Genomic DNA, 115,343 nt, shown 5'->3' with positions numbered 1-115,343 from the left:
CCTTAAATGCTTATGTCGCTATGACTATCGTGATGCCTTGGATCAAAGCGGGTACTCAGTTCATTACTGCTTGGGCGCATTCATCGGCAATCACGATTAGCCAAGCAATTGGATCAAGAAAAATGGATGAGCTGCGTAACAATGTCGATATTAGTATTGATATGGCCGTGATGATCTCGTTCGTTTCAGCATTTTTCTTTTTTGCACTTAGTTTCGTTCTTCCTGATTTGTATCCCGACTTAGACCCGAGTACTTACAAAGCGTTATCCGCGATTGCTCCACTTTATATACTGCTACCGATAGTACGTGGCTATAACACCGTTCATGGTCATATTTTGAGAGCGTTAGGTAAAACAACGGAGGTGTTTAAGATTAACTTTACCGGTCAGTGGGTAATCTCAATACCGTTATGTGCTTTGATGATTTTATACTTGGATCTTTCAGTATTTTGGGTGTTTGCAATCATGCCGTTTGAAGAAATTGTTAAGGCATGGCCATTTAGGCATTTAGCACGTAAGTCTCTGAAAGATTTCGATATTAATAAGGCAGACAAGCTAATGTACGATTGATCCTATGACTTTTGGATTAGGTCGAAAAGATTCGTAGATGCTATGGACTAAAGAGGAGTATGTCTAGCTTATCATTTTGGGGTTTATCGAGTTTATAAATTGTGATCAATAGAGCACATCATAACTTCTTTCCTCGAATCATTCCTTTGCAAACCTTATTATATGTATGACAATATTACATATGATAAGGTTTGAACATGAAACTCAATCTACTCGTAGCCGCAATGGCTGTTACCTTACCAACTCTTGCTATCGCTTCTGATTTAAATAATGGCGTTGATTATCCAGTCCCTGCCGATAAATTTGATATGCGAAACTGGAAGATCACTATTCCTTCCGATATCAATGAAGACGGAAAAGTGGACGAAATCGAGGGTGTGGCGATGCTGAGTTATTCACACAAAGACTTCTTCTTCTTGAACGAAGAAGGCAACTTGGTGTTTGAAGTGCAGAATAAAGCGGTAACGACAAAAAACTCGAAGAATGCTCGCTCTGAACTACGTGAAATGCCTCGTGGCGCTGACTTTTCTATTCAAACCGATGATTTAGCAAACCATTGGGCTTTATCGAGCCACCCTCAGGCTGCTAAACACAGTCGCGTAGGTGGAACGTTGGAAGCGACCTTGAAAGTGAACCATGTTTCTGAACACGCCAAATTTCCAGAAAAAGGGCCTGCTCATTCTGTTGTTGTCGGTCAAATCCACGCGAAAAAAATTGATGCAAGAATAAAAGAGGGTAAAGGTTATGGACATGGAAATGAACCCATTAAAATCTTCTATAAAAAATTCCCAGAACACAAAATGGGCTCTGTATTTTGGAACTACGAGCGTAACCTAGCGAAGGAAGATCCAAATCGTATTGATATTGCATATCCAGTATGGGGAAATACTTGGGATAACCTTGAAGAACCAGGCCAAGCAGGTATCGCTCTTGGTGAAGAGTTCAGCTACAAGATAGAAGTTCAAGGAACTATGATGAACTTGACGTTTGAAACAGAACGCCACGAGACAGTGACTTATTCCATAGATCTCAGTAAGGGGATTGATAGTAAGGACTTTGAGCATGGCTACGCAGAAGACATGTTCTATTTTAAAGCAGGAGCTTATGGTCAATGTAGCGTCAGTGAGTCTCACCCTGTGTGGGGTACAGGATGTGCGGGCACCGGTGATTTTTCAGTCGACAAGAAAAACGGTGACTATAACAGCGTGACATTTTCTAAGCTCAAGCTAAATCAAAATTGAAACTAATAGAAAGCTAAGAGCTACTCGATTTCTACTTAAGCCTCATCGATTTGATGAGGCTTTTGTTTTCAGTGGAATTCTTTAAAAGGTAAGAAACAAGATAGAGCAAGCAATCACTGGGACTGGCTTGAATTTAGAGTATTGTGTTGAATTTTGTTCTTCTGAAGAGGTAAAAAAATAAAGCCAGGCTCGAAAGCCTGGCCTAGTATCAAGTGCTACAAAATAACACTAGAGTTGCTTTGAATCGATGTTATCGAAATATGCTTTTGTTGAAGCACCACTTGTGTCCCCTACGTAAATAGTTAGCTGTGATGGTGTATTCGTTGCGTCTAAGCCTGTTTCGGACTGGCTTGGCGCATCAACCGTTTTTCCATTAATAGAAACGTTAATCTCATCACCATCCCAAGCTAGGGACATTGAGTTCCAAGCGTCAGTCGTAATAGTGCCTATTTCTACGTCATCTGATCCTGCTTCGGCTTCAACTTTACCACTGCCCGAAATTCTCAATTCGTAGTAACGATCTGAGTTGTTTTTACCTGAGCCAACATTAATGTATGTAGTTTTTTCGTTGTCTGACGGAATGTAAACATCGAATGACACGCTACCGTTTGATGTTGCTCCGTTTGAAAACTCGCGCGTAACGTATGGTTTGTTGGTCGTATCTGTGTCGGATATTAGCAGAGAGTTAGCGCCGCTCTTTGATACGTCATCACTTACTACAGCCACGGACGTCAAGGTGGAGGAGTCATCAGCAACCGTATTGTATTCTTTCCAACTAGAGTTTGCTGAACTGATATTTGTTCCTACTGGGTATGAGTCAAAGTTTTCACTCACGTCTTCTGACGGTTTATCAGGATTAGAACTTCCGTCTGAAATGACAACCGCTTCGCTTGATGCACTGTTGTAAATTGTCGCGAGGTCTAAGCCTGGAATGTAGTTGTCAAAATCCTCTTCTAGAACCAACACTTCAGAGCCAGAATCACTAGAGTAAATCTTCAAGTTGTCTGCATTTAATTCAAAGTTTGTAGTGTTGCCATTATCACCTAGTCTCAGTGATACATAAGTTACAGCGGTGCCATCAGCGACAGGTAACATTTCACCTATTTGTTTACCGTTAACCGAAAAAGAGAAGAAGTTTTCTATCCAACTGACTTCTATCGCGAGGTTTTCACCTAACTCAAACGTGTCGCCTGTTTCCGTCAAGTTTCCACTTGCATCGCGGTATTTGATTTTGCCGTTTTCAAATGCCACTTCGCCATGCAAGTTGGAATTCGAGGTTTTTGCTGCATAAAATGAGATGTAAGCATTGTCACCAGAACCGTCGGCTTCCTGTTCTGTTTCTTCATGATGCTGGTAAGTTAGATCTACAGTTAGTCGGCCTGTTGAAATTTCTGAAACACTCGTTGAATCAGACAGCTTGATTCGTAACTCACCGGTGTCTTCTTCTGTTCCACCTTTATTGGTATCCAAAATTTGTACGACGTTGTTATCGCCAGCGTCATTATTTGCCGCTGCAACTGCATCTTTCACCGCATCGTTTTCTGATTCATCGTTACCGGTGAACTTTCCGTCATTTGTTCCTGAGATGGTTAACATGCCGTTTGAAACTTCATAAGTCCCTGTTAACTCGGTAGGGTTACCTAGATCGCTCTCGTCATAAAGGTTGAATGTAAGCGTCTCTGTATCTTTATCTTCGGTATAAGTTGAAGTGTAGATTGTGTAAGTACCGAAGTTATCATCATCGTTATAATACTTTTGCGTACCGTCTTCAAAGACATAGACGTTTGGCAGGTCGTGCTCATCATCGGATTTCGCCACAGTGGCTGGTGTTGAAATATCCCACATACCTTGGCTCAACTCAGACTCAGTTTCTGTTGGTGGGGGAGCTGATGGTGCATCCCTTAAATCAGTGTTACATCCGGTTAACAAACCTGTGGAAATAGCAATTGCTGCTGCAATTTTTGTTACTTGCATGGTAGGTACTCACTTCTATGTGTTTTTATTTATGTAATATTGTTAGACAAATAATTTCTGTCATCTAGATGGTTTTATCAATAGAATGATCCGACTCACACTAGATACAATGATCGCTCACTGAAGTGATGAATAAGTCACACAAAATAGTTGAATATCAACATCAATAAGAGCTGAACCTTTATGAGGTTGAGGGCTTTCTTTATAGAGAAACAGCAAAAACTAAAGGTGATTTAGGAAAGAAATTTGATTTTACATCAAGATTTTTTATTTTAAGTCATTGAATTTGTTGTTGTTTATATTTTTTAATCTTCTTCTTTATCATATGAAACGAGTTAAAACATTTCTCTGTAAGTGATGTCTACAAAGGTCGTTTTAGAATCAGACATAGCTAACACTTTTGAATATATAATAATACAAATTGTCAGTTGAGGGGCACTTACATGATTAATATCACAGAACTCTCATGATGAATTAACTAGTATTTGTCATACATTAATTCAATAGTGTTGAATCAAATCCAGGGATTTAAGTGGTATCCCAAAAAATATATACAGAGAGATATAATCATGAAAGCAGTTACAACAATGTCCCTATTCGTTGCTTCCACATTAATGGCGGGAGCGGTTTCCGCAGCAACTTTAGACTATCGCGCAGAATATAAGCATGAGAGTGAAACTTATGCCCAACGTATCAAAATTAGTGGTAGTTCTAAAATTAACGATCAGACCAAACTGAACTTTGGTGTTGAACAAAAATTCCATAGTTACGACAACTCGCATTTTTGGGATCAACTCGTTGCTGGTGATTCTGAGTTTGATTGGGGAGTTCGCTACCAAATAAATAAACAATGGTTTATCCAACCAGGGATGCCTATTACTTTTGGCGATGATGACGAAAAAACCACTTATAAACCACAAGTTCGTGTTGGTTACAAATCCTCTTTTGGCTTAAGTACCGCTTTACGTTACCGACACGAATTTCAAGTTTATTCAGATGGTGCAGGTAACAAAACACTAACGGATGGTACTTCGGTAAGCGTTGCTGGGAAAACAGTTGAACAAGGTAAGTGGACACTGACAGGCTCTTACGATATGCGTCAGTTTGATAACGAGTACCTTGATAACGTCAAGCTGAGCTATGAGATCAACTACAACAAAAACTATGACGAAGTGCGTTTATCTGATTGGAAAGATTCTGAGTGTGATGCTGGCTTAATTGTTGGTTACCAAATGGGAGATTTCCGTCCTTACTTTGAATTGTGGAATGTCAAAGGTAAGGATGGTTCAACCACGGATGACCGCCAATTGAGAACACGCCTTGGCCTTAAATACAGCTTTTAACCCGAGTGTTATTGCCTAATTGTTGTTACAGCAAAAGAGCTGTTAATTCATTTTTATATTGTAGGTGTTAGATTACATGAAGCATATTTTCTTCAAAAGCTTGTTAGCTTCTTCTATTTTACTTGCTGTGGGCTGTAATAGTACGGCGACCATGGTAGATCCATTTCCAAACAACCAAGAAACTGGTGCTGATATTCTGACTCCCGTTACGATAACGGCGAGTAGTCATGATGGTAATGTTCCAGAGCAGTTGTTTGACCAAGATATTATGACACGTTGGTCAGCAAATGGTGATGGTGAGTGGGCGATGTTGGATTACGGCTCGGTTTATGAGTTCGACGCAATTCAAGCCTCGTTCAGCAAAGGTAACGAACGCGTCAGCAAATTTGATGTTCAGTTTAGTACAGATGGTGAAAACTGGGTGACGGTTATTGCGGGTGCGCAAAGCTCTGGTCGCGCACTTGGCTTAGAGCGCTTCCAGTTTGAGCCTGCAGTAAAAGCACGCTATGTTCGTTACGTTGGCCACGGTAATAGCAAAAACCAATGGAACTCAGTTACTGAGTTAGCGGCAGTTAATTGCGGAATTAATGCCTGTCCGGCAAGTCACATCATTACTGATGACGTCGTTAACGCTGAAGCGGCTATGATTGCGCAAATGAAAGCGGAGCAAAAGGCACAAAAGGATTTACTCAAAAAGAATCGTAAAGGCGACTTTGGAGCACCAATCGTCCGTCCTTGTGAAACGACTGTGACGTGTGATCTTTCTAAAGCAATGCCTTACCCTACGTTACCGAAAGAGCCACTCGCTACAAATGCACCGGGTGAAAACTTTGACTTAACACGTTGGAAACTGACGACACCTTTCGACCATGACAAAGATGGTCGTGCTGATGATATTGATGAGTGGGACTTGGCTAACGGCTTCCAACACTCTGATATATTCTACACAGCAGATGATGGCGGAATGGTATTCAAGAGCTATGTGAAAGGCGCTCGAACTTCTGAAAACACTAAATACGCGCGAACTGAGTTACGTACCATGCTTCGTGCTGGTGATAAGTCTTACAGCACAAAAGGTGTAAATCCTAATAACTGGGTATTCAGTTCTGCACCAGTTGAAGATCAAAAAGAAGCGGGTGGTGTAGACGGTACGCTTGAAGCGACTCTGAAGATTGACCACGCAACCACAACTGGTCAGTCGCATGAAGTTGGCCGCTTTATTATCGGCCAGATTCATGACAAAGATGATGAGCCAATTCGTCTTTATTATCGTAAGCTACCAGACCAACCAACAGGTACAGTTTACTTTGCTCACGAAAAAACCAAAACTGGAACAGAGGATTACTACAGCTTAGTGGGTGATATGACTGGTGAAATCGGTGACGATGGCATCGCGCTAGGTGAAAAATTCAGCTACATCATTGATGTGAAAGGCAACACAATGACAGTTACGGTAAAACGTGATGGTAAAGATGATGTTGTTCAAGTCGTAGATATGAGTGACAGTGGCTATGACGAAGGTGGCAGATATATGTACTTTAAAGCCGGTGTCTATAACCAGAATATGTACGGTAATCCAGATGATTACGCACAAGCTACTTTCTATAAATTAAAACAATCTTTTGGTAAGTACCAAGGCTAGTTCTATCACTTTTAGTTGATTGAAGTCCTTTGCCCTCAGCTTTGTAGCTGAGGGCTTTTTTTCTATAGAAGAATAAAACAGCTCAAATATTATTTTAATTGACATAGATAAATTAATTTAAAAATTTATCACCATAGATAGGTAATAATTATTGATTGCTTTTATCTTCTGACAATGTTTATTTTTAAGTGCGAATGTATATTAGAGTAGTTTAATTGGTTAAATTTAAAATAACTCAGCGTTAGGGTAGATAAATATCTCACGAAACTATAGAAGCTGTTTTTAAGCTGCCTAAGTGGAGGTTGATTTATATATTTATCGTAGAAGGAAACACTATGCGTGAAGCGAGTTGAATTGTAGTGTTCTAAAAGAAGAGGCCACGAGAAAATAAATTTCCCGTGGCGGCAGTATGAGCTTTGTTCGTTGCTTTAGAGCAAAGTAGCAAGCCTATTGCTAAGAGATTGAAATGACTATTGATGAAGAGTGATCAAAGCACTAAAGCTCACATCAAAGATTTCTCCTCGATATGCATTATCAGGTTTAAACTGAGGGTAAATTCCGGCTTTGAAGTAAAACGCAATATCAGGCGACGCCCATCTTTCAGTCAGAGTATAGGACTTGTTGTTAGCGGTGTCTGAGTATGCTTCTCCCCACTTCAGTGTGTGCGAGACCATATTACTGCCATCTGCATCGTAGGAGGCTAAAAACAGTCCTTCCTTATCGGCACGGATCGTATATTGCCAGTCTTCGTTTACCGCGTAGGTACCAAGCTTAACGCTGAATGCGTTGCAATCAGTACAGTCTTTGTTGTTATCAAGTTTGTAGTTATCGTTCAGAATAACTCTGACTGGCTTATTGTCACCTTCCCAAAGTAGCTTCACGAGTGCTTGGCTGATTTTCCAACCATGTATCTGGCCTACCACGACTTTTGGTAATTGACCGTCGATTTTAGGGTATTCGTTAATTCTTAGTGTTGCGTTTAGCGTATGCGAAGTTGCACCGGTACGACTATCTTCAATATACCAACTTGTCTCTTCATCGCTGGTGCTGCAATCCGGGGAGTTAGTACTGATGTAGAGCTCTCGCAATTCTGAACGGATGTAACTGGAGTTGGCCGTTGACGTGCCGTAACCCATATCGGCGCGGAAATGCATGCTACCGTCAATAACATTGAAGTATGATAAATCAATCTCGCGTTGGTAAACGCTCTCTTCGTTAGACAGAAGATCTTTACTTGAATTACAACGCTCAGGCTCTAATTCAGCCGCGCTGTCACCGCCAAAACCATACCAATCATTTTTGCTTGTAGGAATGGTTAATTTCCAATCGTCAATATTCCAAGCTATTGAATCAGTATGGTCAGTTTTGGTTAGTCCTAACTGCTTAAATTGTACCTTTGCTTCACCGTTTTCAAACTGGTTATAAACTCCGGCTTTAAAGTAGCTCAGGAGGTGCTGCCAGTAGGATACATCTACATTTACCTTTTGCTCATCGTTCACTTTAATGGTTAATGTGTTTTCTCCGATTTTTACTTCGAATCGCGTGAATGCCTTGAGATCGGCTTTTCCTAAGTCATAACGATCGTATGATGTTGCATAACAATCTGATGCGCTAGAAGGTAGACTGCAATCTATGGCATTGTTCTTTACTACCGCCCAGTAATGACCAGTGATACTGTTTCGTTCTTGTTCCCAAACGATTCGTAACAAAGGGTGTGGGATAGCACCTGTAGCAGAAGTATCTGTGCCTTTGTTATGAATTTGCAGGAAAGTGACTTCATCATGGTTTGCAGGGGAGCTAGCCATTGCAAGGTTAATCTCTGGTAATCGAACATCTGCATACAAAGTTCTAGAGACGCCTTGTTCTGAAATGTTGAAGTTTTCTCGCTCACGAACTTCTGAGCGCATTTTGTAGTTCGACATTTTAAAGACAAGGTAATTGGAATCCTTTTCTGCGTAAAAGTGGTCACTCTTATAATCCGAGAATGCTCCATTTTTGACGTCACTGGTTTTATTTCCCTCCTTCCCATTGGGATCTGATACTTGTAAATCTGAATTACTCAATATGTTTTGAAATTTTGCTATTGAGTATGGTGCTACATGTTCTTGGTGTGGAATATTTGGTTTATCATCTTGGCTTGTAGGGGAGGTATTTCCTCCACACCCTATTAATCCAAGCCCAGAGAAGCTTATTAGAAGCAATTTAGTTGATTTTATAAACACAGTAGTACGTCTCTTACACCATTTAATATTTGTAATACAATATCGTTTTAGTGTTATTGGGGAGTAGTTTAGTCATAAGTTAAATAGTAAAAGTGTTAATTAAATCTCAGAAGAGTTCTATATCTATAAGTGGTGTCTTTGATAAGGCGTAAGGTTAAGTTATGTCTGTTTTTCCTAAGAGTTATTAACGGTTTTACTATGATTAAACGCTAATTGATAAGCTCATGTAGAGTCATGTAAACAATCAAAAAAAGCCGAACATGACGTCCGGCTTTGAATTAGTTCCCGATTTTTACATTAATTTTTAGTGACTAGCTAAAGATTAAATTTGTGCGAATGCGCCTTCCCAAGTGTAAGTCACACCGTCGAACTCAACGCGATGTGCCGCGTTTTGCTTGTCTTCGTCTAGATTGCAGATAGCGAAGTGGTAAGAGTTGCCTGTGGTAGTTTGCAGACGAATCACGGTACCCACTTCGTTGTTGCCAATGACGGTTACTGACTCTACTAGGCCACGAGCGCCAACCGATGCTTCGATAGACTCGTTGAAGTAACCGTGTGTCTCTAGCACAGAAGCAAACACGTGGTTCTGACCAGATTGACGTAGGATCAGTGCAGGCTCGCTCTTCAAGTTGAAGTCTGGATCATTTGCGCCAGTGCGAGTGAAGAACACTTTGCCACCGTTTGTTGCGCTTGTGATTAGCGAGTAGTAACTGTTGTCGTGCAACCAACTAACAAGCGAGCTGCCTTGAACTTGGCCTGAACCTACATTCCATAGATGTTGGTAACCGTTGTCTTCGCCCATTGGACGCAGCGTACTTTCTACATCGTATTCAAAGTCCGTACGGATGATTTGACCAGAGTAGTGCACTGGCAGGTCGTATTGGTGCTCTTGATCTGCTTCGATGCGGTAAACATCAATCACAAGTGGTTTTTCGAATTCTGGCAATTCAGCAAGAATGATGCTGCGCTGCATGTCTACACCGTTGTAGTAACCAGAAATACGACCGCTCATGCCTTGCAGTTTTTCGTCATCAGCTTTGAAGAAGTGCTTAGAACCGAACTTGGTTTCTGCTAACGCTGTGTCGAAGTTGTTTTGCGTCTTTTGGTCAACCGTTACTGTGTTGTGCGCGACCGTCTGCTTACAGTAAGACTTGTTCTCTGGGATATAACGACCGCCAAATTTAGGCTCAACGTTTACCCAGCGACCAAAGCCGTAATCGTGCAGCACTTCATGACCGCGGTTAAACACGCTCAGGTGCAGACCATCGTAGTGACCGTGGTCTAGCGCTGAGTGGTACTGGTGATCGGAGCCGTGCTGACCAAACCAGATAAGCGCCATTGTATCTGCGGTATTGGTGTCATCATCTTGCTCGTCACGGTGACGAAGAATACTTACGCCACCTTTTTCACCTTCTGGACCATCAGTCACGAAGAGGCTACCCCAGTTGAACGGTTTGATGTTATCTGCGGCTGCAACCGCGTCAGACAATGTTTTACCTGAGATATGAACCCAAACATCTTGCTGGTGGTCTGCCATGCCAAGTAACGTTTCAGACTGCTCGTAACGGTGGAAACATACTGACGTTGCCATGATTACGCCTTCATCATTGATCGAAATCGTCTTCGATGAATCGTTCAGTGCTGGCAAAGTACCATCTGGGAATGCCGTCTTAAATACTGCGTAAGACGTGGTCTTGATGACCGAGTCGTTGAACTCGTAAATACCAAGCTCAGGCTGGCGACGTTCAATCGCTTCTGCGAACAGGTAGATTGGACGCAGCGAGAAACGGTGGTAGTAAGGACCTTCCATGTAGTAGCCATCTGGCGAGAACAGTTGGTCTAACTGAGCTAGGAAGCCGCCGCTGACTTTGTCCAGTTTCAAGCCGTAAAGCGCTTTGTCTACTGCACCTTGATCGTTAATTGCGTAACCACAGATACCTACTGCTGCTACTGCCCACAGACCGTGGTTGTGTACGATGTCGAAGTCGTGACCGTAAGTAACTACGAACAGCTCAATCATTTGTTTGAACAGGTCGTTTTCAATCAGTGTTTTTTGCTCTTCTTCCAACGTGTGGTAAATGCAGCTGTACGCACAAGAGGCGTATAGCATCCACATGTTCTCGTTCAGAGTTTGGTGGAAGATCTTACCCGGAGGGTTAGAGTCACGGCTGGTGTTGCTCTCTAGCGTCGGGTATACCTTCGCGTAAGCCGTTAGCATGTCCACGATGTAATCGCGGTACTTCTGTTCGCCAGTGATAAGGAATAGGCGACCCGCTAGATCAATGTGGATGTAGTTTTGCTTGTGACGGTTGTGCTCGTAACCGCCGCCTTCGCCGTGACCTGGAACTTCAATACCGACCTCAGCCATGTAAGCGTCAGTTTGTTTGATGTCACGTGCTAGTGCATTTCCTAATAGGCTATCCGTGCCAAGTGCTTTGCTTAGTTCTGCCGCTTCTTCAAAGTTCATTAATAGCGGTTGGTAAGACTGGGTTTGGTAGCTCATTATTATTTCTCCTGCCCGAATGCGTTCACTTCTAGAGAGTAGAAGCCATTCCAGCTATAGGTTTTACCGTTCATTTCTACTTGGTGTGGGGTTTGGTCGTCAGCGCCTAGCACATTGCTGATCATCACAGTAACCAGTGATTTTTCAGTCGTGATTTCTACGATGCTGCCAACGGCGTTGTAACCCACGACGCGGATATCTTTCACCTGACCACGTGCATTCACCGACTGCTCAAACTCTTCGTTGAAGTAGCCGTGTGTTTCTAGCACAGAAGCAAATAGCGTCGATTCGCCCTTGCTGCGTAGAATGAATGCTGGTTCGCTACGTAGGTTAAAGCTCGGGTCATTGGCGCCAGTGCGAGTGAAGATAACTTCATTGTCACCGTTTTGTTTCGCGCTGCTGCTTGTGCCTAACCAAGTGTAGTAGGTGTTGTTTTGTAGCCAGCTAACCAACGCCGTATCTTGCACTTTGCCGCTTGCTACTTTCCAAAGGTGTTGATAACCGAAATCATCGCCAAGCGTGCTCAGTTCACCAAAGCTTTGGTAATCAAAGTTAGTACGTACGATTTGACCATCGTATTGATGAGAGTAGTCGTACTGATGTTCGCCTTCACCTTCGATGCGGTAAAGGTCTAGCAGTAGCGGTGCTTCAAGCTCATCGAGGTTAAGCATGAACACACTGCGCTGCATGTCTGTATTCGGGTAATGGTCGTTCGCAAACGCACTCATACCGTTGATTTCAGTGCCTTCTACTTTGAAGAAGTGAGGCAAACCGTGCACTGAATCAGCGCGGTCTACATCGAAACCATTCTGACATTGCTCATCAATCGTTACCGCGTTATGCGCGATAGTTTGACGTGCGTACGATTTGTTTTCGTCTAGGTAACGACCGCCGAATTTAGGCTCTACATTTACCCAGCGACAGAAGCCGTATTCACGCAGCACTTCTTGACCACGGTTGAAGAAAGTAATGCCAAGCGTATCGAAGTTACCATGTCCCATACCGTGTTGACCGTAGTTCATCACAAGCTGTGACACATCACCGGTTTTATCCTGCATACGGATAAAGCCTTGTGCACCGTTGTTACCGGTTGGACCTTCGTTTAGTTCCACACTTGGCCAGAAAGGCATGCCGATTTCACGGTCTGCGATGGCTTTATCGTAGGCTTGAGAAAGCTCAAGACCACATGGGTGCATCCAAACGGCATTTTGAATCTTCGCCATGCCTAGGATGTTATCGTCTAGACCGTAGTGCTTGCTGTAAACGCTCACTGCAACTTGAACGCCCATGTCGGTAATGCTCATGGTACGAGACGCGTCGTTTAGGGCAGGGAACTCACCGTTCGGGTAAGCCGTTGCTAGCATCGCTTGTACTGTGTTACCAATCACTTTGTCTTTGTAGTTGTAGATATCTACTTCAGGCATGTGACGGTGTACTACTTCTGCAAATACACAAGTTGGACGAATCGCATAACGATGGTAGTACGGACCTTCCATGTAGTAACCAGAAGGGGCGAACAGTTGCGAGATTTGCGCTAGGAAGCCACCGGTATCATCACGGTCTTGACCGTATACCGACATCTCTAGATATTCAGGTTTGCCAATAGCTAGGCCACAAATACCAACAGCCGCAACTGCCCAGATACCGTGGTTGTGAATACGGTCGAAATCGTGCGCGTATTTCACTGTGAACATGTCTAGCATTGGTTCGAAAATGCGCTCAACAACGGCTGTGCGCTCTTCCTCTGTCATCACTGATGCCACGCAAGAGTAAGCAAGGCTAGTAAACATTAACCAACAGTGTTCATTAAGGATCTGGTGGAAAAGACGACCTGTTGGGTTAGTGTTTTTCTGTACGTGGAAATCAAAAGTGAGGTACTTCTCTGCGTAAATAGCGAGAAGATCTTTAACGAACAGCGCGTACTTTTGTTCTTGAGTGATCAAGAACAAACGACCCGCTAAGTTCATGTAGGTATAGTTTTGTTTGTGGCGGTTGTGCTCGTAGCCACCCGCTTCGCCGTGACCTGGTACGTCTAGAGGCAGACGCATGAAGGCTTCAAGTTCCTTGCGATTCGCTTCAATGGATTTGCCCATTAAGCTCGGCTTTCCGACTTCCTTTCTTAGTAGTTCGACTTCTGCTTCAGTCAACAAAATCGGTTGTGTAGTCATTTCTTTACCACCCTCAGATGAAGTGTGTTGTTTTCTTAAACTTTCTATAAAGTAATACAATATTAAGTTTGGGTGTAGTTTTTGTGGCAAAAAGGGAGAGTGAAATCACGCGAATTTAGCTAACTTATTGATTTATATTGTTGTGGTAATCCTTGTTGTGACTGATGTTTCGACGTTATCAATCGTTATGTGGAATGCTTTAGCGAGCACCATTTGATGAATATCACATATTTTTAGATATATTGTATGACAATTAAAGCAGATCGGATATGCTCGTTACCAATTCGACAGCAGACCCTTTCGCTGCGCGTTTCACTTTTATCAATACGACGCTTTTTAAGAGAACCTTTTAATAAAGCATGGTTAAGAATGAAGTGCCGTAGGGTTCGCTTTAATAGAGACTTTTTAGGAGTATGACGATGAATTCTTTCTTTGTATTAGATGAGAACCCGTGGGAAGAGCTAGGCGGCGGTATCAAACGTAAAATTGTTGCTTACACAGATGACCTAATGGCGGTTCACCTATGTTTCGACAAAGGCGCGATTGGCGCTCCGCATACTCACGAAATCCACGATCAAATCGGTTACGTAGTACGTGGCAGCTTTGAAGCGGAAATCGAAGGCGAGAAGAAAGTACTAAAAGAAGGCGACGCATACTTTGCTCGTAAGCACATGATGCACGGTGCGGTTGCACTAGAGCAAGACAGCATTCTTCTAGATATCTTCAACCCAGCTCGTGAAGATTTCTTAAAATAATCTATAGCGCAACCTCAGTTGCTAAGGTGACAACATGAAATCATTAAACATCGCGGTCATTGGCGAATGTATGGTTGAGCTACAGAAAAAGGAAGGTCAGCTAAAGCAGTCATTCGGTGGTGATACGTTGAATACCGCACTGTATTTATCTCGTTTGACCAAAGCTCACGATATTAAAACCAGCTATGTAACGGCTCTGGGTAACGATCCTTTTAGCCAAGAAATGCTATCAGCATGGCAAGAAGAGGGCATCGATACTAGTCTGGTTCTTTCCGTTAAAGAAAAGCAACCAGGTATCTACTACATCGAAACCGATGAAACTGGCGAACGTTACTTCCACTACTGGCGTAACGAAGCGGCCGCTAAGTTCCTATTCGAGCAAAACGAGTCTCCGCTATTAGTCGACAAACTTTACTCGTACGATGCGGTTTACTTGAGCGGTATTACATTAGCGATCCTTACTGAAGAAGGTAAGACGCAACTGTTTGGCTTCCTTGAGCGCTTCAAGGCACAAGGTGGTAAGGTTATTTTCGATAACAACTACCGTCCTAAATTGTGGGAAAGCCGCGAGAATGCCATGTCTTGGTATCTTAAGATCCTTAAGCACACAGATATCGCACTGCTCACATTTGAAGATGAGCAAATGCTTTACGGTGATGAGCATTTAGAACAGTGCATCGAGAGAACCTCTGCACTGGGCGTGGATGAAATCATCATCAAACGTGGTAGCAAAGATTGCTTGGTTGTCGCGAATGGCGAAGCGCAATACGTGGCGCCAAACAAAGTCGACAATGTGATTGATACAACAGCGGCTGGTGATTCTTTCAGTGCGGGCTTCTTGGCGAAGCGTTTGACTGGCGGTAATGCAGCGGAATCGGCTTACTCTGGCCACTGTATGGCTGGTGCGGTAATTCAACATAAAGGTGCCATCATTCCACGCGAAGTGATGCCAGATCTTCCTTTGTAATTCTTTTGCGGAGCGTTGAGTAATCGGCGCTCCGCAGTGATTTATTGAACTCAAGTTAACGACGACGAGTACACTCTTATGACGACATTAAACGAACAATTAGCAAACCTAAAAGTAATTCCTGTTATTGCCATCAATAAAGCAGAAGATGCGATTCCTCTAGGTCGCACTTTGGTTGAAAACGGTATGCCTTGCGCAGAAATCACGTTCCGCACAGAGTGTGCTGCAGAAGCGATTCGTGCTATGCGCGCTGAGTTCCCAGAAATGCTGATCGGTGCAGGTACGATCCTAACTAACGAGCAAGTTGACCAAGCGATCGAAGCTGGTGTGGACTTTATCGTAAGCCCAGGTTTTAACCCTCGTACGGTTCAATACTGCCTAGACAAAGGCGTGGCTATCGTACCTGGCGTAAACAATCCAAGCCTTGTTGAGCAAGCGATGGAAATGGGTCTGCGTACACTTAAGTTCTTCCCTGCTGAGCCATCTGGCGGCGTAGGTATGCTTAAAGCATTGACGGCGGTTTACCCAGTGAAATTCATGCCAACAGGTGGCGTGAGTCTAGGTAACGTAGATGAGTATTTGTCTATCCCTTCAGTGCTGGCATGTGGCGGTACTTGGATGGTGCCAACAAAACTTATCGATGAAGGTAAGTGGGATGAACTAGGTACACTGGTTCGCGACGCAGTAGCTCACGTAGCATAAGTGTCGTAACACCCCGATAAAACTAGCGAATAGAATATAAAGCGAGCCTCAGGGTTCGCTTTTTTTGTGTTTGAAAGAGGCGAGATTGGAGAGGTAGAAATGGAAAGCGCTGGATTTTCCTCACGTCATCCTCGAGAGCGACGAAGGAGCGAGTCGGGGATCTCAGAGAGCCAAATAAGAAACTTCAATAATGATTTGACCCATCAAAGTAACGACTTGGTATTTGGTATTCGGTAGTTGTTGGGAAAAAGAGATTTCCTACTCAGTCGTTCCTCCTTCTAGGAAATGACGAGAAGGAATAGGGGATCTTGCTTGTTATATTCATCTAAATCCCATTTTCTATCCAATTCCTTCGAAACATCTCATTACGTTTCCCTCAAAGAAATACCGCGCATTTTTGATCTTCAGACAAAGCGTGAAGAAGAAAAATATTCCATACTTTAATGAATTTGCAATAGATTATTTGTATTACAATATAATTGCTTGTTGAGGGGCGGATGTTCTGACTTAGAATGCCATTAGCCCAATAAAATAAAGGATTTCTCGCCAATTTCTCGATGAAATAACTTATGTCCCAGATCACAATTAAAGCTTATTGTAGTACAAATGGCGTTGTGAGGAGAGTAGTCTAGACATTAGAAAATGATCAAACTTGAAAGGCTGAAAAAATGACTATTGATACTCTTGTTGTTCTTGCCTACTTCTTCTTCTTAGTTGCAATTGGTTGGATGTTCCGTAAGTTCACTACCTCAACCAGTGACTACTTCCGAGGGGGCGGTAAGATGTTATGGTGGATGGTAGGTGCTACCGCCTTCATGACGCAATTTTCAGCATGGACGTTTACAGGTGCTGCAGGACGCGCGTTCAACGACGGTTTCGTTGTTGTAATCCTATTCTTAGCCAACGCATTTGGCTACTTCATGAACTACCTCTACTTTGCTCCAAAATTCCGCCAATTACGTGTAGTGACGGCGATTGAAGCGATTCGTCAACGTTTTGGTAAGACTTCAGAGCAGTTCTTCACTTGGGCTGGTATGCCAGACAGCTTGATCTCAGCCGGTATTTGGTTGAATGGTCTTGCGATTTTCGTGGCAGCGGTCTTCAACATTCCTATGGAAGCGACCATCATCGTTACGGGCTTAGTGCTAATGCTAATGGCGGTAACGGGTGGCTCTTGGGCAGTTGTTGCATCTGACTTTATGCAGATGCTGGTTATCATGGCAGTGACGATCACTTGTGCGGTGGCGGCATACTTCCATGGTGGCGGTATTGGAAACATCGTGTCGAACTTTCACGGCGACTTCATGCTGGGTAACAACCTGAACTACTTCAGTATCTTTATCCTTTGGGTTGTGTTCATCTTTGTTAAACAGTTCGGTGTCATGAACAACAGCATCAACGCTTACCGCTACTTATGTGCAAAAGACAGTGAAAACGCACGTAAAGCTGCAGGTCTTGCATGTGTGCTGATGATTGTTGGTCCTATCATCTGGTTCCTACCACCTTGGTACGTTGCGGCATTTATGCCTGATTTCGCAGAGCAATACGGCTCAGTAGGTGGTGATGCAGCTTACCTAGCATTCGTACAAAACGTAATGCCAGCAGGTATGGTGGGTCTTCTTATGTCAGCAATGTTTGCGGCGACCATGTCTTCAATGGACTCTGGTCTTAACCGTAACGCGGGCATCTTTGTGATGAACTTCTACAGCCCGATTGTGCGTCCACAAGCGTCGCAAAAAGAACTGGTTATCGTGAGTAAAGCAACGACTATCGTGATGGGCTTCATCATCATTGGTATCGGTCTATTCATTAACTCACTACGTCACTTGAGCCTGTTCGATATCGTACTGAACGTCGGTGCATTAATTGGCTTCCCAATGCTGATTCCTGTACTACTTGGTATGTGGATTCGTAAGACGCCGGATTGGGCTGGTTGGGCAACACTGGTTGTTGGTGGCTTTGTTTCTTACATCTTCGGTATCTCACTACAAGCAGAAGATGTAGAGCGCCTATTCGGTCTAGAGCAAGCGTTTACAGGACGTGAGTGGGCAGACCTAAAAGTTGGCTTGAGCTTAGCGGCACACGTTATCTTCACCGGTGGTTTCTTCTTGCTGACAACGCTCTTCTACAAAGGTCTATCACCTGAACGTGAGAAAGAAGTGGACCAATTGTTCGAGAACTGGAATACGCCACTTGTGGCTGACAGCGAAGAGCAGCAGAACCTAGATACAAAACAGCGCGGCATGCTTGGTAAGCTTATCAGCGTAGCGGGCTTCGGTATCCTAGCTATGGCTCTAATTCCAAATGAACCATCTGGTCGACTACTGTTTATCTTGTGTGGTGCGATTGTTCTCTCGGTGGGTGTTCTATTGGTGAACGCAGCCCGAGGGCCTAAAAGCCCAAAGTTAGCTAACGCGAAAAGCTAACCAAAGTTAAAGACTCTCAATGAAAAATCCCGCGGTGTTAAAGCCGTGGGATTTTTTGATCACGCTGACTGAGAAAGCGTGGCGCATCGTTTGTTGTTATTCGTTGTATTGGGGAACTCCCAATAAGGTGCGACTATATTCGCATTAGAGTCGTCAGCCTAAAGCGAAAAAGCAATCTAACTTTCTTTGCACGCTGTGTTTACACTTTACACCCCAAACCTGATGCTTTGTCTATTTAAATAAATATGTGTGCCTTCTTAGCAAAGAAAAAGCATTAAATCAGACGTAGCTTTAATGAGGCGTACGCCAGAAATAGGAGAGAGGTTTTGAAGTGTGAGTGGAAAATATATAAGAGAATTGGAAGAGGCAGCCCTGCAAAACTTTAAAGGAGTGGCTAGGGTATCAAGGAGTGATGAGCGTCTGGGGAAAAACAAAAAAAGCCCAGCTACATTGGTAGCTGGGCTTTTAGTTACAACTGAGTGTGACTAAGCTTCTAGCTCTGCAAAGTAGTCGAAGATGACTGGAACGTCATTTTGACCAAGGCCTTTATCAACTGCTGCTTGTAGACTCTTAGAAGTGCCCTCTGCAATCAGGGAAGTTGTACCAAGCTCTTCGCATAGAGCAAGGAAGTAACCGAGGTCTTTGTTTGCGTTTGCGACAGAGAAGCCTAGTTTTTCTTCGCCATCTACGGCGTAAAACTTACAGAATTGCATAAAGGGTGAGTTTGATGGTCCTGCAGACATGATGTCGAATAATTGTTGGCCATCAACACCAGCACGTTTAGCAACAGCAAATGCCTGAGACATGGTTGCTACGGTTGTCATACCCATAAAGTTATTCACAAGCTTGGTTACGTGACCAGAACCTAGTGCGCCAAGGTAAAATACGTTTTCACCTTGATCGTCCAGTACTGGCTTAACCTTATTGAATGTTTCGACGTCGCCTGCGGCCATGATGTTTAGTAAACCATCTTTTGCGTGGGCAGGTGTACGACCTAGAGGCGCATCAATCATACCAGCCCCTTTCTTAGCGAGGTCAGCGCCAATCTTCTTCGTTGAAGCTGGAATAGATGTACCGAAGTCGATGAGTGTTTTACCTTCTGACATGCCAGCTAGAACACCAGTGTCTCCGTAAACAACTTTTTCGACAACTTCAGATGTTGTTAGGCACAGCATCACGATATCACTTTTCTCTGCTAGCTCTTTACCTGAAGAAGCTTCAGAAGCGTTTCCACGAGCTAGTACTGCGTCAACAGCATCTTTATTGAGGTCCATTACAGCAACTTCGTAACCACGTTTCTGTAGGTTTTCAACCATGTTTCCGCCCATCAAGCCTAGGCCGATGAAACCAATGATAGGTTTAGTCATTTTAACTCCAAAAATACTATTGTATGATTATATTGCTTGTTGATAATCATAATGACTATTGTGGCTTTTGCAATTGAAAATTGTGAGCATAGCGGGCTTGGGATGGATTTTTTCTAAAAGTGAGATGTAAGTAAGGTTTGTGAGGGTTTTATTCATCAGAGTATATAAGAAAAGCGGATTCCTCACGCTTCCATTTTTATCGTGAACAAAGCCTTTAGGAGGCTTAAATAACGTAAAAATAAAATTTATTGTAATACAAGTGATTTTGTTTCAGCTAGAGGAATACTGTCCATACCAAAAAATGGATGAAACGTTACAGATGGGGTGAAAGGCGAGGTGGTATAAGGATAAGCCGCAGTACAAACATACTGCGGCCGTAATCAAATCAGTACTAAAGCGCACTTACTGATAGGTAAAAAGACTTATTGGTACTAAATGCCTAAAGCTTGACCACCACCAATTTGCAGTGTTTCTGCGGTAATGAATGATGCATCTTTACTTACCAGAAAAGAGATAGCAGAGGCGACTTCCTCTGGCTGGCCTAGGCGTCCAAGCATAATACTGTCTGCCCAAGAAGCAAATACTTCAGGCTTGGTTGCTTTGATTTGAGCATGGAATGGTGTATCGATAGTGCCAGGAGATACTGCATTGACTCGAATTCCTGCCGGAGCTAACTCTTTAGCTAAAGCGCGAGTTAATGTATGAACGGCGGCTTTTGATGTACCGTAAATACCTGCACCTGGACCACCTGCATTCCAAGCAGCGTTTGAAGTGAAGTTGATAATTGATGCGTTATCAGACTTTTTTAGAAATGGAATCGCTGCGCGTGATACGAAGAATGCACTATCGAGGTTTAAAGCCATGACTTTACGGAAAAAAGCAGTTTCCATACCTTCAATAGGACTACGACCACCAAGACCACCAGCGTTATTAACGACAACATCGATTTTGCCGTATTTTTCACCAATAGCATTGATGTTTTCATCGACGGCATGTTCATCTGTAACGTCAAAACCGTAGTATTCAGCCTCAATTCCTGCGTTATGTAGTTTGGAGATACACTCCGAACCTTTTTCATCTTCAATGCCGTTTAGAATGACCGTGTATCCATCCTGACCAAGACGCTTTGCTACTTGGAAGCCGATACCGCCAGTAGCACCAGAAATAAATGCAATTTTAGTAGACATAATGGTGTTCTCTCATGTTTGTAGAGTTGGAAAGGATTTTTATTTAACATAGAGTATTATTGTAATACAAATGGTTTTAATAAACAGAGAAACACCAACAATGAGAAGTCGATCACGTACTTTCTTTAGATGCTGACTCATCCAGTGGCATATATCGACTTTTACGGTCGTGCATGATTTGTATCTAGTCAGGATAATCGGGATATATAAACAATTGAGCTTATAGCTGCCGGCTTAGCTCGTTGGGCTGAGGTTTGTTTCAAGTAGAAAGAAAGCTGATTAACCGTGGGTCTTTGTTGCCAAACTTATGATTTCATTCAGGCTTGCCAAGTGATGGTTGGAGAACTTTGTCGAGAGGTTGAGTTTTAAGCGGGTAGGGAACCTTTTTAGGATCTTAAGTCTTTCAAGGTCATTCTGAATAGCGAGGAACGAGCGTGATTTAGAATCTCTTGCCCGAGCACGCTGTTATGATATATGACGCCGTTTCGCCAAGCGTTATTTATCACCATTGTTCTGAAGAGTCGAGTTAGGACCTATTGGATAATGATTTTGACTAAGCTGAGATAAAAATGCCCGCTAAATCAGCGGGCACTTTTGTTTACGTCATTAATGATGCATGTGTTTTTCCATGTGGCCTTGTTTCTCAACCGCCATTTCCACTTTAACCTTACCTGCGTTTTTAAAGGTTAATGTCATAGGGAAGCGGTCACCCTCTTTAAGAGTTTGTGTTGGGTTAAAAATCATTAAATGGAAGCTGCCTGGTTTAAACAACACAGATTCATTGGCTGGAACGCGCACTTCGTCAATCTTAATCATTTTCATCACACCATCTTCTTTCTTATGCGTGTGAATTTCGACATGTCCTGCGATTGGGCTTTCTGCTGCGATCAATGTATCTTCACTGTCACCGTGGTTGGTTAATTGAAAAAAACCACCGATAACAGGTGCGTTTGGTGGCGCTTCGCGGCTCCATGGATGGTCAATATGAATTTTTCCTGCTTCATAATCGTGCGCTAAACTCAGTGGGCTAGCGATGACAGCAATAAGCGCGATAGCGGCGGTTTTAAATGATTTAAGCATGTGTTTTTCCTTTTGAATGAATAGCTTCTCTGAATGGACAACAAACAGAGTCATCGTTATTTTTGAATAAAGTTGTCAATGATTAGATGCCTGTTAGGCAGGAAAAACACTCGGCGGAGAGTGCTTAGGCGCGATGTGTTTGTATACGAGCTTATCGCATTTTGAAAAATGATAAGTCGTCAGTGCATACTTTACTCGGCGCAGCCAATGGATGGTTGTCAGGTAAAGCCCAATCGCAACCAAAAGAAAGAATTGAACAGCTTGAAGAAGCGGGCATTCAAACTGAAAGCCGTCGTGTAAGTTAAGATCTTGGATGAGCTTAGAAGAAGATTGAGCGTTAGGCTCAATCAACGTATTGATATCCACCCATTTGAAACCATCTGCGGTACACAGTAAAACCTTTTCACTTTGGACTTTGTTGAGCCAAGTTGTGCTGTGAACTTGTGTAGGGTTAAGAGCGGCTGTGGACGCTAAATACAACTGAAACAACACCGCGATAATAACCGCAATAGCGTGCAAGCGATGGTGTTTGTGCTGTATTAGAGTGTTTTCCATACAATTGAGTGCTTATCTTCTTCGGCGCGGGATACTAACAAATTAACCAAACAATGTAATTATCAGTTTACTAAAAGGTGATGCAAGTGTGCATTATTTGTTTTATTGCCTATTTTTAACGCTTTAATGTTTTGATTCGGCTGACATTCACAACCTCCAATTCAACTTGTCAGTCTTGCCTAGTCGCTTTTGAAGATACCGAATTAATCTCTCTTATATGCCACTGAAGCTTCGGTTAGTGGGTGTCGTGGTGGTGTTTTTACGTGCTAGATTTGGCTGATATCGATTCAAAATGCACACCGAATCTTCACTTGTTTTCCATTAACGGAATTATGACAGTAATTTAATAAAGGATACGGTATTCTGCGCTCCTTTGTACATGCCAGAAACGTCCGTCCTACTTAGTCGGAGGGGCGATTAATCTTAAGAAATTTCTCAAATGAAATACGAACAACAGATTGGATATCGATACCCTAAAGGTCGATTTGCCATGGTGAGTGTATATGCATTCACCGGTGCTGCGATTTTAGCATCGACTATTTTTTCTCTATTGCTGTTTTTGTCTATCGACGAAAACCCGATGATGCAAACCTTATTTGGTGGTTTAGCGATCATTTTTGAAGCAGGTAAATTTTACGCTTGGTATGAATACGGTGAGCGCCGAGCCCATCGCAACTACACAGGAGCAGCAACCGCTCTCGTGTTTTATTTAGTCTTAGCTGCGATTTCCATTGGCGGTAGTATTGGTGGGATTAATAGTGCAACCAATAGTGCACAAAGTCATATTTCGGTAGAGCAGGCGAAAGTGGAAGCGTTTAATCGTCAGATTGCGGCAATCGATAAGCAGATTGAGCTCAACAATATGGCAGCGCAGAAATACATCGAGATGGAGCGTATCGCGACTGGTGTAACTCGCATCCAGGAGCAAAACAAAACCTTACGTGAAGAGCAGCAACGCTTGGCTATGGAGCGTGATAGTTTACCGCCGGTGACGCAAGGCTCAGTGATTGGTTTAATTGATAGTCTAGCTAACGCATTTGGTACCACCTCTCAGCAAGCTCAGCTTGGCTTGGTTATATTTCTTTCGATTCTTTTGGACTTCTTTGCTGCATTTTTTGTTGGCTTGATTGGTGAAGAGCAACGGTTCCGATATTTCTATCGCAGAAATGAGGGCATGATATTGAAAACAGTTCGCGATATAGATCCAGCGCCTGCGGGTTATCTTCCTCATATAAAAGAGGAAGAAGAGCAAGAAATACCAGTAGCGCCGGAGCCAGAAGAACCAAAGGAACCGAAAACTTTGTTAGAGCAAGTTAGCGATGCACTTAAAACGCATCAAATTACGTGCACCAAAAAAGCTGTTGCTAAACAGTTTAGGCTGTCTGCGGAAGAGGTAGACCAGGTATTTGAAGAATTGGCAGAGCTCGGTTTAGTGGGGAAAAAAGCCAACCACCATTATCATTGGATAGGTGAAGCAGAGACCGCATAATTGGTTATCTATTAGAGTTCGGAAAGAGCGTCAATCGGCGCTCTTTTTTTGGGGGGGAATTTTCGCTGTTAAAGTTAACTACAAGAAAGCGTATCAATCTTTATTGAGCTTTTTGGTTACGTCTTTCACCGTTTTCTTCTCTTTTTCCGGTGTCATTGCATCAACAGCTTTACCCGCCATCCCTTCATCTGGCAATTTGTCTTTTCCTGCATCAACTGCGGTATCTTTCAGTGCCTCTTTAGGCGTACAGCGACCACCAACACCAACCACGGCTTTTGTCGCAGCGGCTTTAGCTGCCTTTTCTGCATCGCAGTCAGGATCCATAACGCTAGCTAAGCTCGTGGCTGAACCAAAAAACAAGATTAACAAAATGAGGTTGCGTTTTTTCATAGTTGTCACCAATGTTGTGAAACATAGGTAAAGTGTAACGGAGAGAAAAGGCTTTGGCTGAGAATTTGTTGGTTTGAGCTTGGGAAGCAAAGTAAGGTGAAAAGAAAAAGTGCCATCGAAGTGACACTTTTTCTTAAGCGTAGAAGGGATTAGTTGTCGTAAACGTCTAACTCCACTTCACGGGCAATATTTTGGTCGTTAATGATCACACCTTCGACTTCGACACGAGCACCATTTAGGTTAAGTTCTTCAATGCCTTGGAAGCGTGTTTGTGCATCAATCACAACGGTCGTGTTGTTTAGCAATTGATCTGCGTCGTTTTCGCAACGCTCGATTTCAAATGTTCTTGCTTCAGCATCGTAGTTTGATACGTATCCTTCACATTCAAATTCTTTACCTTGCCATTGGTTGTTATCGTCAAAGTCTGGTTGCTCAAACTCAATAACGGTAGCGATGCGTTTGCCATTTTTCATGACAGACGTTACTTCCACTTCTTGGCCTTGTTTTAGGTTCGCTTTGCTGCCATCTTCAAATCGTGTTGCGTTATCGATGAAGAATGCACCTCGGTAGTTTAGTGAGAACTCACTGTAGTCATTTGCAACCCATGTGACGATGCCTTCCACATCGCTGTCATTGCTTATGACGTCGTAGCCTTCAACTTCTACCTCATTTGCCATGAAGATGCCGTTTTGCATTTCACCTTCTACTTCCACCCATTGGCCGATGCTAAGTTGGCTAATGTTGTCGTAAGATACGGTTATATTTGTACCAAGCTCAAACGTGCCAGCATTTTCATCGGTATTAGTAATGCGACCTTCCAGTTCGTAGTAGCTTCCAAGGGCTGGGTAATCGTTATCTACGTCGATTTCGACCACAGACAACACTCGATAACCCGCATCCGCAGTCGGCAAGGATGACACCATCACCCAGTCGTTGATCTCTATATCATCACTTAAACCGTCAAACTGCAGATCTACGACGTTTACCGTAAATGTTTTCTTCACATAATCAATTGCTGTAACACGTCCAGTAATGGTTGGTTCAAGTGTGACTCGGACGCCATTGTCCGAAGCTTGCCGAATATCTGACCCCACGCGAACCACCATTTTTGGTTTTACATCGGCCAATTGCACTTGTGTGTCGTCATAAACCACCTCAGACACACGATACGTATGTCCATTGACGGTTAACGTGCTTTCTTCAGCGTTGACCGCTTCAACAGAGCCAATCGCTACACTTGGTTTCACTGCTGGTTGAGTTGGTGTGCTATCGCTATTGCTGCCACCACCTGAACCACCACAACCAGACAATGCCAAACCTACTACAGAAATAAGAGCGAGTTTTTTCATTGTATTAACCTCAATTTACGAGCGAGTTTAGGAAATTGCCTGTATCTTATTGGGCATATCGTGAAGAAATGTGATTTTATGAAAATTTTAATTGTAGATGACAACCATAACGTCTCGGAGACGATTGCAGACTATCTTGAGCTCGAAGGCATGATTATCGATTGTGCGTTTCATGGAGAGGCTGCGATTAAGTTAATCGAGGAAAATCATTACGATGTAATCATCATGGATATCATGATGCCGAAGCTCGATGGCATCAGTACGGTACAGAAGCTTCGACAAGATAAGTTATGTGGAACGCCAATTCTCTTCCTAACGGCAAAAGATACGCTAGATGACAAAATCGCGGCTTTTAAAGCGGGGGGAGATGATTATTTAATGAAGCCATTTGCGATGGAAGAGCTCAGTTTGCGTGTTCATGCTTTGGCTAATCGTGGTCCAAGACAAGATATCGGAACGCTCAAATTTGCAGATATTTGTTTAGATGCGCGTAAAGGAAAAGTAACGAGAAAAGACAAAGAAATTAAGCTGAGTCGAATTCAAACTAAAATTTTAAAATTGCTCCTCCAACGTGCTCCAGCAGCGGTCTCGCGCACAGAAGTGATCGATAGTGTGTGGGGAGACGAACCACCTGGAAGTGATGCACTTCGTAGCCATATTTATGGTTTAAGAACCGCACTAGACAAAGGTTTTGAAGAATCACGATTAGAGACTATTCATGGACAAGGTTACCGACTTAAAGCATAACGAATATCCAAGCATTTATCGCAAGATCCGTTGGGGTTTTGGGGTCATGACGTTTGTGATGTTTACTCTTTTTTGGTCGCTGATTTATGTGGCAGAAAACAAACTTGAAGTGCTGAGTTTACATCACTGGCTTGATACTGAAGCGGCGCTTTATAGTGAGAATTTCGAGAAACAGGGCTGGGATGCGCCATTGCCAAACGTATTGGAGTTCAACTCATATTGGAGTGAAGCTCCGACACCGGATTGGTTGCTCTCTTTTACTTCGCCCGGTTTTTACGAATATCTGCTTGGTGAAGAAGACAAACACTTCGTCGTATTGAAACACCCCTCAGGGAAGGGGCTTATGTACATTGTATTTCAAGATGACTCCGATGATTACCTCGACGAATACGAAAGCTCGCTGCATCAGTTTACGCTACTGCTCGGTGGCTTATTTTCATTTGTTATGGTCGGGTATGGCATTTATATGGTGCGAATATTGTCTCGACCACTAGCGCAAATCGAAGAAAAAATTAGCCAAATGTCACCGGATCAACCCGCTTTCCAAGTTGAAACTAAGTTCAGCGAAACACGCCAGATAGAGCAAACTTTGCTGGATAATAAGAACGATATCGCGGGCTATTTCAAACGAGAACAAGAATTTAGCCGTTTTGCATCGCATGAGTTGAGAACGCCAATCATGGTGATTAAAGGCTCAACAGACATTCTGACGCGTATTCCTGATCAACCTCGAGTTGCGCAAAAAGCCATCACGAGGATGCAGTCAGCTTGTGACGAGATGCGTGTACTGACAGAAGCGTTTCTCTTACTTGGTAAAGAGAAAATAGAGCCTCAGCATTACGGAGAGCATCAGCTTCTCACTTGTTTACAAAAACAGTTGGAAGAGCTAGCTCCTTTATTTGCCAAGCAAGATTCGAATTACGCTTTGCACGAACAACATAGTGGTGTAGTGAAGGCACCAGAGAGTTTTGTGACCATTGTTATCAACAATCTGATTAAAAACGCCTTTAGCTATAGTGTGGGAGATATTGAAATTGAGTTGAAAGGTCATGCGCTTAAGATCCTAAACCGTCACGATGGCAACGAGACGTACAACGCTGGTTATGGTTGTGGGCTTGTTATCGTACAACGAATATGTGAACGGATGGGGTGGGCGTTAGTACTGGACGATGATGGTGTTCGATTTAGTGCAAAAGTGGAGTTCTGCTCTTAGCTTTGCGCGTATTGATTCAAGTGAGAATTAACGCTCTGGATTTTTCTTGTCGTACGCATCTAACCCGCAGTCAAACAAGAAAAAACTGGAATTTGAATTAGACTGAAGTTAGTGAAGCGGAAACTCGAGGAACCGTTATGCTCTCTTATCAGGTCAGCCGAAGTATTGAAATTAATAAGAATCAAAGTGAAATTATTGGCTATCTCAAGAACTTCAATAACTGGCCCAGCTGGTCACCATGGATTATTCTTGAACCAAGCTGCGAGCTGACATTCAGTGATAATCAGGGCCACGTTGGAGCTGGTTATCAATGGAATGGTCAGCGTATTGGGACTGGCGCGATTGTACTGGAAAGTACTCAAGAGCATCGATTAGATATGGAGCTGCATTTCTTTCGCCCAATCAAGAGCCATGGAAAGGTGACTCTAATCGTGACGCCGTCACAAAATGGCTGTTTAGTCGAATGGCAAATGCAATCTCGCGTCCCTTGGTATCTGTTCTTTCTGAAAAGTATGTTTAAGTCGATGATAGAGATGGATTATCAACGTGGGTTACGCATGCTTAAAAGTAAGCTTGAAACCGGACGAGTGCATTCAGACTTAGCCGAAATTGGTAACCGAACGTTGCCTCAAATTCATTACATTGGGATCAAGGGTGTGGCTAGCTTGCAGGAATTAGGTTCGGTAATTGAGAAGCATGTTCAGCAACTAGAACAGTTAATTAGTGACGAAACCCTATCCGTGAATGGTGAATTGTTTTGTTATTACCAGTCGATGGATATGCAGAAAGGTACATTCGAGTTTATCACTTGCTTTCCTCTTCATAACTCAGTACCAGCGCCTCAAGGGGCGGTTACTGGTACCATTCCTGAGAGTGAAACATTTGTCGTTGAACACCGAGGTGAATATCAGTTTTTGGGAAATGCATGGGCTTTAGCGATGAACTTGGTTCGTCAGAGTGGTATGAAAGTCAAAACCAGTCCTTTAGGAATCGAACGCTACCTGAATAGTCCGAAGGAAACCACGGAAGAAGGGCTAAGAACGGAAATTATTTTGTTTAAGAAATGACAGGCGCAGGCGAGTAGGGTGTTTAGGTATCATACTAGTTATGCGAAATGTTATTAAAGAATAATAGCCTATCTGTTCCTACCCATAAAAATGCCTCAGCAATCGCTGAGGCATGGTTTTACAGGCCAACTTCTCTTGTTAGAGAATTATTGTGCACGGTATTTACCGCTGTTTAGTTCAATTTTAGACGCTTTTACCCGGCTGTCTGCGTTTAGGTAGTCGCTAATACTTAGCAGATCTTGATCTTGAGATGCTTTTAACACCGCTGATTCCCCCTCTGCGAAGATAACTTCTAATTTTAACTCTTTGGCGACTGCTTTCGCTTCGTTAGGATTGTTTACGGTGATATAAACCAGTCCAGTGGCTTTGGATACGTTACTAAACGCATTCTTAAACACCTCATCACCCGCTTGAAGTTTTACGTCTTCAGATAGGGTTCTAACAGTGCCAGTTTGCACTTTTCGATAATCTTGGCCATTAATCTCAACCGCTTCTGATGGCACAAACAGTTCTGGCGCAGGTTGTTGAGAGAGCTGTTGCTCAGCGTATACACTCGACGTCATGATAACGAGAGCCAGCATAGAAAATGATTTGTATTTCATGTTATTGACTCCTTTAGTGTCCAAATATGCGCATCGACCAGTTCTTAATAACACCGGGCTGAGCGTTGTTTGCCATCGGAACGTCATAGATGGTGGAAGAGTTGAAATATGCAATGTAAGAATAGACTTCATCGCCGTTCGTATCTATTGCTCGCAACGTCCATTCGCCTTTTGCATCTTCGCCATAAAATTGGTTAGACAACATTAATTGATCTTTGTAGCCTGTAATCGTTGGATCAAGAGATTGACCAACAAGACCATTGCGCGGTGTTTGCAAAACGGAACGAGTCCCTGATGGCGAAATGAGCTCGATAGCTAAGTCGGGCAGACGAGCGTGGTCCAATGTCAATGTCACCTGAACGGATTCTACTGTCAGCTCATCGGCAATGGCGATACTTGAAGAACCACCAACTAGACTTGCATCGGGTACACTTACTTCTGTAGCGTTATTAACCCATGGCGTAATGACTTGAGCTGGTAAAACACGATTCGTCATGCGAGCACGTTGCATCGCTTCATCTAAATCTACAGCGCCGAAGCCATAAAAAGTATGGAAATCTACGCCTGCTGCGTTTTTCTGCCAAGGGGCAATGGCCTCGTAGCTAACCTGTTCACCATTATGGTTAGTAAATTCAAGCTGTACGCCTGGATGCGCTTTATCCGTTACTTTTGCTGTCTCCGCTAGTAAAGCACGTACATCACGAGCAGAAAGTGCGTGGTTGGTTGACATGATTGCCGCGATGGCACCCGATGTGTTTGGCGCAGCCGATGAGGTTCCGTTCATCGTACTGGTATAGTTACAGTTCGGATCGAGCTCCGTTCCGCCGTGTAACCCATTAATGCCAAGGCCTTCACTGGTATTTTGCCCTTCTTCACAACCCATTAAATCAGTGGTGACCATAGCAGGGAAATCTTGCCCATATTCACCTGCTGGTGCTGCAACCCACACGTTCGAACCCACCGATGAGTAACTCGCTCGCGTACCATCCGCTCGTAGTGCACTAGTGACTAAATTGAAGTAATTGGCGTTATCATAAGACTGAGCAGAGTTGTGCATCGGTAAGCCTTGATTGTCTCCACCAGCAAAGAAGTTACTTGGCAATACGAAGAATCGCCCTGCATTGAAATAACGGTAACCATTACCTGCTGACTTTACAAATACAGCACCTCGACCCCAGGCGTTACTCTCGCTGACGTTTTTCATCACGTCCATTTCAAGTTTTAGTTGAGGGTCGCTTTCATCAAAAGTAATCGGGTTTATAGGGCTGAAACCGTAACTTTGGTTAAATACGCGAACATCACGTGTTGCTGGGTCCATGCCATGGGAGATTAACCAACCTTCTAATGTCTGGTTGGCTAACCAGTTAAAACCAATGAGGGAAGAGTGAGAAGCGACACCGCGTCCGCCTTCACCGTTGTTGCCGACGGCGCTAATCAAACCGGCTACAGCAGTGCCATGACCATTAGTATCAACCGGATAACTTGGTGGGAATGAAGAGTCTTCGACGAAGTTTCTGCTACCTGTAACTATATTACCTGCAAGGTCGGGGTGATCGATCTGCACTCCAGAATCAATGACGGCAACTTTCACACCAACACCTGCAATCCCCATTGCCTGAGTGAGCTTAGTGTTTAAGTCGTTCCCAGCAACAGCAGGATTAGCCGCAAACGCAGTTTGCCCCGTGTTGTCTAAGTGCCATTGTTCAGAATAGAGTGGATCAAACGCCGAGACGGCAGGTGCAATGCCTACTGCCAACATAGCAGAAAATAGGCGATTAATGCGTATTTCCATTTTTGACCTCATGTCTTTGTTTGGAATTTTTTAGTTCCTGTTTCATATTCCGCTAACAGGAACAAACAAAGCTAACGACAAAGAATAAGGACGAAAACCATTTACAACTTGTTTACATTAAAAGTTCGATGGACAACATAAGTCTTTGTTAATTTACTGAAACCATGAGGTTTTTATATGTCGCATCGAGCATGCATGAAAAGTGAAAAGCAGAAAATACGAGTGTACCGTCTGCTTCAAGAGGGGAGTTATTTAGTTGAAGCGGGTTGAATAGTTGCCATTGGTTTCTTAGGTTCGGCTTTTTCTTTAGGCAGCACGTTATCAATCCACTTTTTAATGTACAACTTATCGAATTCTTTATCACACCACTTTTTGTTTAATCCACGTCGATTGAACTCAGCACCAATCGCCACTTTGGTTTGGTTAGTTGCACGGTTGTAGTAGAGAGTTTCACATAGTTGAGTGTTACTCATTTGCTGGGCATACACGTTGACACTGCTGCTGCGCATTCCCAGTTGAGATGCTTGCTGATTACTACACGCCATAAGAAATAGAGGCGCAAAAGTAATAATGATTAGATTTTTTTTCATGTGTGCTTTTTTATGATGTAGGATGAATGACGAACTGGTTTCTACCAGCTTGCTTCGCATCATACAAAGCTTGGTCTGCCAAGAAAAACCATTGATCCCATTCTTGTTTAATTATTTGTGCCGACAGTTTGTCCACTGCTCCAAGGGAAATTGTCGTGTTTAATGGTTTAGAGTCAACCACCAATGGCGTGTTTTCAACGGTATATCTCAATCGCTCCAAAAACTTAGCGCAATCTTCAGCTCGCTGTACTTCGAATAATAGGACAAACTCTTCTCCACCCCAACGAATGAGTAGGTCACCAGAGCGAGTGGATTCATTAAATAGCGTGGCAATATGAGTCAGCATTTTATCGCCAATATCGTGTCCATATTGATCATTAAAGGTTTTAAAATGATCAACATCTAAAACTGCTAAGGCAAATGTTCTATCTGGGCTTCTACGAGCCATTTTGTCCAGCCAAATGTGAAGATAGCGACGGTTATGCAGTTGAGTTAACGGATCGGTAGTATTTTCTTGAGTGAGTGCTTTATTAATACGTCTAACGCGCAGTACGTAACGAAAACCAACGACACCAATTGCCGTAATAGCGATAAAGTAGAACATTTCTCGATAGCGCTGCGAACGCAGTTCAGACGCTTGTAGCGCATTTTTTGTTTCTAGCAATTTGAGTTCTTTCTGGGCTAACTTAGCTTCGAGATCAAACTTAATGTTAATCATCTCTTCACCATGAATATGATGAGAAAACTCAGCCTCCAGCTCTCTTAATTGGGTTAAATAATGAAAAGCGGCTTCATAGTCATTAAGAATTTGATGAGCGTTTACCAGTACCGAAAGCATATCAATACGCTGCCGCAGCTCTAATTCACTGGTTGACTTGGTTTGTTCTAGAACGTTAAGCGCTGTTGTAATAGCTTTATCGTATTGTTTGTTTGCGAGGTAAGCCTCTGCAAATGCCTCGTAACAAGACGTTTTTAGCATTTCTAGATTTTTTGGAATGGGCAGGTCTACGCAACGTTGTGCGACCATTAATGCATCATCAATTTTTCCTACCGAGCTCAACATTTGTGAAAAGCTGGATAAAGAGTGGTGCTTGACTGTGTCAGACCCCGTTTGCATTGAAAGTCGAATGGCTTCATTGAAATAATATTCCGCTTTTCTGTTATCTCCGAGGCTCGAGTGAACGATGCTAAGGTTTGCGTAGATAACCCCCATAAAAAAGCTATTATCGTATTGATATTCGCTCTCTAGGTAAGTGTCGAGAGCTTGCGTTAGGTAACTGTTGGCCCGAGCCCAATCTGATGCGTCGATGTAGACCGTCCCAATGTTGTTCAGTGTCATCGCGACTTGTATTTCAAATACTGTTTTTTCTAATAACTCATAGGCATTGCGATAATATTTTAGGCCACTGCGTAGTTGATTTCGAGATACTTCTAGATTGCCTAACCAGCGGTAAGCACGGCCTTCTAATGCTAGATAACCAAGATCACGGGCTGTAGAAACAACGTCATGGAGTAACAATTCTGCGTTCCAGTTATCGTCTTGCTCAATCATTGTTACAGCCTTATTGAGCTGTGCTTCAGCGACGACCCATTCCAAATGGTGCTTTTTACCGAATTCGATTAAATCGGGCATATCTTTCGGTAATGGAACGCCTTCGTAACGCTTAAGGTACTTTCGTGCAAAGTAATACAGAGCAAGAGACTCCGCTGATGCATTCTGTGGCGCATTTAACTCATCTTTTTGAATTGATCGCGGCTTACCCATCGAGCGAAAGTAGAGTTTTAACATGGGCTTGCTTTCTGCTGAAATGTGTTCTTCCAGATAAGCTTGCTTTTCGGTACTCGCCAGTACGTTGGTGGGATGCAAGAAAAGTCCAAGTGCAGTACAAAGTGCGCAAGCCAGTTTTTTAATTGAGAAGTGCATGAGCGTATTAATAAAATGTGATCTCTTAACCGAATACCAGTTAAGTCTACCATTTCTTGTTGGTTAAGTGCGGATGGATTCCCAGTGGCAAAGTGTTTGGGGAGTGAGATACGAGAAGGATCTCTATAATATTATGATTTATAAAACAAAATCTATTGAAAACTTATGCAATGATTAGGCGATGGTATAGATAAGGTAACGATGACAGGTAGGCGAGCATATTCGGTGGACTCAATCTAATGATTTAAGCCGCGGATTCATCGCTCAAAATCAGGGCGAAGTGTAAAAAATTACGTTTCTGTCATAAATATTTAATGTTTGTATGGGTTGTTAAAAAACTGGATATTAGACATAGTGTTATTAAGCCAATAAAAAATGGCTTTTATAATAAATAGGAGATTAACTATGCATAATGAAATGATTCAACCTTCGCACTTCGGCATTATCGGCCGTACCTGCATCGCTTCAGTACTTATGATTGCGGGTGTTTTCGCTCTTATTTAAGAGTCAAGGGTAACGATGATTACCTTTTAAAGAGTAAGAAAATTCAGGGAATCACCTTAACCTTGTGTAAGGTATTCCCCTGAAAATCCAAGCTAGTCTTTAGTTATTAGCTGAAGAAGCTAAAAATCAATGCACTTACCGCCACAATGCCTGCTGCTAGAACAAAGTAAGTAGAGACATTTCCTCGATATTGTTTCATCGCCTCGATTTTATACACCGCTAACATTGGCATAATAAATAAGATCATTGCAATAACAGGCCCTGACAATGCTTCCATCATACCAAGAATACTTGGGTTCATGATCGCGGCCGCCCAGATTGAGAAGAACAGTGCTGCCACGCTGATACGATCAACACGCTTCTCAGATAGGTTAAAATGCTTGTTAATTAAACCATTTAAGCTTTCACGCGCACCTAAAAAATGCCCAAGGAAAGATGAAGTGATAGCAACAAACGCTACTAAAGGACCAAGTGTTGCAATAAATGGATTATCGGTTGCGTTCGCTAAGTAAGACAATACGGATACGTTTTGTTCTTTTGCTTGAGCCAATTGTTCAGGTGACAGTGTTAGTACACAGGAAAATACAAAAATAAGAACAAAGGCAATCAGCATAATGCTAGTGCGACGAAGAATAACTTCGGATTTGGCATCTGCCTGCTTACCGTAATGGCGACGTTGTACATTTGCAAAGCTTGAAATTGCAGCTGCGTGACTAAACGAGAAAATCACTACAGGAACTGCTAACCACATAGTGCTAGCAAAAGCTGACGCTTCTGGCACATCCATGACAGGCATGGTCCAGTTCGGTATTAAGTAAAATGATAGAAAGGCAAGAATGGCAACAAGTGGGAACACCATGATGGCAAAGGCCCGTAGCATTACTTTTTCACCCGCCATCATAATAGCAATTAGTGCAAACACTAGTACGCCAGAAAGCAAAGGTCTAGGTAAAGAAGCCATATCAGCCTGATTTACCATGAAGCTATCTACTGTGTTTGTTATTCCAACCCCATATATCAACAGGATCGGGAAGATTGAAAGAAAATACAGCAGTGAAATAGAACGACCTGCTTTTGCGCCGAAGTGCTCTTCCACTACATCAGTGAAGTCTGCGTTTTTGATCTTAGAAGATAGTACAAAACGAGCTAAGCCACGGTGCGCAAGATAGGTCATTGGAAAAGCAAGTACTGCCATCGCGACTAAAGGCCAAAAACCACCAATCCCAAGGTTAATTGGCAGAAACAGGATGCCTGCGCCAACGGCTGTTCCAAATAGGCTAAGAACCCAATGTGTATCATGTTTTGACCAAGCTGTGGTTGTGTTTATTTCACTAGGATTTAAGGCATTTCGAGATTCTTTCACTTTAAAACTCGCTTTTATAAAAATAATAATGCTGAAAATGGTAAAGGTTTTAGTGTTTATTATCACATGCGAAGCTTGGTGAATAATGCTGTGGATTTGGTGTGGTTGTAAATTATCCAACTATGAATTTTTCAATAAACCAGAATAAAGTTCTTAAATGTAATGCATTTAATGGTTATATGTATTGAAATTTTCATCTTGTGTGGTTTTTGATTTTGCGGTTAAAACTTAATCACGGATGTATGTTCTAAGTGAGTTAGGCCTAATTTTCAGGAAGAATATTACATTTCTTAAGCACTTAATTGAGATGTTTGTGTCCCGTCATTTAGATGAGATTTAGGTATACTGCTGCCATTCATGTTAAAGAAGGAGTCATTGAATGGACATCTTGTCTGCGCAAAAAGAGGACTTATTTGCCATATATAAGCTCGAAAATACTTTATTTGGAGAACACGCCTATCCTCAATTTTTCTTTCGGCAAGCTTTTGATTGTTGGGGAGAGAGTTTACTGGTAGCAAAAGAGGGAGAGCAGGTCGCAGGGTATATATTGCTAACGACTAGCACAAATGCACATCAATATTGGATCATGTCATTGGCCGTCGATATTCAACATAGAGGTAAAGGTATTGCGCGTTCCCTCCTAGAAAACGTTATTGCGTCGTTGACGTTAGGCTCAAGCGTGAAATTGACTGTCGATCCTAAGAACCAACCTGCATTGTCTTTATACCTCTCCCTTGGCTTTAAAACGTTAGAAGAAGAAGCGCATTATTTTGGTGACGAAGAATCCAGGTTAGTTATGGAATTAGTAAAGTAATACTGCACGATAATGACCGAAATTTGCACACAATCAGTGCGTAGCATTACGTTGCTATAATTGGTTTTAAGCTAACCCTTTGTATGGTAAGGGTTTTTAATCTTGGCACCTCACTTGCTTTACATAAACGTTCATCGATAACTCGATGCGCCGCTCTTAATAGCAGGCGAGAGCGGTATAGGGTATTACTTTTTGAAAATGTACTAACAGCGTTAAAGGCATTGCTGCCTCTCTCGATTCGGGAGAGGCTTTTTTTTGCTAGTAAGTTGGGCTGAATCGCACTGGAGGTGTTATGTCGCAAGGATGCAAAAAAACCACTTGTCCCTATTGTGGTGTTGGATGTGGTGTCGAGGTCAATGCGAAAGGAATCGTTGGGGATGCGTGTCATCCTGCAAATGCGGGATCACTGTGCGTGAAGGGTGTCGCGCTGGCAGAGAGCTTGAATATGCCTTCGCGCTTGTTGTATCCAAAGCTTGTCACCAAGCAACGACCTCAAGGGCAAGAGGTGCAATGGCAACAAGCCACGGATCTGATTGCTGAAAAGATTCATCAAGCGAAAGCGGAGTTTGGACCGGATTCCATCGCGATGTACGTGTCAGGGCAGTTGTTAACGGAAGACTATTACGTCGCCAACAAACTCATGAAAGGCTATGTTGGCAGCGCAAACATCGATACGAACTCGCGTTTGTGTATGTCTTCGGCGGTTGCGGCTCATGTACGAGCATTTGGTGAAGATGTCGTTCCCGTCAATTACGACGATATTGATAAGACTGAGCTATTGATCATTTGCGGTGCTAATACCGCTTGGACGCACCCTGTTTTATTCCGACGTATTCAACAAGCGAGAGAAAACAATCCTAACCTCAAGCTGGTGGTCATTGACCCGCGTGAAACGGTCACCGCACAGCAAGCGGATTTGCATCTACCGATTAAAAACGATGGTGATGTGTCACTCTTCAATGGGCTGCTCAAGTTTCTTATTGAACAACAATTGATTGATTCTGAATACATAAATTCTTATACCGACGGATTTAATGCACTTAGAGAAGAAGTTTCTGATTTGCGTTACGATGTCACTAATTTGACGTCTTCCATTGGCATTTCAGAAGAAAAACTCACGACATTCTTCCAATGGTTTGCGCAAAGCCCAACCGCAATTACGTTGTTTTGCCAAGGGGTAAACCAAGCCGAAAATGGCGTCGACAAAGGCAATGCAATCATTAATGCACACTTGGCGACGGGTAAAATTGCCAAGTCAGGTTGTGGGCCGTTTTCTATTACAGGTCAGCCCAATGCGATGGGTGGGCGAGAAGTCGGTGGATTGGCAAACCAGTTAGCGGTTCATCGTGCTTTTGACGCAAAGTCTATAAAGCAAGTGCAGGCGTTTTGGGATTCACCAGAAATTGCCACTCAGCCCGGTTTAAAAGCTGTTGAACTGTTTGAGGCGGTAGAACGTGGTGAGATTAAAGTTCTCTGGATCATGGCAACCAATCCTGTTGTCTCTTTGCCAGATAACCAATTGGTAAAACGTGCACTAGAGATTTGTCCGTTTGTGATTGTTTCCGATATCACAGCGGATTCGGATGTAGCGCATTACGCGGACCTATTGCTACCCGCCGCTGGCTGGGGGGAGAAGCAAGGCATGGTGACCAATTCTGAGCGTCGACTTTCAAGGCAGCGCCAGTTTCAAACGCCTCCCGGTGAAGCAAAATCAGATTGGTGGGCGATAAGCCAAGTTGGGCAAGCTCTGTGTGCATTGGAAAAGACACAAAATGGCTTTGCGTTTACTTCTGAGCGGGCGGTATTCAGGGAATATGCCGCGATGACAGGCATGAATGCAGATTCGCCATTGAAGCTAGATCTTTCTCAATACGCCAACTTAACCGAGCAAGAATACGAAGAGTGGGTGCCGACACAATGGGGAGGAGAGCGCCCTTTTGCTGATGGCGTCTATTCACACCCAGATGGAAAAGCGCGTTTTGTCGTGACCAGTGAATCTCCAACGCGCTTAGAAAGAACAAAAGGCTGGTGGCTCAATACGGGCAGGCAACGTGACCAATGGCATACCATGACGCGCACAGGGCATATCGCCCACCTTGCCGCCTCAGAGTTAGAACCAACCGTGTACATGAACACGCTCTCTGCCACTCAAAATCGCTTAAAAGCAGGACAGCTCACCAAGCTGTTTCAGCCTGCTTCAAACACCGGTATTTATGCCAAAGTTGCCATTGATGAAGGTTTGGGTTTTCAGGAGCTGTTTATGTCAATGCACTGGGCGGGTCGATATGGCGGTGAAAGCAGTGTTAATGCGATAGTAAACAGCGCAAAAGACCCTATTTCAGGGCAGCCTGCATTTAAGTCGTCTTATGTTGAAGTGCAAGACGCCGCGGTCAAAACCTACGGTATGTTCATCGGTACACAGTTTGATTCCGGTAAATTTCTCTACAGCGCATTTCAAGCAGAAAGCAATTTGGGCATTTGGCGCTTTGCACATGATAAGCGACCAAAGAAGCAGAGTTTTTGTCGAACGGAAAAGAGCCGCAGAATTACGATAGATATTGTCCAAGGTTGGCTAGCGGTGGACTATGACCTTGTTGGAGACGTGCGTATCATTCGCTCTGTTTTGGTGGTGTCTAGTGAACCGATTCAAACCGACTACACCAACTTTACCGGCTTGATTGGCAAGCCGATGGAGCTATCGCAACTGCTTACCATCACTCAATCGCAAAGCAGTGCCAAACTGGTTTGTAGTTGTTTCCGCGTTACCGATAAACAAATACATGACGCGATGGAGAAACAAGACTGCACGTCAGTGACCCAACTTCAAAACAAACTCAAATGCGGTACTAACTGTGGCTCGTGCGTCTCTCAAATCAAACAAATGGTCGACAGCCATCAGCATCAAAAGGGCAAACAGCAAGCGAACCAGCAAAGTCTGGCGATTCAAATAAAGTAAGTCATAAAGAGGATAAGCACATGGAAGCGCCTTATCAAAAGTCTTGGTTTAAGAAAGGACAAGCGAGTCAGAAACAAGAACGCTCGTCTCGCTTTTCTAAGCATGATCAAGCAAGCAAACTGAACCAACTTTTAAAAGACCATTCAGTAGACCTAGACGCGAGCCACAAAGGTTTTGTCTCGATTGTTGGAGCAGGGCCGCACGATCCTGACTTATTAACGGTGAAGGCAGTGAAAGCTATTATGTCGGCAGAGGTTCTGCTGTACGACCGTTTGGTGAACAAAGATATTTTGGAGTTGGCTTCGCCACAAGCTGATTGGATTTACGTGGGCAAAAGATGCGGACAACCTAGTATTGGTCAGGAAGAAATTTGTGACTTGATGGTATCGCTCGCTCAACAAGGAAAGCGAGTTGTACGCTTAAAAGGGGGAGATCCTTTTGTATTTGGCCGTGGAGGCGAAGAGGCGTTAGCACTCGTCAAACACTCAATCGCTTACGAAGTCATCCCCGGTATTACTGCTGCGATTGGATGTTCAGCAAACAGCTTGATTCCGCTGACTCATCGTGGCGTTGCTCGTAGCGTTACCTTTGTGACGGGGCAAGTGGTAACAGGCGCATTTGAGGCTTGGAGCCAACTGATGCAAAGCGGACAAACGTTAGTCTTCTATATGGGATTAGAAAAGTCATCGCAAATACAAACGGGTTTAATCAACTGCGGTTTGAGAGCAGATTTCCCAGTCGCGATCATCACTCATGGTTGCAGCCCTCAACAACAAGTGCACGTTACACAACTCAATCAGCTCAATGATTTATCGATTACACTTAAAGGCGTGAGCCCAGCATTGATTGTGATGGGAGAAGTTGTCAAACTGCGCGAACAACTAATAGAAACCGTACAGTCAGTGACGGAATACGAGGGAATATGAGCAGCATTTTGGAATGTATTAGAACAGTGGGTCGTGGCGAACGTGGTAGAAAACCACTGAACTTTGACCAAGCGTTTCGAGTTATGGATGAATACCTAAACGGTGAGTGCGACGACGATCAGATGGCAATGCTATTGATGCTGATCCGTGTACAGAACGAAACTCAACAAGAAATCGCTGGCTTTGTGAAAGCATTCCAATCCCGCATGCCAGCTATTGGTGCAGACATTGACTGGCCATGTTATGCAGGCAAACGTGAAGCGGCAGGGCAGCCTTGGCACCTGTTGGCAGCGAAGATCCTTGCCGATAATGGCCACAAAGTGCTGATGCACGGCTATCACGACCGTCAATCTGGTCGTTTACACGCTGAAGACTACCTCGACAAATTTGCTATTACGAAAGCGGAATCAGCAGAAGACGCAAAGCGTGTATTAGAAATACAAAACATTGTGTATCTGCCGCTCAGTGCGTTTGCTCCTCAAGCAGAAACCATGATCGGTTGGAAGAATCGTTATGGGCTTAGAACGCCGATTAATACCGTGGTTCGAGCATTGAATCCGGGGCAGGCGACGGTTGGTATTCGTGGTAGCTTCCATCCTGGGTTCCAACAACTTCATGCTGAAGTCGAATACGAGATCGGTCAAACCGCTCATGCCGTTGTGTCATTCAAAGGACAATCGGGTGAGTCAGAATACAACCCGAAAGTAAGCCAAACGGTATGGCTAAGCCAAACAAGCGGCGTGACATCGCACTACTGGACGGAGCAAATGCTGTCTGAGGTGCCAATGCCTGTGAACTGCCCGTTTGGGACGTCAGAAGATGACATGAACCAAATGGCGAATACGGTTCTTGCCACCATGACAGTGGTGCTATTTGCACAAATGCACGACAGGGAAAAAGCATTCGAACGAGCTTTCTCTTACTGGCAAGCCTATTGCGGCCAGCAATAAGATACTATTGTCAATTAATGTAAAACCAACGACGCAAAGTTGTTGAATCTGAATCCATTATCTATTGTTTGAAGAAGGTAAAAGATCCTAGCTCGCCAATGATGTGTTTCACCACCTTGCTCCGTATTAGAGTGGTGAAACCGCAGTTTTAGCCTCAATCGCGTTCGTTTCTCGCTGCGCTTTTGAGAATGAGAAAATCCCATATGGTAAGACACAGAGGACATGGATAATGGTTCTAAAGCATACCACTCCTAGTGAAAAGGCTTCTCATCCGATCCCGCAAGAAGCCTTCGATTGGTACGACGAATACGCCCACGGAAAAATCACGCGCCGTGAGTTTCTTAACAGGCTGGGTGGCCTTGCGGTGCTTGGCTTTAGCATGACAGCACTGGTCGATGCGCTAACCCCGAATTACGCACTCGCAGAACAAGTTTCATTTAACGATCCTGACATCAAAGCAACCTACGAAACCTTTCCATCTCCAAATGGGCATGGAGAAGGGCGTGGTTATTTGGTGATGCCACAGAAGAAGACCTTAAAATCGCCGACAGTGTTGGTGATCCATGAAAACAGAGGTCTGAACCCTTATATCAAAGATGTCGCAAGACGACTTGCAAAAGATGGCTTTATTGCTTTCGCTCCAGATGCACTTTATCCACTCGGCGGCTATCCGGGGAACGACGATGAGGGTCGCGCCATGCAGAAAGAGATGGACAGAGCAAAGATCGAACAAGACTTTATCGCAGCCGCTAACTTTCTCAAACAATACGAGGGTGGCAACGGTAAATTGGGCGCGGTTGGATTCTGCTTCGGTGGATACATTGTCAACATGCTTGCGGCGGTAATGCCAGAAGAGCTCGATGCAGGTGTGCCTTTCTATGGAACACCAGCGGCGCAAGAGCTCCAAAAGCAAGTCAAAGGGCCGTTGATGATTCACTTTGCAGGGCTCGATAAGCGTGTTAACGACACATGGCCTGCTTATGAGCAGCAATTGATCGCAACCGACGCACAGTATCAAGCGTTAATGTATGAGAATGTCAACCACGGCTTCCATAACGACTCAACAGCACGCTACGCACCGGAAGAAGCGGCGCTCGCTTGGGAACGTACACTCGGCTTCTTCAAAGAACATCTCGCCTCTAGTTAAAAGGCTTCTACTTTAGTTGGCACATTCCTTGTTATGTCTCTCTTAGTGAGTGAGATATAAACAAGGAATGTGCATGACTCAATCAACGTCAAAAACACCCATCATAGTATGCTGTGATAGCCTCCAAGAGCAGGCTCGATTGTCCGGCTTATTGAGCAAAGATTACGACAACATTATGGGTTGCCAATTGGCACAATTAGAAACGCTTATGCAGCGAGAACCGTCAGCAAGCGTTGTGGTTGGATGGCAGCAACCAACCGCGGAGCTGCGTTTGATCGTCGATTTCTGCCGCAGAAAATCGGCACCACTTCTTATCGTCTTAAAGCAATTATCATCCAATGATATCAATCGGTTATCAGAAAAAATGGACTATGTTCTCATGCCACATGATAGTGAGTTTGCACTTCAACCTTGGATTGAACATGCGACATTAGTGAGAGCGAAATTCGAAAGTATGCAATCGGAAATTGAATCGCTGACCCACAAGATTGAAGAGCGCAAGCTGGTGGAAAAAGCCAAAGGTCTGCTGATGAAGATGCACAGCGTTGATGAAGATCAGGCTTATAAAGCACTTAGAAATTCGGCCATGCAATCGAGCCAAACGCTCGCACAAGTTGCCAAGAATTTGATAACTACTTTGGAAGTGTTGGATTAGTTGCTCTACCACTTTGGGGTTAGAGTGCATTTTCTAACGTGGTGCGTGTTGCACTATCAGCAAGCAATAACAGGGAATAATAAACGGTGGAATAATCTAATTTATTGTATTTACTGTAAAAAATAAGTTGGCACAGTAATTGGATTAGTAGGTATGGGTTTATTGTTGAATCGCTTATCTCAATTATCAACGGCGGTAATTGTAGACTTAGCAACGGCGCTACTGCTCTTCGGAGTAGTGGCGCTTTTTTTATGGGAGCAAACCAATGAAATGGAGTTCGATGCTGAAAGTGTCAGCAATTTCGTTATCGGTATTCACCACGGTCAGCGTAAAGGCAGAGTTGGGTGAGCCAGAAATTGAAGACCTGAAGTTTGGTTTTATTAAGTTAACCGATATGGCACCGCTGGCGGTTGCTTATGAGAAAGGTTTTTTTGAAGACGAAGGCTTGTACGTCACTTTAGAAGCGCAAGCAAACTGGAAGGTGCTATTAGACCGAGTCATCGACGGTGAGCTTGCTGGCGCGCACATGCTTGCTGGTCAGCCATTGGGCGCAACGATTGGTGTCGGCACAAAAGCGGAAGTGATTACCGCGTTCAGTATGGATTTGAACGGCAACGCAATCACGGTTTCCAATGATACTTGGGAGCAGATGAAGCAATACATTCCAAAACAACCAGATGGCAAACCTGTTCACCCAATTAAAGCGGATGCACTGAAGCCTGTGGTCGATAGTTATCTGGATAAAGGTAAACCGTTCAACATGGGCATGGTGTTCCCTGTATCGACACACAACTATGAGTTGCGTTACTGGTTAGCGGCAGGCGGGATTCATCCAGGTTTTTATGCACCAGACTCAGGTGATAACAGTGGCCAATTGGATGCTGACGTTCTTTTGAGCGTTACACCGCCACCACAAATGCCAGCAACAATGGAAGCGGGCACGATCAAAGGGTACTGCGTAGGCGAACCATGGAACCAACAAGCCGTATTCAAAGGTATTGGTACGCCAGTCGTGACCGATTACGAGATCTGGAAGAACAACCCAGAGAAAGTGTTTGGTGTTTCCAAAGCTTGGGCTGAGAAGTATCCAAACACGCACATTCGCGTAGTGAAAGCCTTGATTCGAGCGGCACATTGGTTGGATGAAAACGACAATGCCAACCGCCAAGAAGCAGTGAAGATGCTATCAAAAAGCGAATACGTTGGAGCCGATGCCGAAGTTATCGCCAACTCGATGACCGGCACATTTGAATACGAGAAAGGCGACAAACGAGACGTGCCAGACTTCAACGTGTTCTTCCGTCATAACGCCACTTATCCGTATTACAGCGATGCGATTTGGTACCTGACCCAAATGCGTCGCTGGGGACAGAATCTCAAGCGAGAAATCCGATGATTGGTACATGGATGTCGCAAAAGAGGTTTACCGTCCAGATATCTACCAACAAGCGGCTCAAGCGCTAATTGAAGATGGTGTGTTGAGCAAAAAAGACTTCCCAGATTTTAGTGCTGAAGATGGTTTCCGTGCGCCACAAACACACTTTATCGACAACATCGTTTATGACGGTCGCGAGCCAAATAAATATCTAGAGAAGTTCTCTATCGGGCTTAAAGGAAAAGACAAGGTTTAACCATAACGATAAACGCCACAGGCGAGGGAATTCGCTTGTGGCAACAAGGATGTAAATTTCTTAGGAGTGAGTATGTCTAGTAATGTCATTTCCCTTTTTCCTGCTAAGCAGGTAGTGAACCGAAGTCGGCTGGTGCTTTTGCCCGTCATTGGCTTGCTGATCTTTTTGGCAATGTGGCACTTGGCGGCGAGAGAAGTGCAAACCTCATTAGGTACGCTACCGGGGCCTGTGCAAACTTTTCAGCAGTTCAGCAACCTTGTCGATGACCATTGGCAAGAGCGAGAAAAGGAACAAGCGTTTATCGAACGTCAGGAAAAACGCAATGCTGCGAAGTTAGCCAAGAATCCAGACGCGGAAGTGAAGATTCGTCCTTACACAGGTAAGCCGACGTTCTTCGACCAAATCATAACAAGCTTAGTGACTGTAACCGCGGGCTTTTTGCTGGCGACGGTCATCGCGATTCCGCTTGGCATCGTGCTTGGTCTTAATCAAGGGCTGTATCAAGCGTTCAACCCAATCATTCAACTGCTCAAGCCCGTATCACCTTTAGCTTGGCTGCCTATCGTCACTATGGTTGTAAGTGCCACTTATGTGAGTGATGACCCGATGTTTGCTAAGTCGTTCATTAACTCTCTGATCACCGTGGCGCTGTGTAGCTTATGGCCGACGCTGATTAATACCGCTGTGGGTGTAACGAGCGTTGATAAAGACTTAATCAACGTGAGCAAAGTGCTCCAACTTTCGTGGTGGCAGCACATTCGCACTATCGTTTTACCTTCTGCCATTCCAATGATCTTCACAGGTTTACGTCTCTCTTTAGGTATCGCTTGGATGGTGTTGATTGCGGCAGAAATGCTCGCGCAAAACCCTGGGTTAGGCAAGTTCGTTTGGGATGAATTCCAAAACGGCAGTTCGGCATCATTGGGTCGCATCATGGTGGCCGTTATCACCATCGGCTTTATCGGTTTGATGCTCGATAGAGGCATGTTGCAACTTCAAAAGTGGTTGTCTTGGAATAAACAACAAGCGTTGAGATAAGGGAAAAGATCATGGAAAAAGCATTATTAGATCTAACGCGATTAGGGATGCGATTCCCAACGCCAGATGGCGAGTTCATCGCGCTTAAGAACGTCGATTTACAAATCAATAAAGGCGAGTTTGTATCCCTAATTGGTCACTCTGGCTGTGGTAAATCAACGGTATTGAACTTAGTTGCAGGGCTGCACATGCCAACAGACGGCGGCGTAATAGTCGATGGGCGAGAAGTAGCAGGACCGGGACCTGACCGCGCAGTGGTGTTCCAAAACCATTCATTATTGCCTTGGTTAACCGTGTATCAAAACGTTGAGCTAGCTGTAAAACAAATTGCCAGCAAAAAGGGCAAAGCGTGGATTCAGGAACAAGTGAATCACTATTTGGAGCTGATTCAAATGCAGCATGCTGCGCACAAAAAGCCGGATGAAATCTCGGGCGGTATGAAGCAGCGAGTCGGCATCGCCAGAGCACTGGCACTTCAACCAAAGGTTCTACTGATGGATGAGCCATTTGGCGCGTTGGATGCGTTAACTCGTGCGCATTTGCAGGATGCACTGATGAAGATTCAAGCCGAGCTAAACAACACCGTCATCATGATTACCCACGACGTGGATGAAGCGGTGTTGTTATCTGACAAAATCGTGATGATGACTAACGGACCGGCAGCAACCATTGGAGAAGTGTTAGAAGTGAATCTACCTCGCCCTCGTGAGCGTGTCGCACTGGCGGATGATGCGCAGTATCAGAAGTGTCGACAAGCGGTGTTGAAGTTCCTTTACGAAAAGCAATCCAAAGTCGAGATTCCTGCTTCGAAAGAAGACAAACCCAAAACCGCAGCGCAAACGGCATAAGGAGGCAGCGATGAACAGTCCTTTAACGATTCCAGTAAAGAACGCATTGAGCCACATCGTTGTGGTAGGCAACGGTATGGTCGGGCAACACCTCGTCGAGCAATTAGTGCAGAAAAACGCGCATTTGGAGCACCGAATTACCGTGATTGGTGCAGAGCGTTTTATTGCGTATGACCGTGTACAGTTGTCCTCTTTGTTTGCGGGTAAATCTCATGATGATTTGATGCTGAGTAACCAAGAATGGTACGACATGCATGGCATCCAACTCGTACTTGGCAGCCAAGTAACAGGCATCGACAGAGAGCAAAAGCGTATTCTGCTTGATGGTGAAGATGTGCTGGGTTACGACCAACTCGTGCTCGCGACCGGTTCTTACCCGTTTGTGCCTCCAATTGAAGGTAAAGACCGCGACAACGTGTTTGTCTACCGCACGCTTGATGACCTTTCACAAATCAAAAAGGCATGTGAAGGCGCAAGAACAGGCGCAGTGATTGGTGGCGGCTTGTTGGGTTTAGAAGCGGCAAATGCACTCAAACTATTGGGGCTAGAAACTCACGTTATTGAATTTGCTCCCCGCCTGATGCCCGTGCAGTTAGACGATGGTGCAGGCTTGGTGCTAAAAGAGAAGATTGAAGCGCTAGGGCTAACCGTTCACACCTCAACGGGTACGGAACGAATCTGCGATGGTGAAACGGCTAAGCATCGTATGGTGTTTAAAGACAAAGATCCTCTCGAAGTGGATGTGATTGTCTTCTCCGCAGGCATTCGTCCTCAAGATGAGTTGGCAAGGCTGGCTGAGCTAGAAATAGGCGAGCGAGGCGGCATTGTGATTAACAACCAATGCCAAACCAGCGATGAGAACATATACGCGATTGGCGAATGTGCCCTTTGGGAGCAGAAGATCTTTGGTTTAGTCGCACCCGGTTACACCATGGCGAGAACCACTGCCGATGTCCTGACTGGTATGCCAAGCGAAGGTTTTAAAGGCGCAGACATGAGCACCAAACTCAAGCTGCTTGGGGTGGATGTGGCGTCTATCGGCGATGCACAAATGCAAACCGAAGGCGCACAAGAAATGGTATTGCAAGATGCGGTTGCAGGCATCTACAAAAAGCTGGTGGTTGATGCGAGTGGTACCCAATTGCTTGGTGCGATTCTCGTCGGTGACAACAGCGACTACGACGCGCTCTTACAGTGTTATTTGAACAAAACAGTCCTGCCAGACCACGCAGCGAACCTGCTGTTTGATACCGGAATGCTGGACGGAGAGATGCCAGACAGCGCTATCATCTGCTCTTGTCACAACGTCACAAAAGGCGACTTAGTTGCCGAGATTCAAGCCGGCACTACCAACCTGACAGACCTTAAAGCCAACACCAAAGCCGGTACTGGCTGTGGTGGCTGTAGCAATATGGTGAAGTCGGTATTGGATACTCAATTGGCAGCCCTGGGGGTAGAGGTTAACAACCACCTTTGTGAGCACTTTGAGCTCAGTCGCCAAGAGATGTTCCATATTTGCCAAGTGGAACAAATCAAAGACTTCGACACCTTAATTGCACTGCATGGCAAAGGGCATGGGTGTGATATTTGTAAGCCTACAGCGGCATCTGTGTTTGCTTCTTTGTGGAATGAACACATCATGGAACCACAGCATCAATCTCTGCAAGATTCTAACGATGCTTTTATGGCAAACCTACAAAAAGATGGCTCTTACTCGATTGTGCCTCGTGTTCCGGGCGGCGAAATCACACCAGACAAACTTATCGTGTTAGGCGAAGTTGCTCAGCAATACGATCTGTACACCAAGATCACTGGCGGTCAGCGCGTGGATTTATTTGGTGCGCAGTTAGAACAGCTTCCTGAAATCTGGCAAACCTTAATTGATGCTGGTTTTGAAACAGGGCATGCCTACGGTAAATCGGTGCGCACCGTGAAATCTTGCGTCGGCTCTACTTGGTGTCGTTATGGTGTTGATGATTCGGTTGGTTTAGCCATTGAGTTAGAGAACCGTTACAAAGGATTGCGAGCGCCCCATAAGCTTAAGTTTGCCGTATCGGGCTGTACTCGCGAGTGTGCAGAAGCGCAAAGTAAAGACATTGGGGTGATCGCCACCGAAAACGGCTGGAATCTATACGTTTGTGGTAATGGCGGCATGAGACCACGACACGCTGATTTGTTTGCATCCGACTTATCCAAATCAGAGTTGATCACTATGATCGACCGAGTATTGATGTTCTACGTCAGCACCGCAGATCGCTTGCAGCGTACGTCGGTGTGGATGGAGAACATGGAAGGGGGCTTAGACTACCTTAAACAAGTGATTTTGGATGACTCTCTCAACCTATGTGACTCATTGGATGAGCAAATGGCACGAGTCGTAGATACCTATCAATGTGAGTGGAAGAGTACGTTGGATAATCCTCAAAAATTGCAACGCTTCCGTCCTTTCTTGAACAGCACGTCGGGCAGCAAAGTCTTACCGTACCAGCGTGTGCGCGGTCAGCGTATTCCAGTGAAACAGGAGGTGTAAATGGCAGCGTTAACCAAAGTGAAATTGTGTCAGCTTGATGACCTAATGCCATTGATCGGTGCCACAGTGTTGATTGAAGGCGAGCATGTCGCGCTATTCTACATTCCTGATAGCGGTGTTTACGCCGTTCAAGATTGGGACCCAATTGGTAAGGCTTATGTGATGAGTCGAGGGATTGTCGGTGATATCGATGGTGAGATGTGTGTTGCATCACCACTGTACAAACAGCATTTCAGTTTAAAGAGCGGGCAGTGTTTGGAAGACGAAGCGCACTGTCTAAAAACGTGGCAAGTAACGGTTGACGATAATCAGGTTTGTTATTTAGTCGAAGAATGATCTCCGAAGTTAGCTTGCTCGATATGAGTGAATTCTTCGCGTGAGAGACATGCGAATAAAGCTCCAGAGACACCACAGTATGGTTCTGGAGCTTTTTATTATTTGGAAGGATTCACTTGTAGTTCGGTATAGCCAGTCGAGTCATCCATCGCTCTGGTAAACTCAAGGTTTGAGTAAGAATGGATGATCAATTCTGCGGTAGTATCAATCACTGTGCCTTCCAGCAAATGCCCACCCCAAACTAGTCCATCACGATCAGACACCGAGATATGAACGTGCTGATGCTCAGGCGTTAGTGTTCCCATCACAGAGACGATTTCAAATGGCTCTTGTTTGGTTAACGTACTCTCTGCACCTGCCAAACGAAGGTTGAGGTCAGAGATACAGCCAACGCATGAGGCAATCGAGCCTGCTTTGATACCATGCTGCTCGACCAATTTCGCTAGGCTCAGCTTTAAGTCCATGCCTTTGGTAAGACGTACTGCTATCACTTCAATCGACATGTCACTTCCTAATCAAAACCAGCAAGCAGGAAAGCGCGGTATCCAAGTCGGCATAGCGTTTGGCTTTGCCAAGTACGCGCATACCTTGCATGTTGTTGAGAACAAAACGAGCGAGTTCTTCTGGCTTCAGCGTTTTTGGCACTAAGGTTTCTTTCTGCGCATTGGTCAGCGCATCCGCAATGATGCCGATAAGATGGTCAAACAAAAAATGCCCTTTGCGCAGTACGTCATCGTCTTCACCAGCGTGCTCAATCAACGCATTTTGGATAAAACACCCACAGTTGCGTTTGCGTTGCAGTTCAGCAAAAGATTTAAGGAACGATTCCAACTCAGGTAAAGACGCATCGTCTTTTTCCAAATCATTCAGTGACGGTAGCGAGACCTTTTTTAAGTAAGTATCGAGCGCTTCGTAGTAGAGCTGTTGCTTGTCACCATAGGTGTTGTAAAGACTGAAGCGGTTGATGTTCAACTCGTCGGTGAGATCAGAGATAGACGTGTTCGCAAAGCCCTTGCGCCAAAACACATCCATAGCCACGAGAAGCTTTTCATCTCGGTCGAAGTTGGCTTTTCTTGCCATAAATTACCTGCCTGGGTCTGCTTATCGGGTAATTAAACTGCTTTGGAGGGATGGTACAGAGAACCTCTAGCGTTCGAACTGAACCAATATGATGAATACCCATCTATTCTTGGGTATCAGCCCCCAAATTCATGTGAACTCACAAACGGCATCAAAAATCTCGCTCAGCAAACAGACCCACAACTGTTTGAAAATTTTTGATAGTGAAGTTCTTGACTGATCGTTTATAAACTGGCTACAGTATATCCTAACCAATCGGTTAGAAAAAGATAAAAGGATGTGAAATGAAGCTCTATGAAACCGCAATGACTCCAAGTTGTAAGCGAGTTAGCATTTTTCTAAAGGAAATCGGTGGCGAGGTTGAGCGAATTGCGCTGAACGTTCGTGAGGGCGATAACCTATCTGAACCGTTTAAATCGAAAAGCGTGAACGGCAAAGTGCCTTTGCTCGAACTGGATGATGGTACGACGATCTGTGAAAGCGTGGCGATTTGTCGCTACCTAGATGAAGCGTTTGAAAATGATCTTGCGCTGTTTGGTGCTAACCAGCTCGAACGTGCTCAAGTGGAAATGTGGCATCGTGTGGTGGAGTTCCAAGGACTAAATGCGGCATTTCAGGCGTTTCGAAACATGACCGGAGTTTATGGAGACAGAGAACGTTGCGTTGAAGCATGGGGCGAAGAATCAAAACAACGCGTCTACGAATTTCTGCCTGTCTTAGACAAGCGCCTTGAACATAATGATTTTATCGCCGTAGACCATTTTACTATCGTCGATATAACAGGCTTTATTTTGATCAGTTTCGCAATTAAAGGCCTAGAAATTGATGTGCTATCGACGTCGCCAAGCATTGCTCGATGGTATAACCAAATTTTAGCTAGACCTGCATTTCAGAGTTAATGTATTGCAGCGAGTGGATGATAGCTCGCTGCTACCACCTTACCGATTCTTAACTCAGCAGGATATTCAAATTTTTTCAGATTTTTCTTATTTTTTCTCCTATCGCCTATAATTGGAAAAACAACCTCAATTTGCTTCGTTGCGTTTTAGAGCCTCGAGCTCTTGGTCCGTAGACGCTCTCTTTCATCATGGAAAGTCTAATAATAGACAAGGAGAGGTCATGAATATTCAAGTGAAAACTATCAATAATATTCTAATCGCCCTGTTAATGGTTTCGGTTTTTGGTCTATTCGCACTGTACCTCAATTACACACAGCAGAATGAACAGATTGAAAGGCTGCAAAGTCAGTTAATCGAAAAAGAGCATCAGATACTAATTTCTAATGAAGCGTTGTCTTACACTCGATATCAACACCAATTATTAGCCGAAGACTACAGCCGTTTTAGAAATGAGCAGTCAGTGACTAGTGTTTTGCGTTAGCCAGTATAGCAACCACTTTAAGGAGGCAGATGAAACCCATTCTTTTGGTCGATGACAGTAAAACAGTACTGCTTTACATCAGCAGTGCATTGGAAAAGCAAGGCTATGAAGTGCTTGCTGTTGAAGACGGACGAGCGGCGCTCGAAGTGCTAACCCACCGCCCTGATATTCAGTTTGTGCTGAGTGATTTAATGATGCCTGGAATTAATGGTATTGAATTGTGTCGCCAATTAAAATCTAAAGTTAGCGAGCGTTATATTTTCTTTGTTCTACTGTCTTCTAGAAATGACCAAAGTTCGATCGTGAAAGGCATTGATGCTGGCGCAGATGATTTCGTAGATAAGAAGACGTCTGTAGAGGAACTTCAGGCCAGAATCCGTGCGGGGTTTCGTACTTTAGAACTGCACAACAAACTCGTTGAGAGAAATAAAGAACTAGATGCGGCCTATCAAACAATTCACCAAGACCTGCAGTCTGCGAGTCATCTGATGGAGCAACTACTCCCTGCTGAATCAACTATCCAAAATATACAGTTTAGTTATGTCTACAAACCATGCTCCCAGATTGGTGGTGATATGTTGGGGTATTTGGAGCTCGATGAACAACATGTTGCGTTTTATGTATTTGATGTTTCTGGTCATGGTATTTCTTCAGCTTTGATGGCTTTTTCTATTCAACAGACGCTATCTCAAAGTCAGGGGCCTGATTCGATCACGATGGAGTTGAGAGATGACGGCTATTGCGTAAGTGAGCCTGCATCTGTGATTGAACGGCTAAATCGGCGTTATCAGCAAACTAGAAACAGTCAACTTTACTTTACTATGGCTTACGCCATTCTTAACACAAAATCAGGGCGACTTAGCTATTGCACGGCTGGCCACCCCAGGATCTTAGTTTGGCGAGCGAGTACGAAAACGATGGAACAGATAGGTGACGATAACTTTATCGTTGGTGCAATGCAGCCGATGGAATATATCGGTAACCAAATTAGTCTGGATGAGGGCGATGCATTGTGGCTTTATTCGGATGGTTTGATTGAAGCGAGGCAGGGTGAGGAGATGTTTTCACTACAACGATTGGCATCGAGTATAAAAGCTGTTTGCACGCTGACAGTTGAAGACCAAGTGGGAGACGTCTTTAAAAAAGTACAATCTTGGCATAACGAAGATGAGTTTGATGATGATGCCAGCCTTTTACAGGTAAAATGGCATGGTGAGAGGCTCGATTTTAAGGAAAAGAATGTCAAAGAGCGAATTTAAACGAACTTACGGGAGCTCCCTTACTCACTCACGAAGTGCGAGCAAAGACGTTGTTCGGTTTTTGATGGGTCATCAAATCCCCTTAAATGCAATTCAATCATTGGAGCTTTGTGTCGTTGAGCTCATGAATAACGCTTATATTCATTCTTACAGTGAAATAGAAGGCCTGCCAATTGAAGTGGAGTGTAGGGTTGGGGATGACCAAGTGTCCGGTTTCGTGGAACTGAGAGTCTCTGATTGCGGAGCGCCGATCAATGAAAAGACGTTCATCCAACATAAAAACAAACAGATTGAGGCACCTAACTTAATGGATGACGATAGTTGGTCCTCCTCTGGTCGCGGACTGATGTTAGTCGCTCAATTATCTGACCTGTTTAAATTGGAAAAAGGTTTCGAAAACAATACGTTTGTTGTAGTGAAAAGGAATAGGGAGAGAAACTAACAACCAAGCAAAGTCGATTTCCTTCACTTGGTCCCTAGCGTTAATCTGACGGTTGCGTTGTATATCATTGTTATTTTGTATTCGTTGTTGGTGCCGGTGATAGTAACGCCTCCAACTCTTCTGGTGTTAGAATATCACTGATGTTTAACATATTACTTTCATCATCTAGCGCCATCTTTGTACGGCTAAGTAAGTACCTTTTTTGAGTTGGTGTTAGGTCTTTGAGAGACTCAATCAACTCCCTGAAATTGCTATTATTCATTGCCATATTTCCCCCAGTTAAGCCTTGAATTTCTTTATTGCATATTCTTCAAGTAAGCGAAGATTTGTTGATTAATTGCAGCTAGCTGTTTAGTAACTATAGCTATATCTGAGCTATCTGGCGCTGTATCGTTTCTGGTTTTTTCTTCTATTCTTTGAAACGCAATGACCGCGGTGTCTTCTCCGAAACTCTCTAGAATGCCCTTTAAACTATGAGCTAATAGATAGAGTTCTGACCAACATCTGCTTGCATATAGCTCATCTATACGCTCTATATCATTCGTGTGATCTTCAAGGTATGTAGAAAAAACAGTGACGATGAGATCTACGTCGTTATCCATGTATGTATTGAGAACATCAAAATTAATCATGTATACCCCTATTAAACGTTGAGGTAGAGGAATGTTTCGGATAATGAAGGCTTAGCCGAAGGTATGAATGGCATAACCAGTATTTGAGCAGAAATAGTTTGCTTGTCGCTTGAGATAAACTTACAAAAAGAAAGTCATTGTTAAAGATATTTTGACTTATATCCAAACGGCAATGGTCGAAATGTAGGGATGAAAAAACTTCAACTCGCGTGTTTTTAACACAAGTAGCAAAGGGGACGTTTCCACGTAAAACGCCGAGTCGGTAAGTGTCTTGCAGTCCTAGTTTAAGGCTATCGTTACATACGGACGCCAGACGTTCGCCAACTTTGACTATTCCTTCAGTCAAGGCTAACTCTCCTCATTAAGTACAAGTATAAATTAGCAATCTAGTTGCATATTGGCAAGTAATCTGCGGCAAAAAAGGGACTCGCGTCCCTTTTGTATTACTAGCTTTGCTTAGAGTCCTGTTCTATTTGCTTCATAAGCTCGTTGGCTTTCTTCATAGCGCGTCTTGCGCTTGAAGTCCTTCGCTTATTAAGTAGTATATCGGAGAAGCGTAAGTATTTATCAGCAGTTTTGAATCTTAAATCGTTAACATCCTGAAAACCAATAGGAAAGTTTTTCGAGAACAGATCCACATCCTTCACCAAGTTATCGAGATGAGTTGTCGTCCTTGCCTTTTCTAGGCGAGAATAAAAGTTTTCAAACTCTTCTTGGAACAGGATTCTAGCGGCATCTTCTGGAAACGGTAGAGGGCTGTTGGAATCTAGCGCTGTCTCATATAATTTCATTTCCAGCACTGCATCTTTCATCGCATTACTTATCTGTAAGTTCTCTTGATGCTCTTCTACGTTTGAAAAGAAGGTGTTCCCAACCTTAATAAGAGCAACAAGTGCAGCTGCGTCTTTCTTTTGGAGTGCTTCAGTGAGGTGCTGACCGAAAACATCGCTAGATAACGAACTTGGCGTGAAAGGATAACCTTGATGAATCTGATTTAACTCATCCTTGAGCTCATAGATGGATTTAATGCCATCTTCTTTACTGTACCGAGACTTTTCAAGTTGACTGTTGATTTGCCTTGCTATCGAAAGTAACGTGGAGTGCTTGCTTGACTGAATATCTAAGGCAAGAACTTCTATTTTATGTGAGTCAGGGTAGTAGGTTTTTGCTTTATCAAGTATGGACTCAATTTCATCATAATTCGGGTAGTTGTTGGCATCAGAATTCAAAACCTGATCAATTTCAGATTCAAACTCGCTGAGAATATAGGTCTTGTGTAAGCGTAATAAGCCAGCCTTAACGACTGGATGTAAGCTTTTTTCACTATCAATCAGTGCCAAACTTTTTTCTGCTGGCGTATCAAGCTGCCACTCTTGTCCGGCAATTTGATCATTTTGCTTGCTAATAACGGTTTCCAAATTGGTGATGGTTTCTTGTTGCTGCTGATAACCAAATACAATGCCGCTAACTAATAATATACTCGCTGCCGCGCCGCTAGCGATAGGCCAATAGCGCATATTCAATTTGCGTTTCAACTGCTCAGGGGTCAGTTCGTTCGGAATAATGCCAGTTGAAAATACGCTTGAAAATATTGGCCACTTAGATGCAGGCATGTTAGTTGGTTTAGAGACCTTGATCTTCTTTTTGAGAGCTTCATTAACTGGAGTTCTTGCGTAAGGGTGTTTGCAACTCAATAGCTCGTAAGCAATACAAAATAGAGCAAACATATCGTCGCTTAAGTTCGGTTCCTTACCGGATAACAGGTTGAGTGATGCATAGTTGGGAGTATAACCAAGCGTTTCAACATTTTCGGATTTACGTTTAGCCGCATATTGATCCTGCTTTAATTGATGAGTTTTAGATACACCAAAATCAAGCAACTTAACGTTACCCTCAGACGTTAAAATCACATTAGCGGGCTTTAGGTCGGCGTGCACTACACCAAGAGAGTGAGCATATGAGAGCGCATCGAGTACCTGATTTAGGATTGATAAAGTTGCATTAAACTTCAGCCCATGCGGCCTAGAACGCTGTATTAAACTCTCTAATGTTTCTCCATTAATATACTCCATAACTAAAAAGTATATTTCGCCATCAACACCAAAATCAAAAACCCTAATGATATTAGGGTGGCTTAACCTTTGAGTTTGTTGAGCTTCACGTATTAACATGCGTGCAGTCTCTGGTTGAGAAGCAAACTCTTTCTGTAATATTTTTAACGCAACGTAGGGTGTTTCTGAACCTGAAGATTCAAGAATCTTATCTTTAGCTAAGTAAACATCGCAAAGCCCACCATGCCCAATAACCGACTCAATTTCATACCGATTTTTAACGGTCGTTCCTATTAAGCTTTCGTTAATAACATCTTTGTTATTATTTAATGAGTCATCTTTATTGTTTTTTTTCTTATTAACTAACGGAGTGTTTTCTTTTTGAGACAGTTTTGTATTTGTTTCATTTTTATTTTTAACGGAGGTTTCATTATTAGTGAGTTTGGTTGATTTAATTGCATTGTCTCGTTTTTGAGTCTTTACAATTTTAGTTTTATCTCCGCTCTCTTCGTTATTTATAGAATTGTTTTTATTACTGTCTTCCATCACAAGAACTCCGTATAAATGATGGGGGAATATATACCTTTCTGCTCAATGAAAAGTCATTATGTTAGAATTTCTCGGCCAAACTAACATTCGTTTTTTTATTGATGAAAGTCTAAGTGTCAAAAATTTGAACTTGGTTGGATAATTAAAATTGTTGAACAATACGTGATTGCTTTGATAAAAAAATGATTCATTATTCCGTGCATGATTTTCAATGGCAGTATTAATGTTTTTATTAATCTTACTGTTAATAAGAAAGTAGTTAATAATAAAATTAAAAATAATATCTAGCAGGTCTTTGGCGAGGTTTACATGAAGTTGGTTTTAACCATAACAAGTTTTCACAAATTTACTCCAGAGATTGAGAGTGAGTTCGTGTTTGAATCAAGTGATGAACATGCCAAGGTTACATTTGGTAGGTCTGAACAATGTGATTGGACACTACCAGATCCTGAAAGAGTGGTATCCGGAACTCACGGAGAACTGATTAAGTTTGGTGACAAATACTTGATAAAAGACCTCTCAACTAATGGTACTTTCGTAAATAATGCTGTAACTCCTGTGGGTCAAGGAAATGAAATAGCACTAAGCAATGACGATATGGTTAGCTTAGGGGATTATCAAATTTCAGTTTCTGTTCAAACAGATACAGATGTATTCAGTCTTGAGACAAGTAAAAGTCTTTCTAGCGCTCCCCCTGAAGTAGTCTCAAGTCCATCGGAAGAGGAATTTGTTGACCTAGGCCTTAGTGCTAGTGAACTATTAAACGAAAGTGTTCCTTCTGACTTTCAGCTAGATATTGGTTTAGTCGATGATTTTATTGATATCCCAAAGCCCGAAAAACAGAGCACCGTATCTGAAACTTTACCGAAAGTTAACCGACAATCAGAGCACCTATCGACTCCCAACTTTGATACCAATGGGGGTGAACTTGCGGCTTTTGTTAGAGGGGTGGGTATAGATCCAATGATGATTCCCAGCGATAACCGAGAGGAATGGTTCGAACAACTGGGGGAGTCATTTTCTTTGATGCTAGTTGGTTTAATGGAAACACTGCATAACAGAGCAGTGTTTAAACAAACAAATCGACTTAGTCATACCGCATTTCGTAAGTCAGAAAATAACCCTTTAAAGTTTTCTGCAAACTTAGAAGATGCGATTCATAACTTATATAACCGTCAAACCGCTAGCTTCTTAAAGCCAAATGCAGCCATTAAAGAAGCATTTAATGACATCGAAAGTCATGAGCAAGCCTTAATGAAAGGTGTTGAAGGTACGGTTTCGAGTGTTATGTCACTTGTTGAACCTACTTCTATATACTCAGATGCTTTAGCGAAAGACACGGTTATTAATAAGGTTATTCCAGCTAGAAAATATGCTCAAAGTTGGAAGAGGTTTGAGGATATTCATGAAAAGTTATCCGATGATATTATCAATAAAGAGTCTCCGTTCTATTTAGAAGACTTCGCTAAGCACTATGAATTAGCATTAAAAAACAAAGGCTAGGAATTAGGGTGATGAAAAAGTTTTACCAATATATTTTGTTATTAATTTCAATAGCTTTATTTGGGTGCTCAGCAGCGAACCTAGTTGTTGATCCATACTCAGATTTAGAAATAGCAGCAAGTCATAACATTAATCCTGATTCAAACGGCAGGCCTTCTCCTGTAGTGGTGTATGTATTTGAATTAACGTCAAATACCATTTTCGAAAGCCAGGACTTTTTTTCTATTTATGAAGAAAGTGAAAAAGTCTTAGGACCTGATTTAGTGAATAAATATGAAGTTTCATTAACTCCAGGTCAGAAAGAAACATATCAAGCAAGTATGTCTCCAAAGACAGAATATTTAGGCATTGTCGTAGCGTTTCGAGATATTGAAAACTCAAATTGGCGACAAGTCATTAAAGTGGATAAGACCGGTTACAACACATATCAAGTATTGTTAGAAGATCTGTCTTTGGTCGTTAAATAACGTTTAGTTGGCTAATTATAAATGACGCAATACTCCAAGACGGCTTGGTGCGAAGGAATGTTTTTACGTCCCCAGCACTTCCAACAACAAGAACGCGCAACCTCTCAAGAATTCAAGGGCTTACATCAGTTAGGTGGGGCTTACAATTGGGGAGTTTGGAAATGTCGAGTAAAAAAACACGCGCTAAAAGATGGTCTTATTGAACTTGAGCATCTTGAAGCTGTTTTGCCAGATATGACGTTGGTTAATACGTTAATATCCAACGATTCAGTTTCGCCTCTACTTATTGATAAAAACACTGAAAATACGTTAGTAAAAATAACTCTCCCTCTTTCAAGTGTTACAGGTAAAAACGTTTCGGATGTAAGCGAATCGATCGTCTCTCGTTATGTACTTCAAGATATCGACGTGATAGATAACCTTACAGGACAAGATGAAGAAACCATCCAAGTTGCAGCCCTTAACCTAGAGTTGAAAGCGAGTAATGACAAATTAGCGGGTTATGTGGAGTTACCTATCTTAAGGATCAAAGAGGTAACTCCTGAAGGGGAAGTTATACTAGACGATGAGTACGTTCCTCCGCTTATCAATCTCCTTAGCGACAAAGTTATGTCAGCCTATCTACGTAACGTTATCGCGATGACAAAGATGCGTGCTGACGTTATTGCGCAGCGCTTGATTAAGGGTAAATCTGCATCGGCATCTGCTGTTGATTTCATCATGCTCCAAATGCTGAACCGATATGAGGCGAAGTTAAAGCATTTCAGTGAGTTAGATAGGTTACATCCACTGGAATTAGCGACGACACTTAAAGGTTACATTGGTGAGTTAGCCACTTTTTCTAATAAAACTAAAAGAGTCCCAAGTTTGCTTGCGTATGATCACTTAGATGTATCAAGTGTTTATAGCGAGTTGAATCAGATACTCAGTCAGTACCTCAGTGTTGTTCTTGACCAAACTGCGACCAAACTTCCGTTGGAGCCTCGCCAGTACGGTATTCAAGTGACGCCACTTCCAGATAAACGCTTGCTTGAGTCATGCCAATTTGTGCTAGCAATTAAAGCAGATACCACAACAGATGAAATAAGACGCCTGGTCCCAGCGCAACTCAAGTTTGGCCCGGCAGAACAGATTCGCGATCTAATTAATAATCAAATCAACGGTATAAACGTAGTGCCGTTGAGTGTCGTCCCGAGACAGATTCCTTACCAAACGGGCTATGTCTATTTCGAAGTTGTCAAGAAAGGGCCATTTTGGATGAGGCTAAAAGATAGTGGCGGTATTGCGCTTCACCTATCAGGGCATTTTCCGAATGCTGAACTTGAGCTTTGGAGTATTAATCAATAGGCGCGCTCAGTATGGAACAAACGATCGTAAAACCAACACCGGGTGGAAGAGCACCCGCATCGAAACCACAATCAGAAAAGTCACTGGATAATACCGTAGTTATCTCAAAAAGCCCTGAATTGGTGAACAATGATTCAGTGGTCGCTTATGGGAATAACTCTCTACTAGCAGAGGCGAATGGCCTGTTATCTATTATCGGTCAAATTCGGTCGACAGCGACTCATTCCGATCCGTTGTTTCTAAAAGAGACATTGGCACAAAAGCTTAGAGATTATGAGAACCGATTACGTCAGCATGACGTTGATTTGGATACCATTGATACAGCTCGTTATTGTTTATGCTGTTCACTAGATGAAGTTGTCCTTAACACCAATTGGGGTGGGCATTCATTCTGGAGTCACGATTCATTACTTAGCTCCTTCTATGCTAGCAGTCAAGGTGGGGAAGCGTTCTTTAAGCATCTTGATAAGTGCATGGCGAAACCAGATGCGAACTTAGATTTGCTTGAACTAATGTATGTGTGCTTATCTCTCGGGTTTCTGGGTCAATACCGTTTAGAAAAAAATGGACTGGAATCGCACCGGAAATTGAGAAGACAGGTTATTGCTACTCTTAAGTCTTATGGGAGAGGAGTCCCTCAGGAGCTAAGTAATAGTATCGACCAACACATTTTGAATGGCTCAAAAGCTTCTGATAGAGCCCCTCTTTGGGTTGTATGTTCTGTAACGGCGGCATTATTGGTCTGCATATATATGTATTTTAGCTATGAGCTAAATAAGGCATCCAATCGCACCTTTTCTCAATTAGTCAATTTGATTCAACCGCAACAACTTAACCAAGATGCAACGTCAGAATCAAAATCAGCGCCAATTGCAGAAAAGATTTCAATGTATCTAGCAACTGAGATCGGTAAGGGGCTAATCAATGTTGAGCCGCTGCAAGACAGGGTAAGAATTTCGTTAAAGTCTCAAGATCTATTTGAATCAGGTAGTGCTGATGTTGTCGCTTACATCCAACCCGTTATTTCTAAGCTTGCGAGAACATTGGAGTCGACCCAAGGCAAGATCATTGTTACTGGTCACACCGACGATAGGCCTATTTTCACGAGTAAATATCCCTCGAACTGGCACCTATCATTAGCTCGAGCCACTGCTATGTCTGAACAACTGATCTCGAATAGTGCATTAGAAGGGCGAGTGATACCCGAGGGATTGGGGGATGCAAGACCATTAGTTGAAAACAGTAGTGATGAAAACCGAGCTATTAACCGCCGGATTGAAATCGACCTTCTTGTCGCGAATTAATAATAGGTAGATAGAGATGCGTATTAAAGAAATTGGCAGAATATTTACTCAAAGATGGTTTCTCGGTCTTATCGGTGTCGCTGCTTGTTCTATTTTCATTTGGGTTGTTGGTCCACTTATTACGATAGCGGGATATGAGCCCCTAAAGAGTGACTTTCAACGGCTAGTCACTATTCTAGTGTTGGTGTTGCTTTGGGCGATATTTAACGTTACCAAGCAGCATAAGCAAAAGGTGAAAGAAGACGAAAGTATTCAAACGTTGCTTGAGGTTGATAGCCAATCAGATAAAGAAGCGGCAAGTGAAATTGACTTAATGCGCGAGCGTATTGAGCAAGCTGTCAAAGTAGTGACGAAAACACACAAAGGCAAGAGAAGCTTGTATGACTTACCGTGGTATGTATTGATTGGCCCTCCTGGAACGGGGAAAACAACCGTATTAAAGCAGTCGGGGTTAGAGTTTCCATTAGGAGACAGCCTTGGCTCTGACTCTATTGCCGGTGTAGGTGGCACTCGTCACTGTGATTGGTGGTTTGCAAATAAAGCAGTTCTTATAGATACGGCTGGCCGGTATACGACACAAGACAGTCAAGAAAAGGTCGACTCTAAAGCGTGGCATGGTTTCTTAGGATTGTTGAAAAAGTATAGAACGCAAAGACCAATTAATGGTGCGATTGTTACGATAAGCTTAGCCAGCGTGATGTCTCAGACTCGAACCGAGCGAAGTCTTCATGCTCGAGCAATTAAGTCGAGACTTCAAGAACTGAAAAACCAGTTAGGCATGCAGTTTCCGATTTACGTATTGCTCACCAAAATGGATTTAGTTGCCGGTTTCAATGAATTCTTTGCCGATTTAAGTAAGGAAGAACGAGATGATTTATTTGGTTTCATGTTCCCTCGTGAAGTGGATGATGAAAGAGGCGTTATTTCTCTATTCAACAAAGAGTTTCATGGCATGTTGGAGCGCCTTGATGCCCGTATGCTTAGAATACTTGAAACTGAGGACGATTTAGATAAACGCGCGCTTATCTTTGAATTTCCAAAGCAATTAAGAGTGCTACAAGCTAATCTTGACGAGTTTTTAGCTGAAATTTTTGCACAAAACAGTTTTGAAGAGCCTGCCTTGATTCGTGGTGTGTTTATGTTGAGTTCGGTTCAAGAAGGCTTACCAGTCGATAAGCTGATGAATGAATCAACCAATGGACTTGGGTTAAATCGTTTAGCTCTAGCAAAGAGTCAGACTGGTTCTCATAGTTATTTCGTAAAGAATCTTTTTGACAAGGTTATTTTCAAAGAGCAACTGTTAGGAACAGTTAATCGTCACTATCAAAAGCAGTCAGGTTGGATGCGTCGAGGTGTTTACATTGGATGTACAACGCTACTGCTAGGAGCTTCTGCGCTTTGGTTTATGAGTTATAAGTGGAACTCACAGTTAATTGTCGATACCAATGAACAAGCTAGCCATATTGATGCACTGATTGGCGCTCAAAGTTTAGATTTTGAAGCGGATATTGTTTCAGCTGTAGAAACATTAGATAGGTTGATGACGCTTCCTCTCGGAAAGCAAAGCAACTACGGTGATGCCGACTCTGTAAAGAGGTTTGGTCTCTATCAAGGAGACAAAGTATCTCAGGCGGCAAACAATGCATATTCTGATGCTTTGACCCAATATTTCGCCCCTTTGCTTCTTGATAGCCTGGTGTCAGAAATGGAGAGCAATCAACAGCATCGTGAGTATTTGTACGAAACGTTAAAAACGTATTTGATGTTATTCAATCCAGACAAATATCAACAAGATGAAGTGTTGGCTTGGTTTAACTTTTATTTCGAACGTCAATATCCGGGTGAGCTAAACGCAGACTTAAGAAGACGCTTGCTACAGCACACTCAATATTTATTAGGCAACGATGGACAAGGCTTTACTTACAACACTGCTGCTGTGACTAGTGCTCGAGAAGTGTTGACTCAAATGTCTCTACCTGAACGTGCTTATCAGCGAATGAAAATACAATTTTCTAAGAGTCATGTACCTTCATTTCGCTTGACTGATGTATTGGGACCTAAAGGGCTTGAGCAGTTCGAGCGAGCTAGTGGAAAACCGCTATCACAAGGCATTTCGGGTTTCTACACGTACAATGGTTTTCATAGCATTTTTCAGATTCAGATCAACCGTACAGTAAAAAGCCTAATGGAAGAGAACTGGGTTTATGGTGACGATCTTAAGGCTCATGAAATTGATCAAGATAGTGCCATCCAAGGCGTTCAGTCACGATACTATCAAGATTATGTTAATGAATGGAAAACGTTGATCGAAGATATTCAATTGAAGCAGGCTCCGAGCCTAGAACTTGCGACAGAGCAAGCGAGGGTTTTATCTGGAGTTGAAAGACCAATCGAATCTTTGTTGAGAGCAATCCAAAAAGAGGTTGCTCTATCAAAAGTATCATTGTCAGAAAATCAAAAAGCCGCTTCTGAAGTTGCTGGTAAAGTTGCCAAAGTTAAGTTTTCAAATACGGCAGATAGACTAGACATGTATTTACCTGAAGAAAACGGTTTCAATGTTGCTCTGCCAGGTAAAGAAGTCGAATCGCATTTTTCAGAGATCTTACGCCTTGGTGAGCAAGACTTTGATGATATTCAACAAGCAATGGTTAACTTGCGTTCGTATTTAAGTGACTTATCAAGCTCTGGTAACAATCAGAAAATTGCCTACAAAAGTATTTTAGATGGAACCGTTACACAAGATGTCGCAGCTTCCTTTGCTCGTGCTAAAGAACTTTTGCCGAGACCATTTAATCAATGGCTAGGTGAGCTTTCTCAAGAGTCGGTTAAGTTTGCGGAGAGCGGTTCGAAGGATCATCTAAATCAACTTTGGGTAACACAGGTGGTCCGCCCTTATCAGCGGACTATTGCTGGCAGATACCCATTCGAGCCCAACGCGAGCAGAGAAGTTAGATTGAAAGACTTTAAGCGATTCTTTGGTTATGGAGGTACGCTTGACGCATTCTTCCAAGAATACCTCGAACCGTTTGTGGATACTTCGAAAAGTCGTTGGCGATTAGAAAAGGAAATTGGAGTTCGTCCAGAAACACTAATGGTCTTTCAAAGAGCGCAACGTATCAGGCAGTCTTTCTTTGAATCTGATAATTCATTACGCGTAGAGTTTGGGATGAAGCCTGTTTATCTAGACCAGCACATTACTCGATTTGTCTTAGAGTTGGGTGGACAAGATTTGGTTTATAAGCATGGACCAGCAAGAGCTAAATCGTTGAGTTGGCCTGCCGGTCAAGATCAGACTCGAATTGTGTTCACACCACCTGAATCTAAACGCGAAATTGCGCATACCTATGAAGGTGAGTGGGGCATATTCAAGCTTTTGGATCAATCACTTAAAGCAAGGCCAGAATCGCGTAAAGACAATATAGTTATGATTGATTTAAAGGGAAACAAGGTGCAACTAGAGCTTATTCCTTCTAGTGCCATTAATCCGTTTTGGTCAAATGAAATGGAGAGGTTCAGATGTCCACGAACCTTATAACATCAGGCTGGGGATATATCGGCAAAATGCCTGCAAAAGGGGACTTTGTGAAAGATGGTTTATCACAAGATTTCTCGGAGCGTTGGCATGATTGGCAACAGGCGGTTATTGCAGTCAGCAGGGAACAACTGGGTGAAAGCTGGAATGAGCACTTTTTAACGGCTCCTGTGTGGCACTTTGCTTTGGATATTAGCTATTTAGAAGACTCAACCTACATTGGTAGCATGATTCCTAGTGTTGATGCATGCGGTAGATACTTTTTCTTTACTATAGCTCGTGCCGTAAAAGGTGAAGCTGCGCAATATTGGGGTGACAGAGCTTGGACAGAGGACAGTGCCGCTCTTGCTCTTTCAGTACTTGAGGACGACTTTGTCTTTGATGTTTGGCATAAGAGTACTCAAGAAAAAAATGACCTCGTTGCGAATGTAACAAGTGAAGTGAGGCCTCTAGAGTTTCTTTATCAAAGCCAAATATCTACAGTTTTTCATGATCACGGCAATACTGATCAAAATACGCTTTTGAATTACCTCATTAAAGAAAAATTGAGTAAACCATGTTTTTGGTGGACTGAAGGTTCAACGAAGGTTGAACCATGCATGTTCATTACTAGTGGATTTCCTTCAATTGGTCAGTTTTCAGCCATGCTTGATGGCGGCTGGAAAAAGTGGAATTGGTAGGATAGAAGAATGAATTGGAACTATTTTACCTTTGCTAAATCGCACGCAGGAAAAGTACGCCCTTATAACGAGGATGCTCTGTTGGATATGACAGAACAGCATATTTGGGTGGTTGCCGATGGAATGGGTGGACATAGTGCTGGCGATATAGCAAGCCAGATGCTAGTGGATAGAGTCGCGCGCCACATGCAGGATGTCTCCAATACTAGTATCGATGATATCCGAAGAGTGGTTCAAGAAGCGAACTTAGAAATTTACCAATACGCACAAAATCACTTAGACGGTAAAACGATGGGAACAACACTTGTTTTGTTGTTTATTCAGGATGGGTATTACCACTGTCTTTGGGTGGGTGATAGCCGAATTTACCAGCTTAGAAGTGGTAATTTTGTCCAAAAAACACGTGATCATAGTCAAGTCATGGACTTAGTGGATCAGGGCTTATTGGCATTTGAAGATGCCGAATCTCACCCTCTTGCAAATGTTATTACCAGAGCTGTTGGGGTCGACGAAAGTGTCACTATTGATCAAGTTTCAGGGCAGTTGGCTGACGGCGATCAGTTTCTACTCTGTAGCGATGGACTCTCTAAGGAACTTACGAGTGAGGAAATTCATCGGACATTGTATGCAGACTCAGTCAACCAAGCTGGATTAGCGCTCATGCATTCGGCTTTGGTTCGGGGCGCAAGTGATAACGTAACTTGTGCTTTGATCAAAGTTCGCCAAGCGCAAACGGAGTGCGAAACAGTAACTAGAGAAGACGCGACAATACCTGTCTTTCTAAGAGGGAGAGCTTATGAGTAATGAAATGTTTGATTGGTATGAACAAGCGTTGGCCCCTATATCTCAAGAAAATCCTACAGGTGTTGATCCTAGAGAGGATGTATCACCACAGTCTGCTTACTATCGGTTGAAAGATCAGCGTATGGCCGCCCGCAACGCTGAACGTAATGCTCTTATAGAAGAAGAAAGTATCTATACCCACAGTAATTTATGGCGAGTATTTATTGAAGATGTCCCAGAAATACTCACGAATCAGTCTAAAGATTTGGAATTTGTTGCCTGGCTTATAGAAGCCCTAACTCGATTGTATGGTTTTCGTGGTATGGGCGTTGGCTACAAACTCGCAACCAGTTTAATTGAGAACTTTTGGGATGATCTGTACCCAATGCCTGATGAAGATGGTATTGAGACAAGAATATCGGCGATTATTGGCCTCAATGGTATCGATAGTGAAGGAACACTTATTTTTCCAATTGCTTGTATACCATTGACTGACTTAGGCGTGGAGCAAGCTTATGCCTATTGGGAATATCAGCAAGCTATAGAGCTTGAGCGCTTAGACGAAGATAAGCGCCGAAATCGAGTCGAGCTTGGGGCTGTTGAGCTATCTGAAATTACAACTACGGTTAAGTCGACTTCTGATACGTTTTATCGAGAATTAATCACGGATTTGGAGTTCGCTAAGGAATCATTTAATGAATTCAGTCAGCGATTAGATGAAGCGGTCGGTGATGTGACTCCTAGTTCTTATATATCAAAAAGACTTGAATCAATACACTCGGCATTAAAGCACCTTCTTGGAGATCGTTTTAATCAACCACAAGCAGTGATTGAAGAGCTAGAGGATCTTGATGAATCTTCTTCTGAACAACCGTTAAGTTCACAAAGTTGTGATGCATTATTAGCGACAAACATGAAATCACGAGAGCAGGCAATTAGACAATTGCAGCAAGTAGCTGATTTCTTCCGAGAGAGTGAACCTCACTCACCAGTTTCTTACTCCATCGAACAGATCATTCGTTGGTGTGGGATGCCTCTGCCGGAGTTACTGGCGGAACTTATCTCCGACGGGGATGCAAAGAAAAGCTACTTCCGTTTGGTTGGCATAGCAGAACAAAATGAAAATTAATAAAGGGAGAATGGTATGACGAGTATCCACTCGAAACTATCACGAGTACGGAAGCCTCGTGTCCACATTACCTATGATGTTGAAACTGAAGGTACAACTCTTAAGAAAGAACTGCCTTTTGTTGTAGGTGTAATGGGTGATTTCGCTGGTCAAAACACAGAAGCGTTGAAGCCATTAAAAGACCGCCGTTTTATTCAGATCGATCGAGATAACTTTGACGATGTACTCAAAAAAATGAATCCATCGGTGAAGTTTAAAGTTGCGAATAAGCTTGCGAATGACGATTCACAGTTTGAGGTCGATTTAAACTTTAAATCAATGCAAGACTTTGAGCCTGCTGCGATCGTAAATCAAGTTGATCCACTACGCCAATTGATGGAAACGCGTAATAAACTGCGTGATTTGATGACAAAAGTTGACCGCTCAGAAGAGCTTGAAAATATCCTAGAGGATGTTTTGAACAATACGGACAATCTGGCAAGACTTGCAGGCGAGTTAGATCTTGACAAGAAAGCGAAGTCAGACAGTACTGAAGGAGCGGAATAATGACGACTGAAGCTGAAAAACAGTTAGATCCAACAGTTAATGAACAGACAACTTCATTCTTAGATCAAGCTATTGGTGCGACTAAGCAGACCGAAGCTTCTCGTGCTGAGGAGCTGATTAAAACGCTCGCTGAAGAAGCAATGAAAGGGACAGTTACTTGGAACAAAAACCTAACAGTAACTTTTCGTGAAGCGATTAATTTGCTCGATAGGCAGATTTCTGATCAGTTGTCTGAAGTAATGCATCACCCAGAATTACAGAAACTCGAAGGTTCTTGGCGCGGCTTAAATTATCTAGTGATGAATTCAGAGACCAGCTCTACTCTGAAAGTTCGCATGATGAGTATGACCAAGAAAGAGCTACATAAAGACTTGAGCAAAGCTGTTGAGTTTGATCAAAGCCAGATCTTTAAAAAGGTTTACGAGTCTGAGTTTGGTAGTGCTGGTGGTGAACCGTATGGTGCATTGATTGGAGACTATGAGTTTACCAACCACCCAGAAGATATTGAGTCGTTACGCCTAATGTCAAATGTAGCGGCTTCTGGTTTCTCTCCATTCTTGTCCGCGGCTTCACCAGCACTATTCGGCTTTGATGAGTGGACTGAGCTGTCAAAACCACGCGACCTAGATAAGGTATTTGAATCACTAGAATACGCCCAATGGCGTTCGTTCCGCGAGAGTGCCGATTCGCGCTTCGTTAGTCTGACGATGCCAAAAGTCCTTGCTCGTTTGCCATACGGACAAGCTACCGCTCCAGTCGAAGAGTTTGGGTTTGAAGAGTTCGAAGTAGATCCTGTTTCAGGTATTGCTGTTAACGCTGAACATAACGACTACTGTTGGATGAACTCTTCGTATGTTCTTGGTGTTAAGTTAACCGACGCATTTTCAAAATATGGATTTTGTACTGCCATCCGTGGTGCAGAAGGCGGCGGTCGAGTGGATAACTTGCCAACGCATTTCTTCATGAGTGATGATGGCGACCCTGATATGAAGTGCCCAACAGAGATTGGTATTACCGACAGACGTGAGGCGGAGCTTGGTAAGCTTGGTTTCTTACCGCTTTGTCACTACAAAAACACCAACTATGCAGTGTTCTTTGGTGCGCAAACCTGTCAAAAACCAGCGAACCATGAATCCCCTGAAGCAACGGCCAATGCGGCCATTTCTGCCCGCCTACCTTATATGATGGCAACATCTCGTTTTGCGCATTATTTGAAAGTAATGGCTCGAGATAAAATTGGTAGCTTTATGGAAGCAGAAGACGTTGAGTCTTGGCTGAACCGCTGGATCCTAGGTTACGTCAATGCTTCTGAAGGCGGTGGTCAAGAGATCAGAGCGAAATACCCTCTAGCAGACGCTCGTGTTCAGGTTAAGGAAATTCCTGGCGCACCTGGTTCTTACAATGCCGTAGCATGGCTGAAACCTTGGTTGCAAATGGAAGAACTGACGACATCTTTGCGACTTGTGGCCAAGATCCCTCAGTCAGGTGGATAAGAAATGAATTGGCTGGTCGAAAGGCCAGCCATGACCAATCTTTATGTTCTAGATGGAATTAGCAGTGTCACTTAACTTTCGCGACCCTAGCAAGCTAAAACATGAGTTCAGTACCGGAGGCTACGCTGAACTTGATAGCCCGTGGTTGACTCGATTCAATGAATCTTCTGATCTTGTAGCGTCAGCGCGAATTTGGTTAGAAGGTACACGTTCAAGAGATTTGGACAGCTTTCGTCATAGTGTGATGAACACAATTAACCGCATTGATGAGCTATTAGAATCTCAACTCAATGAAATATTACATCATCCTGAGTTTCAACAGCTCGAAAGGGGGTGGGTTGGAGTTAGGTATTTATGTGAACAGGTTGATTCTCGTTCATCGGATTCTGTAAAAGTTAAGGTTTTAACGGCGACATGGAATGAAATCAGTAAAGATGCTTTAAAAGCCATCGAGTTTGACCAATCAGCACTATTTAAGTTGCTCTATCAAAATGAATATGGCACGGCAGGGGGAGAACCCTTTGGTGTGGTGGTTGGAGATTATCAGCTTCGCTGTGATCCTAGTAAAAATTATTTTGATAGAGATCTGTCTGTGTTGAGTAAGATCTCTCAGTCTGCAGCTGCAGCATTCAGCCCATTTATCATGTCTGCGTCGCCAGAGATGTTTGGTGTTGATAGTTTCGCTCAACTCTCTGCGATAAGAGATATAGCAGCCCAATTTGAACAGGAAGATTATGCAAAGTGGCGTAGTTTGAGAGACAACGATGATGCTAAATTTATTGGTTTGACTGCACCTAACGTCTTGTTCCGTCAGCCATACAAAAGTGATGGCTCGCGGAATGATAAATTCAACTTTCAAGAACACATCTACGACTCCAACCGAGATTTGCTGTGGGGGAGTAGTGCGTACTGTTTTGCTGCCGTATCAATTAGAGCATTTCAGGAACATGGTTGGTTCACGCATATGCGAGGGATTAAACAAGGCGATTACAGTCAGGGTATTATCGTCGCTCCTACAAGGAGCACGATGCGTGTTAATGGCAAGAATGACCGTGAAAGATGTCCGTTAAACTTGAAAATCTCTGAGAGAAAAGAACAAGAATTGTCTGAGTGCGGTTTTATTTCTATTTCTCCAATACCTGAGACCGATATGGTAGGGATGACCTCGAATGTATCTCTCTACAAGCCCAAACAATACGCAGAAAAGCATATTTCAACGAATGCAAAACTGACATCGATGTTGCAATACACATTGTGTGTATCGCGAGTCGCACATTATCTCAAGGTTATGGGGCGTGACAAAATTGGTGGGTATCAAGACGCGGAAAGCCTAGAGCGTGACTTTCAACGCTGGTTACACCAGTACACTACCGCATCAGATGAAGCGTCTGATGAGCTTCGGGCTAAATACCCCCTAAATGAAGCAAAAATTACAGTTCGAGAGAAAAGAGAAACTCCTGGACATTATTACTCAGTTATCCATTTGCGACCGCATTTTCAACTCGATCAAATGGTATCTAGCATTAAATTAATTACCGAATTATCACCAGAGCACATGGTGTAAGGAAATAACAATGACTCAATGGAAAAATGCTTTGTCCCAAGGCCTATTGCAACACGCTCTAGAGCAATTAATTGATGAAATTAAAGCAACGCCTAAAGATGCGAGCTTGAGAAGTTCTTTCATTGAGCTTCTGTGCATTGATGGGGACTTCGAGCGTGCGGACGCTCAGCTCATGCAATCGATTAAATTGTTTCCTGAGTATCTGCCTGGTGCAAGTCAGCTGCGACATTTAGTGAAAGCAGCTCAAGCTAGAAAGGATTTTATTAATGGTGCGGCTAGTGCCAAAGTATTAGGTGATGAGGAATTAACTAAAGATCTTGTTCGATTTAATCTTGCTCTCGGAAATCAAGAGTACGAAGAAGCGTCACGTCTATCACATCGCATTGAAGAGCATCGTACTATTAAAGGGTTTAACGTAAACGGCACAAACTACGAAGATGCTAGAGATATTGATGATCGTTTAGGTGGTTACATTGAACTGTTTTCTACAGCAGGTAACTATTTTCTTGTACCCATATCGAGCATCCATACGCTAGAAGTTAAAGCACCTACTTCTTTGTTAGAGAGTATTTGGCGACCTGTCGAGTTTGATATCGATGGACTTGGTGAAGGCGAAGGCCATATGCCTTTGACGTATGTCGACTCAGAGACCGATGCGCAAAAGTTAGGTCGAGAAACGGATTGGAAGCAGATTGGTGAGCAAGAATCTTTTGTTGGCTTGGGTCAAAAATGTTGGTTAGTCGGTGACTCAGCGCTTCCAATCTGTGATTTGACTACATTATTAGAACAGAAACAAATAGCGTAGAAATATCATGTCGTTAACCGTTTCTCTGCTCGACAAATTGATAGATAGTGATCCTCTCACTCGAGATGAGAAAGACTTCCCTGCAAGCCAGCAACAGATGTTGAGCAGCTTACTTAGAGATCTAGAGTCGATGCTGAATAGTCGTATTGGATGGAAAAACATTCCTGATGATCTTCTAGAGGTTCGTTATTCAATATTGAATTATGGGCTGCCAGATTTTTCCTCAATGCCCTATAGCAGCCAAGAAGGGCAGAATCAGCTTTGCGACATCGTTCATGATGCAATTAAAGAGTTTGAGCCGAGGTTAAGGAACCCTCATGTCCAGATTTCGGACGAGAAAAACGCTATTGATAGGGTATTGAGGTTACAGATAAATGCCACTTGCTTAATTGATAACAGTATTCATGAAGTGCGATTCAATTCTGAAGTAGAGCCGGTAAATTTAGGTATGAAACTGAGTAGAGCAAAATGAGTGAAGAGTTTCTCAAGTACTATAATCGCGAGTTAGCTTATTTGCGTCACAAAGGGCAAGAGTTTGGTGAGCAGTATCCCAAGATTGCCGCGAGACTTCGTATTAGTGAGGAACAGGTTGACGATCCACACGTAGAAAGATTGTTAGAAGGCTGCGCATTCCTAACAGCAAGGATTAGACAAAGCTTAGACAATAGTTACCCTCAGTTTACAGAGTCTTTGATGGGACAGTTATATCCGGATTTTCACGCCCCAATCCCGTCAATGTCAGTCATTAAAATGAGCTGTTCTAACTCCACTTCCTCTTATTTTGATGTAGAAGAAGGCGAGCGAGTTGTTATCGGTGCTCCTGGATATCATGAGTGCGAGTTTAGAACTTGTTATCCGGTCAGAATGTATCCTGTTGATGTGACCTCTGGCGTTTTTAAAAATGCGCCTTTCAAGCCAGTTGGCTCACGATGGGAAAGCAATGCTCATTCAGTTTTGAAAGTACAGCTCACGGCTCAAGATGAAGAGACTCCTCTTGGTGAAATGGGGGTAGAACGGCTGCGCTTCTATTTAAACGGTCAATCTCAATTGACTTTTAAGCTCTACCAAATGCTGTTTCAAAACCTAATTGGTTTATCTGTTGTTGTGGATGGCAAAGAAGTTCGTCCTTTAACCAAAAGACATCTTTCTGAAGTGGGATTTTCAGAAGATGAGAAAGTTGTGCCATACAGTAAAAGAAGCTTTTCAGGAGCAAGATTACTTGTTGAGTATTTACACTTTCCTGAGAAGTTTATGTTCTTTGATATCACCGAACTTGGATTATCAGAGCTAGATCTTAGAGAGCAAGTCGAACTGTATTTTTACTTTGATACCAACGATGACTGGCTTCCAAAGCAAGTGGACGAAGAAAGCTTAATGGTAGGCTGTGTGCCTGTGATCAACTTATTTAAAAGTATTATGGAGCCTAAGCGTATTCTACCAACTGAATACGATTACCACTTGTCTCCACAATACCAAGAAGCTGAAAGTAATGAGGTTGTCTCAATTTCTGACGTAACGTTGAGAAACTGGAACAAAACGTACCACAATTTGCCATGTTATCACGCTGGTGAGCACACGCATTATACGAACACTAGTGAGATTTATTGGTTGATGAGACGTGAGGATAAGAACTGGGCTGGTGGGTATGATGAGCCAGGTAGAGAAACTTACATTTCTTTTGTTGATAAAAAACATCAATTGTTCAGCCCGGATAGCCGGGAAAACTGGTTAATGTACGTGGAAGCTGAGTGCTGTAACCGCAACTTAGCGCAGAAACTTCCATTTGGAGGTGGGCTGCCGCAAGTATCTTTACCGGAGGTAAATGACAATTTCGAATCTGTTCGTTGTTTAGTTTCTTTATCAGAAACTATTCGGCCAGAAATGGATGAAAGCACACGATGGCAGTTAACTAAGCTTTTAACTTTAAACCATTTTACCGAGGAAGATGGTTTAGCAACTTTGAAGCAGACCCTTAATCTCTATGCATTTTCTGGGACAGCAGAAACGAAAGCGGTAATCGATGCTTTAACTAAGTTAGAGTTTGAGCCTACTACAGGAAGAATTAGTCAGAAAGGCAAAGTTGGATTTGCGCACGGTATAAAAATTATTTTGACGGTTTCTGATCAAATTTTACCTAAAGAGCAGATCTTTCTCTTAGGTAGTGTTTTATCTGTTTACTTCTCGCAATATGCTGAAATTAACATTTTTACGCAGTTAGAAATAAGACTTAAGTCCACAGGAAAGTCTTTCCACCTATGGCCCGCATTAACTGGCGATAAGGTGTTGCTATGAGCGCGGAACAATTTTATCGAGAATTAAAGCAACATCCATTGTTTGAAGCGATTCATCTTATTGAACACGAAGTTCTGCAAGCAGAGGCGCAAATAGGAACAGATGCGTTACCGAAGCATGAAAAGCTAAACTTAAAGGTTAATCCATCATTAGGTTTTGAAAATGCTCAGCTTTGTGAACTGAAAAATATAGATGACAGCAAGTTAGAGATTGAGACCAATTTAATAGGCCTAACGGGTGAGCAAGGTGTGCTTCCCCAGCACTATAGTGAATTGGCTTTACATCGCCAAAAAGAAGGTGATACGGCTATGGTGGACTTCTACGATATTTTCAATCATCGCTTATTATCTCTTTATTATCGATGTTGGCAATTGAGTCAGCTGACTGTTCAGTCTCGTGCGCATGCGCAGGGCGCGCGTTCGCCGTTAGAAAGCTGTAAATCGGCATTAACTGGGAAAGGGAGTTCACTGTCCCGGCACTATGGTGGTGTGTTTGCTTCACCAGTGAGAAGTAAAGGTGGACTAAAAAGTATTCTTGAATGTTTATCTGGATGCCAAGTAAAAGTTCATGAATTTCAAGGACAATGGTTACACCTTACGAAAGAAGAGCAAACACGCCTTGCATCCCGAACTATGCCTGAAGGGCAGTTTGCTCAACTTGGTTTAGGAGCGTCTTTGGGTTCGAAAGCATGGAACATCAACGCGGGGACAACAATAGAATTTCTGCCAAAAGATAAACAGCTAGTTAGTAAATTGCTTCCTAACCAACCCAATATAGCAATCATTAAGAACGCTGCTTATGAGTTGATTGGAAAACATAAACAACTGAAGTGGCAGCTCACCACCAAACATAGTTTGCTACCACAAGCTTGTTTATCGAAACAGCAGGGGCAGTTAGGTATTGGTTCTGTGCTTAAAAAACACGAACGTACAAAAGATCGAACTATAACAATTACTATTTAAAGGAAATGTAATGGCTTCACTCTCACTTTCAGCGTTGGTCGAAAGATTGTCTCCTCAGGCTAAGGAAACACTTGAACAGGCAGCTGCGATGGCAAGCTCCCGAACTCATCACAGTATTGAAATGTCTCACTGGTTAATGATGATTATCCGCCATCCTGACGATATTTACTCTGAAGTTTTTGACGAATTTGATGTCGATAAAATCAAGGTTGAAACCGATATTCAAAAGGCATTAGAAAAATACAAAACAGGATGCCAGTCGGTGCCTGGGCTATCAGCTCATACGGTGACTGTTATGCAAAATGCCTTGTTGTCTGCAACCATTGAATTCAATCAAGAACAGTTGGGGTGCATCCATCTTTTATTTGCCTACTTGTCTGATGATACGTTAGTCAACATGGCTGGTTCGATTAGTCCTGAACTAAACAAGATAGAACCATCTCGCTTATTGAACTTTAAAGAAAGTAATGCGCCTCAATCAAGATCGAATGACTTAGCGCAGTCAAACGCGAATTCCGCCTTGAATCAATTTACAACAGACCTTACTGAGCAAGCTAGGGAAGGTAAAATAGATCCGGTGATAGGTAGAGATAATGAAATTCGCCTAATGATCGATATTTTATTAAGACGCCGACAAAACAACCCGATTCTTACGGGAGAAGCTGGTGTTGGAAAAACAGCCGTTGTTGAAGGTTTGGCGCAAAAGATCATTGATGGCGATGTACCTCCCGCTCTGCAAAATGTGGCAATTAAGTCTCTGGATTTGGCGTTACTGCAAGCCGGCGCAGGCATGAAAGGTGAGTTTGAAAACAGGCTTAAGAACCTTGTTAAGGAAGTAAACGACGCTCCACAGCCTATTATATTGTTCATTGATGAAGCTCATGGCCTAATTGGCGGTGGTGGGCAAGCGGGCCAAGGTGATGCGGCGAATATTCTGAAGCCAGCATTAGCGAGAGGTGAACTCAGAACGATCGCAGCAACAACGTGGGCAGAGTATAAAAAGTATTTTGAAAAAGATGCAGCTTTAACTAGGCGTTTTCAAGTCGTAAAGGTTGATGAGCCTGCCCCTGAACTCGCGATCGAAATGTTACGAGGCTTACTTGATGTAATGGCACAACACCACGATGTTCATATCACTAACCAAGCTCTCAATGCAGCGGTCCAACTCTCAGCTCGATACATTAATGGTCGTCAACTGCCAGATAAAGCGGTTTCTGTTTTGGATACGGCCTGCTCTCGAGTTGCGTTAAGTCAGTCATCTACACCGGGAGGCCTAGATGCGAAAAGAAATAAACTTAAAGCAAAGCAAGCTGAGTATGAGCATCTTAGCCAAGAGAATCGGCTAGGAGCATCTCTTGATGTGCAGCTGCAAAGTGTCCGAAAAGAGATTGATGCGCTATCTAATGACATTATTGAATTAGAAGTACTTTGGGAAAAAGAAAAAGAATGGGTAAGTGAAGCTAAGTCACTTAGAACCCAAATAATCCAGGAGGGTTCTGAGACTGCGAGAGACAAGTTACAAGAGCTTGAAAATAACCTCTCCGCTAACTCACAGCCCTTAGTTTTTTCGCATGTAAATGAAGCGCTAATCGCAGAAGTTATTTCGGATTGGACCGGTATACCGCTGGGTAAACTTCAGGATGATGAAATCCAAGCAGTATTGGGTTTGAAAGAAAGTTTGTGCAAGCGAGTTGTCGGGCAGGATCACGCTTTAGAGCTCATGTCTGAAGTGATAAAAACCGCGAGTGCGCAGCTCACGGATGAGACACGACCAAATGGTGTATTTCTCCTAACCGGACCAAGCGGAGTGGGTAAAACCGAATCGGCTTTGGCGATTGCAGAGAAAGTGTATGGTAGTGAAGAAAATGTCACGACTATCAATATGTCGGAATTTAAGGAAGAGCATAAAGTCTCATTGCTATTAGGTTCTCCTCCTGGTTATGTCGGTTATGGAGAAGGAGGTGTACTGACTGAAGCTGTTAGACGTAAACCTTATAGTGTAATTCTCCTCGATGAAATGGAAAAAGCGCACCCTGGTGTTCAAGATATTTTTTATCAGGTATTTGATAAAGGCTCAATTAAAGACGGTGAAGGTCGAGATATAGACTTTAAAAACACTATTATTATTATGACCGCGAACACAGGGACCGAAACGACGATGTCTTTGTATTCTGATCCTGATTTAGCGCCTGAGCCGTCAGCACTAAAAGATGCTTTACGCGATGATTTGTTGGTTGACTTTAAACCAGCATTTTTAGGGCGTGTGAATGTATTACCTTATTTGCCTCTATCAAGAAAAGTATTGATAGAAATAACAAAATTAAAGTTGGATAAAATTACGACTCGTATTCGTAAGCACTATAACGCTGACCTGTTTTTTGATGAGGAACTAATTAATGATATTGTAGATAATAGCAATGAGTCTGGGAGTGGTGCGCGTGTGGTACAAACAACCATAGAAAATACATTGCTTCCGAAGATTTCTCATGAAATATTGCATGCAATTCTTAATGATAAGACGTTTGATGAAATTATTGTTAAAGGTACAACTAGTGGACTTGATGTCTCAATAGTTTAACATCCTTTACACTCTCAATAATAATTGGGAGTTGGTTCATATTAACTATTATTTTTTATAAAAAACGCTTAAATTAAATCTTATTTAAAGATATAACAGGGCGTATTTAAAATGAAGTTTTTGATACATTAATCACTAATTATCACCAAACGTCAGATAATTAAATTATTACGATATATGTCAATTAATAATGCTATAGGAGATTAGCATGCAGTCTAATACGTATCTTAAATACGCAGATATTAAGGGTGAGGCAACAGCCGAGCAATACAAAGATTTGATTACACTACTATCTGTAGATTGGAGTGTAGGTCGTGAGATCTCATCATACACTGGTACAGCGATGGACCGTGAAGCGAGCGCTACTCGTCTATATGATTTGACTATCACTAAACTTCAAGACCGTTCTTCTCCTGACTTATTTAAAGAAGCGACGATTGGTAAAGGTAAACCAGCGGTTTTCCATATTACTAAGCAGGGTGAGAAGGTTGAAGAGATCATGAAGATCGAACTGACTGATGCGATGATTTCTAACTACTCAGTTTCTATCCAAGACGATCGTCCAGTTGAAACTATCACAATTTCTTACACAGAAATGATGATGACAGTGACTCCTACTGACGATAAGAACAACACTTCTGCTCCATTGGTATACGGCTACAGCGGTGTTAAAGGTCAACAAATGTAATTTTCATGCGGGGGAGTATTCCTCCGCATTTTTTTGAAAGAAGTATTTAATGAAAAGAGCAACTCAAGATAACAATTTCATCCGAATTTCTTCCCCATTCGGTAAAGATGCCATCATACTAAACTCGTTTGAGTATAAAGAAGAGATCTCAGAACTTTTTTCATTGCGTGCTAAAGCTTACTTTAATGATCAACGAAGTGAGTTAAACGAAATTATTGGTAAGGAAGTTACCATTACCCTTGAAAATAATGAGGATGTTTCTTCAAATCCTCGTTATATGCATGGTTACGTTTCTGCTGCAAGATTAGAAGGGAAAAGGGTTTCTAATACACATAAAGGCGAAAATTATAAAAACATAGAATTATTAATAGAGCCTAAATTACGTTTCGCTGAATATCGAAAAAATTGCAGAATATTTCAGCATAAAGATATAAAGGAAATTATCTCTGAAGTACTATCGGAGCATAGTGTTGCCTTTAGTTTTGAGCTAACCAAGTCCTATCCTAAATACACGTACAAAGTACAATATGAAGAATCAGATCTTGAATTTGTTCGACGTCTGTTATCGGAAGAGGGGCTATCATTTTGTTTTACACATACTAAGTCTGCCCATACGCTCAATATTTTTGATGACATCAGTTTTTATAAGCCGGGTACTGAGTTTTTAGTCGATTTTGATACAGGTACGGCGAAATCTAGCCACATTTCTTCTTGGCATGAAACGCAAATTCTGACTACTAAAGCGAGTCAAAAGTCAGGCTATAACATGCTCAAGCCTTCTTCGAATCCTAAAAATACTGCAAAGGGTGAAAGTGATTTTTTTACAGTGCCTGAAAGCGAGTATTTTGAATACATGGGTGAAATGGAGAGCAATGATCAATACGCACTGAGAAACACGCATGCAATAGAAGCACTACAGCAAAATGCATATTTGTGTCGTGGCGAGGCTACGTGCAGAACATTCAGCGTAGGCAAGTGCTTCAAGTTTAAAAAACATGAAGATAAATCTCGAGTCGGCAAAGAATATGTACTGTCTTCTGTTTTTTTGTCTGCTGCTGTTTATAACCAGACTGGTCAAGGTGGCACCGGTGCGCAAGGTGTCAAAGTCTCGTTTAGTTGTGTTGACTCAAAGACAATCCTTCGTCCTTCAGTTAACTATCCGAAACCTCAGATGAAAGGTTTGCAAACTGCAATAGTTACGGGGAACAAAGATGGTGAAATTTACATAGACAAACATGGCCGTATCAAAGTTCAGTTTCACTGGGACCGTGTTGGTAAATACGATGTAAATAGTTCATGTTGGATTCGTGTTGCGCAAAATATCGCAGGTAACGGATGGGGGTCGGTGTTTCACCCTAGAGTCGGACAAGAGGTCATCGTCGAGTTTGTCAACGGAGACCCTGATCAACCAATCGTTACGGGGTCACTATATAACGGTAGTCAACTCCCTCCTTACGCTTTACCAGAGCAAAGTTCTCAGAGTGGTTATAAATCACGCTCTGTACAAAAAGGTACATCCAATTTTAATGAGTTGCGCTTCGATGATAAGCCTGGTGAAGAGCACATTTATCTTCATGCTGAAAAACTGTTCCAAATGCTAGTTGAAGACTGTGTTGATATCGCCGTTGAAAACAGTAAAACCGAAAAAGTGACCAATGATGTTAATCAAGAGGTTGGTCAGAACGCGAGCTTGAAAGTAGGTAAAAACTTTTCGAATGAAACGGGTGAAGTGCTGTCTTTTAATGCAGGAAAGAGCGTCGAGATCAAAGTAGGTGGTGCTTCTATTCAGATGTCTAGCTCTGGAGAAATCAATATCAAAGGTAATAAAATATCCATTAACGGCTCAGCTATTGCTCTTAAAGCTGGGCAAATTTCATTGAACTAAGGTGATTTAAAGTGGGTAAACCAGCCGCAATTTTGGGCAGCTTTCATCTTTGTCCTAAAAAAACAGGAAAGATACCGCATGTCGGTGGTCCCGTCGTTGTTGGCTCACCAAACGTAACGATTGGCGGGATACCTGCGGCAAGACAAGGCGACAAGCTTATTTGTATCGGTCCTCCGGATAGTATCTCAGCAGGTTCTTCTAGCGTAACAATCAACGGTAAACCAGCCGCGAGAGTCGGCGATTCAACGTCTCATGGTGGCAAAATTCTATCTGGTATGCCTACGGTTTTAATCGGAGGCTAGATGCCACTCGCATTTCAAACGCATCTTCTATCTTTTAATGGCCGTTCACACACCGTTCGCGAGATAGCTGATGATTCTTTTAGATTGTCCGAGGAAATCCGACCCCCTGACTTTGCTCAATCAATAGATGAGCATATATTAAGCCTCGTGCGCTCTGAGCGCGAGAGTCTTGAGCAAGCTGATATCAAGGGGAATCTCTGTGTTCTTTTACCATCTTCGGTGGACAAAAGTTTGCTTAAAGCATTGATAAGCGAGCTTTCTATTTTCGTTGGCCAAACTGTCAATACTGAAATTTACTTTTATCCTTATGGCCAAGCTGCATTTTTGATGGCACTAAATCGGATAAATCGTGAAGTTAATGAAACGCAAGCGACTTGGATACTGGCTATAGAGGTTACGAGTGATGTAGAAGGGCATGTCAAACCTCAAAGCTCTATCATTTTAACCAAGTGTTTTTTTCGACATTCAGGTCTTGTGCCTGATGTTGTTCGAATTGATTTAGATGCCAAACAACAACGCATCGCCGTGGACAAGGTGTTTAAGCAATTAGGAGTAAGTTGTGAACATCCACTCAGTCAATTGTATTTATCCGTTAATAAGGAAGAACCGCAATGGTTAAACTCAATGCAATTCTTGTCTCCGTGGGTGACCGATCAAACTCAGTATCAATTTGTTGATATCAAACTTGGCGGATTGAGTGCATGTGGCGGCGTTTTAAAAGCGTTAGTGATTGATGAGCTTCAAAGAAGCAGCCCCTGCCCAGACTTTCACGTGTTGCAAGCCGACATCGAGCCAGATGGCTATGCGGTAGGAGTAATATACAATTGGCGTAGCGAATAGGTCTGGCTATTGCTTTTCCTTCTAGTAGCTGAGGTTTTAGTGATGCAAATGTTATGGGGGATTGACTCGAAACTGGCCCTTTAATGATGTTTGGACAATGACTAGGCGCAGCTTGCTTGTCAAAATAGTTTTGCTCACCGCGTTTTTACAGTGTTCTTCTCGCTTTCTGATTAAATAGCCAGCCATAGAACACAAACCACATGAAAAGCTGTTCGACTCAAGATATCCTTACCGATATAAAATAACTTGAGTTTTGGCTTGTTCGAGATCCCACCCGTGACGCATTCCTTTTTATAAACGGTACATGGACTCTGACAGAAGCAAGCCTACTCATAGAATTGGCGGAAAGTGAATTCGAATGAAGTTTATCCACACCTCAGATTGGCATCTTGGTCGACAATTCCACAACGTATCACTACTCGAAGATCAACAAGCAGTACTCGAACAACTGATTAACTATATTGAACGCAACCCCGTCGATGCAGTTGTAGTGGCGGGAGATATCTATGACCGTTCGGTGCCACCAACGGTTGCAATAGAACTGTTAAATCGAGTCGTGAAACGCATTTGTACCGAGTTAGAAACACCAATGATATTGATATCTGGCAACCATGATGGTGCAGAAAGGTTAGGTTTCGGCTCAGAGCAAATGAAAAATGCAGGTCTTCATATTGTTAGCAACTTTGAAGATATGCTCACTCCCATCATCATAAAAACGGATTCTGGGGATGAGGTCGCGTTTTATGGTATGCCTTATAACGACCCTGAACAGGTCAGGTTTGCCTACAAAGCCTCGGTATCCACTCATGATGAGGCTCATCAATTGCTTGTTGAGCAAATTAAAGAGCGCTTTATCTCTAAGCAAAAGCGCGTACTCGTGAGTCACTGTTTTGTTGATGGGGCCATCGAGTCAGACTCTGAACGACCATTATCTATTGGTGGTTCTGATCGCGTGAGTCATGAACACTTCTTAGATTTTGACTACGTCGCACTTGGTCATTTGCATCAGCCTCAAAAGAAAGGCGCAGAGCATATCCGTTACTCTGGCTCTCCCATGAAGTATAGCTTTGGTGAACAGAACCAGAGAAAAGGTTTCACGTTAGTTGAACTGAACAAGAAAGGATTCGTTTCTGCAAAGCATATTGATCTTACGGCTCCTCATGAAATGCGTATTGTAGAGGGCGAGCTGGATAAAGTTATTGAGCAAGGAAAAACAGACCCTAAGAATGAAGATTATTTGTTAGTTCGTTTGATGGATAAACATGCGATTTTAAACCCAATGGAAAAACTTCGTTCAGTGTATCCAAACGTTTTACACCTTGAGAAACCTGGCATGTTAATTGGGGTAGAGCAGGAAATGGCGCAAGCAAAGTTGGCGCGAAGCGAAATTGATATGTTCCGAGATTTTTTTATTGAGGCGCAAGATAGCCAGTTGTCTAAAGAGCAAGAGCAAGCTGTTACTGACATTATTAAGCAATTATCACAGCAATAGGGACCAAAGATGAAACCAATTAAACTAATCATGCAAGCCTTTGGTCCGTTTGCAAAAACTGAAATCATTGATTTTGAGAAGCTTGGCAGTAACCCTCTATTTTTGATTAATGGTCCTACAGGTTCCGGTAAAACGTCGATCTTAGATGCCATTTGCTTCGCCCTTTATGGTGAAACCACAGGTAATGAGCGACAAGGTATTCAGATGCGGTGTGACTTATCCGCGCAAGATTTACCAACCGAAGTAGTTCTCGAATTTTCGTTACACGGCAAACAATACCGAGTTGTTCGATCCCCTGAGCAGGAAGCGCCCAAGGCCCGTGGTGAAGGGATGACGATTAAAAAGCACACTGCTGCTCTTTATGAACTCGGTGAGACTGAAACGCTTATCACCAGCAAGACGACTCAGGTTAAAACTGAAGTTAGCAATATTATTGGCTTGAATGAAACTCAATTTCGTCAAGTTATGGTGTTGCCTCAAGGAAAATTCCGAGAACTGTTGCTTGCTAGCTCTAAAGAGCGTGAAGAAATTTTTGGCCAACTCTTTCAAACTGACATATATAAAAAAATTGAGTACGCGCTCAAAGATAAAGCGAGTGCAATTAGTAAAGCGAAAGGCGAATTTGATAATCAAATTCGAGGTGCTTTACAAGTTGCAGAAGCGAGTTCTGAACAAGAACTATTACAACAACTGGAACAAGTAACTAAGCAATTAGAGTCTGATAAACAGAATGAGCAAGCAGCGTTAGATAAGCTCAATACTGCTAAATCTGAATTGCAAAAAGCGGAAACCTTGAATGGAGAGTTTTCGAAACGAGAGCAAGCAGAAAGCGCACTCAAGCTGCATCTAGAACACTCAGATTCGATAAAAGCTCGTCAACAGCAATTAGAAAACGCTAAAAATGCCAATAAGATAGAGTTGCCCTACGTCTCATTACAAAATGCAAAAGCTCAAACGCAAGAGCTTAGGCAAAAAATCGTAGCTTTGAAAGAGAGTCTCGAAAAAGCTCATGTCGTTGCGAGAGAACAAGAAAACTTGCAGCAAAGTGCAAAAGAGGCCGCGGCAAAGGTCCCGCAGTTAACGCAACTGCAGTATCAGCTTGAAAGTATGAAAAACAAGTTGGTCGAGAAAGACAATTTGGAAAGTAAAATAACGGCGGGTTATCAACAAAAACAACAATTTGAAGCAACGTTAAAACAGTACATAGAACTAAAAGATAAGTTAACGTTACAGGCCCAGCAGGGACAGAAGGAGCTAGAGAAAGCACGAGTTGATGTTGCGCTTATTGGCAGCATCGATGCGGAAATAAAACAAAAACAACGGCTGCTACAGGATCTAAAAAAGCTGCATGATCTTACTTTAGAGCTCTCTAAACTCAATGCGCTAACTGTAGGTAAGCAGCAGTCACTAAACGAAGCCAGTCAGCGCTATATGCAGTGTCAACAAGACGCTGATACGATAGAGCTTAAGTGGCACAGCGCTCAAGCAGCAGTATTAGCGCAGCGACTAAAAGCAGGTGAAGCATGCCCGGTGTGTGGTAGCGAAACGCATCCTAACCCCGCAACGTTTGTTGAAGAAGCCGTTACAAAAGAGCAAGTTCAGGCGGCTAGAGCGAAAGAGCGAGAAGCTCAAACCTTGTTGAACCAACTAAGCAATCAGCTAGAACAACATAACGTTGTCATTAGTCAGTATCAGAATCAGTGTAACCAGTTGAAAGAGGAGTTGGGTGAGTATGCTACATCTGAGATCTCGACGGTTCAAAATGATTTGCAAGCGATCAATGCTCAACTCCTACGTCTACAAGCAATTGATATTGAAAAGCTAGAAAAGAACGTTGAACAGCTTAATCAACGCTGCGTCGTGGGTGAAAATAAAATTCATGAGCTGCAGAATCAAATGGCGGCAAATGAATCAACCGTTAAAGCGAACCAAGAACAATTGGCTCAATTACAAGCTTTTATTGACCCAAAATACAGTTCCGCTGACTTGCTTGAACGTGAAATTTTGCTGACAAAAGAGCAAATTCTGAGTTTGAACACAGGCTTAGAAAAGGCGCAAAACGCTTTGCAGCAAGCGATATTGGAGAAATCAAATGCGGAAAGTCACTTAGCGACGAACAAGCAGTGGTTATCTGAGTCAGAGCAAAAACTTAGCCAAGCAGAATTAGCGTGGAATGAGGCACTACAGGCGAGTAAATTTGAAGATGAAAGCCATTATCTAAGTAGTCGAGTGGGAGATGATGAACTTCAAGCCTGGCAGCAAGAAATAGACAGCTTCAAACAGGCACAAACCAAGCTTGAGCAAACACTACATGATTTAAATCATGCATTGAAAGATCTTGAAAGGCCTAATTTAGAGTCGTTTAACGACAGGTTAACCACTCTGCAGGCGCAATATATTGAAGTAAGGAATCAACTTGATACCACACGCTCAATATTTGAACGTCTTGAAAAGGTTCGTAAAGATATTGCCGTGTTGCATGAGAAAAATAGTAAGTTAGAAGAAGAATACAAAGTCTTTGGTACGTTGTACGACGTTGCTAGTGGTAAAACAGGCAGCAGGGTTAGCCTACATCGCTTTGTTCTTGGTGTACTGTTGGATGATGTGCTGATCCAGGCCTCTCAACGTTTAAGCCTTATGAGTAAAGGGCGCTATATTCTTGCTCGAAAAACAGAGGGCTTCAAAGGTGCTGCGGGTCGCGGCTTAGATTTAATGGTTGAAGATGGCTACACAGGAAAAACGCGTGATGTTGCGACACTTTCCGGCGGTGAATCATTTATGGCAGCGCTTGCTCTGGCACTTGGTTTGTCGGATGTTGTGCAATCCTATAGTGGCGGTATTCGTTTAGACACTTTATTTATTGATGAGGGCTTCGGTAGTTTAGACCCAGAGTCTTTAGATCTTGCTATTCAAACGCTAGTGGACCTGCAACAGACTGGGCGCATGATCGGTGTTATTTCTCACGTTTCTGAGTTGAAAGAACAAATGGCGCAGAGGATTGATGTAGAACCATCAAGACTTGGTTCAACGGTGTCGATTAAATCTCAATGTCGCTTCGCTGTCTAATTCAGTGACTACTGTTAGATCAAAAAGCCCCTAATGTTGGGGCTTTCTGACTAAGTCGCTACTGTTCGCAAAAGTGGCCTTCTTTTGGTGATTGGGTAATCGCATATTCGCCATCGAGGTTGCGATAAACAATCGTGTTCCAAACAGAGCCATCATCCAATTCAAACTCAATAGCATAGTTGACGCCGCTAACGATTTGCGCGTGAACATTCAGTATTTGTTTAAACGACGCTATTGTGTCCATTTTCTTTAAAACAAAGGCCATTGCCTTTTGTGCATCAGGGGTCGCGTTAAACTCATTCCACCCACCTGGCATGTTTCCTTGTGCATTACATACATCTGCCGAGGTCGTTAATTGTGTCGTTGCGCTCGGCTTTTCCTGCTGACAACCTGCAAGTAACACCAAAAGTGCACAAACTGACACTGTTTTTAATTTCATAACAATAACCTCTGTCTATAACGCAACGTATTATAGGAGGGTGATATGCCTACGAATGTCTATGTTGTGCAAAGTTTCTATATGCATAGGGTTAAATGCTGACAAAATGTACAAGCATGGTCAGCTTGTAAGTCAAAAATAGAGCAATCTTGTTATCGATTTGCTGAGATGACGAGGTTTCGGTGTTCAGCGCGCTATTGATGATGAAGAATTGTGATGTGTACCTATGAGGGCGATGGTGCGGCTAAGTGATCGATTTGTTATCTTCTAGAGTAAAATCAATCACTAATTAAAATTTAGGTGTTGTATGAAATCGATAAAAATATTTTTACTTTTGTCACTTGCAACTTTATTTGGTTGTACCTCGAAGCCGGATGGGGTGGAACCCGTCAATAATTTCGATTTAGAGCCATATCTAGGTAAGTGGTACGAAATTGCACGCCTAGACCATTCATTTGAGCGAGGCTTATCCAACGTTACCGCTGAGTATCAGGTTCGCGAGGATGGTGGGGTTAAGGTGATAAACCGTGGATATTCCGAAGAAGAGCGACAGTGGTCAGAAGCTGAAGGCAAAGCTTATTTTGTTGAAGATAAAACGGTTGGACACTTAAAGGTTTCCTTTTTTGGGCCAATATACTCTTCTTACATTGTTTTTGAGCTAGGTGAAAACTATAACTATGCGTTTGTTTCCGGTTACAACCACGACTATTTGTGGCTATTGTCTAGAACGCCTAACGTTGATGAGAAAGTAGTGGAGCGCTTTAAGTACGTAGCTAAAGAGAAAGGTTTCGCTATAGACGAGCTCATTTTTGTTGAACAAGAGAAACAAAGACAGCTTTAAGTTCATCAGCGTGGCTGAAAAAGCGGACAGAGGGGAAGCTTCCTAATTAAGAGCTCAGTTTGTCATTTCGCTTAACAGTAATTTGTTACCGCGTAACTTAATGTGGTCAAAATGGATATAGACCCATCATTTGTGATTACTCGTGATGGGGCTTATATAAATTTGAGTGAGCGTCGAAAGGTTGCTCTATCAACAAACGGTTATGGTTTACTTAATCAAACGAACGATCAGGGAACCTGGTGCTCGAATAGATTCAACATTGTGGCTAAGTACTGTGCCGCTTGTTGGGGCGGTGTAGCGTTTAATCTCAGCGCCAAAGCTGTCGTATTGAATCGCAAGAAGTTGACCTTGCTCGACAAAATCCATCAAACTGACATGAGGCAGTACAAAGCCGCCGTGTGTCGCTTTCACACTGATGATTTCGTTTCCTTCCAAGCATGACGTAATAGGGTCCATATCACCTTCAACAATGTTATGCTTTTTCAGCACATTAAAAATGCCTGTTACAGTTCGACTGATAAGTTCTTGCTCGGTGTATCGCCCCATACCTACTTCAACAGTAATGCTTGGGACACCATGGTTATTCCAGACCGTTTCAAGGACGCCAGCATCTCCAGGATCATTTAAAATCGCATCAGGATTAATGAGGCGAGCCATTTCTAATGATTGCTCGATTCGGAAATCTGCAAACACGTAAAGTGGATAGGCCGCACCACTGGTTTGAGTGTGAACGTCAATGGCTAAATCAGCATTTGGCTTGAGCAAATCATTCCACAATGCATATAAGTAACGTTGGGCCTCATTGCCGTTTTGGTCACCAGGAAAAAAGCGGTTTAAGTTTGCAGGAGACGCATCAGGGTCTGCGGAATAGAAATCGCGGCTGTGGTTTAGCATACCAGGCATGTTAATGGTTGGAACAATAGTGACAGTACCAGCGACTTCAGTGCCGATGAGCTCTCGAGCAGTTTTCTGCGCTGCTAACACACCATTGTACTCATCACCATGAACCCCTGCGGTAATCATGATCTTCTTGCCAGGTTTTTCACCTTTGAACACTAGCACAGGTAGGTGTTGCCACTGAGAGAGAGCATTCGTTGCGATGCGAAACCAAAACTTATGCTCGCCCGAATTTAGGTCTGCTACATTGAGAGATTGAATCACTTGATGACCTTGAATCACGTCATCGAGAAATTGTGTTGCCATTAAAGTTACCACTCCAAAACCATAAGCTAATCTAAAACCTTAGCGTCGTCATACCATGAATATTAATAAGGCGAGAACATGTCTCGCCTTAATTACCAATTGGCTTCGTTTTACGCAAAACCCATAATATGAGCTGCGATAACGACGATACTTGATAGGGTAAAGAGTAATAGAATAAATCGCCAGCAGAATTTTGCCCAGTCACCCCAGTCGATACGGCAGACACCAAGCGTTGCCATGAGAGATGCCGAAGTAGGGACGATAACGTTAGTAAAGCCATCGCCAAGTTGGAATGACAAAACTGCCACTTGGCGCGTAACTCCTGCAATGTCTGCCAGAGGGGCCAGTAGAGGCATCGTTAGTGCCGCTTGTCCAGAGCCCGAAGTGACGAAGAAGTTGAAGATAGATTGGAATACATACATTAACCATGCCGCAGCCACGTCAGGAAGCCCGCTAATCACGCCGCCAGCACTGTTTAGAATTGAGTTCAGTACACTCGCTTCATCAGTTGTACCACCACCAAGGATCAACAATACACCTTTTGCACAACCCACTAACAGGGCAGGTGCAAGCATAATAGCTGCACCTTCTTTAAATGCATCAGCTGCGCAGTTTAGCGTCATACCGTTCAGGCGGAAAATCGTACCGATGATCGCGACAACAAAGCCCATAGTGAAAAATTGAGACGCGATTTCTGGGATGTACCATGCGTTAGCGACTACGCCCCAAACGACCCACACCGTGGTCGCAATAACCGTAAGGATAACGAGTGTGTCACCTAGGTTCCAACGAGAATCTTGATTGCCAAGCTCTTGCTGACGGAAATACTGGTCTGTGCGATGGCTGTAAGAAAGTTTAGGATTTGACTTCACACGAGCGGCGTAGATCATTGTGAAAGCGATACCGATTAACGTAAAGCCAGCCCATAACCCCATGCGTACTGTCATGCCGGATAAAACAGGTACACCCGCAATGCCTTGCGCAATAGCTACGGAAAAAGGGTTCATCCAAGAAGTAGCGAAGCCAATTTGAGTCGCAACATAGGTAACCATTACCGTAGTGATACCATCATAACCAAGGCGAACCATAAGCGGCGCGATAATAATCGCAAACGCTACGGCTTCTTCACCCATACCAAATACCGCACCGCCTAGCGAGAACAGCAAAAATAGCACTGGAATGAATAGCGCTTCGTTACCTTTGGTCTTATCGATAAGGCGCAGGATACCGTTATCGATTGTGCCTGTGCGCATTACAACGCCGAAAGCACCGCCGATAACCAACATGAACATAGTCACGCCGATTGCGCTGCCCCATTTAGAGCCAGAAACTAGCCCTTCGAAAGGGAAGTTCATCAGACCAATGCCACCACCAGAAGCAAACAGGCCAACCTTGTTGTAAACCAATTCACCGTTTTCGTCGGTTGCATAAGAGAAAGAAGAAGGATCGATAACTGTGCGAGTTTTTTCTGCACCGTCGACCATGTAGGTCACCTGTTGGCTATCAAAATGACCAGCAGGAATTAAGTAGGTAAGAATCGCAGCAAGAATACCAACAATGAAGATCAAAATGAGGGTATCTGGCATCTGCCACGACTTAGGGGTAGCAACCGAGTCTGCTGGTTGCGCATGTGTGTGAGACATAACTTACTTCACGTCAAATTCAATAAAGCATGAAATATCAATAAAATAGAATAAAAAGTCAATATTAATGCTTATGTTGAACTATAAATTCATCAATTATTTGAAGTGAAGTTAATTTGATTGTTTTGTGGTCAAATGTTGGGTTAATGTTTCAATATGCGTTGAGTTTGGATGATTCACGAGCTTTCATAGTCATCTACAGGTGATCTAATTACTTGATTTCTGTCTGTTCTGCATAAAAAGCAGCGACATCACGAAGGTCTTCATCATTTAACATTTTTAACTGTGCTGCCATCATTTCTGCAAGCGGCCCTTTACGCTCACCGGCTTGATAAGATTTCATTGCATTGTAAAGGTACTGAGAATTTTGACCAGCAAGGCTTGGATAGGTGTTGTTCGTTGCGATGCCTGTAACACCGTGACAATAGACACAGCTAGGTGATTTGATTTTACCTTTATCAGCATCACCAAACGGCTCGGCATGGATAGCGGAAGAGAAAATAAAAGAGATTAGAAGTACAAACCTGAGCATGGAGGTTATCTATTCGCTAAAAATCATGGCGATACAATAAAGCTTCCCCTTAGGGGAAGCTCAATGATCAAAATCAAATTAAAGTAGAGATTTTATACTTGATAAGAAAGTGTCGATGTCTTTCGCTGAAATATCTTTATGAGTTACAAAACGAATTGGATTTCCAGGGGTTATCGTGATGTTTTGTTCCTTTAGTTTCGCAGCGATACTTACTATGTCCACTTGAGGATCAAGCTTCGCGAACACGATGTTCGTTTGAACAAATTCAGGGTTGACTGAAAAACCAGGCAGTTCTGCTAAACCTTCCGCTAAGGTTTTTGCGTTGATGTGGTCTTGTTTTAGCTGTTCCACTTGTTCGGTAAGGGCAAGTTTGCCTGCTGCGGCAAGAATACCCGCTTGACGCATACCACCGCCGACCATCTTTCTTAAGCGACGTGCTTTTGCGATGTAGTCTTTGCTACCAAGTAGTAGCGAGCCAACAGGGGCAGCCAGACCTTTCGACAGACAGATCGTCATTGAATCAAAGTACTGACCGATCTCTTTTACCGGAACATCAAGTGCAACGGCTGCGTTAAAAACGCGAGCGCCATCTAGATGCATCTGCAAGTTATGTTTATTCACGAAGTCACGTGCTTCTGCTAAGTAAGACAGAGGTAGTACTTTACCATTAATTGTGTTTTCTAAGCTGAGAAGCTTAGTGCGAGCAAAGTGACAATCATCTGGTTTAATCGCCGCAGCCAGTTTATCAAATGGTAGCGTGCCATCTGGGTTATTTTCGACTGGTTGAGGTTGAATTGATCCCAAAACCGCCGCGCCACCAGCTTCGTATTTGTAGTTATGTGCTTGTTGCCCACATAGATATTCATCTCCCCGCTCGCAATGCGCCATTAAACCGAGCAGATTGGCTTGAGTGCCTGAAGTGGTAAACAAAGCTGCTTCGAAACCAGCAAGCTGCGCAGCAAATTTTTCAAGCTCATTGACCGTAGGGTCATCACCATAAACATCATCCCCAACGGGGGCCTTAAACATGGCTTCTCGCATGGCTTGGGTGGGCTGTGTAACGGTATCTGATCGAAAATCCATGAATGTCTCCTTGGTCAAAGTCCTAAATATATCCGCAAAGGCGCGCTTTGCTTAAGCAAGCGATCGTTTTGGCATCGGTGATCGTGCCATCGACTATCTTTTCTTCGAGTTGCTTGATTGACAAGGTGACGACCTCAATCACTTCGTCTTCATCGCACTCGTAACGGTTTGTTTTGTTGAGCTTTTCGGCAACAAATAGATACTGTATCTCATCACAAAATCCGGCAAGAGGGGTGACTTGGCCGAGAGACGTGAATTTCTCTGCACTAAACCCAGTTTCTTCCTCTAACTCTCTTTTGGCGCAGCAGAGTGGCTCTTCGTTGCCTTCTCTGGTACCAGCAGGAAGTTCCAATAGCCATTTATTAAGTGAAGGCCGAAATTGGTGGACAAGGACAATGTGACCCTCCGCTGTAATAGGGAGAATCACCGCAGCACCCGGATGATGGATTGTGGTGTGCGTAATTGCCTGTCCTGTAGGAAGCACAACGTCTTCTTCAATCAGAGAAATTTGCTTCCATTTATGAATTATCTTGCTCATGCAGTTATAAACCCTAGCTGTTACCGCATTTTTGACGTTTTTCGACATTAACCACAAATGGTGGGAAACAAAAGCAAAAAATACTGCAACACGACGAAAGCGTTTGCACTTTAAGTGAGCAATGTCTCATAAATGGAAACTTTGATTGCTTCGTCAAGAAGGGGAAAAGCATCTGCTATAAGGGGAATTCGACAAAATACATTTGTAACAAAGTTATAACAAGTGTATAAAAATGTTAACGCAATACCACTTCAGCAGCCGGAGAACGTATGACACAAACCTTATTTACCTCAAATGCCGAAAAAGCGCTTCTCTCAGAACGCATCAATAAATTGGCGAAAGCGTTAACGGATGGCGTTTATGAGCGTGAACATACGATCAAGCTCTGCCTTCTTGCTGCACTTGCTGGTGAAAGTGTTTTTCTTTTAGGTCCCCCTGGTATTGCAAAAAGCTTAATTGCCAAACGACTCATCCAAGCGTTCGATAACAGCAGTTACTTCGAATACCTGATGACGCGCTTCTCAACCCCTGAAGAGGTGTTTGGGCCACTGAGTATCCAAGAGCTAAAAGACAACGGCCGTTATGTTCGCTTAACTAAAGGGTATTTGCCAACTGCACAAGTCGTATTTTTGGATGAAATCTGGAAGGCGGGCCCTGCAATTCTTAATACATTGCTGACAGTGGTTAATGAGAAAACATTCAAAAATGGCAGCGATATCGAGCGTGTGCCAATGCGCTTGTTGGTATCGGCTTCCAATGAATTACCCGATGAAGATAGTGGATTGGATGCGCTCTACGACCGCATGTTGGTGCGTGTGTTTGTGAATCGAATTCAGAATAAACAAAACTTTAAGTCGATGTTGACTGTGGGCACATCGCAAGAGGCACAAGTACCAGAAGGCCTAGCGATAACTGATGAAGAATATCATCAATGGCAACAACAGCTCGACAAATTGACGTTAACCGACAATGCATTCGAAAAGCTTTTCCAGCTTAAAACGATGTTAGAAAGCAAAGTTGAAGCTCAGTTTGGTGATGTGGCCAATACCGATATGTATGTCTCTGACCGCCGCTGGAAGAAAGCCGTGAAGTTGTTAAAAGCGAGCGCGTTTTTTAATGGTCGCGATGAAATAAATCCGCTTGACCTTTTACTGCTGCAAGATTGTTTATGGAACAGTCCTGAATCGCGAGATGTGGTACGTGAAGTGGTTCAAGAGTTCGCCTTAAAACATGCATTTGATCAACAAGACGCGGAGCAGGAAATCGAGTACTGCCGTGAGTCTTTGGTTGATGTCCAACATGAACTAGAAGATGCCTACCGCATGACGTTAACGTCTGAAGCGGCCACGGGTATTTTGCGTAAAGAAACCATGCGCTTTGATACCTCTAAAGCCAAGATGTACAAAGTTGGCGCAGCCGTTAACTTAGTTAAATTGGTTGTCTTGCAAAGCAACATGTCGGTTTCAGAATCAGAAAAAGGTGATAGCCGCTGGGTTTATGTACCCAAAGATGAGTTAGATCGAGTCATTAAAGAGGGAAGCGGTGATGTGTATGGTTACGTCAATCAAAACACCAACATGTGCCGTTTACGATTTGATGTTGACGCGGCGAATAACCTAGTTATCCGTGATATCGCGAACCGAGGCATTTTGGTTAGCCTAGTGACTCAAGAGGGCTTGGATGTAGAGCTTTACCAAAAGTGGTTAACGCAGAGCGAAAAAGCCGTAAATCAGCTTAGTGAGGCAGAACACCATATGCGCAAGGTGAAAGCGAACTTTCATGATGCGCTTCCGCATAGCTTTGTTGATCCTGAACTACCCCGCCTAATGGAGTCGAGTCTGCAACAGGTAAGTCAGAGACTTGAATCAATCCAAGCAGAAAGTGAAAAAGTTATCCAACGCTTTAAAAACTTAAATCAGTTTTTCTCATAAGGAGACGACATGCTAGGTGCAGACGGACTTAACCTCGCGCTGATGGTGGCCGACTCCGGCATCATCGATAGCGCAGTTAATGATTTGATGGCGCGTTCACAAGTCATGATGATGGCAGAAAACCGAGGTGTTAAATCTTCGGTCAAAGGTCACTTGTTAAAGTGGCGAGGCAGCGTCAAAAAACGGATCACCAAGGTATGTGAGACAGAGCGTTTCCAACAAGAGCTGTCTTTATATCAAGAGGTTATTCATTGGGATGAAGAGGCGTTTTTTGAAAACATCGAAGATGTGATTAAAAAGCTAGAATGGCACTCTGCGTTTTACATGCAAGCTCGCCGAATGATGGAAAAGAACAAAGGGATGAATAACCCTATGTTCCCTCATTACTTTTGTGATCAATGGTACCAAAGCCTCACCGATGCTATAAAACAAGCGCAAGTAAGCGAGCTTGAAGCCAATAAAGAAAAGGTGCTGAATGACCTGTATCAACGTATGGAAACCATGCGTAATATGGATAAAGTCACGGAGTCGGGTGACGCTGAAAGTGTAGGGCGCCTGTGGGATATGGCATCTGCCAAGTTGAGTAAAACAGACTTAACGGTGATGAAACGCCATGCTGAGTTTCTGAAGAAGCACCAAGGCTTGCAAGAAATTGCGGAGCAACTCGGTCGTATGGCGGGGCAAGTAAATGATCCTGAACTAAATCGTGCGCCCACTGAAGAACTTCAATTGGTCGAAGAGAAAAGTGATGAGGCGACGGATGATATTGTCGGTATTCACGAAAGCGATGATCTAAATAAGCTACTTCCCAACGAAACGATGTTTTTGGCGTATCCTGAACTTGAAGTTGTGTTCTATAAACACTTAGTTGATAAACGGCTCATGAACTATCGTACACAAGGCAAATCGCGCACGTTACGTAAAGTTAAAGCTCACCGACCTGACCATAAAGCGGTAGATATCGAAAAAGGCCCCTTCATTGTTTGTGTGGACGCGTCCGGTTCCATGAGTGGCTTTCCTGAGCAATGCGCCAAAGCCATGGCTTATGCTCTGATGCAAATCGCACTAGCGGAGCAACGTGATTGCTATGTCATTATTTTTTCTACGGAACACATTACCTACGAACTAACCAAACAAGATGGTCTGCGCGAGGCGGCGGACTTTCTAACTTATAGCTTCCATGGTGGTACAGACTTAGAGCCAACTTTGATTAAATCTATCGACTTGATGAGCGGTGATAAATATAAAAACGCAGACATGGTAGTCATTTCCGACTTTATCGCGCCAAAACAACAAGACGAGTTACTGGCCAAAGTGGATGCGCTCAAAGCGAAGAAAAACCGTTTTCACGCGATTAGCTTATCGAAATACGGAAATCCTGCATTAATGTCGATGTTTGATCACACTTGGTCTTATCACCCTAATGTTGTGGGAAGATTGCTAAAAAGGGTCAGCAACTATTAAACGCCTTAATGTTTCATGGGACAAAACGAACTGAAAGCTAGATTTATATTGCTTCGTTTTAAGCCAATAAGATCGAACTTTGGTCGAATTGACTTAAAAGAAATCAAACGAACAGAAAATGAAATATTTTTGTTTGACTATCTTCTCTCAATCCGTAAAGTAGCCACCAACGCAACGGGGTAGAGCCCTGAAGCGTAATAAAAGGCGCCTTGGCAGAGTGGCTATGCAGCGGATTGCAAATCCGTGGACCTCGGTTCGACTCCGGGAGGCGCCTCCATTATTCTTTTGAGAGCGAATGGCTTTCGAGAATAAATGCGACACTAGCTCAGTTGGTAGAGCGCAACCTTGCCAAGGTTGAGGTCACGAGTTCGAACCTCGTGTGTCGCTCCAAATTATTCAGATATGGCTATGGCGGTATCTCGATGCCAAGTGCATCAACTTAAAACCAGCGAAAGCTGGTTTTTTTGTATCTGAAGACTGATAAATTCACACCATCTCTTTTTCATTACCTGTGAGCTTAGCAACCCCATCTCTGTCACGAGTTTCTGATATTAAGTGTGACCCGATGTTTCGCACCTCAGCCAATTTCAGTTTACAATACGGGCTTCCAAAGGATTTGACGAAGACGCATGAGAAATACCGACGATTACATCATTTTTTATCACTTGATCGAGCAAGGTTCATTCAGTGCTGCCGCGAGACATATGTCACTGACCAAATCGGTCGTCAGTAAACGGATTGCCAAGCTTGAACAAGAGCTTGGTGTACAGCTTCTCTACCGAACAACGCGAACGCTAACGTTGACTGAAGCAGGACGAGCGTTTTTTACTCATGCAAAAGCGGTTTATCAAGCGGTGGCAACGGCGGAAGAATCCATTGTGGGTTTAGGTAAAAACTTATCTGGAAACATTAAAATTTCGGTGCCTACTATCTCTGGTGAATTAATTCTTCCTCAAGTGATTAATGAATTTAATCAGAAATACCCAGACATCAATATCGATATGGATCTAGATAATCGTTTCGTCGATATCGTGAATGAACGTTTTGATTTGGCAATTAGAACGGGTGTGTTGCCAGATTCTAGTCTGATTGCAAGAAAGCTGGTGGATGCAAATTGGATCATTTGCGCGTCACCCCAATACCTAGCTAAACATGGCATACCTAAACAACCTCAAGCCTTGGCTAAACACAATTGTTTAGTCTATTCCTACCAAGAAACCGGAGCGCATGAGTGGGCGTTTAAAGATGGAGACGAGGTATATCAAATCACCGTCGACGGTAACCTCTGTACTAACAATTCTTCTGTATTGAGAAATGTGGCGCTGTTAGGGCAGGGAATCATCTATGTGCCGCGTGTATTGGTTTATGAAGACTTAAAGCAAGGCAGTCTGATTCAGTTATTTAAAGACGAAACAGCCAAATGTTTGGGTATTTATGCGGTGTACCCTTACACTCGTCAGCAACCAGAAAAAATTAAGATCTTTATCGATCATCTATACACAAGCTTTCAAAGTCAAAACCATCGATTTTAAGCCAATAACTCAACACCGATCGTTATGTTGGTGTTGAGCTTATGTTTCCATCTTCATTTCTAAGAATCCTCTTAAATTTAGGGGCTTACGCTTCTCCTCGTTTTCTTCACTAATATTGATAACAAGATACCCCGCACAACTGTTAACAAATGGTTTTGCTATTGTTTCTTTTAAGAAACGGTCTGTTTCTTACGTTAAATTTCTCAAATGTGAAAGATAAGTGACAGAAAAATAAAGAATTATTTTGTTTGTTGTTTATTGATTACGTATTGGTCGTCCGTCTGACATAGACGCAGAGAAATGGACTGCTTATAGTGGCTCAAACGCCATGCCTGCCGCTAAGCGGTGTTGTGAGCGAAGTACAATAACTAGAGATACGGATATGAAACAAAAGCAGCTGATTGAAGAATTTAAAGCCATCGTTGGGGAAGAAAATGTTCTAACCGACGAGGTTAAAACGAAATATTACCGCTCGGGGTTTCGTTCGGGTAGTGGTAATGCGCTTGCTATCGTGTTTCCTAACACTCTTCTGGAACAATGGAAGATTATTAAACAGTGTGTTGAAGCAAACTGCATCATTATCATGCAGGCGGCTAAAACAGGTTTAACAGAGGGCTCGGCTCCGAGTGGTAATGATTATGATCGCGATGTGGTTGTGATCAATATTACCAAAATCAAGAAGATTCACTTATTAGATGGTGGTAAGCAGGCGGTTTGCTTGCCTGGTGCGAGCTTACACTCTTTGGAGAAAGAGTTGAAGGCAGTGAACCGAGCACCGCATTCTATCATCGGTTCTTCATCGCTAGGTGCCACTGTGGTCGGTGGTATCGCTAATAACTCAGGCGGTGCGCTAGTTAAGCGTGGTCCTGCTTATACGGAACTGGCGATCTATGCGCAGGTGGATAAGCAAGGCCAGTTACATTTGGTGAACCACCTTGGTATTGAAGGATTAGGTGAAACGCCAGAAGAAATTCTAACAAACCTGCAAGAAGGGAACTTTGACCCAGCGAAGATCATTCATGATGAGCGAATGGCGTCAGACAAAGAATACGATGAACGTGTTCGAGACGTGACTTCTGACATTCCTTCTCGCTTTAATGCCGATGAACGCCGATTATTTGAAGCCAGTGGCTGCGCCGGTAAGTTGGGGGTTTTTGCCGTTCGGGTGGACAGCTACCCAGTCCCCGAAAAAGAGCAGGTTTTTTACCTTGGCACCAATGACCCTGCGAAACTAACGAAGTTGCGAAAAGACTTCTTATCTACGTTTGATAACTTGCCTGAGATGGGAGAATACTTGCATCGAGATATCTTCAACATGGCAGAGAAGTACGGCAAGGATGTGTTCTTATCCATCGACTTGTTAGGCACAGATAAGCTACCAAAAATGTTCGCACTTAAAGCTAAGGTAGAAAATTTCTTAGAGCGCATCCCGTTTGTCAGTAAATATCTGCCAGACACCATTTTGTACTACGCGAGCAAGTTGTTCCCACAACATTTACCAGAGCGAATGCTGGATTTCCGTGACAAGTATGAGCATCACTTGGTATTGAAAATGAGTGATGGTGGTATTGCTGAAGCACAAAAATACCTCAAAGAAGTTTGGGCTGTTGAAGACGACTGTGATTTCTTCGAGTGTACGCCGGAAGAAGGTAAAAAAGCTTATTTACATCGCTTTGCAGCAGCAGGTGCAGCAATTCGTTACGAGACGATTCACCGAAAAGACGTAGAAGACATCGTTGCACTTGATATTGCATTGCGACGTAATGATGAAGAGTGGCTAGAAACTTTGCCTGAAGAGGTGAGTAAGAACCTTGTTCAAGCGCTCTATTATGGTCACTTTATGTGTTACGTCTTCCATCAAGATTACATTTTCAAAAAAGGGACTGACACGAAGTTGATGAAAAAGCTGATGCTAGAGCACCTCAATAGCCGTGGTGCCAAATACCCAGCAGAACATAATGTGGGTCACTTGTACGAAGCTGAAAACTCGCTGCAGAAGTTTTACTACGAGTTAGATCCAACGAACACCTTTAACCCTGGTATTGGCAAAATGGACAAATATAAGCGCAATTGTAACTGCTGTGCATAATGTGCTGCATCACCATGATTAATAATCGTTGTTCATCGTTAAAATGATGAGCATAAGATAAGCCCTGATGACACTTGTGACATCAGGGCTTTGTGTTTTGGGTCTTTTATTGATGATTGGTATCGGCTTTGAAACAACGACTAAAGAGCACGTACTGCAGCGGCAGCGATGATGCCTGCTGCGATTGCGGGTAGAGGCTTTTTCACGATGAACATGACAACGGCAGTAGAAAACAGTGCTGCTCTAGCACCATTATCACCCTCTACTGCTAGCGGAGCTAAAAGCGCAACCAGTACGGAACCTGACATCGCAGTAATGAAACGTTGAACCCGTTCGCTAATTGGAATGAATGACATAACATACACACCGCCCCAGCGGGTTATGAGCGTGACTAACGCCATAGCGATAATGATAAGCAGTGTGCCACCTAAGGTTGTTTCGATGTTCATGCTTTCTTCTCCTTCCAACAAGCACCCAATACTCCGCCAGTAATGGCGCCAACCACTACGTGGCTATTCTCTGGCAAATACCAATACGCCAACATAGAAGAGGCTGCTGCTATGGCCCAAATCGCAAAGATTCTTAAGTCTTTCGGCCCGGCTACCACCATAGACAGCAGGAAGCACCCCATAACCATATCGAGCCCGAGGCCCACCGGATCTTTGATTGCGCTACCAAAATAAATGCCGATCCAGGTGCCCACAATCCAAAAAGACCACATCGCTAAGCCGCCACCAACAAGTAAGCCAAAGCCTGGTTCTTTTCTACCGAATGCATTGAGTGCCATTGCCCAGTTAGCGTCTGATGCTACCAGCATTACACCGTAACGTTTTGTTGGTGGGAGTTGTCGTAACCATGGATAAAGCGTGGCTCCCATCAAGAGGTGACGAGCATTAATCGCAAATACAGTAATAAGTACTGGAATGAGAGGGACTTCTGCTCCCCACATTTCTAACGTGGCAAATTGTGAAGCACCGGCGAAGACCAGTGTGCTCATCAACATAGTGGGAAATACATCTAGTCCAGTCTGTACGGCAGCAACACCGAAAGCGAGGCCAAATATGACCACGAACATAGAGAGGGGTAAAAGTTGGGTGAATCCGTTCCAGACGTCAAGCCGATTAAATTCGTGCAACTCAGTGGAGGAGCGTTGAAGATGTTGAGTATTTTCTGTCATAGAGATACCTAGCTAGCAGGCAAAGGGGCAGTGCCATACGAGTGTGTTTGTTATTCTTTTGTAAACTTCATGTTTAACATCAATTAGAGGGGCTTTCAAACACTAAGTGCTATATAAAATTGAGCCATCCAAGCGGCTTTAAGAAACAGAGTGTAGAGAGTCGCACTTGGTAGTGCTAAAGGAGAGTAAAACAACAGAAATAGTAAGCTCTGTTCAATTGATAACATCACGAGCTAGTACAGATTAGTAAATAAGAAAGAAAGCGAGCACGAGGCTCGCTTTTTCGCTCTGTTACGAATAACTGAATAGGTTTATTTTACGTAGACACGAGGGTTCGCGCTTCCCCAAACCGTGTATAGTTCAGGGAAGATGACTTCTGCGTGTTTTTCCATCTCAGCAGCTGAAATCGTTTTGCCTTGTTGGGAGCCAAACAAAACAACTTCAGAACCAGGCTCAACATCTTTGATACCTGTAACATCTACCATTGTAGTGTTCATTGAAGCAACGCCCGCAACTTTTGCACGTTGGCCATTGATCAGAACTTCTGCTGTATTCCCCATTTTTCGTGGATAACCATCAGAGTAACCAACAGGAATGTTCGCCATTAAGCTTTCTTTGCTTGTTGTGTAGCTGCTGTCGTAACCGACTGTGCTATTTTTTGGAAGGTGGTGAACGGATGCCACGCGTGTTTTGAAAGACACGATAGAAGGGTACTCAGGGTTAGTTGGTAAGTCTCCGTATAAAACGCCACCAGGACGAACCATATCAAGCTGGGCCTCAGGAACATTAAGCGCGGTGTAAGAGTTTGCTACGTGCAGTAAAATGTTGTCGCGTTTTAGATTCGCTTCTTTAATCAGCCATGCAGAACTGTCTTTGAATGAAGCTAACTTTTGGCGCACGTCGTCTGCATTGTAGTTAGGGAAATGAGTCATGATACCAACAATACTAACGCCAGCTTGTTGAGCGATTTCTAGCGCTTCTTTCTTGCCCGCTTCTGTCGTCATATCAACACCATTACGTCCCATACCACCGTCGTTCAGAGCAAGGTGAACTTTGATTTCTTTACCAGCTTTCTCGGCTAGTTTAGACAGTGCTTTAGCTTGCTCTGCTGTGCCTATCAACTCTTCGACATTTAGGTCGATTGCGGCTTCAATCTCGCCAATATCCGCTGAGCGTACACGCATAAGTTGGCCTTTAAAGCCACTGTCGCGAACAGTTTGTGCTTCGGCGTTACTTGCAACGGCAACACAAGGAATTTGTTGTTCGATAATAGTCGGCATCAGGCCTGCGATACCATTGCCGTATGCGTCGGCTTTCATCACGGCACAAATTTTCGTTTTGCCATCCATGTGCGATTTAAACTGCTCAATATTATCGCGGAACTGACCTAAGTTTATTTCTAGCCAAGCGTTAGCACCTTGAACTTGCTCTGCTTTTGCTGCTGTATTGCTAATTTGAAGAGGAGCAGCAGTAGCTTGCATTACAGGAACCGCGATTGCAGCAGCGATAGTCAGTGATAGTAAGGTTTTATTTAAGCGCATAAAGTCTCCGTACGCGTTTTTTGTATTGGTTATGTTATTGAGTACTTGGGGAAAGTACCTGACGAAGTAAAACGCTCCAAGTGGTGCTTTGGAGCGTTTGTTAAGATAGTGATTTAATATATACCTAAATATACCTCAGTGATGACATTCTATTTAAGCAAATCGGGATTGATTTGGTATCTACTAAGGTATCCACTGAGTTTAACTCAGTTTAAAGCGGCTCATTACATCTTTAAGAGAAATGGATAGCTGGCTTAGTTCGCGGCACGCCTGTGCGGTTTGCTCCGAACCTTGCGAGACCTCTTGAGATGCCAAATGTATGTTTTCAATGCTGCGGTTAAGCTCTTCTGCAACAGAGTCTTGCTGGTTACAAGCCGTGGCGATTTGGGTACCCATGTCTGAGATGTCCGAAATCGAATGCTCAATGTCGCTCATCAGCTGTTTTGATTGAATGCCTTGTTCTGCACATTCTGAGATACTGGTTCTAGAAAGTTCAGTGGCTGATTTTGCGTCTTTTGCAAGTGATTGTAGCTGCTCAATGATCGAAGTGATTTCACTCGTTGAATCTTGCGTACGGCCGGCAAGAGTTCGAACTTCGTCTGCAACGACGGCAAAGCCACGACCAGACTCACCAGCACGCGCCGCTTCAATGGCTGCATTAAGTGCAAGTAGGTTGGTTTGATCGGCGATGTCGCGGATAACATCCACGATCACGTTAATTTTATTCGATTGCTGTTCAAGCTCTGCTACGGTATCGCCTGCAGCGCCAATTACGTTTGAAACTTCTTGAATCGCGTCAACCATACCTTGGGTTTCACGAACACCGTGTTGTGTGCGGCGGTTTGCTTCGTTAGCTTGGTTCGCTGAGTCTTCAGTGTTACGAGCAACATCGGCTACGGCCGCTTTCATTTCTGTCATTGCTGTTGCGATGTGCGTAATTTGCAGCTGTTGATCTTTCATACCAGACGCAGAAATATCGGAGATTTGGTTCATCTCTTCGACAGCGCTGCTTAACTGAGTAACTGCAGCAATCACGTTATCGATAACTTGGCGTAAGTCATCTTGCATCTTAGTTGTCGCGTCTGCCAGTTCACCAAGCTCGTCATTGCCGATTGCTTTACGGTCAATGTCACTTGATAGATCACCTGTCGCGATGGCATTTGCTTGCTCAACAACAAGTTTAAGTGGGCCACAAATTAGGCGAGTCAGCACGTATGTCATGCCTACCATGATCAGTAGAATAATCACGTTACTTGCAATTGAAGAATTACTCAATCCATTTACAGAGGACAGGATATGAGTTTTGTTGCTATCCATAGCTTCTTTAAGGAGACGGATTAGTTCGCCTAACTCTGAGTCAACCGCTTCGAAAGCAGACAAAGAGTTCGCCAAAATAGGGTGGGCCTTGCTTTTGTCGTTAGCTAGCATCGCTTCATTGTACTGGTCCATAGTAACCAAGTACTTTTTCCACTGACGCATAAGACGCTGGTAAGTTTGCTGCTCTTCGCCAGGCCAGATAGTTTCACCGTAAGCGTTGAGCTCTCTAGTGATCTTTTCGCGTTCTCTAATATTGTTAGAAATTTTAGTTTTGACTTGGTCTGCGTCTTCATAAGTGTACGCAGCAAATTGAGCTCGGCGCCAGCGAGACAAATGATCTCGAATCGAATCGACCCTTTCCATTGCAGGAAGCGTATCATCGGTATAGTTTAAAAGCTCAGATTTGATGCTTTTGAGCTCTGTAGATAAAAACACGCCAAATGCAATGTTGACGATGGCAATGAGTAAAAACGATAGCGATATCTTTTTCGCTATAGAAAGATTCTTGATAGACATTAGTGATATACCTTGTTTTTCTTATGTTGTGTCGCCAAAGTAAACCACATCCTTATATGTGATATATGTCCATTAAATTACTGCAACTCGTGTAACGTACCATTATTTATTGATATTTTCGATAATGAATTGAGCTTTGTTTGAAAATAAAAAAAGTCAATGATTTTATAAAGGTACGACCACATTCGATATAAAGTTATCGGTAACAAAATATGATGTTCTGTACGCAGTCGTGCCAAGAGTAGGGAATCAAATTGTTACAGATGTTACAGCGGTGAAAAGATCAGCGTTCATAACGTGATAGTCGCGTGTTTACCTCGAAGCAGTTACGGGCACTAGTATGCGTATGACTTAATAGACAATGAAAGGGAACGGGTGCTTATTGGTCTAATTGAATGCCAAATGTACTAGTCAGATCGCTTTTTAAGCACTTAAATCAAAAAGATAAAATTTATTGTTGACCAGATAAATTAATCCGTTAAAGTACGCCTCGTTCTCACGGCAAAGGTCGCTGAGACAGATGGTGTCTAACCCATCGCATGATTGCGTTGCCCTGGTGGTGGAATTGGTAGACACAAGGGATTTAAAATCCCTCGGCGTTCGCGCTGTGCCGGTTCAAGTCCGGCCCGGGGCACCATCAAAATCTTTGGTGACAGAGATACAAAATCAGAAAGGCGCCTTGGCAGAGTGGCTATGCAGCGGATTGCAAATCCGTGGACCTCGGTTCGACTCCGGGAGGCGCCTCCACTATTTCGAAAGCCAGTCTTAAATGACTGGCTTTTTTCGTTTTTAGTCTGCCTTGGCGCTTTCCTAAAGTCTCCCATGTTTTGATCACCATTCAATATTTTTAACGCGCTACTCATTGATTTTATAAATGTTAGACAACTCAATAATTGTATAGTGTGATTGGTGATAGTTTCTCTTCGATTGTAATCCGAACTTTTTGTATTACAGGCAGCAACCTAGCTAGCGTCATAGTTAGTATCGCTTGGTGCGTATATGCAGAAAGGAGGATTCTAGTCCTTAACGTGAGAGAAAAATAATGAAAACATTCAACCTTAAACCTACACTTTTACCCTTAACTTTGCTGCTCAGTTCGCCTGTAATGGCGGCACAAAATGGCACCATGATGCAGTATTTCCATTGGTATGTGCCAAATGACGGTGCGCTCTGGACACAAGTTGAAAACAACGCTTCGGCACTATCTGGCAACGGCTTTACTGCGTTATGGTTACCGCCCGCCTATAAAGGTGCTGGTGGTAGCAACGACGTCGGTTATGGCGTTTATGATATGTATGATTTGGGAGAGTTTGATCAAAAAGGTTCGGTGCGCACCAAGTATGGCACCAAAGATCAGTACCTAAGCGCCATCAATACTGCCCATAAAAACAATATCCAGATTTATGGCGATGTGGTGTTCAACCATCGCGGTGGTGCGGATGGAAAGTCTTGGGTTGATACCAAGCGCGTAGATTGGAACAACCGAAATATTGAACTTGGTGATAAATGGATTGAAGCGTGGGTAGAGTTTGATTTCCCTGGGCGCAACGACAAGTACTCAAACTTTCATTGGACGTGGTACCACTTTGATGGCGTGGACTGGGACGATGCTGGCGAAGAAAAAGCTATCTTCAAATTCAAAGGTGAAGGTAAGGCATGGGATTGGGAAGTTAGCTCGGAAAAAGGCAACTACGATTACCTTATGTATGCTGATCTAGACATGGATCACCCTGAAGTGAAGCAAGAGCTGAAAGACTGGGGCGAGTGGTATATCAACATGACGGGTGTCGATGGGTTTAGAATGGACGCGGTGAAGCACATCAAATATCAATACCTGCAAGAATGGATTGATCACCTACGTTGGAAAACAGGGAAAGAACTTTTCACGGTCGGAGAGTACTGGAACTACGATGTGAATCAGCTGCATAACTTTATCACCAAAACCTCTGGCAGCATGTCTTTGTTTGATGCACCGTTACATATGAACTTTTATAATGCGTCTAAATCGGGTGGTAGCTACGATATGCGTCAAATCATGGATGGTACGCTGATGAAGGACAATCCAGTCAAAGCGGTTACCTTAGTAGAAAACCATGACACTCAGCCTTTGCAGGCGTTGGAATCAACCGTTGATTGGTGGTTTAAGCCGCTCGCTTACGCATTTATCTTATTGCGTGAAGAAGGTTATCCATCCGTGTTTTATGCAGATTACTACGGCGCGCAGTACAGTGATAAAGGGCATGACATCAATATGGTCAAAGTGCCTTACATTAAAGAGCTAGTAACACTGCGTAAAGATTATGCCTATGGCAAACAACATTCTTATCTCGACCACTGGGACGTAATTGGTTGGACTCGAGAAGGTGATGCAAATCATCCACATTCAATGGCCGTGATCATGAGTGATGGACCTGGCGGCTCGAAGTGGATGTATACGGGTAAACCAAGTGCTCGCTACGTAGACAAGTTGGGTATCCGAACTGAAGAAGTTTGGACTGATGCGAATGGTTGGGCTGAGTTCCCAGTAAACGGCGGATCTGTCTCGGTTTGGGTTGGCGTTGAATAATCCATTCCTGTGATTTTGATACAGAGTAGGCAATTCTTGATAAAACTTTTCAATGAATCAATGTGTTATTTGATATTCATTCAACAAATGAGTAACTTATATTTGAGCATAATCTAGAGGAAGATAAAGAATGGAATCTATTGCTGATGTATTGGTTGTGGCTATTGTGTTCGGTGCCATATTTGGGGGTGGGATAATAAAGTTAATCTTGAACCATCGTAAAGAAGTAAGAGCGTTGGAGATATCTGAACGTAATACGATGAGCCGAGAAGAACAAGATAACCTTAACAAGCAAATTGGTGACTTGAAGCGACGTGTTGAAGTGCTAGAGCGAATTGTCACAGATAACAAATATCAACTTGAAAAAGAAATTGCCTCTCTGTAGATCACCACTTAATCGTAAAGCCGGCGAAGTCCGGCTTTTTCGTGTCTGTACGTCAGACCTTTCGGATGTTTAACTCAGCGTTCATCAAAAAAGTCTTTGTCGCGAATGTATTTACTCATAAAGTGATAAGAGAACGGTCGCGTTAGCCAACTAAATAAGGAGCGCCCAAGCCGTATGAGCGTTGGGGTGTTCTCGTATATTCTCCCGTTATATAACCATAGCATTTTGCCTACATGCCAATACAAAAAAGGTACGGGCGGCATAAAGGTCACGATGTCGATGTCGCAACAAATCCTGTATGTTTTGTGCCCCAAACGGTAGCGTTTCTTAAACGTCCAATCCCCGACAGCGGGCTGTCCGAAAGTGACCACGCGTTTAATGCTTTTGGGGTATTTTTTCTCAATATAGTCAGCAAAAACACTGCCAATCGCGCCACCTGAAGAGTGGCCAGTAATAGTGATTCTTTTTCCCCTGAGAATAAGTGGTACAACGATACCTTCGAGGCGTTCGATCACGGTCAACCCTAACCGATCTTCATTCCGGCTCGGTAAACTTTCTTGGAACAACAGATGATAGAAACCCGCGTGAATGCGATAGTTTAGTCCCAACCTTCGACAGCTTCTCGTCCACATCGCGAAGTTCAACAACCAATCACTGATACTGTGTGAGCCTTTAATCACTACGACCACTTCACTCTGTTTTTTACTCCAGAGCACGCGAATCATAATCTTACCGTGTTCATTTCTAATGACTCGTTGCCCATTAGGATCGAACCCATATTGGGTTTGTCTGAAGACGCGAGGGTAGGCGAGATTACAAAGCACCGCATAGCGCTCGTATTGGTATCGTTTTAATGGTTTCACGTTATCTTTCTTAGTGGAGCCTAACGATTGACTGTAATTAATGAATATTAAAAATACGTGAACCTTGATTTAGAGCCGATAGAGATTCTGTGTATTGGTATCGCGAATGAAAGACTCAAACTGGCTTAAATGCGTCAAGATGGTTTGGCGAGAGAGTTCATGATGTTCGCTAAGCACGTTAATTAGCTTTTTCAAAGCCTTACGATCTTGTTTATTGAGATTTGCTGTCTCTTTGAGTTGTGCGAAAAATTCAATTTGACTTGAAGTGTCGTTAAAGTCACCGAGCTTGTCTTGCAATAGTTTTAGTTGTTTCACGTTGTTTTTGTGCTGTTGGGAAGGATAGAGCGTGGAAAACCCTTCTAACAGATAACGCAGCGCTTTGCACTTTATCCGCATCGAATGAATCACGCTGTCACGACTTTTGTCCGAGATCTTGCGTCGTGCTTTATCAACTTTTTTAAATTGATCGGAGATTTTTTGGCTTGCGAAGAGTAACGCAGGTACGTTGCTATCCACTCGTTCGTGTTGCGTACTTCGCAGCAGACTATTCCTGACCAAAGTGCAGTGCGTTGTGTATTCTTTTGTAGCTAGCCAACGCGTAACTCTTGCCTGTTCGTAAGCACGTTCGGCTTCGATAAAGCCAAAAAGCTGCTCAAGAGACGATTTGTGATTTGGGAGCATTTCAATGTATTGGTTTTTGTCCAAGATAAATACGTCCAAATCACGCAGCTTATTTGTTTTCTTCATCATTATTCTTAAATGAGGTTTCAAAATACGCTGTTCAAAAGGAGGGATCAGTTCGCGAAGTAGTGAGCATAGTGAGCGTATGCGCCTCAGTGTGACGCGATATTGGTGTGTATATTCAGGGTCCAAGTCATGGACGATCCCCTGTTCCAGAGAGCGTGCATAATCAAATTCAGTAAGTAAGAAGTGGGACACTACGAAGTCGAGTTCGGAATCAGTATGTAGCGGTAATTGAAATGATGACTTTCGAAACATGATGAGCGCTTATTTGTCCCCTGCAGTACGAGTTAAGTTTATACCCATACTGTCAATTTGTGCGACTTGTCGATTCCTCATTGACATGAAGTGATGAAGCAAAGTAAACGAGAGCAAAACATGCTGATGTTCTTGTGAGCAAAATGATCGCCCTTTGTTCGTTTGAGTTGGCTTTTTAACCATTTGAATAAAAAAGACTAATTTTTTGTTGACCAGATAAATTAATCCGTTAAAGTACGCCTCGTTCTCACGGCAAAGGCCGTAGAGACAGATGGTGTCTAACCCATCGCATGATTGCGTTGCCCTGGTGGTGGAATTGGTAGACACAAGGGATTTAAAATCCCTCGGCGTTCGCGCTGTGCCGGTTCAAGTCCGGCCCGGGGCACCATCAAAATCTTTGGTGACAGAGATACAAAATCAGAAAGGCGCCTTGGCAGAGTGGCTATGCAGCGGATTGCAAATCCGTGGACCTCGGTTCGACTCCGGGAGGCGCCTCCACTATTTCTAAAAACCGGCCTTGTGCCGGTTTTTTACTATCTGGTATTGTCAAACTATTCTAATACACATTTATTATTGAATAATTAATTTTTGTACAAATACCAACCTCAATTATCAATTAATCATTCTTTAACTAGTCTTCCCGAATTGCTATCTATAGCGTCATATTGTCACGTGATTTTAGTTCAATACTGAAAATAAAGTTGCACATATATCCTGCTTGTTTCTCTATATGTCTCTAGTTGATATGGCACTGTATCGCTCAGTCTGTCTTTTAATCGAGTATAAAACTAGGTGAGCAAAAAAATTTTCACCACTTTAATTTAACGTAAATTTAACAATTAAAGGTGGATAATATTACTCATGAGTTGTTGAGGTATATTATTAGAATGACTCGTTATTAAGTTAATGAATTTAAAGGTTATAATTTTATGCGATGAAATTGAGGTTATTTTAGTTCAATTTCTACTTGTTTGATTTTTAATGATTTAAATTGTCTGTAGTGCAAGTAATTTATTAAATTCATTGTTGAATACAAAGGTTGTTCATATAAAACAATCATAAGGTTATTTTAAGTGACTGACAAAAATGGATAAATTTATTATTACACAAACTTAACCTAAATTACTTATCACTCTGGTTGAATTTTGACCGGCTGCTTTGCTATGATTCCGGCTCTTATATTTTTGGTGGTTATCCTTTTATAACCATGTTGATGTATATAGGAATATATTTGGCTTTATAGGCTAGGGCATTTTATTGCCTAAAATTTATATGATTTTACCCTACCATTTCTGCTTATATTGGCGGGAAGGTGAACTCGTTATTAAATTAAAATTAGGTGAAGCAGTGATAAAAAATATTAAAATAAATAGAACAACCCTAAATAAAGGGTTGTCATTTTTATTAGTAATATTCGCTTGTTTACAGAGCATCCATTACGCCAGTGCAGCAGGAAATACGACGGGACAGCAAAATACATTGGTTATCCTGCTGAACTTCAAAGAAAACCCAAATGAGCAGCCATTAACTTTGTCAGAAGCAAATAATCTAATCTTTGGTACAGTGAATGACTTCTACCGTGAAAGCTCTTTTGATCAAATGTGGCTGTCTGGGAAAGTCGTGGGTTGGTTTAATCTACCGTTGTCTAATCAGGTTTGTGACTTTACCGCTGTTCAAGATGCAGCGGATCAAGAAGCCATCGCAGCGGGAGTGAAGCTTGAAGAGTACGATCGTATTGTTTACTTGATGACAAAAACGGCATGTGGTGTCGCTGGATCCGCAACTATTGATGGCATGCCTTCACGCGCATACATCAATGGTGATTTTTCTCCGATGAATATCGCTCATGAGCTTGGACATAACTTTGGTTTGCATCACTCTCGTGCTCTTGATTGTGGCGAGCATACGCTTTCAGACAACTGTACGTTGCGTGAATACGGTGATACCTATGATGTAATGGGTGGTCCAGACATCGGCTATTTGAATACTTTCCAGCGCGAGCGACTAGGATGGCTAGAGGGAGAGCACGCCTCAAAGACACTGGAAGTTACTCAAAATGGTACTTACTCCATCGCGAATTACGAGACGACTAGTGAGCAGCCAGTTACGATAAAAGTACCTTGTGGTACTGATCCTTCTACAGGTGCAAAAAAATGGTTTTACATTGAATACCGCCAGTCTATTGGGTTTGACGACTTTTTAGATGCTCGTTCTTACTCGTTCTATCGTGGGGACGTTACGGATGGCATCATCATTCGAAGCGCTGTAGAAGGTGATGGGCGCAGCAGTAATCTGCTTCACTTTAAAACTGATTCTGAATATCGTGCGGTTTTTGGCCGAAATGACTGGTTTGACCCATCTATGCCGGTCGGTGGTAGCTATACTGACCCAGACTCAGGTGTAACATTGAGTTTGGTGAGTGCAGCGAACGGCATCGCCGAAGTAAGCGTTGTCTTTGACGGCTCTGACAACGGTAATATCGGAACTTGTACTGTAAATGCTCCATCAGTGACTGCGAAAGCTGCAACAAGTCACTCGGTTGCAGCCGGCGATGAGGTTCAATATCAGGTCACTATTACTAACAAAGATAGTGCAGATTGTTCAGCGAGCAGTTTTTCTGTGAACGCGTCAGTGCCAACTGGTTGGAAAGCAAGCAGCAATGCAATCACGCTAGCAGCAGGTGGAACCGGACAAGTAATGATATCAGTCGTATCTTCGGTTGACGCTAGTGATAAAGACTATGCTTTGAAGATGATCGTGACGCACGGCGAGGACTCAAGTCTGCAAACCGCAGCATCCGTGAATTACTCTGTAACCACTGAAATCTCGCCATCACCAGAGCTCGTTGCTGTTGATGATCAGGTGACTATGTCTTCGAAACAGTCGGTGATTATCGATGTGATGGCAAACGATGTTGTTGGAGAGCAAAACTCTGCAAGCGTGGTTTCTTTTACTAGACCAAGTAAGGGGCGACTAGAGCTGTTATCAGATGGCACCCTGCGTTATACACCTGAGAAGAAATTCAAAAATAACGACAGCTTTACCTATACCATAGGTGATGGTCAAAGCAGCTCGACCGCTCAGGTCTCAGTGAAGTTAGAGTCCTCAGCTGGTGGCGATTCTGGCAACTCTGGTAACAATGGGAAAGGTAAGAATAAATAGAACGATATAGTTCGAAAGAAAACGCCTGACGAGTTAACGTCAGGCGTTGTTTTATTAAGTTGTAAGTAGACCTTATTCAGGGCAGTTAACAGGCTCTGGACAAGTTGGACATAGCGTACATTCTGCAGACGCTGTTATCGCTTCTACGACAACATTACCGAAGATAGTTTCACCACTTGCATCCACAGTATCTGTAAACGCTCTGACTTCTTCACCCGGTAATGGAAGGCCTTCACCATCTCCTGGGATTGGCTCGTAGTTACCAGTAAAGTCGTAACACTCAGCAGGCGCAAGCATACCAACCTGGATTGGATTCGAGTCTTTGTTGTCGATTACGACAATGCCGTCAATGGTGACATCGGAGGTATTACATACACTACCACTGTAATTGACTTGAAGACCGTATTCATTAATACCAGTATCTTCAAATCGATTCACGACGACGACACTACAGTCTTTCTCTAGAGACAATGAACCAGGGATGTTTTGGCTTGGGCATTCCCAATCTGCGTTGTCAGAAACCGCAACACCACCACCAGTTTCAAGTGCTGCGCTTACTTCTGCATAGTTAGTGATACCGTTTTGGTCAATAATAAACGAACCATTAAACTCTTGCGTTTGTCCAACGGCGAGCATCGCTAAATTGAACACATGGTCACCAGCAGCCATATCGTTGTCAACGGCTGTAGTGTCTGTTGCCACAACATCATACAATGCAAAGTCACCGGTGTTTTCTACAGTGAGTTTATAGTTGTATTTCAAAGTGTTACCATTGACAACATCACCAAATGTACAAGTTTTAGTGATTTTAATGTCTGGTACGCCTGGTGTGTAACAGAATGAAATATGACTTAAGCCATAGTATCTACCATTTTTCCCTACAGGTGAATGCAGCAAGGCATCATCTTGATACAATAATCCATCTGTGAAGTAGTTATATAGGTTTCCGTCAGGACCACCTTTAACAAAGATAGCTTGCATAATCACAGGGCTATCACCTTGATCCCAACTGAAGGTTTTTGCCCCAGGTTGTTGATCAATAACCACTTCAAGCATGCCATCACCGAAAGTGCCGTCTGTAACTGGCTCAAGCTTGTATTCTATCAAACCATCGATCCCTGGAAGTAATTGTTGACAGGTGTTATTCCCTTCAACAAATATTGGTTGCACGCCTCGGCTTGAAGGGTCGCCAGAGGATGCGTAAACAATTTGAGAGCTCAGCACTAAGCTAACCGCTATGACCCAAGTAAACAGCTTAAACATGCTGCTGATATTGATCGCTGTAAGTATATTCTGGCTACATAAAGTGGAACAACGGTAACTCTTATTGCCCCACCAAGAGTTAAATATGGTTTTCATAAAACCTCCTTGTGTAAGTGGGCTCGCTACGTCCTTGAGCCCACATACGTGATAGTTTTCTCACAGAGTTAAACTGCGTCGGTTGACTAGCATAGAGTGTTCCATATTTAACCTTTTGTATTTGTTGGTTATTTTTTATTTTTGTACAGAGGGGTGAACAGTTTGTTTATATTTTCATAAATGGTTGGGCTAAAACTTATTCGCTAAACTACTGAATATGTTTTAGTTAAATGAGTATTCAATTAGATGTGTAAAGGATGTAACACTATGCAAACAGGTGTTACACATCACCTTCACATTAGTTGGAGCAGGTGAGTAAGCGTCTATTTCATATTCATAGTGGACAGTTTCAATACCGTCGTTTTTGTGCACCTGTCACAGGTGTAAACAATAAAGTGTCAATCTGTAACATTATCCTAGAACACGTATATATCTTTGTTATCGTAGGTTTTTTGTCTCTTTTGTTTTCTTTCTCTTTCTTTAAAATTGAACACTCTGTTCATTCTCTTCGCTGTTGAAAATATTTAGTTTAATAAAATCATAACCTTAAGTAGTGGCATGCTCTATGCGTTATACAAGCCGAAACGAAAGTTGTATCTCGCTTTCACTCTTTCTTAAAAGGCAATTAATGACATAGGGACCTTCGTCTAGCTTTAGAAGCGTTCTAAGGAGTAGGTTATGAATTCTTGTAAGTCAGGTATCTGGCATACGATGAAGAGCTTTCTTTATGCAATATTTACAAGTTTGCTAATAGGTAGCTCTGCATTTGCAACACCAACAGATGGCGTATTTGAGTTAGAAGCAAATGCTAATGCGATAGATGACTCTGGAGTGGGAGCTCCAGATGACTGGTCAACGCCGCCAAACAGTGGTGGAGCATTAGTATTTAGCTTTGAGAATGACACGGCAACACCGGATACAATCTTTACTGGTGGTAATAAAGACATCAAAGACATACCAGAACTCGGTTGGAAGACTGGGACGGTACTTGATAAAGGGGATATTCTTCATGCGTATGCAGCGGCATACAACATTAATAATGACCTTGTACTCACCTTTGGTGCAGACCGCTTTGGTAACAGCGGTGATGCCTTCTTAGGTTTTTGGTTTTATCAAGACTCAGTCAGTACAAACCCAGACGGTACATTCACTGGTCAACATATTGCTGGCGACCTTTTGATTCAGGTGAATTATTTGCAAGGGGCAAATGAGGGGCCAGAAATTTTGGTTCTTGAATGGGACACAACTTGTGCGAAAGCTGATAACAATAATCCACAAGATGGTCAGTGTGCTGCGACAAACTTACGTTTGAAAGTTAAGACAAATGCACTGTGTTCACCGGGCGCGCAAGATGTGTGTGCTTCAACCAATACAACTGACTCACCTGCACCATGGGCGTATACGCCAAAAAGTGGTGTCGAAAATGTCTTCCCTCCAGAAACCTTCTTTGAAGGTGGTGTAAACCTTACTGAACTTCTACAAACAGACACCTGTTTTAGCTCATTTGCAGCCGAAACAAGAGCATCAAGCAGTATTACCGCTCAGTTGAAAGACTTCGTGGTTGGTGACTTTGAGTTGTGTAGTGTTGATATCACCAAAACATGTAATCAAGCGGTCGTGAATGATACAGAAGATGGTTACGTTTACTCATACAGCGGCGACGTGATTAATGATGGTGTTGGTACGCTATACGATGTTGTTGTAGAGGATTTAGAAGCAGGTACTACACATAGCTTAGGTGCCATTGCTTCAGGTGACAGTGCTTCATACAGCGGCAGTTTTGAAAGTACAAATAACGGTCTAACTAATACAGTAAGAGTCACAGCAGCTGCGACTCCGGGTGGTCAAGCGACCATTACTGATACAGCAAGTGATCCATGTGAGTCATTGAGCTTGTCTCCAATGATTAGTGTAACGAAATCATGTGAAAGCGGCTTCAAACTTACTGAA

90 protein-coding genes, 6 tRNA genes and 1 pseudogene (2 of these 97 running past the window's edge) are annotated in these 115,343 nt (G+C 43.0%); 64 read left to right on the top strand and 33 right to left on the bottom strand.

The window, feature by feature from the left end; genetic code table 11:
• Window positions 1–569, top strand: the 3' portion of a protein-coding gene (locus UQW94_RS02465) for an MATE family efflux transporter (protein WP_025998585.1). The gene continues 721 nt to the left of window position 1, outside the view; only the last 569 of its 1,290 coding nucleotides appear in the window; its start codon lies off the left edge, out of view; its stop codon occupies window positions 567–569.
• Between the two features lie 197 nt (window positions 570–766).
• Window positions 767–1,810, top strand: a complete 1,044-nt coding sequence (locus tag UQW94_RS02460; protein ID WP_054578992.1) for a polysaccharide lyase family 7 protein — start codon at window positions 767–769, stop codon at window positions 1,808–1,810.
• A gap of 228 nt (window positions 1,811–2,038) precedes the next feature.
• Here UQW94_RS02460 and UQW94_RS02455 read toward each other — a convergent pair whose 3' ends face one another.
• Entirely contained in the window at window positions 2,039–3,784 is a 1,746-nt protein-coding gene (locus UQW94_RS02455) for a LamG domain-containing protein (RefSeq protein ID WP_239933139.1), read from the bottom strand.
• Window positions 3,785–4,353: 569 nt separating this feature from the next.
• On the opposite strand from UQW94_RS02455, the gene UQW94_RS02450 reads away from it, so the two are divergent.
• Both UQW94_RS02450 and UQW94_RS02445 read left to right on the top strand, forming a co-directional pair.
• Window positions 4,354–5,127, top strand: coding sequence for an oligogalacturonate-specific porin KdgM family protein (locus UQW94_RS02450; protein ID WP_322141968.1), 774 nt, complete (start codon window positions 4,354–4,356; stop codon window positions 5,125–5,127).
• A 76-nt stretch (window positions 5,128–5,203) separates the two neighbouring features.
• Window positions 5,204–6,769, top strand: a complete 1,566-nt coding sequence (locus UQW94_RS02445; RefSeq protein WP_213867772.1) for a polysaccharide lyase family 7 protein — start codon at window positions 5,204–5,206, stop codon at window positions 6,767–6,769.
• Window positions 6,770–7,239: 470 nt separating this feature from the next.
• Here the strand turns inward: UQW94_RS02445 and UQW94_RS02440 are convergent, their stop codons facing one another.
• The 3 genes from UQW94_RS02440 to UQW94_RS02430 all read right to left on the bottom strand — a co-directional run bounded on the left by UQW94_RS02440 (window position 7,240) and on the right by UQW94_RS02430 (window position 13,662).
• Complete coding sequence (locus tag UQW94_RS02440) at window positions 7,240–8,991, bottom strand: polysaccharide lyase family 7 protein (protein ID WP_322141967.1); 1,752 nt, start codon at window positions 8,989–8,991, stop codon at window positions 7,240–7,242.
• A 322-nt stretch (window positions 8,992–9,313) separates the two neighbouring features.
• Complete coding sequence (locus tag UQW94_RS02435) at window positions 9,314–11,494, bottom strand: heparinase II/III domain-containing protein (protein ID WP_322141966.1); 2,181 nt, start codon at window positions 11,492–11,494, stop codon at window positions 9,314–9,316.
• A 2-nt stretch (window positions 11,495–11,496) separates the two neighbouring features.
• A complete protein-coding gene (locus UQW94_RS02430; protein ID WP_213866286.1) occupies window positions 11,497–13,662 on the bottom strand; it encodes a heparinase II/III domain-containing protein in 2,166 nt (721 codons plus the stop codon).
• Window positions 13,663–14,081: 419 nt separating this feature from the next.
• On the opposite strand from UQW94_RS02430, the gene UQW94_RS02425 reads away from it, so the two are divergent.
• The 4 genes from UQW94_RS02425 to UQW94_RS02410 all read left to right on the top strand — a co-directional run bounded on the left by UQW94_RS02425 (window position 14,082) and on the right by UQW94_RS02410 (window position 18,512).
• Window positions 14,082–14,417, top strand: a complete 336-nt coding sequence (locus tag UQW94_RS02425; protein WP_005450851.1) for a cupin domain-containing protein — start codon at window positions 14,082–14,084, stop codon at window positions 14,415–14,417.
• A 34-nt stretch (window positions 14,418–14,451) separates the two neighbouring features.
• Window positions 14,452–15,384 carry a sugar kinase gene (locus UQW94_RS02420; protein ID WP_005437155.1) on the top strand — a complete coding sequence of 311 codons (933 nt, stop codon included), beginning with the start codon at window positions 14,452–14,454 and terminating at the stop codon, window positions 15,382–15,384.
• 78 nt (window positions 15,385–15,462) lie between these two features.
• Window positions 15,463–16,086 (top strand): bifunctional 4-hydroxy-2-oxoglutarate aldolase/2-dehydro-3-deoxy-phosphogluconate aldolase, encoded by a 624-nt coding sequence (locus UQW94_RS02415; protein WP_005388506.1) that lies wholly within the window; start codon window positions 15,463–15,465, stop codon window positions 16,084–16,086.
• Between the two features lie 668 nt (window positions 16,087–16,754).
• On the top strand, window positions 16,755–18,512 hold the full coding sequence (locus UQW94_RS02410) for a sodium:solute symporter family transporter (protein WP_154203897.1): 1,758 nt from the start codon (window positions 16,755–16,757) through the stop codon (window positions 18,510–18,512).
• Window positions 18,513–18,997: 485 nt separating this feature from the next.
• Here the strand turns inward: UQW94_RS02410 and UQW94_RS02405 are convergent, their stop codons facing one another.
• The 4 genes from UQW94_RS02405 to UQW94_RS02390 all read right to left on the bottom strand — a co-directional run bounded on the left by UQW94_RS02405 (window position 18,998) and on the right by UQW94_RS02390 (window position 22,701).
• Window positions 18,998–19,894 carry an NAD(P)-dependent oxidoreductase gene (locus tag UQW94_RS02405; RefSeq protein ID WP_373417450.1) on the bottom strand — a complete coding sequence of 299 codons (897 nt, stop codon included), beginning with the start codon at window positions 19,892–19,894 and terminating at the stop codon, window positions 18,998–19,000.
• 416 nt (window positions 19,895–20,310) lie between these two features.
• Entirely contained in the window at window positions 20,311–21,066 is a 756-nt protein-coding gene (locus UQW94_RS02400) for an SDR family NAD(P)-dependent oxidoreductase (RefSeq protein ID WP_322141965.1), read from the bottom strand.
• Between the two features lie 606 nt (window positions 21,067–21,672).
• Entirely contained in the window at window positions 21,673–22,146 is a 474-nt protein-coding gene (locus UQW94_RS02395; RefSeq protein ID WP_322141964.1) for a copper chaperone PCu(A)C, read from the bottom strand.
• A 93-nt stretch (window positions 22,147–22,239) separates the two neighbouring features.
• Entirely contained in the window at window positions 22,240–22,701 is a 462-nt protein-coding gene (locus tag UQW94_RS02390) for a hypothetical protein (RefSeq protein WP_322141963.1), read from the bottom strand.
• A 439-nt stretch (window positions 22,702–23,140) separates the two neighbouring features.
• Between UQW94_RS02390 and UQW94_RS02385 the strand changes: the two genes are divergently transcribed.
• Window positions 23,141–24,190, top strand: a complete 1,050-nt coding sequence (locus tag UQW94_RS02385; RefSeq protein WP_262653030.1) for a Preprotein translocase subunit SecY — start codon at window positions 23,141–23,143, stop codon at window positions 24,188–24,190.
• A gap of 93 nt (window positions 24,191–24,283) precedes the next feature.
• Here the strand turns inward: UQW94_RS02385 and UQW94_RS02380 are convergent, their stop codons facing one another.
• A complete protein-coding gene (locus UQW94_RS02380; RefSeq protein ID WP_017634219.1) occupies window positions 24,284–24,580 on the bottom strand; it encodes a hypothetical protein in 297 nt (98 codons plus the stop codon).
• 149 nt (window positions 24,581–24,729) lie between these two features.
• Complete coding sequence (locus tag UQW94_RS02375; protein WP_322141962.1) at window positions 24,730–25,929, bottom strand: DUF5666 domain-containing protein; 1,200 nt, start codon at window positions 25,927–25,929, stop codon at window positions 24,730–24,732.
• Window positions 25,930–26,007: 78 nt separating this feature from the next.
• On the opposite strand from UQW94_RS02375, the gene UQW94_RS02370 reads away from it, so the two are divergent.
• From UQW94_RS02370 to UQW94_RS02360, 3 genes are all read left to right on the top strand, one after another.
• Entirely contained in the window at window positions 26,008–26,676 is a 669-nt protein-coding gene (locus tag UQW94_RS02370) for a response regulator transcription factor (RefSeq protein ID WP_322141961.1), read from the top strand.
• Complete coding sequence (locus tag UQW94_RS02365; protein ID WP_322141960.1) at window positions 26,648–27,889, top strand: sensor histidine kinase; 1,242 nt, start codon at window positions 26,648–26,650, stop codon at window positions 27,887–27,889. Before UQW94_RS02370 ends, UQW94_RS02365 begins: the two co-directional genes overlap by 29 nt.
• A gap of 137 nt (window positions 27,890–28,026) precedes the next feature.
• On the top strand, window positions 28,027–28,956 hold the full coding sequence (locus UQW94_RS02360) for an SRPBCC family protein (RefSeq protein ID WP_322141959.1): 930 nt from the start codon (window positions 28,027–28,029) through the stop codon (window positions 28,954–28,956).
• Between the two features lie 146 nt (window positions 28,957–29,102).
• On the opposite strand, the gene UQW94_RS02355 is transcribed toward UQW94_RS02360, so the two are convergent.
• The 5 genes from UQW94_RS02355 to UQW94_RS02335 all read right to left on the bottom strand — a co-directional run bounded on the left by UQW94_RS02355 (window position 29,103) and on the right by UQW94_RS02335 (window position 35,731).
• A complete protein-coding gene (locus UQW94_RS02355) occupies window positions 29,103–29,558 on the bottom strand; it encodes a hypothetical protein (protein ID WP_025767689.1) in 456 nt (151 codons plus the stop codon).
• 13 nt (window positions 29,559–29,571) lie between these two features.
• Window positions 29,572–31,350 (bottom strand): S8 family peptidase, encoded by a 1,779-nt coding sequence (locus UQW94_RS02350; protein WP_322141958.1) that lies wholly within the window; start codon window positions 31,348–31,350, stop codon window positions 29,572–29,574.
• A gap of 248 nt (window positions 31,351–31,598) precedes the next feature.
• A complete protein-coding gene (locus UQW94_RS02345; protein ID WP_033906993.1) occupies window positions 31,599–31,940 on the bottom strand; it encodes a hypothetical protein in 342 nt (113 codons plus the stop codon).
• A 10-nt stretch (window positions 31,941–31,950) separates the two neighbouring features.
• Window positions 31,951–33,864 (bottom strand): tetratricopeptide repeat-containing diguanylate cyclase, encoded by a 1,914-nt coding sequence (locus UQW94_RS02340; protein WP_322141957.1) that lies wholly within the window; start codon window positions 33,862–33,864, stop codon window positions 31,951–31,953.
• Window positions 33,865–34,474: 610 nt separating this feature from the next.
• Window positions 34,475–35,731 (bottom strand): aromatic amino acid transport family protein, encoded by a 1,257-nt coding sequence (locus UQW94_RS02335; RefSeq protein WP_017820237.1) that lies wholly within the window; start codon window positions 35,729–35,731, stop codon window positions 34,475–34,477.
• 379 nt (window positions 35,732–36,110) lie between these two features.
• Here UQW94_RS02335 and UQW94_RS02330 point away from each other — a divergent pair, with 379 nt between their 5' ends.
• The 11 genes and pseudogenes from UQW94_RS02330 (at window position 36,111) to nirD (ending at window position 49,562) form a co-directional block, all read left to right on the top strand.
• Window positions 36,111–36,545, top strand: a complete 435-nt coding sequence (locus UQW94_RS02330) for a GNAT family N-acetyltransferase (protein ID WP_017634213.1) — start codon at window positions 36,111–36,113, stop codon at window positions 36,543–36,545.
• 292 nt (window positions 36,546–36,837) lie between these two features.
• Window positions 36,838–39,501 carry a nitrate reductase gene (locus UQW94_RS02325; RefSeq protein ID WP_238854895.1) on the top strand — a complete coding sequence of 888 codons (2,664 nt, stop codon included), beginning with the start codon at window positions 36,838–36,840 and terminating at the stop codon, window positions 39,499–39,501.
• 20 nt (window positions 39,502–39,521) lie between these two features.
• Window positions 39,522–40,427: a uroporphyrinogen-III C-methyltransferase gene (cobA, locus tag UQW94_RS02320; protein ID WP_262665044.1), complete on the top strand. Its 906-nt coding sequence runs from the start codon at window positions 39,522–39,524 to the stop codon at window positions 40,425–40,427.
• On the top strand, window positions 40,424–41,377 hold the full coding sequence (locus tag UQW94_RS02315; RefSeq protein ID WP_239938849.1) for a glycosyl transferase family protein: 954 nt from the start codon (window positions 40,424–40,426) through the stop codon (window positions 41,375–41,377). The genes cobA and UQW94_RS02315 overlap by 4 nt, the downstream gene beginning before the upstream one ends.
• Window positions 41,378–41,606: 229 nt before the next feature.
• Window positions 41,607–42,524 (top strand): dienelactone hydrolase family protein, encoded by a 918-nt coding sequence (locus UQW94_RS02310; protein WP_262665043.1) that lies wholly within the window; start codon window positions 41,607–41,609, stop codon window positions 42,522–42,524.
• A 73-nt stretch (window positions 42,525–42,597) separates the two neighbouring features.
• Window positions 42,598–43,179, top strand: coding sequence for an ANTAR domain-containing response regulator (locus tag UQW94_RS02305; RefSeq protein ID WP_054576756.1), 582 nt, complete (start codon window positions 42,598–42,600; stop codon window positions 43,177–43,179).
• A 265-nt stretch (window positions 43,180–43,444) separates the two neighbouring features.
• Window positions 43,445–44,810, top strand: a pseudogene (locus UQW94_RS02300) (CmpA/NrtA family ABC transporter substrate-binding protein).
• 72 nt (window positions 44,811–44,882) lie between these two features.
• Window positions 44,883–45,848: an ABC transporter permease gene (locus UQW94_RS02295; RefSeq protein ID WP_005375889.1), complete on the top strand. Its 966-nt coding sequence runs from the start codon at window positions 44,883–44,885 to the stop codon at window positions 45,846–45,848.
• 11 nt (window positions 45,849–45,859) lie between these two features.
• A complete protein-coding gene (locus UQW94_RS02290) occupies window positions 45,860–46,696 on the top strand; it encodes an ABC transporter ATP-binding protein (RefSeq protein WP_122020675.1) in 837 nt (278 codons plus the stop codon).
• A 10-nt stretch (window positions 46,697–46,706) separates the two neighbouring features.
• Window positions 46,707–49,226, top strand: a complete 2,520-nt coding sequence (gene nirB / locus UQW94_RS02285) for a nitrite reductase large subunit NirB (protein ID WP_213866298.1) — start codon at window positions 46,707–46,709, stop codon at window positions 49,224–49,226.
• Complete coding sequence (nirD, locus tag UQW94_RS02280) at window positions 49,227–49,562, top strand: nitrite reductase small subunit NirD (RefSeq protein WP_050939169.1); 336 nt, start codon at window positions 49,227–49,229, stop codon at window positions 49,560–49,562.
• 98 nt (window positions 49,563–49,660) lie between these two features.
• Here nirD and UQW94_RS02275 read toward each other — a convergent pair whose 3' ends face one another.
• Both UQW94_RS02275 and UQW94_RS02270 read right to left on the bottom strand, forming a co-directional pair.
• Window positions 49,661–50,065 (bottom strand): PPC domain-containing DNA-binding protein, encoded by a 405-nt coding sequence (locus UQW94_RS02275; protein WP_213866300.1) that lies wholly within the window; start codon window positions 50,063–50,065, stop codon window positions 49,661–49,663.
• Window position 50,066: 1 nt separating this feature from the next.
• Window positions 50,067–50,642 carry a TetR/AcrR family transcriptional regulator gene (locus UQW94_RS02270; RefSeq protein ID WP_262665042.1) on the bottom strand — a complete coding sequence of 192 codons (576 nt, stop codon included), beginning with the start codon at window positions 50,640–50,642 and terminating at the stop codon, window positions 50,067–50,069.
• A 284-nt stretch (window positions 50,643–50,926) separates the two neighbouring features.
• Here UQW94_RS02270 and UQW94_RS02265 point away from each other — a divergent pair, with 284 nt between their 5' ends.
• From UQW94_RS02265 to UQW94_RS02250, 4 genes are all read left to right on the top strand, one after another.
• Window positions 50,927–51,541: a glutathione S-transferase family protein gene (locus UQW94_RS02265; protein WP_053349944.1), complete on the top strand. Its 615-nt coding sequence runs from the start codon at window positions 50,927–50,929 to the stop codon at window positions 51,539–51,541.
• 220 nt (window positions 51,542–51,761) lie between these two features.
• The gene (locus UQW94_RS02260; protein ID WP_005375908.1) at window positions 51,762–52,022 is read left to right on the top strand and encodes a hypothetical protein; all 261 of its coding nucleotides are present in this window, start codon (window positions 51,762–51,764) and stop codon (window positions 52,020–52,022) included.
• Between the two features lie 29 nt (window positions 52,023–52,051).
• Window positions 52,052–53,281 (top strand): PP2C family protein-serine/threonine phosphatase, encoded by a 1,230-nt coding sequence (locus UQW94_RS02255; protein WP_262665041.1) that lies wholly within the window; start codon window positions 52,052–52,054, stop codon window positions 53,279–53,281.
• Entirely contained in the window at window positions 53,262–53,723 is a 462-nt protein-coding gene (locus UQW94_RS02250; protein ID WP_053349943.1) for an ATP-binding protein, read from the top strand. The genes UQW94_RS02255 and UQW94_RS02250 overlap by 20 nt, the downstream gene beginning before the upstream one ends.
• A 70-nt stretch (window positions 53,724–53,793) precedes the next feature.
• Here the strand turns inward: UQW94_RS02250 and UQW94_RS02245 are convergent, their stop codons facing one another.
• The 3 genes from UQW94_RS02245 to UQW94_RS02235 form a co-directional block, all read right to left on the bottom strand.
• Window positions 53,794–53,985 carry a hypothetical protein gene (locus UQW94_RS02245; protein ID WP_025767706.1) on the bottom strand — a complete coding sequence of 64 codons (192 nt, stop codon included), beginning with the start codon at window positions 53,983–53,985 and terminating at the stop codon, window positions 53,794–53,796.
• A 34-nt stretch (window positions 53,986–54,019) separates the two neighbouring features.
• Window positions 54,020–54,355, bottom strand: coding sequence for an Hpt domain-containing protein (locus tag UQW94_RS02240; RefSeq protein ID WP_262665040.1), 336 nt, complete (start codon window positions 54,353–54,355; stop codon window positions 54,020–54,022).
• Between the two features lie 446 nt (window positions 54,356–54,801).
• Window positions 54,802–56,952 (bottom strand): serine/threonine-protein kinase, encoded by a 2,151-nt coding sequence (locus UQW94_RS02235; protein WP_322141956.1) that lies wholly within the window; start codon window positions 56,950–56,952, stop codon window positions 54,802–54,804.
• A 312-nt stretch (window positions 56,953–57,264) separates the two neighbouring features.
• On the opposite strand from UQW94_RS02235, the gene tagH reads away from it, so the two are divergent.
• The 22 genes from tagH (at window position 57,265) to UQW94_RS02125 (ending at window position 86,213) form a co-directional block, all read left to right on the top strand.
• Entirely contained in the window at window positions 57,265–58,458 is a 1,194-nt protein-coding gene (gene tagH, locus UQW94_RS02230; protein WP_053307738.1) for a type VI secretion system-associated FHA domain protein TagH, read from the top strand.
• Between the two features lie 11 nt (window positions 58,459–58,469).
• On the top strand, window positions 58,470–58,925 hold the full coding sequence (gene tssJ, locus UQW94_RS02225; RefSeq protein ID WP_005375933.1) for a type VI secretion system lipoprotein TssJ: 456 nt from the start codon (window positions 58,470–58,472) through the stop codon (window positions 58,923–58,925).
• A gap of 21 nt (window positions 58,926–58,946) precedes the next feature.
• Window positions 58,947–60,272: a type VI secretion system baseplate subunit TssK gene (gene tssK, locus UQW94_RS02220; protein ID WP_080276943.1), complete on the top strand. Its 1,326-nt coding sequence runs from the start codon at window positions 58,947–58,949 to the stop codon at window positions 60,270–60,272.
• A gap of 11 nt (window positions 60,273–60,283) precedes the next feature.
• Window positions 60,284–61,576, top strand: coding sequence for a type VI secretion system protein TssL, long form (gene tssL, locus UQW94_RS02215; RefSeq protein WP_053307737.1), 1,293 nt, complete (start codon window positions 60,284–60,286; stop codon window positions 61,574–61,576).
• Window positions 61,577–61,592: 16 nt separating this feature from the next.
• A complete protein-coding gene (gene tssM, locus UQW94_RS02210; protein WP_213872419.1) occupies window positions 61,593–65,111 on the top strand; it encodes a type VI secretion system membrane subunit TssM in 3,519 nt (1,172 codons plus the stop codon).
• Window positions 65,093–65,788 (top strand): type VI secretion system-associated protein TagF, encoded by a 696-nt coding sequence (gene tagF / locus UQW94_RS02205; protein WP_005387528.1) that lies wholly within the window; start codon window positions 65,093–65,095, stop codon window positions 65,786–65,788. The genes tssM and tagF overlap by 19 nt, the downstream gene beginning before the upstream one ends.
• 9 nt (window positions 65,789–65,797) lie before the next feature.
• Window positions 65,798–66,592, top strand: a complete 795-nt coding sequence (locus UQW94_RS02200) for a PP2C family protein-serine/threonine phosphatase (RefSeq protein WP_005387527.1) — start codon at window positions 65,798–65,800, stop codon at window positions 66,590–66,592.
• Window positions 66,585–67,700, top strand: coding sequence for a type VI secretion system protein TssA (gene tssA / locus UQW94_RS02195; protein ID WP_258514666.1), 1,116 nt, complete (start codon window positions 66,585–66,587; stop codon window positions 67,698–67,700). The genes UQW94_RS02200 and tssA overlap by 8 nt, the downstream gene beginning before the upstream one ends.
• Window positions 67,701–67,715: 15 nt before the next feature.
• Window positions 67,716–68,246, top strand: coding sequence for a type VI secretion system contractile sheath small subunit (gene tssB / locus UQW94_RS02190; protein ID WP_005387524.1), 531 nt, complete (start codon window positions 67,716–67,718; stop codon window positions 68,244–68,246).
• Window positions 68,246–69,739 carry a type VI secretion system contractile sheath large subunit gene (gene tssC / locus UQW94_RS02185; protein WP_005375950.1) on the top strand — a complete coding sequence of 498 codons (1,494 nt, stop codon included), beginning with the start codon at window positions 68,246–68,248 and terminating at the stop codon, window positions 69,737–69,739. The genes tssB and tssC (UQW94_RS02185) overlap by 1 nt, the downstream gene beginning before the upstream one ends.
• A gap of 52 nt (window positions 69,740–69,791) precedes the next feature.
• Window positions 69,792–71,303 (top strand): type VI secretion system contractile sheath large subunit, encoded by a 1,512-nt coding sequence (gene tssC / locus UQW94_RS02180; protein ID WP_225473122.1) that lies wholly within the window; start codon window positions 69,792–69,794, stop codon window positions 71,301–71,303.
• A gap of 10 nt (window positions 71,304–71,313) precedes the next feature.
• Entirely contained in the window at window positions 71,314–72,108 is a 795-nt protein-coding gene (locus UQW94_RS02175) for a type VI secretion system accessory protein TagJ (protein ID WP_318070638.1), read from the top strand.
• A gap of 7 nt (window positions 72,109–72,115) precedes the next feature.
• Window positions 72,116–72,580 carry a type VI secretion system baseplate subunit TssE gene (gene tssE, locus UQW94_RS02170; protein WP_017635621.1) on the top strand — a complete coding sequence of 155 codons (465 nt, stop codon included), beginning with the start codon at window positions 72,116–72,118 and terminating at the stop codon, window positions 72,578–72,580.
• Window positions 72,577–74,400: a type VI secretion system baseplate subunit TssF gene (gene tssF / locus UQW94_RS02165; protein WP_005387518.1), complete on the top strand. Its 1,824-nt coding sequence runs from the start codon at window positions 72,577–72,579 to the stop codon at window positions 74,398–74,400. The genes tssE and tssF overlap by 4 nt, the downstream gene beginning before the upstream one ends.
• Complete coding sequence (gene tssG, locus UQW94_RS02160) at window positions 74,397–75,362, top strand: type VI secretion system baseplate subunit TssG (protein ID WP_005375963.1); 966 nt, start codon at window positions 74,397–74,399, stop codon at window positions 75,360–75,362. Before tssF ends, tssG begins: the two co-directional genes overlap by 4 nt.
• 10 nt (window positions 75,363–75,372) lie before the next feature.
• Entirely contained in the window at window positions 75,373–77,940 is a 2,568-nt protein-coding gene (gene tssH, locus UQW94_RS02155) for a type VI secretion system ATPase TssH (RefSeq protein ID WP_025767715.1), read from the top strand.
• Window positions 77,941–78,148: 208 nt separating this feature from the next.
• A complete protein-coding gene (locus UQW94_RS02150; protein ID WP_005375967.1) occupies window positions 78,149–78,628 on the top strand; it encodes an Hcp family type VI secretion system effector in 480 nt (159 codons plus the stop codon).
• Between the two features lie 49 nt (window positions 78,629–78,677).
• Window positions 78,678–80,513 carry a type VI secretion system tip protein TssI/VgrG gene (gene tssI, locus UQW94_RS02145; protein ID WP_017820211.1) on the top strand — a complete coding sequence of 612 codons (1,836 nt, stop codon included), beginning with the start codon at window positions 78,678–78,680 and terminating at the stop codon, window positions 80,511–80,513.
• An 11-nt stretch (window positions 80,514–80,524) separates the two neighbouring features.
• The gene (locus UQW94_RS02140; protein ID WP_005375969.1) at window positions 80,525–80,815 is read left to right on the top strand and encodes a PAAR domain-containing protein; all 291 of its coding nucleotides are present in this window, start codon (window positions 80,525–80,527) and stop codon (window positions 80,813–80,815) included.
• Window positions 80,816–81,655 carry an NAD/NADP transhydrogenase subunit beta gene (locus UQW94_RS02135; protein WP_322141955.1) on the top strand — a complete coding sequence of 280 codons (840 nt, stop codon included), beginning with the start codon at window positions 80,816–80,818 and terminating at the stop codon, window positions 81,653–81,655.
• A gap of 358 nt (window positions 81,656–82,013) precedes the next feature.
• A complete protein-coding gene (locus UQW94_RS02130; RefSeq protein WP_213970842.1) occupies window positions 82,014–83,147 on the top strand; it encodes an exonuclease SbcCD subunit D in 1,134 nt (377 codons plus the stop codon).
• Between the two features lie 9 nt (window positions 83,148–83,156).
• A complete protein-coding gene (locus UQW94_RS02125) occupies window positions 83,157–86,213 on the top strand; it encodes an SMC family ATPase (RefSeq protein ID WP_262597709.1) in 3,057 nt (1,018 codons plus the stop codon).
• 58 nt (window positions 86,214–86,271) lie between these two features.
• On the opposite strand, the gene UQW94_RS02120 is transcribed toward UQW94_RS02125, so the two are convergent.
• On the bottom strand, window positions 86,272–86,652 hold the full coding sequence (locus UQW94_RS02120; protein WP_017633640.1) for a cystatin domain-containing protein: 381 nt from the start codon (window positions 86,650–86,652) through the stop codon (window positions 86,272–86,274).
• 307 nt (window positions 86,653–86,959) lie between these two features.
• On the opposite strand from UQW94_RS02120, the gene UQW94_RS02115 reads away from it, so the two are divergent.
• Complete coding sequence (locus UQW94_RS02115; protein WP_005375974.1) at window positions 86,960–87,493, top strand: lipocalin family protein; 534 nt, start codon at window positions 86,960–86,962, stop codon at window positions 87,491–87,493.
• A gap of 207 nt (window positions 87,494–87,700) precedes the next feature.
• On the opposite strand, the gene UQW94_RS02110 is transcribed toward UQW94_RS02115, so the two are convergent.
• The 5 genes from UQW94_RS02110 to UQW94_RS02090 form a co-directional block, all read right to left on the bottom strand.
• Window positions 87,701–88,696: a succinylglutamate desuccinylase/aspartoacylase family protein gene (locus tag UQW94_RS02110; protein WP_042520988.1), complete on the bottom strand. Its 996-nt coding sequence runs from the start codon at window positions 88,694–88,696 to the stop codon at window positions 87,701–87,703.
• A gap of 110 nt (window positions 88,697–88,806) precedes the next feature.
• Complete coding sequence (gene yfcC, locus UQW94_RS02105; RefSeq protein ID WP_322141954.1) at window positions 88,807–90,339, bottom strand: putative basic amino acid antiporter YfcC; 1,533 nt, start codon at window positions 90,337–90,339, stop codon at window positions 88,807–88,809.
• A 211-nt stretch (window positions 90,340–90,550) separates the two neighbouring features.
• Window positions 90,551–90,871 carry a c-type cytochrome gene (locus UQW94_RS02100; protein WP_130545611.1) on the bottom strand — a complete coding sequence of 107 codons (321 nt, stop codon included), beginning with the start codon at window positions 90,869–90,871 and terminating at the stop codon, window positions 90,551–90,553.
• Between the two features lie 78 nt (window positions 90,872–90,949).
• The gene (gene ltaE, locus UQW94_RS02095; protein WP_005375978.1) at window positions 90,950–91,954 is read right to left on the bottom strand and encodes a low-specificity L-threonine aldolase; all 1,005 of its coding nucleotides are present in this window, start codon (window positions 91,952–91,954) and stop codon (window positions 90,950–90,952) included.
• Window positions 91,955–91,976: 22 nt separating this feature from the next.
• On the bottom strand, window positions 91,977–92,492 hold the full coding sequence (locus UQW94_RS02090; protein ID WP_005375979.1) for an NUDIX hydrolase: 516 nt from the start codon (window positions 92,490–92,492) through the stop codon (window positions 91,977–91,979).
• 269 nt (window positions 92,493–92,761) lie between these two features.
• Here UQW94_RS02090 and UQW94_RS02085 point away from each other — a divergent pair, with 269 nt between their 5' ends.
• From UQW94_RS02085 to dld, 6 genes are all read left to right on the top strand, one after another.
• Window positions 92,762–94,423, top strand: coding sequence for an ATPase RavA domain-containing protein (locus tag UQW94_RS02085; protein WP_005375980.1), 1,662 nt, complete (start codon window positions 92,762–92,764; stop codon window positions 94,421–94,423).
• 9 nt (window positions 94,424–94,432) lie between these two features.
• Entirely contained in the window at window positions 94,433–95,887 is a 1,455-nt protein-coding gene (gene viaA / locus UQW94_RS02080) for an ATPase RavA stimulator ViaA (protein ID WP_033907023.1), read from the top strand.
• A 203-nt stretch (window positions 95,888–96,090) separates the two neighbouring features.
• A tRNA-Cys gene (locus UQW94_RS02075) sits at window positions 96,091–96,164 on the top strand.
• 37 nt (window positions 96,165–96,201) lie between these two features.
• Window positions 96,202–96,277: transfer RNA gene (locus UQW94_RS02070), tRNA-Gly, on the top strand.
• Window positions 96,278–96,516: 239 nt separating this feature from the next.
• Entirely contained in the window at window positions 96,517–97,419 is a 903-nt protein-coding gene (locus UQW94_RS02065) for a LysR family transcriptional regulator (RefSeq protein WP_017633645.1), read from the top strand.
• Between the two features lie 382 nt (window positions 97,420–97,801).
• Window positions 97,802–99,508 carry a D-lactate dehydrogenase gene (gene dld / locus UQW94_RS02060; RefSeq protein ID WP_213871134.1) on the top strand — a complete coding sequence of 569 codons (1,707 nt, stop codon included), beginning with the start codon at window positions 97,802–97,804 and terminating at the stop codon, window positions 99,506–99,508.
• A 140-nt stretch (window positions 99,509–99,648) separates the two neighbouring features.
• Here the strand turns inward: dld and UQW94_RS02055 are convergent, their stop codons facing one another.
• The 4 genes from UQW94_RS02055 to UQW94_RS02040 form a co-directional block, all read right to left on the bottom strand.
• Window positions 99,649–99,957: an AzlD family protein gene (locus UQW94_RS02055; protein ID WP_017820198.1), complete on the bottom strand. Its 309-nt coding sequence runs from the start codon at window positions 99,955–99,957 to the stop codon at window positions 99,649–99,651.
• Window positions 99,954–100,685: an AzlC family ABC transporter permease gene (locus UQW94_RS02050; protein ID WP_017820197.1), complete on the bottom strand. Its 732-nt coding sequence runs from the start codon at window positions 100,683–100,685 to the stop codon at window positions 99,954–99,956. Before UQW94_RS02050 ends, UQW94_RS02055 begins: the two co-directional genes overlap by 4 nt.
• 311 nt (window positions 100,686–100,996) lie before the next feature.
• On the bottom strand, window positions 100,997–102,226 hold the full coding sequence (alr, locus tag UQW94_RS02045) for an alanine racemase (RefSeq protein ID WP_047101038.1): 1,230 nt from the start codon (window positions 102,224–102,226) through the stop codon (window positions 100,997–100,999).
• Window positions 102,227–102,427: 201 nt separating this feature from the next.
• Window positions 102,428–104,059, bottom strand: a complete 1,632-nt coding sequence (locus UQW94_RS02040; protein WP_005375988.1) for a methyl-accepting chemotaxis protein — start codon at window positions 104,057–104,059, stop codon at window positions 102,428–102,430.
• 550 nt (window positions 104,060–104,609) lie between these two features.
• On the opposite strand from UQW94_RS02040, the gene UQW94_RS02035 reads away from it, so the two are divergent.
• From UQW94_RS02035 to UQW94_RS02020, 4 genes are all read left to right on the top strand, one after another.
• Window positions 104,610–104,696, top strand: a tRNA-Leu gene (locus UQW94_RS02035).
• Window positions 104,697–104,732: 36 nt separating this feature from the next.
• Window positions 104,733–104,806, top strand: a tRNA-Cys gene (locus tag UQW94_RS02030).
• 295 nt (window positions 104,807–105,101) lie between these two features.
• The gene (gene amyS, locus UQW94_RS02025) at window positions 105,102–106,625 is read left to right on the top strand and encodes an alpha-amylase (protein ID WP_322141953.1); all 1,524 of its coding nucleotides are present in this window, start codon (window positions 105,102–105,104) and stop codon (window positions 106,623–106,625) included.
• A gap of 130 nt (window positions 106,626–106,755) precedes the next feature.
• Window positions 106,756–107,010 carry a hypothetical protein gene (locus UQW94_RS02020; RefSeq protein ID WP_005375990.1) on the top strand — a complete coding sequence of 85 codons (255 nt, stop codon included), beginning with the start codon at window positions 106,756–106,758 and terminating at the stop codon, window positions 107,008–107,010.
• Between the two features lie 74 nt (window positions 107,011–107,084).
• Here UQW94_RS02020 and UQW94_RS02015 read toward each other — a convergent pair whose 3' ends face one another.
• Window positions 107,085–107,873 carry a lipase family protein gene (locus UQW94_RS02015; protein ID WP_322141952.1) on the bottom strand — a complete coding sequence of 263 codons (789 nt, stop codon included), beginning with the start codon at window positions 107,871–107,873 and terminating at the stop codon, window positions 107,085–107,087.
• A gap of 69 nt (window positions 107,874–107,942) precedes the next feature.
• Window positions 107,943–108,872: a CHAD domain-containing protein gene (locus UQW94_RS02010; RefSeq protein ID WP_322141951.1), complete on the bottom strand. Its 930-nt coding sequence runs from the start codon at window positions 108,870–108,872 to the stop codon at window positions 107,943–107,945.
• A 301-nt stretch (window positions 108,873–109,173) separates the two neighbouring features.
• Between UQW94_RS02010 and UQW94_RS02005 the strand changes: the two genes are divergently transcribed.
• From UQW94_RS02005 to UQW94_RS01995, 3 genes are all read left to right on the top strand, one after another.
• Window positions 109,174–109,260: transfer RNA gene (locus UQW94_RS02005), tRNA-Leu, on the top strand.
• A 36-nt stretch (window positions 109,261–109,296) separates the two neighbouring features.
• Window positions 109,297–109,370: transfer RNA gene (locus tag UQW94_RS02000), tRNA-Cys, on the top strand.
• Between the two features lie 981 nt (window positions 109,371–110,351).
• The gene (locus tag UQW94_RS01995; RefSeq protein ID WP_322142178.1) at window positions 110,352–112,034 is read left to right on the top strand and encodes an Ig-like domain-containing protein; all 1,683 of its coding nucleotides are present in this window, start codon (window positions 110,352–110,354) and stop codon (window positions 112,032–112,034) included.
• Between the two features lie 72 nt (window positions 112,035–112,106).
• Here UQW94_RS01995 and UQW94_RS01990 read toward each other — a convergent pair whose 3' ends face one another.
• Complete coding sequence (locus tag UQW94_RS01990; protein WP_322141950.1) at window positions 112,107–113,393, bottom strand: hypothetical protein; 1,287 nt, start codon at window positions 113,391–113,393, stop codon at window positions 112,107–112,109.
• A gap of 678 nt (window positions 113,394–114,071) precedes the next feature.
• Here UQW94_RS01990 and UQW94_RS01985 point away from each other — a divergent pair.
• Window positions 114,072–115,343: the 5' portion of a DUF11 domain-containing protein gene (locus UQW94_RS01985; RefSeq protein WP_167416012.1), read on the top strand. 324 nt of this gene lie beyond the right edge of the window; 1,272 of the gene's 1,596 nt are visible here — the first part of the coding sequence; its start codon is at window positions 114,072–114,074; its stop codon lies off the right edge, out of view.

Source organism: Vibrio sp. PBL-C16 (assembly GCF_034321865.1).
In the GTDB taxonomy this organism is placed as follows: Bacteria; Pseudomonadota; Gammaproteobacteria; order Enterobacterales; family Vibrionaceae; genus Vibrio; species Vibrio alginolyticus.
This window is presented reverse-complemented; position numbering and strand designations above follow the sequence as displayed.

Coding starts and splice junctions, on each gene's coding strand:
- UQW94_RS02460 (WP_054578992.1), top strand. CDS start 767: ATGAAACTCAATCTACTCGTAGCCGCAATGGCTGTTACCTTACCAACT.
- UQW94_RS02455 (WP_239933139.1), bottom strand. CDS start 3,784: ATGCAAGTAACAAAAATTGCAGCAGCAATTGCTATTTCCACAGGTTTG.
- UQW94_RS02450 (WP_322141968.1), top strand. CDS start 4,354: ATGAAAGCAGTTACAACAATGTCCCTATTCGTTGCTTCCACATTAATG.
- UQW94_RS02445 (WP_213867772.1), top strand. CDS start 5,204: ATGAAGCATATTTTCTTCAAAAGCTTGTTAGCTTCTTCTATTTTACTT.
- UQW94_RS02435 (WP_322141966.1), bottom strand. CDS start 11,494: ATGAGCTACCAAACCCAGTCTTACCAACCGCTATTAATGAACTTTGAA.
- UQW94_RS02430 (WP_213866286.1), bottom strand. CDS start 13,662: ATGACTACACAACCGATTTTGTTGACTGAAGCAGAAGTCGAACTACTA.
- UQW94_RS02425 (WP_005450851.1), top strand. CDS start 14,082: ATGAATTCTTTCTTTGTATTAGATGAGAACCCGTGGGAAGAGCTAGGC.
- UQW94_RS02420 (WP_005437155.1), top strand. CDS start 14,452: ATGAAATCATTAAACATCGCGGTCATTGGCGAATGTATGGTTGAGCTA.
- UQW94_RS02415 (WP_005388506.1), top strand. CDS start 15,463: ATGACGACATTAAACGAACAATTAGCAAACCTAAAAGTAATTCCTGTT.
- UQW94_RS02410 (WP_154203897.1), top strand. CDS start 16,755: ATGACTATTGATACTCTTGTTGTTCTTGCCTACTTCTTCTTCTTAGTT.
- UQW94_RS02400 (WP_322141965.1), bottom strand. CDS start 21,066: ATGTCTACTAAAATTGCATTTATTTCTGGTGCTACTGGCGGTATCGGC.
- UQW94_RS02395 (WP_322141964.1), bottom strand. CDS start 22,146: ATGCTTAAATCATTTAAAACCGCCGCTATCGCGCTTATTGCTGTCATC.
- UQW94_RS02390 (WP_322141963.1), bottom strand. CDS start 22,701: ATGGAAAACACTCTAATACAGCACAAACACCATCGCTTGCACGCTATT.
- UQW94_RS02385 (WP_262653030.1), top strand. CDS start 23,141: ATGAAATACGAACAACAGATTGGATATCGATACCCTAAAGGTCGATTT.
- UQW94_RS02380 (WP_017634219.1), bottom strand. CDS start 24,580: ATGAAAAAACGCAACCTCATTTTGTTAATCTTGTTTTTTGGTTCAGCC.
- UQW94_RS02375 (WP_322141962.1), bottom strand. CDS start 25,929: ATGAAAAAACTCGCTCTTATTTCTGTAGTAGGTTTGGCATTGTCTGGT.
- UQW94_RS02370 (WP_322141961.1), top strand. CDS start 26,008: ATGAAAATTTTAATTGTAGATGACAACCATAACGTCTCGGAGACGATT.
- UQW94_RS02365 (WP_322141960.1), top strand. CDS start 26,648: ATGGACAAGGTTACCGACTTAAAGCATAACGAATATCCAAGCATTTAT.
- UQW94_RS02360 (WP_322141959.1), top strand. CDS start 28,027: ATGCTCTCTTATCAGGTCAGCCGAAGTATTGAAATTAATAAGAATCAA.
- UQW94_RS02355 (WP_025767689.1), bottom strand. CDS start 29,558: ATGAAATACAAATCATTTTCTATGCTGGCTCTCGTTATCATGACGTCG.
- UQW94_RS02350 (WP_322141958.1), bottom strand. CDS start 31,350: ATGGAAATACGCATTAATCGCCTATTTTCTGCTATGTTGGCAGTAGGC.
- UQW94_RS02345 (WP_033906993.1), bottom strand. CDS start 31,940: ATGAAAAAAAATCTAATCATTATTACTTTTGCGCCTCTATTTCTTATG.
- UQW94_RS02340 (WP_322141957.1), bottom strand. CDS start 33,864: ATGCACTTCTCAATTAAAAAACTGGCTTGCGCACTTTGTACTGCACTT.
- UQW94_RS02330 (WP_017634213.1), top strand. CDS start 36,111: ATGGACATCTTGTCTGCGCAAAAAGAGGACTTATTTGCCATATATAAG.
- UQW94_RS02325 (WP_238854895.1), top strand. CDS start 36,838: ATGTCGCAAGGATGCAAAAAAACCACTTGTCCCTATTGTGGTGTTGGA.
- cobA (WP_262665044.1), top strand. CDS start 39,522: ATGGAAGCGCCTTATCAAAAGTCTTGGTTTAAGAAAGGACAAGCGAGT.
- UQW94_RS02315 (WP_239938849.1), top strand. CDS start 40,424: ATGAGCAGCATTTTGGAATGTATTAGAACAGTGGGTCGTGGCGAACGT.
- UQW94_RS02310 (WP_262665043.1), top strand. CDS start 41,607: ATGGTTCTAAAGCATACCACTCCTAGTGAAAAGGCTTCTCATCCGATC.
- UQW94_RS02305 (WP_054576756.1), top strand. CDS start 42,598: ATGACTCAATCAACGTCAAAAACACCCATCATAGTATGCTGTGATAGC.
- UQW94_RS02295 (WP_005375889.1), top strand. CDS start 44,883: ATGTCTAGTAATGTCATTTCCCTTTTTCCTGCTAAGCAGGTAGTGAAC.
- UQW94_RS02290 (WP_122020675.1), top strand. CDS start 45,860: ATGGAAAAAGCATTATTAGATCTAACGCGATTAGGGATGCGATTCCCA.
- nirB (WP_213866298.1), top strand. CDS start 46,707: ATGAACAGTCCTTTAACGATTCCAGTAAAGAACGCATTGAGCCACATC.
- nirD (WP_050939169.1), top strand. CDS start 49,227: ATGGCAGCGTTAACCAAAGTGAAATTGTGTCAGCTTGATGACCTAATG.
- UQW94_RS02275 (WP_213866300.1), bottom strand. CDS start 50,065: ATGTCGATTGAAGTGATAGCAGTACGTCTTACCAAAGGCATGGACTTA.
- UQW94_RS02270 (WP_262665042.1), bottom strand. CDS start 50,642: ATGGCAAGAAAAGCCAACTTCGACCGAGATGAAAAGCTTCTCGTGGCT.
- UQW94_RS02265 (WP_053349944.1), top strand. CDS start 50,927: ATGAAGCTCTATGAAACCGCAATGACTCCAAGTTGTAAGCGAGTTAGC.
- UQW94_RS02260 (WP_005375908.1), top strand. CDS start 51,762: ATGAATATTCAAGTGAAAACTATCAATAATATTCTAATCGCCCTGTTA.
- UQW94_RS02255 (WP_262665041.1), top strand. CDS start 52,052: ATGAAACCCATTCTTTTGGTCGATGACAGTAAAACAGTACTGCTTTAC.
- UQW94_RS02250 (WP_053349943.1), top strand. CDS start 53,262: ATGTCAAAGAGCGAATTTAAACGAACTTACGGGAGCTCCCTTACTCAC.
- UQW94_RS02245 (WP_025767706.1), bottom strand. CDS start 53,985: ATGAATAATAGCAATTTCAGGGAGTTGATTGAGTCTCTCAAAGACCTA.
- UQW94_RS02240 (WP_262665040.1), bottom strand. CDS start 54,355: ATGATTAATTTTGATGTTCTCAATACATACATGGATAACGACGTAGAT.
- UQW94_RS02235 (WP_322141956.1), bottom strand. CDS start 56,952: ATGGAAGACAGTAATAAAAACAATTCTATAAATAACGAAGAGAGCGGA.
- tagH (WP_053307738.1), top strand. CDS start 57,265: ATGAAGTTGGTTTTAACCATAACAAGTTTTCACAAATTTACTCCAGAG.
- tssJ (WP_005375933.1), top strand. CDS start 58,470: ATGAAAAAGTTTTACCAATATATTTTGTTATTAATTTCAATAGCTTTA.
- tssK (WP_080276943.1), top strand. CDS start 58,947: ATGACGCAATACTCCAAGACGGCTTGGTGCGAAGGAATGTTTTTACGT.
- tssL (WP_053307737.1), top strand. CDS start 60,284: ATGGAACAAACGATCGTAAAACCAACACCGGGTGGAAGAGCACCCGCA.
- tssM (WP_213872419.1), top strand. CDS start 61,593: ATGCGTATTAAAGAAATTGGCAGAATATTTACTCAAAGATGGTTTCTC.
- tagF (WP_005387528.1), top strand. CDS start 65,093: ATGTCCACGAACCTTATAACATCAGGCTGGGGATATATCGGCAAAATG.
- UQW94_RS02200 (WP_005387527.1), top strand. CDS start 65,798: ATGAATTGGAACTATTTTACCTTTGCTAAATCGCACGCAGGAAAAGTA.
- tssA (WP_258514666.1), top strand. CDS start 66,585: ATGAGTAATGAAATGTTTGATTGGTATGAACAAGCGTTGGCCCCTATA.
- tssB (WP_005387524.1), top strand. CDS start 67,716: ATGACGAGTATCCACTCGAAACTATCACGAGTACGGAAGCCTCGTGTC.
- tssC (WP_005375950.1), top strand. CDS start 68,246: ATGACGACTGAAGCTGAAAAACAGTTAGATCCAACAGTTAATGAACAG.
- tssC (WP_225473122.1), top strand. CDS start 69,792: ATGGAATTAGCAGTGTCACTTAACTTTCGCGACCCTAGCAAGCTAAAA.
- UQW94_RS02175 (WP_318070638.1), top strand. CDS start 71,314: ATGACTCAATGGAAAAATGCTTTGTCCCAAGGCCTATTGCAACACGCT.
- tssE (WP_017635621.1), top strand. CDS start 72,116: ATGTCGTTAACCGTTTCTCTGCTCGACAAATTGATAGATAGTGATCCT.
- tssF (WP_005387518.1), top strand. CDS start 72,577: ATGAGTGAAGAGTTTCTCAAGTACTATAATCGCGAGTTAGCTTATTTG.
- tssG (WP_005375963.1), top strand. CDS start 74,397: ATGAGCGCGGAACAATTTTATCGAGAATTAAAGCAACATCCATTGTTT.
- tssH (WP_025767715.1), top strand. CDS start 75,373: ATGGCTTCACTCTCACTTTCAGCGTTGGTCGAAAGATTGTCTCCTCAG.
- UQW94_RS02150 (WP_005375967.1), top strand. CDS start 78,149: ATGCAGTCTAATACGTATCTTAAATACGCAGATATTAAGGGTGAGGCA.
- tssI (WP_017820211.1), top strand. CDS start 78,678: ATGAAAAGAGCAACTCAAGATAACAATTTCATCCGAATTTCTTCCCCA.
- UQW94_RS02135 (WP_322141955.1), top strand. CDS start 80,816: ATGCCACTCGCATTTCAAACGCATCTTCTATCTTTTAATGGCCGTTCA.
- UQW94_RS02130 (WP_213970842.1), top strand. CDS start 82,014: ATGAAGTTTATCCACACCTCAGATTGGCATCTTGGTCGACAATTCCAC.
- UQW94_RS02125 (WP_262597709.1), top strand. CDS start 83,157: ATGAAACCAATTAAACTAATCATGCAAGCCTTTGGTCCGTTTGCAAAA.
- UQW94_RS02120 (WP_017633640.1), bottom strand. CDS start 86,652: ATGAAATTAAAAACAGTGTCAGTTTGTGCACTTTTGGTGTTACTTGCA.
- UQW94_RS02115 (WP_005375974.1), top strand. CDS start 86,960: ATGAAATCGATAAAAATATTTTTACTTTTGTCACTTGCAACTTTATTT.
- UQW94_RS02110 (WP_042520988.1), bottom strand. CDS start 88,696: ATGGCAACACAATTTCTCGATGACGTGATTCAAGGTCATCAAGTGATT.
- yfcC (WP_322141954.1), bottom strand. CDS start 90,339: ATGTCTCACACACATGCGCAACCAGCAGACTCGGTTGCTACCCCTAAG.
- UQW94_RS02100 (WP_130545611.1), bottom strand. CDS start 90,871: ATGCTCAGGTTTGTACTTCTAATCTCTTTTATTTTCTCTTCCGCTATC.
- ltaE (WP_005375978.1), bottom strand. CDS start 91,954: ATGGATTTTCGATCAGATACCGTTACACAGCCCACCCAAGCCATGCGA.
- UQW94_RS02090 (WP_005375979.1), bottom strand. CDS start 92,492: ATGAGCAAGATAATTCATAAATGGAAGCAAATTTCTCTGATTGAAGAA.
- UQW94_RS02085 (WP_005375980.1), top strand. CDS start 92,762: ATGACACAAACCTTATTTACCTCAAATGCCGAAAAAGCGCTTCTCTCA.
- viaA (WP_033907023.1), top strand. CDS start 94,433: ATGCTAGGTGCAGACGGACTTAACCTCGCGCTGATGGTGGCCGACTCC.
- UQW94_RS02065 (WP_017633645.1), top strand. CDS start 96,517: ATGAGAAATACCGACGATTACATCATTTTTTATCACTTGATCGAGCAA.
- dld (WP_213871134.1), top strand. CDS start 97,802: ATGAAACAAAAGCAGCTGATTGAAGAATTTAAAGCCATCGTTGGGGAA.
- UQW94_RS02055 (WP_017820198.1), bottom strand. CDS start 99,957: ATGAACATCGAAACAACCTTAGGTGGCACACTGCTTATCATTATCGCT.
- UQW94_RS02050 (WP_017820197.1), bottom strand. CDS start 100,685: ATGACAGAAAATACTCAACATCTTCAACGCTCCTCCACTGAGTTGCAC.
- alr (WP_047101038.1), bottom strand. CDS start 102,226: ATGCGCTTAAATAAAACCTTACTATCACTGACTATCGCTGCTGCAATC.
- UQW94_RS02040 (WP_005375988.1), bottom strand. CDS start 104,059: ATGTCTATCAAGAATCTTTCTATAGCGAAAAAGATATCGCTATCGTTT.
- amyS (WP_322141953.1), top strand. CDS start 105,102: ATGAAAACATTCAACCTTAAACCTACACTTTTACCCTTAACTTTGCTG.
- UQW94_RS02020 (WP_005375990.1), top strand. CDS start 106,756: ATGGAATCTATTGCTGATGTATTGGTTGTGGCTATTGTGTTCGGTGCC.
- UQW94_RS02010 (WP_322141951.1), bottom strand. CDS start 108,872: ATGTTTCGAAAGTCATCATTTCAATTACCGCTACATACTGATTCCGAA.
- UQW94_RS01990 (WP_322141950.1), bottom strand. CDS start 113,393: ATGAAAACCATATTTAACTCTTGGTGGGGCAATAAGAGTTACCGTTGT.